Origin of the sequence: Vibrio sp. K4 (assembly GCF_051122595.1) — a bacterium.
Lineage (GTDB): Bacteria > Pseudomonadota > Gammaproteobacteria > Enterobacterales > Vibrionaceae > Vibrio > Vibrio owensii.
The window spans coordinates 230,687-346,029 of sequence record NZ_CP178577.1 but is presented as its reverse complement, the minus strand read 5'-3'; the positions used below and the strand labels follow the sequence as shown (position 1 = coordinate 346,029).

Genomic DNA, 115,343 nt, shown 5'->3' with positions numbered 1-115,343 from the left:
AGAGGTTCATGGTGAATTCGACCAACAAAAATACCGTAATGCAGCAGAAAATGGCTACTGGCACTTAAAAGAGCACAACACCCAATACCTAAACGATGGTGAAGAGAACATCATCGATGAATACTGCGCATTACTTGCAGCGGTTGAGCTATTTAAGACCACTAAAGAAACACGCTACCTAGAAGAAAGCCGCGTGTGGGCAAACCGCCTTTCTGCTCGTCAAATGAATGATGAGCACATTCAACATTTCTGGGCAGCCAGTCAAGATGGCAGCCGCCCTTATTTCCATGCGGCAGAAGCAGGACTTCCTGTTATCGCGCTGTGCGAATACTTGGCGATTGAAGACGACTCTGAGCGCGCTTCAGTAGCAAAACAAATCATCACTCAAGCCTGTGAGTTTGAAGTCTCTATCACCAATAGAGTGAAGAACCCATTTGGTTACCCACGCCAATACGTAAAAGGTGTGGACGAAGCGAAACGCGATGCATTCTTTGTGGCACACAACAATGAATCGGGTTACTGGTGGCAAGGTGAGAATGCTCGCTTAGGTTCACTGGCAACCATGGCATATTTGGCGCAACCATTTATTGAGTCAGAAATTCTAAAGCAGCAGCTTTCTAAACTCGCACAAGATTCTATCAACTGGATTGTGGGTCTGAACCCGTACGACATGTGCATGTTGGACGGTCATGGTCGTAACAATCCGGACTACCTTCCTCAATATGGTTTCTTCAATGCAAAAGGTGGCGTGTGTAACGGCATCACCGGCGGTTTCGAAGATGAGGAAGACATTGCATTTAATCCACCAGCACAGAAAGACGACATGCTTCAAAACTGGCGCTGGGGAGAACAATGGATCCCGCATGGTGCGTGGTACCTACTCGCAGTAATGAGTCAGGCTCAGCACATCTCGACTTTAGCGAACTCTCAAGCCTTCAAGGAGCAATAAACATGGGGATGTATTTTGTAGGTATTGATGGCGGTGGCACTTCCTGTCGCGCCCGTATCAAAGACGCGCAAGGCAACTTCGTTGGAGAAGCTAAAAGCGGCAGCGCTAACATTATGTTAGGTGCAGAAGTCGCGATGGCGTCGATTCTTGAATCCATCGCTTCAGCGGCACAACAAGGCGGTCTCTCTCAACAAGACTTTGCTTCTATGCACGTTGGCTTAGCACTTGCGGGCGCTGAACATAAAACCTCTTGGCAAGCGTTCATGGCTTTAGAGCACCCATTTGCCAGTATGACACTCAATACCGATGCTTACGGAGCATGTATTGGTGCGCATAACGGTGAAGATGGCGCAATCATGATTGCAGGAACCGGTTCATGCGGCATTTTCCTTAAAGGTCTCGAGCAACATGTCGTTGGTGGTCGCGAGTTCCCAATCTCCGATCAAGGTGGCGGCGCAGTCATGGGGTTGCGCCTGATCCAACAGGTATTGCTAGCAGAAGATGGCATCCGTGAAAAAACACCTCTAGCCGCGCACGTTATGAATCATTTTGAAAATGACATCGACAACGTAGTGGCGTGGTCTAAACAAGCTTTGCCTCGCGATTACGGTCAATTTTCTCCTGCTATTTTCCAACATGCGGAACAAGGCGATTCACTGGCGATTGAAATGCTTAAGCAAACCGCAGCTGATATAGAAATGTTCTTAGTCGCGCTGAATAAGCGTGGGGCTACTCGTATCTGCCTAATGGGCAGTATCGCAGAGCGAATTTTGAACTGGTTGTCTCCACCAGTTCAACAGTGGGTGGTTGAACCTCAGTTTGATGCGATTGAAGGAGCCATTATGTTTGCTAGCAAACCAGAGCATAACCTTTACGCCGTGAGTGTTGAGTAGGAGTGAACATGGAATATCGTGTTGATCTAGTAGTCCTTTCTGAGCAAAAACAAAACTGCCGCTTTGGACTCACCTTTCATAACTTGAGCGACCAAGACCTAAACAGCTGGAGCTTAACTTTCGCTTTCGATCGTTACATTCTTCCAGACAGCGTTTCAAATGGTCAACTGACTCAAATTGGTAGCTTTTGCACACTAAAACCGGAAGGTATGGTGCTGGCTGCCAACCATCACTATTACTGTGAATTCAGTATTGGTTCAAACCCATTCCGTTATTACTCGGATGGCTTTAACGAAGCGATGATCGACTTTATCGTTGATGGAAACCCACAGCGCGCACAAGTGGATGTGACTCCTATCGTTTTAGCGTCACCTTACCGTGAACGCAGTGAGATTCCTGCAAGCTTAACCCATGCACAACCGTTGCTGCCAAAGCCTAATCATATTGAGGTCAGCGACCACTCGTTCACGTTTGACGAGCAAGCTGGCGTGGCAATTTATACTGACTTAGCCAACTCAGCAAAAACGTGGTTACTGGAAGAACTCCAGCGTATTCATCAGTTTGAGCTTTCTTCATCCAACAGCGGAAAAATCCTGTTCAAAAGTAACCCAACGCTAGATGAAGGCGCTTACAAGTTAAAAGTATCAGAAGAGTCGATCAAGATTGAGGCAGGGTCTTCGTCTGGCTTTACCCATGCTTGTGCAACCTTATTGCAACTACTAAAACGAGACGAGAATACCAACACCATGGAAGTGGTGTGCTGCTCTATCAAAGACAGCCCTCGTTTTAGATACCGCGGCATGATGCTGGATTGCGCTCGCCATTTCCACTCGGTAGAGCAAGTAAAACGCCTGATCAATTTATTGGCACACTACAAGTTCAACACGTTCCATTGGCACCTCACTGACGATGAAGGCTGGCGTGTCGAGATCAAATCTCTGCCTCAGCTTACCGATATTGGTGCGTGGCGCGGTATTGATGAAACCATCGAGCCGCAATACACCCATTTGTCTCAACGCTACGGCGGTTTCTACTCGCAAGAAGAAATCAAAGACGTTATCGAATTTGCAGCACAACGTGGCATCACCATCATTCCTGAAATTGATGTACCTGGTCATTGTCGTGCCGCGATTAAGGCTCTGCCACACCTATTAGTTGAAGCAGAGGATACGACGGAATATCGCAGCATTCAGCACTACAACGACAACGTCATCAACCCTGCTCTGCCGGGTAGTTACGAGTTTATCGACAAAGTGCTTGAGGAAATCGCAGGGCTCTTCCCTGCCCCTTATGTCCACATTGGTGCTGACGAAGTGCCTAACGGCGTCTGGTCGAAAAGTCCTGCTTGCCAAGCGTTTATGGAGAAGTTGGGTTACACCGATTACAAGGAACTACAAGGCCATTTCCTTCGCCATGCAGAAGACAAACTGCGCAAACTGGGTAAACGAATGCTGGGCTGGGAAGAAGCTCAACACGGCAACAAGGTCAGTAAAGATACGGTGATCTACTCATGGCTAAGCGAAGAAGCGGCATTGAACTGTGCTCGCCAAGGCTTTGATGTGGTGCTGCAACCAGCACAAACCACTTACCTAGATATGACCCAAGACTACGCACCTGAAGAACCGGGCGTGGACTGGGCAAATCCACTGCCATTAGAGAAGGCTTACAACTACGAGCCGTTAGCAGAAGTCCCTGCTGACGACCCAATCAGAAAACGCATTTGGGGCATTCAAACCGCTCTATGGTGCGAAATCATCAACAACCCATCGCGCATGGACTACATGATTTTCCCTCGCCTGACTGCCATGGCAGAAGCATGTTGGACTGAAAAACAACACCGCGATTGGACCGACTATTTATCACGTTTGAAAGGTCACCTTCCTCTGCTCGACTTGCAGGGAGTGAATTACCGTAAACCGTGGAAGTAATACCAAGCTAGATGCCAACGCATCACGCTTAAAGAGTTTTTAAATTTTTGGCTGCAGGCGCAGCTTAGTAAAAAGGAAATACACAAATGAAATACGGCTATTTCGATAACGAGAATCGCGAATACGTCATCACTCGCCCTGACGTACCAGCACCATGGACAAACTACCTAGGTACTGAGAAGTTTTGTACGGTTATCTCGCACAACGCGGGTGGCTACTCGTTCTACAACTCTCCAGAATACAACCGTGTTACTAAATTCCGTCCAAACGCGACATTCGATCGCCCAGGACACTACGTTTACCTACGTGATGATGAGACAGGTGATTACTGGTCAATCTCTTGGCAACCTGTTGCGAAAAGCCTAGACGAAGCAAACTACGAAGTTCGTCACGGCTTGTCTTACTCTAAGTTCAAATGTGAATACAGCGGTATTACCGCAACGAAAACTCTTTTCGTGCCAAAAGGCGAAGACGCTGAAATCTGGGATGTAGTGATTAAAAACACCTCAGACAAACCACGCACGATCAGCGCATTCTCATTTGTTGAGTTCTCATTCAGCCACATTCAATCTGATAACCAAAACCATCAGATGTCTCTGTACTCAGCAGGTACGGCTTACAACGAAGGCGTGATTGAGTACGACCTGTACTACAACACCAACGATTTCGAAGGCTTCTACTACCTAGCTTCAACATTTGACCCAGATTCATACGACGGCCAACGTGACAGCTTCCTTGGTCTATACCGTGACGAAGCAAACCCGTTAGCGGTAGAACAAGGTAAGTGTTTCAATACAGCGCAAACTTGTTACAACCACTGTGGCTCTCTACATAAGCAATTTACTATCCAACCGGGTGAAGAAGTTCGCTTTGCTTACATTCTAGGTATCGGTAAAGGCAATGGTGAGCGTCTACGTGCTAAGTACCAAGACCTTTCAGAAGTCGACAATGCATTTGCGGGTATCAAAGCACACTGGGATGAGCGTTGTGGCAAGTTCCAAGTGAAATCACCAAACGAAGGTCTAGATACCATGATCAACGCTTGGACACTATACCAAGCAGAAACTTGTGTGGTGTGGTCTCGTTTTGCTTCGTTCATCGAGGTGGGTGGTCGTACTGGTCTTGGTTACCGCGATACAGCACAAGATGCGATCTCAGTTCCTCACGCTAACCCTGCAATGACGCGTAAACGTATCGTTGACCTACTGCGCGGTCAAGTGAAGGCGGGTTACGGTCTACACCTATTCGATCCAGATTGGTTCGATCCAGAAAAAGCAGATGTTAAACCATCTAAATCTCCAACCGTAGTTCCAACACCTTCTGATGAAGATAAAATTCACGGTATCGAAGACACATGTTCTGATGATCACCTATGGCTAGTTCCAACCATCTGTAAGTACGTGATGGAAACGGGTGAGCACAGCTTCTTTGACGAAGTGATCCCTTACGCAGACGGTGGCGATGCAACCGTTTATGACCACATGAAAGCAGCGCTAGACTTCTCGGCTGAATACGTCGGTCAAACCGGTATCTGTAAAGGCCTGCGTGCAGACTGGAATGACTGTCTGAACCTAGGTGGTGGTGAATCTTCAATGGTGTCGTTCCTGCACTTCTGGGCACTACAAGAGTTCATCGACCTAGCGAAATACCTAGGTAAAGAAGCCGACGTTGAAAAATACACGGAAATGGCAGCAAACGTTCGTGAAGCGTGTGAAACACACCTTTGGGACGACGAAGGCGGTTGGTACATCCGTGGTCTGACGAAAAATGGCGACAAGATCGGTACAGCGCAACAAGCTGAAGGCCGAGTACACCTAGAGTCAAACACGCTTGCGGTACTTTCTGGTGCGGTATCTCAAGAGCGCGGCGAAAAAGCGATGGACGCAGTCGATGAGAACCTGTTCTCTGAATACGGCCTGCACCTAAACTCACCATCTTTTGCAACACCGAATGATGATATCGGCTTCGTAACTCGCGTTTACCAAGGCGTAAAAGAGAACGGTGCTATCTTCTCGCATCCAAACCCATGGGCTTGGGTAGCTGAAGCGAAACTGGGTCGTGGTGATCGTGCAATGAAGTTCTACGATGCACTAAACCCATACAACCAGAACGATATCATCGAAAAACGTATTGCAGAACCATACTCATACGTTCAGTTCATTATGGGTCGTGACCACCAAGACCACGGTCGTGCAAACCACCCATGGTTAACAGGTACATCTGGCTGGGCTTACTTCGCTGTTACCAACTTTATCCTTGGTGTGCGTACAGGCTTCGATGGTCTGACTATTGACCCATGTATCCCAACGAACTGGCCAGGTTTCGAAGTGACTCGCCAATGGCTAGGTGCAACGTACAACATCAAAGTCGTTAACCCAGACTCAGTAAGCAAAGGCGTTAAGTCGATTACTGTGAACGGTGAAGCAGTAAATGGTGCTTCTGTACCAGTTCAAGCGGAAGGTTCAGTAAACGAAGTTATCGTTACTCTAGGTTAATCATCTTTTAGGGGAGAGCTTCTCCCCTTTTGATTTATCCGATGCACTGAGTTTGATGAGTGCATCGGTTCGCTAGCAAAGGTTTAAGAGGCGGTGGGATGCCGCTCTTATCGAGGATCGAATCATGATCAAATTTGGTACAGGCGGTTGGCGTGCATTTATCGGTGAGGAGTTCACTAAAGATAATGTACGTTTGGTCGCTCAAGCAGTTGCAAACATCACTAATAACGAATCGGTTGCTGATCGCGGTTTTGTGATTGGCTATGACCGTCGTTTTCTTTCCGATAAAGCCGGTCGTTGGTTCGCTGAAGTTCTAGCAGCAAACGGCATTGTGGTTAGCTTTATCGACAAATTTGTCCCAACGCCTATCGTAATGTTTAAAGCGAAGGAAATGGGCTGTGCGTACTCTGCATGTATTACCGCATCGCACAACCCTGCCGATTACAATGGCATTAAAGTCTTCATTGAAGGCGGTCGTGACGCAGATGAAATCATCACTGAAAAGATCGAATCGCAAATTGCCACACTAACTGCGCAAGATGTTAAAAGCGTCGATTTTGAACAAGCGGTTGAAGATAAGCTGATTGAAATCATCAACCCAATGAACGAATTCGTTGACTCAATCATCGACTTTATCGACATCGAAGCGATCAAAAAGGCGAATCTACGTGTGTTGATCGACCCAATGTTTGGTGTTGCGAAAAACGCGCTACAGACCGTATTGATCAACGGTCGTTGTGAAGTCGATGTCATCAACGATGGCAAGAACCCAGACTTCGGCGGCTTGATGCCATCACCAAGTGCAGCAACGCTTTACCGCTTGATGCATCTAGTAGAACAAGAAGGCTATGACATTGGTATTGGTACCGATGGAGACGCAGACCGCCTTGGTATTATCGACGAGAAAGGTAACTTCATTCATCCAAATGAAGTACTGCTGTTGCTTTACTACTACCTACTTGAATACAAAGGCTGGACAGGCTCAGTGGTACGTAACATCGCAACCACTCACCTGTTAGATAAAGTTGCAGAAGATCATGGCGAAAAATGCTTTGAGGTTCCTGTAGGCTTTAAGCACATCAGTTCTCAAATGGAAGCTGACGATTCACTGATTGGCGGTGAAAGCTCTGGCGGTCTGACTATTCGTGGTCATATCAAAGGCAAAGACGGCGTATTCGCATCAAGCCTGTTGGTAGAAATGATTTCAGTAACCGGCAAGAAGCTGTCTGAGTTGCTGGATGAAATCTACGGCAAGTACGGCTATGCCTACATGGCAGAAGGCGATTGCAAGTTCAAACCAGCGCAAAAAGACGTACTGTTCAACAAGATTTATGTTGAAAAGCAGTTGCCTGAGTTTGAGTTTGAAATCGAAAAAGTCAGCTATGAGGATGGTGCGAAAGTCTACTTCAAGAACGGCGGTTGGATCATCGCTCGCTTCTCTGGCACCGAGCCACTGCTACGAATTTTTGCAGAGATGCAAGATAAGGACACTGCGGAACGTGTTCTTCAACAGTTTAAGGACTTCTTGTCTTTATAACTGAACCTTGTGCCCGCTTCGAGCACATAACCTATAGGTGAAGAACACTTGCCCGGCATCACCGCCGGGCCTTTTTCTATCTGGCCTTTATAAACTAGGCGAAAGCTAATACGCCTTGAGTTTCAACTTCTACTGCCACACTATCACCCACATTTAATGCTTGAGTTGACGTCGCTAACAATCGGTCACCATTGACATCAATCACGTAGCGACAATGATCCCCCATAAAGTGTTGTTCAAGCACTTTTACTGCACTCTCATCATCAACCTTAATTTGTACATGCTGAGGGCGAAGCAGCAATGCACACTCACTATCGCGTTGAATTTCCTGCTGAGCATTCGCTTCTACTACACCAAGGTGGGTTTCGTATTCATTGTCGGAAATTCGCTTCGCTGCAAGGTAGCTGCCACCACCTAAGAAGTCAGCAACAAACTTACTTGAAGGTTGGTAGTAAAGCTCAGAGGCTGTGCCGTACTGCTCAATCACACCATGGTTCATCACGGCCATCTTATCGGCAAAAGCAAACGCTTCTTCACGACTGTGGGTTACAAAAATTGCGGTAACGCCTTGCTCTTTAAAGATCTTACGAATTTCACGGATCAGTTCATGACGCACTTGGGTGTCAATGTTGGAAAACGGTTCATCCAACAACAGAAGGTCTGGTTTGTAAGCCAGTGAACGAGCAATCGCCACACGCTGCTGCTGACCGCCAGAAAGCTGGTGAGGATAACGGTCACCGTAACCTTTAAGATGAACCAAGCTGAGCATCTCTTCGACTTTAATCAGCTTTTGCTGCGCCGATTCGTTCTTTAAGCCAAAAGCAATGTTCTCAGCGACTGTTAGATGTGGGAACAAAGCGTAATCTTGGAAAATCATACCAATATTACGCTGCTCTGGTGGCAACCAGTTTTTTCCGTCATCAATAGTCAGGCAGTTCAAGCTCATTTGGCCGGAACTCAGAGGAAGCAGCCCAGCAATGGCTTTCAAAAGTGTCGTCTTACCACAGCCACTCGCACCGAGTAGACAGACGATCTGTCCTTGTTCAACCTCTAGAGAAAGAGACTCAAGAACAGTCTGATCGTCATACTGACAAGTTAGGTTTTTAATCGATAATGCGCAGCTCATCAGTGACTTTGCTCCAGTGAACGGTTAACAACAACAAGCGGGATCAACCCAACGAGAACCAGTAATACTGCCGGAAGTGCGGCAAGCTCTAAATGCTCATCCGAAGCGAAGTTGTACACATACGTCGCCAAGGTTTCAAAGTTAAATGGTCGCAATAGTAGTGCAGCATTGAGCTCTTTCATCGACTCAATAAACACCAAAAGACCAGCTATCAGCGCACCGCGTTTAACCAGAGGGAAATGCACTCGCCAAAGCATGGTATTTGGCGTACAGCCCATGGTACGGGAAGCCATATCCAGCGATGGAGAGATCTTATTTAAGTTACTTTCCACACTGCCAATTGCAACAGCGGAGAAACGTACCACCATCGCGAAAATCAGCGCAAACATAGATCCGGAGAAAATAAGCCCAGGTCTGCCCCATTCCATCGCTTTAGCAATATCGTTAACCCGGTGATCCATAAACAACACAGCAACCATTACACCGATAGCCAATACTGTGCCAGGGACGGCATAGCCCATCGAAGACAGACGCATAAACGCTAAGCTCGAACGACCACCGTTTACGCGTTGACTGAAGTTCACTGTCAAAGCAATCGCAACACCGATGATGGCAGCCACGACTGACACCACCAAACTGTTCCATGCATATTCACGAAACTCAGGCGTCCAACTTTGTGCAAAGTAAGTGATGGCGTAATCAATTAACTGTAGCAATGGGAAGATAAAAGCGATTGCCACCAATCCCCAACACCAAATCAATGCGCCCCACTTTCGCCAGCCTCGTAGCTCATAACGGAAATCTTCATGACTATTAAACTGGCTTTGGAACAGCTTTTGTTTGCGGCGACTGTAGCGCTCTGCACTCAGTAACAACACCACGATCATCAACATCATAGCTGAGATTTTCGCGGCTGCATTGAGGTTCGAATACCCAAGCCAAGTATCGTAAACCGCAGTAGTAAGCGTGTTTACAGCAAAATAGCTGACGGTTCCGAAGTCACCGATGGTTTCCATCGCTACCAGAGACAAACCAACAGCGATAGAGGGTCTTACAAGCGGTAAAGAGATACGCCAAAAGCTTTCCCAAGGTGAGCATTTTAACAAGCGAGCACTCTGCAGTAGAGAAACGTTCTGCTCCATAAATGCAGCACGACAAAGCAAGTAAACGTATGGGTAAAGAACAAGAGAAAGAACGAAAGTCGCACCACCTAAGGTACGAATATCAGGGAACCAATACTCACCCGGCCCCCATCCCGTTATATCACGTAAGAAGATTTGAATTGGCCCAGCAAAATCAAACCAATCCGTAAAAATGTAACCAATGATATAACCCGGCATCGCAAGTGGTAGAACTAAGGCCCACTGCAACCACTTCTCAGTTGGCAGTTTGCACATCGCCATAAACCAAGCACTTGGAATACCCAGAATCAAAGAAAGAAGCATCACACCTGCAGTCAATGCAACGGTGTTGTATATGTAGGTAGGCATGACTGTCGACATCAAATGTGTAAACAAGTCATCCGTTTCGCCAATGGCGGTATAGAAGATCGCTAAGATCGGCAAAACCAGTAACAGGGTGATAGCCCCACTACTGGTTTTCCATAGAGAATGTTTATTCTTCATTGCCTAAATACTGCAAGGCTTTATGAAATACAAATGCGGCTGCAAATACATCTCATATCCTTTAATAAAATGGGGGTACAGTTATACCCCCACATGGAATTAAAGGTCAAATTTCACTTCATCTAGTAGCTTGATTGCTGCTTCATGGTGAGAAGCGATGTCATCTAGAGAAATCGAATCCGCTTTGAAGTCACCCCAAGATTCCACAAGCTCAGAACGCTTAACACCTTCCTTCACTGGGTACTCGTAGTTTACTTCTGCGTACATTTGCTGCGCTTTGTCACCCGTTAGGAATTCCATAAGCTTCACAGCGTTGTCTTTGTTTGGAGAGAACTTCGCCATCGCCATACCAGAAATGTTTACGTGCGTACCTGTTGTCTCTTGGTTAGGGAAGTTGATGTATACCGCATCAGCCCAAGCTTTTTGCTCTTTGTCGTTAACCATCTTACCTAGGTAGTAGCTGTTACCTAGAGAAACGTCACATAGACCTTCTTTGATTGCTTTAACTTGAGCACGATCGTTACCTTGAGGCTTACGAGCTAGGTTCGCTTTTACGCCTTCTAGCCACTCTTTAGTCTCAGCTTCACCGTGGTGAGCGATCATAGAAGATACTAGAGATACGTTGTAAGGGTGCTTACCGCTACGAGTACAGATTTTGCCTTTGAACTCAGGCTTTGCTAGGTCCGCGTAGTTGAAGTCGTTACCTAGTTTGCCAACACGGTCACGTGAAGAGTAAACGTTACGAGTACGTAGAGTCAGAGCGAACCACTCGTTTTCTTTGTCTTGGTACTGTGCTGGTACATTTTCTTCGATGATTTTGCTGTCTACCTTTTGAACCAGACCTTTGTTTGTCAGTTCAGCTAGACGGCTGATATCTGTAGTAAGGATTACGTCAGCTGGGCTGTATTCGCCCTCTTGAGCCAACTTCTCTGCTAGACCTTTTTTCGCAAACTTAACGTTTACTTTAATGCCAGTTTCTTTAGTGAACTCGTTGAACATAGGTTCAACTAGGAAAGGTTGACGGTAAGAGTACACGTTCACTTCTTCAGCAGCCATTGCCGTTGGAGCCAGAGTAGCGCAAGTAATCGCTGAAAGAGTTAGCAGTTTTTTCATTGTTTAATCCTTTACCATGCTAATGATAACGTTTATCAGTTGCGTTATTATATGCATGTTCAATAAGAAAACAATTAATCAATAAAAAAACCTGCTCATTGGAGCAGGTTTTTTAATGTTAAGTTTGTAACTATTTATTACATTGTGAGTGTTATTTCACAGTCACGAATTCTGGGTAAGCACCAACACCACAGTCATGCATATCCATACCTTCTAGCTCTTCGTCTTCCGATACACGGATACCGATTGTCGCTTTCAGGATTGCCCATACCACTAGGCTTGCACCAAATACCCAAGCAAAGATAACTGCCGCACCTAGAAGCTGTGCACCAAACGTTGCATCACCGTTGCTCAGTGGCACAACCATTAGGCCGAAGAAACCACACACACCGTGAACAGAGATAGCACCTACTGGGTCATCAATCTTAATCTTATCCAAACCGATGATGCTGAATACTACTAGCGCGCCTGATACCGCACCAATCGCCACAGCATATAGCGGTGATGGAGATAGAGGGTCAGCCGTGATAGCAACAAGACCAGCTAACGCACCGTTAAGAATCATAGTCAGGTCTGCTTTACCCCAAGTTGTCTTACATACAAATAGTGCGGCAATTGCACCTGCTGCAGCTGCAGCGTTTGTGTTTAGGAAAATTTGACCAACTGCAGTCGCGTTCTCAAAATCCGAAACCATAAGTTGAGAGCCGCCGTTGAAACCGAACCAACCGAACCAAAGGATGAACGTACCCAATGTAGCGAGAGGCATGTTTGAACCAGGGATTGGGTAGATTTCGCCGTTTTTACCGTATTTACCTTTACGTGCACCCAGTAATAGAACACCTGCTAATGCTGCTGAAGCACCGGCCATGTGTACGATACCTGAGCCCGCAAAGTCACTAAAGCCAGCCTCTGATAGGAAACCACCACCCCAAGTCCAGTAACCTTCCATTGGGTAGATAAATGCCGTCAGTACCGCTGAGAAAATTAGGAAAGACCAAAGCTTCATACGCTCTGCAACCGCGCCAGAAACCACTGACATTGCTGTTGCTACAAATACTACTTGGAAGAAGAAGTCCGACTCTAGAGAGTGGTCTGCACCTTCACCTTGTGTGCCAATTAGTGCACCAAATGATGGTAACCAACCGCCTTCACCGTTATCGACATACATAATGTTGTAGCCAACCAATAGGAACATGGTACAAGCGATCGCGTAAAGACAGATGTTTTTAGTTAGAATTTCTGTTGTGTTTTTAGAGCGAACTAAGCCCGCTTCTAGCATGGCAAAGCCTGCAGCCATCCACATTACCAACGCACCGGAAATGAGGAAGAAAAAGGTGTCGAGTGCGTAACGTAATTCAGTTACTGTTGTTGTTAATTCCATGATAATTCTCCAATCCCTTGAATTCTTAAAGTGCTTCTGCGTCCATTTCACCAGTACGGATACGCACCGCTTGGTTCAGGTCGTAAACAAAAATTTTGCCGTCACCAATCTTTCCGGTCTGCGCCGCTTTTGTGATGGCTTCTACCACACGTTCCACATTGTCTGCGTGGGTTGCGATTTCTAGTTTTACTTTTGGTAGAAAGTCGACTTGATACTCAGCGCCACGGTATAGCTCCGTGTGGCCTTTCTGACGACCAAAACCCTTAACCTCTGATACTGTCATCCCTTCAATACCAACATCAGCCAATGCTTCGCGAACATCGTCTAACTTAAAAGGTTTTATAATGGCATTAATGATTTTCATTGAATCTTCTCCGCAGCTTTCATCCTGAAACAGTTTTATTAATCCAAGCGGCGTGCCAACTTTTTATCTCATTGATTTATATAGAATTAGTAAAATTAACAAACTTATAAACAAAAAGGGCGCACCATATCAGTGCGCCCTTTTCACAAATATAAGGCAACTCAAGTCAGACTACCCAAAACTGTGCATTAAATGTTCAAAAAGTCTTTCCATTGCTCTATCAAGGCACAAAAGTCTTCAATACCACAGCTGGCTGTACTCTCTGCATCGTAGAAATCAAACTCGCTTTCCATTTCCAGTTCATACTCATGGCCCAGTGCGTTTTCTTGCACTAGCACCTCATCACCGTGGATCATCAAACTGATCTCTGCACCAGTTAACCTATGCTCTTGAGATGGCGAAGAAAATGCCTGATCAATTAAAGCTTCTACCTGAGCAATTTTGGCTGGGTCTTTGCCTATTTCTTCTTGCAACCAACGACCCACAATCTCATGCCCCATGCTGCATTTGACATAGTATTCGCCCATCAATGTGTTACGGATGAATTCAAATTCCATCGTGATCGCCTTTTCGTATCAATTTGGTGCGGAGTATACAGGTAGATGTTGAATGGGAGAAGTGAGAGACGAGAGCTCTCTCAATGGCTTGTTTAAAGAGATTCCCGACTGCACTCCTTCGTCGCTTTCGGGAATGACATCGTTTTACTCTTAGCTATTTAATCGTCATCCTCAAGAGTGAGGCACGAGCGAGTTGGGGATCTCTCAAGACTTTGTCTAAAAGAGATTTCTATTCCCTCAGTCTAGGAAATGACGTAGTTCTAATATCTCGAAGCGCAGCATTCCAAAAAAGAAAGCGCCCACCAAAAGGTGGGCGCTTAACTAAGTATTCACAGAGCTCGCTAAGATTACGCTGGCTCTTGGAAGATCACGTTATCGGCTTTCTTGGTGTACTGTTCCATTTTGTGGAAGTTCAAGTAACGGTAAGTATCCGCAGCTGTCGCATCAATTTGCTCCATGTACGCTAAGTACTCTTCCTTAGTTGGAATCTTACCTAGAATCGCACCCACTGCCGCAAGTTCCGCTGAAGATAGATACACATTTGCACCTGTACCTAGACGGTTCGGGAAGTTACGTGTTGAGGTCGACATTACTGTTGCTTTGTCTGCAACTCGTGCTTGGTTACCCATACATAGCGAACAACCAGGAGTTTCAATACGAACGCCAGCGCGGCCGTAAATACCGTAGTAACCTTCTTCTGTAAGTTGGTCACGGTCCATCTTCGTTGGCGGCGCTACCCATAGACGAGTGTCTAATTGACCATTGAACTTCTCAAGTAGCTTACCCGCTGCACGGAAATGGCCAATGTTCGTCATACAAGAACCGATGAACACTTCATCAATCTGTGTACCTTGAACGTCAGACAGAAGACGCGCATCATCTGGATCGTTTGGCGCACAAAGAATTGGTTCGTTGATTTCAGCTAGGTCAATCTCAATCACGTGAGCGTATTCCGCATCTGAGTCTGCTTCCATAAGCTCAGGATTTGCCAACCACTCTTCCATAGCAGTAATACGACGCTCGATAGTACGACGGTCGCCGTAACCTTCCGAGATCATCCATTTCAGCATAGTGATGTTTGAGTTTAGGTATTCCTCAATAGACTCTTGAGATAGCTTAACGGTACAACCTGCCGCAGAACGTTCTGCAGAAGCATCAGATAGCTCAAATGCTTGCTCTACTGTTAAGTGCTCAACACCTTCAATCTCAAGTACACGACCTGAGAACTCGTTGATCTTACCTGCTTTCTCTACTGTTAGAAGGCCTTGCTTGATGCCGTATAAAGGAATGGCATGCACAAGGTCACGTAGCGTGATACCTGGCTGCATTTCGCCTTTAAAGCGCACCAAAATTGACTCTGGCATATCCAGTGGCATTACACCTGTCGCTGCTGCGAACGCAACAAGACCTGAACCTGCTGGGAATGAAATACCTAGCGGGAAACGAGTATGCGAGTCACCACCTGTACCTACCGTATCAGGCAGAAGCATACGGTTTAGCCATGAGTGAATTACACCATCACCCGGACGAAGCGATACACCGCCACGGTTCATGATGAAATCCGGTAGCGTGTGGTGCGTGTTTACATCGACTGGTTTTGGATAAGCAGACGTGTGACAGAATGACTGCATCACTAGATCAGCAGAGAAACCAAGACACGCAAGGTCTTTCAGCTCATCACGCGTCATTGGGCCTGTGGTGTCCTGAGAACCTACGGTTGTCATCTTAGGCTCGCAGTACTGACCTGCACGTACACCTTCAACACCACATGCTTTACCAACCATCTTCTGAGCTAGCGTGTAGCCTTTGTCAGATGCAGAAGGATCAACTGGCTTAGCAAATAGATCGGTTTCTTCTAAACCAAGAGAAGTACGAGCACGGCTTGTTAAACCACGACCGATAATCAGTGGAATACGGCCACCCGCGCGAACTTCATCAAGTAGTACTTTGCTTAGCGTAAAGCTAGAAATGTCTTCGCCGTTTTTACGTACAACGCCTTCGTATGGGAAGATGTCAATTACATCGCCCATGTTCATATTTTGTACGTCTAACTCGATAGGTAGTGCGCCAGAATCTTCCATTGTGTTGTAGAAGATAGGAGCAATCTTACCACCTAGACAGATACCACCAGTGCGCTTGTTTGGTACGAATGGGATGTCTTCCCCCATGAACCAAAGAACAGAGTTCGTTGCAGATTTACGTGAAGAACCCGTACCAACAACATCACCAACATACGCTAGTGGAATACCATCTTTTTGCAGTTCTTCGATTTGATTAATAGGACCAACGCTGCCTGGTTGGTCTGGAACGATACCATCACGTTCCATCTTCAGCATCGCTTTCGCGTGTACTGGAATATCAGGACGGGACCATGCATCTGGTGCTGGAGATAAGTCATCGGTGTTGGTTTCACCGGTCACTTTAAAGACTTTAACGGTAATCTTTTCCGCTACTTTCTCTTTTGATGTGAACCATTCAGCATCCGCCCAAGATTGTAGAACTTGTTTCGCGAATGCATTGCCTGCTTTGGCTTTCTCTTCTACATCGTAGAAAGCATCGAACATCAATAGAGTGTGAGATAACGCTTTTACAGCAATTGGGGCAAGCGCATCATCATCTAGGAACTCGACTAGAGGCGCGATGTTGTAACCACCTTGCATCGTACCTAGTAGCTCTGCGGCTTTTTCACGGCTTACAAGCGGTGATGCCACTTCACTTTTAGCAACAGCCGTCAAGAAACCTGCTTTTACATAAGCAGCTTCATCTACACCTGGTGGGATACGGTTCTCTAGTAGGTCAAGAATAAAGGCTTCTTCACCTTGCGGGGGATTTTTCAGAAGCTCAACAAGTCCAGCAACTTGTTCAGCGTCTAGCGGTTTAGGAACAACTCCTTCGGCAGCACGCTCTTCGACGTGTTTACGGTAGGCTTCAAGCACGACTTTTTCCTCTCATTGCGGTTCCTCCTTTTTTCTTACTATTTTTCAAAGTAAAGGAGTGAACATCCTTGGAAACTTGGCTCTCCATTGCCCTTGTTTTCATTCAATTCTGATTGAGAAACAGCGCCGTAGAGGCCAAACTGTGGGCGAAAGAATAGCAAATTTAACGTTAAATTAAAATCTCATCATTTTGACCAACATAGCAACTTACGACTAAAGTCCGGTAAATTTTGGCTAAATATGCGGAGATCTTGCTGTCCTATTCCCGGTTATTTAAATGATGTTCCAACGATCAAGTACACGGCATCTAAATCTTGCTCGGTACGACCGTATGCCAACATGATCGGTCCTATTGGAGAATCTACCCCAAAGAAAATCGATGCGGCATTGTACAGCGGCGCTTCATTGAGCTTCAGATCGTTATCTGACCAAACACCACCGTGTTCAAGGGATGCACCTAAATACACTGGTGCTTCAAACAGCCCGAAGTCGTTATCCATCCATTTATAACGATACACCAGACTAGTATAGAATAAGTTCTGCCCAATCAGGCTGTTACGTGGAATACCCGAGAGATTCAAGAAACCACCAAGCTCACGAGGGTCTAAAGGCACAGACGAGTTTTTGCTCTCAACAAAGCTGTATTCCGCTTGTCCGACTAAAGTATGACGACTATGAGTCACAGCTCCCTTGAAACGCGCGGTAATCTCGTAAACGGTATCTTCAATATTGCCGTCTGGGTTTAACTGACGAAAATCCTCTGGAGTTTTATCGTGAGAAACCAGGTAATCCAAATCGATCAACATACCGTGCGTTGGGAAAGCGAAATCGTCCAAAGTATCTAGGCGGTAATTGGCAAATACACCCAAACGCTCATAATCAAGCTCACCGAAAGACTGAAAAGTAGATGCTTCAATCGCCCCTTTGGTATAGCGCCCGCCAACTCGGAACTCTTGCCACAACGTTGGTTGCACCCCCGCAGCAAGCTCTGTAATAAACTCAGTGTAAGAAACCGGCAGGTAATCGTAGACGGATCCAATATCGGGGTTTTCAAAGTTATCAGAGAGGTTTCTGTTCTCTGTGTTGTAATTCACTTTGCTAGAAACAAACAACTGCTGACTCGAAAGCACCGGAGAGTAAAGCTCCGCCTCAATCAATTTATCCGTGCCCATATCCACATTAAAGGTCAGCTCGGCGCCGTGAGAGTTCAAGTTGGTGAAATTAGCCGACATGCCGATGCCATATTGACTATCGGTATTGAAATCATCTTCTAAGAAGAAGCGGAAGTTTAAGTAGTTTGGGCCCCAAGATTTTTCGTTCACTTCAAAGACGAGTAAGTTCACCCCATCGATTTCTTCAAAGTGATAAGTGATCAGCTCAAAACGATCCAGTGCATAGAGATTTTCTACCGCTTTCTCTATCTCAGCCGTTTCTAGAGGGCGTCCTGTGTCTAACTCAAGTCGGTTAGTCAACAGCACATCACTGTAGTGGGTATTGTTCACAAGAACGATTTGGTCGACGACGCGCTCATCCCCATACTCAAGGTTCTTGCGCATGTCTTGTTTATGCTCGATGTATTTCTGGTACTCCGCATTCGATACACTCAGCCCTTCAAGTTTTGACTTTAGTCCTCGAGTGATCTCATAACCCGCTTTAAAAGCGTCTGGCATTTTTTCGAATTCTACCGTTTCCATTTGCCCAACATCAGGACGAATGTAGACGTCATCACCGCTTAGCGTTTCGGCTTGCTCTTGAGTACTGCGGCGAACTAGGTAGTTGGAGAGTTGGTCTGCGACGGCAAATAAGCCAGTAAAGTCCTCTTCACTTTTGTAATCGGTACTAATATCAACGGCAATCACCACGTCGGCACCCATTGCACGAGCAACATCAACAGGCATGTTATTGACGACCCCACCGTCCACCAGCATATGACCATTCAGCTCGTATGGAGGAAGGGCGCCAGGCACTGACATACTCGCCATCATGGCATCAACTAGATAACCGTTATCTAGGACGACCTCTTCTAGCTCGACGATATCAGTCGCGACTGAGCGGTATGGAATGGCAAGATCATCAAAGGAGTTAAATCGGCCAAGATTGCCTGTGGTTTCACGCAGAATGCGCAACATGTTTTGACCTTGCACCACGCCTGTTGGCGAACGCACTTCACCAAACCTCAAACCTAGGTCAGTGGTGATTTGATAACGGTCTTCGTATTCTTTATCGCGAACGCGACGTTGGCTGCGGTCGACACGGTCTCGATAACCGCTGTTCCAATCGACACTGTAGATAAAACTTTCGATTTCATCGGCGCTCATCCCCGTGGCATATAGGCCACCGACATAGGCACCCATGCTAGTGCCAGTAATGATATCGACGGGAATATTCATCTCTTCCAGAGCCTTCAAAACCCCGATGTGAGCGGCTCCTTTTGCCCCACCACCAGCCAGTACGACGGCGATTTTAGGACGAGATTGATCATCACTGACTTGCTTAGCAAAGGAAGGCGTTGCAATCAAAAAGGAACAGACCCAGAGCGCAACACAACGCTTCCATGGGTTTGAAATCGACTTTTTGAACATTCACTTCTTCCTTTACTGAATATTGAACACCTACTTTTACTAAGATTTGAACAACTTCACAAGTCAGTGATGGCGTTTTTGGTGGTCTTACCAATCAAATAGGTTATTCAACCAATTAGATTTTTTCTCACACTGCTGTTTGATTTGCCCAGACTTGTCCCACACTGGCAGCTTGTATTCACTGCGACAGTTCATTTCCAGCGCACCATTAGCGGCTTTTTGGAAGCCTAAAGTGGTCACTTCTTTTGGCCAAGGCAGCTCTAGTCGCTCAGGGATACGTTGTTTCAGGTATTCCGCGTAGACACGCAATGCACCACTTGAACCAGTTAGCTTGGTCGACTTGTTATCGTCGCGACCAAGCCAAACGGTTGTCACTTCACGGCCGTCAACACCCACAAACCAACTGTCACGGCTGTCGTTACTGGTACCGGTTTTGCCTGCCAGAGCAGCCCACGCGAACTGACTTTGTAGGAATCGGCCTGTCCCTTGAGCAACACCTTGCTTCATCGCGTAAGTCGTCAACCAAGCCGCTTGTTGGTCCACCGCTTGAGATGAGCGAGGTAGCGATTGATAAAGCACATTGCCATCCATATCGATCACGGAACGTAATGCCGATAACTTGGCGCGCTTACCTGAGTTAGTGACTGTTTGGTACATCTGCGCGACTTCAAATGGCGTCAACGAGAAGGAACCAAGGAACATAGAAGGTACTGGACGAATTTCATTCTTATCCACGCCCAAACGCTCTAGCGTAGCCGAAACTTCTGGAATACCCAGCTCCATACCCAAACGCACGGTAGGCACATTGAGTGATTTCGCCAACGCTAAGTACAGCGGCACATCACCACGGAACTTACGGTCGAAGTTACGTGGCGACCAAACCGAGCCTTTACTGCCTTTCAAGCTAAGCGGAGTATCGTGAAGCGTGGTTGCAAGGTTGTACTTCTCTGGCTGCTCTAGCGCAGTTAAATAGATCGCAGGTTTTACCAAAGAGCCAATCGGACGACTTGCATTCAAGGCGCGGTTAAAACCTTCATAGCCAACACGTTTACCACCGACCATAGCACGAATCTCGCCACTATGACGGTCAACCGCAACCGCTGCGGCTTCCAACTCTTTACCGGCACGTTTTGCAAGCTCCGGGACTTTCTTCGCGATAGCTTGCTCTAACTTGCTTTGCGATACCGGGTCGAGAGAAGTAAACAAACGTAAGCCTGTTTCAGCTTTGAAGTTGTCACCTACTTTTTCTTTCAGCTCAATGTTCAGTTGTTGGAAGTACGCTGGTTGACGACTCGCGATACGAGGTTTACTTTGTGTATCTAATGGACGATTTACCGCTTGTTCATATTGCTGCGCGGTTAACATGTCTTGTTGCATCAACAGACGCAATACCAAGTCACGACGGGTTTTAGTGCGCTCAGGGTAACGAATTGGGTTGTAGTAAGACGGTCCTTTCACCATACCAACCAACATGGCAAGTTGGTCAATACGAAGCTCTTGAATCGGTTGACCGAAGTAGTAACGTGATGCCAAAGCAAAACCATGGATTGCATCCCCACCGCTCTGACCCAAGTAGACTTCATTCAGGTAAGCTTCAAGAATACGGTCTTTGCTATAGCGGTAGTCCAGAATCAGAGCAATGTACGCCTCACGGACTTTTCGCCACAAGGTTTTATCACGTGTCAGGAATAAGTTTTTCGCGAGCTGCTGAGTAAGTGTACTACCACCTTGAACAGTACGACCTGCTTTGATGTTAGCAACAAGGGCACGGCCAATCGCCAGCGGCGAAACGCCATCATGCTGATAAAAATCACGGTCTTCGGTTGCTAACAGTGCATCGACAAGCACTTCTGGGAATTGATCACGACGTAAGAACAGGCGCTGTTCATTCTGATCTTTTTCCAACATCCCTAGCATCTTAGGTTCAATACGCAGGTAACCAAGATCGCCTTTAGATTCCAAAGATTGAATTCGTTGTAAACCACTGCTTGAGAAATGCAGCATAACGTGACGATCAGGCTCAGGGCCATCAGCAAACTCGAACGGACGACGAATAAGCTCAATACGCGTTGAAGAAGAAGAGTATTCACCAGGGTAACGAGGCTGACTTACCTTACGGTAGTTCAATACATCAAGCTCATTACGCATCTCTTTGATAGTAATGTTCTCACCCGGACTCAAATTGAGGATACGCGCATAAACGACAGTTGGCAGATCAAACAGCTGGCCGTCAAAGCGATCTTTCACCACACTATCAAGATAGATACCGACAAACAGCAATACCGCCGCAAGCGCGACACCCGCTTTCCAGCTAAATGACCAAATGACCTTAAGCCAAGAGCGCTTGCCATTGTTCGTTTTTTTCGATGGCGATTTTCTCGGTCGCTTTGCACCGCTTTTCTTAGCGGCAGTCGTTTTACTTGACGTTGTTTTCTTGGCTGGTGCTCTTTTTGCACCGGGCTTTTTTGTATCAGTCATTATTCAATTGTCTTTTTGTTTTTGTTGTCGCTACATGAGTGGCAGGATCGTCAGGCCAAACGTGTTTTGGATATCGGCCTTTCATCTCTTTTTGCACTTCTTTGTAGCTTCCTGCCCAAAAGGCAGCTAAATCCGTTGTCACCTGAAGAGGACGCTGTGCTGGAGAAAGTAACTCTAACACCAATCGCTTGCGACCTTGTGCCACGGTTGGAGAAGTGCTCTCTCCAAACACTTCTTGCATACGCACTGACAGTACTGGTTCATGACCAAATTGGTAACGAATGCGCTTTTTCGAACCTGTTGGTAAGCGATAATCTTCTGGTAACCACTCATCAATCTGTTGATTCAACGGCCAACCTAATCGAGCGTTCAACGCTTCCACTAGGTTCACTTTCGCCAAATCTTTCACCGATGATACCGTGCTCATGTACGGCTCTAGCCACTCTTCTAGGCCATTAAGCAAACTGGTCTCATCAAAACTTGGCCAAGCTTGCTCAGGTAACCATTCCACTGCGCAGCGAATACGTTCTAACAAATTTTCCGCTGCCGACGTCCAGTTTAGACTCTGTAAGCCCTGACGGCGGACATAAGTGAGTAAAGCTTGTGTCATTTTTTCTTTACCTGGACTCGGCAACGCTTCGCGCTTAATCACCAGTTGACCAAGTTTGATTTGGCGTTCGGCAATCAAACGGCCTTTTTTCTCATCCCAATCAACCAGCTCAGCCACCGTGAAAAGGTGCTCGAACGTTTCTTGTAATGCGTTGATATCTAAGTCACAAGCTAGGTTAATTTGGCTTGAGTTAGAATGCGAGCGCATCAAATCAATCGTAACTAAGTAATCACAACCACCGAGTGTCTCTTCTGGTCGACACTCAGCACCATGCCCGTTCGACAAAGTAAAACGACCATATTGGTTAACACGCTGCTGCGCAATGCGATCTGGGAAAGCTAAGCTCAATACTAGCGCCAGCACTCGCTCATCTACATTAGGTAGGCTGAATACCGTATCCAGTTTGTGCGCCAGCGCTTGAGATCGCTTGTGCAATATCGCTTTCTTTGCATGTATACCACTTATCCAGCGATGTAGGCTATGCGCGATGTTAGTCACATTGCGCTCAGGCTCTTCAATTAGGGCGACCGCAGCCAAAGCGGTATTTAGCATTTTTTCACTGCGCTGCTGTGCTTGAATCAGCATTGCTGCAGAGCGCGGCTCTACACCAAGAGCGTGGGCCGTCTTACCTGCAGAAGTAAGTTGGCCTTGCTCGGTAAGTAACCCTAAAGAAATCAGCAGCTGTTTAGCCTGAGCAAGCGATGCTGAAGAAGGAATATTCAACCATTTAAGCTCAGCGATATCCCCTGCTCCCCAGAATGCCAGTTCCATTACTAAGCTTGCTAAATCTGAGTGCAGGATTTCTGGTTGGGGCACTTGCGGTTGTTGCTTGAATTGGCTTTCCGAATACAATCGGACGCAAATGCCCTCTTCAATACGCCCTGCACGGCCAGCACGTTGAATCGCAGACGATTGTGCCACTCGCACTTGCTCTAATCGCGTAAGTCCATTCTTCAAATCAAAACGCGCCACACGCTCTAATCCAGAATCGATGACCAATCGAATGCCTTCAATGGTCAAAGAAGTTTCAGCAATGTTAGTCGCGAGCACGACTTTGCGTTTACCTCCAGAAGCGGGAGCGATGGCTTTTTGCTGTTCAGCGAAGCTGAGTTGACCATAAAGAGGGCACACTTCAACGTTATCAGGTAGATGGGACAAACGCTCTTCGACTTGTTTGATCGCCGCCACACCGGGAAGAAAAGCAAGCAAAGAACCAGACTCTTTGCTCATCAAGTGCTCGATCGTTTTTGCCATGGAGGTCGGCAAATGATCATTCGCCCCAAGCGGTAAATAACGCGTTTCTACCTCAAAACTACGACCTTCCGACTCAATGTAAACCGCCTCCGGTAATAAGGATTGCAAGGCATCTTGGTCAAGCGTTGCCGACATCACAACCAGCTTTAAGTCGTCTCGCAGTGCTTCTTGAACTTCTAAACTGAACGCTAATGCGGTATCGGCATGAATGCTACGCTCGTGAAATTCATCAAAAATCAGTAGATCAATGCCGTCTAATTCAGGGTCACTTTGGATCATGCGCGTCATGATCCCTTCTGTCACAATTTCAAGTTGAGTGTGCTTACTCACTTTTGTCTCGCCGCGTACTCGGTAACCCACACGCTCTCCGACTTGCTCTCCCAACTGCTGCGCCAAATAACGTGCAATATTGCGCGCCGCCAGACGTCGAGGCTCTAGCATTACAATCTTGCCTGTCACGGCTTGGCTTTTAAGAAGTTGTAGTGGGAAGTAAGTGGATTTACCGGCACCAGGAGCGGCCTTGAGGATCACTTGGTGTTGATGTTTGACCGCCGTAAGTAATTGTGGCATCACGGCTTCGATCGGCAATTGTGACAAAGGAAATACCCTATGTTGTAATGTTGGGCACATTGTACATAAAAACACTCTTGGCTAAATAAGCAAATGCAATTCGAACCTGCTCTAGAGTCAGCGACTCTACTCAAACGCTACAAACGCTTCCTTGCCGATATCGAATTGGATAACGGTGAGATTCGAACAATTCACTGTGCGAACACTGGCGCAATGACAGGCTGTGCCACTCCAGGCAATAAAGTTTGGTATTCCACTTCTGATAACCCGAAACGCAAATACCCGAACAGTTGGGAGCTGAGCGAAACGCCACAAGGGCATCGTATTTGTATAAATACCGCTCGTGCCAATCAACTGGCGGTAGAAGCAATTGAAAATAATGTCATTTCGGAACTGTCGGGATATGACCAACTTCAAACTGAAGTGAAATACGGCAATGAAAATAGCCGAATTGATATCTTGCTCAGCGCAAGTGATAAATCAAAGTGTTATATAGAAGTGAAGAGCGTCACCCTACTTGATGAGGAAAGTTCATCGGGACAAGGTTATTTCCCTGATGCCGTGACCACGCGAGGACAAAAGCACCTGCGAGAGCTCACAGAAATGGCACAAACTGGAAGTAGAGCCATACTTTTATTCACTGTTTTACATTCAGGTATTGAAAAAGTATCTGCGGCGCACCATATAGACGCGAAATATTCAACGTTACTAAAACAAGCACAAGACGCTGGAGTAGAAGTTCTCTGCTACAAAGCCGAACTGAGCAACACTGAAGTCAAGCTAATCTCTGCTATTGAATTTATCAATTGAGAGAAAAAATGATGTCGTCTTCACATTGACGATAAGTTTGCGATTCAGTAATTGCCTGCACCGCCTCTTTTTGCTATAGATACCCGCCTTAAATTGACTGCGATGCAGTTGACTAGGTGTAAGTAGGAGATGCTGTATGCCAGAATCAAAGAAGAAAACGATAGGCATCCTAGCCATTGCCGGTGTGGAGCCATATCAGGAAAAGCCTGGTGAAGAATACATGTCACCAGAGCAGGTTGAACACTTTACAAAGATCTTAACAGCTTGGCGTAATCAGCTCAGGGAAGAAGTCGATCGCACTGTACACCACATGCAGGACGAAGCAGCGAACTTCCCAGATCCAGTTGACCGTGCCTCTCAAGAGGAAGAGTTCAGCTTAGAACTGCGTAACCGTGACCGTGAGCGTCGCCTGATCAAGAAGATCGAAAAGACTCTAGACAAAATTACTGAAGACGATTTCGGCTTCTGTGAATCTTGTGGCGTAGAGATTGGCGTTCGTCGCCTAGAAGCGCGTCCAACTGCTGACCTTTGTATTGACTGTAAAACACTTGCAGAAATCAAAGAGAAACAGATGCAAGGTTAATCAACCACGCATTATGATTATTGAAAGGGAGCTCAGGCTCCCTTTTTGTTTTGACTAGCTTTTTAACGCTAAACTTCTAGTTTTACCCGAATACTTTCGAGATACACGCATGACACGCTATGTAGGTCGATTTGCCCCATCCCCTTCAGGACCATTACATTTTGGTTCCTTAGTTGCCGCTCTTGGCAGCTACTTTCAAGCAAAAGCCAATCAAGGGACTTGGCTCGTTCGTATCGAAGATCTTGACCCGCCGAGAGAAATGCCTGGTGCAGCAGAAGATATTCTTAATGCGCTCCAAGCTTATCAACTCCACTGGGATGGTGAAGTGGTGTATCAAAGTGAACGACACCACTTATATCAAGCACAAATTGATGCGTGGTTGGAGAATGGCGATGCTTATTATTGCCAATGTACACGCAAGCAAATAAAAGAACATGGTGGTTATTATCTCGGCACTTGCCGCGACAAAGGCTTGAAAGAAGGTGCGATTCGCCTAAAAATGACCAAGCCCATCGCCAACTTCCTCGATCAGAAGCATGGTTTGATGACCATTCCTGAAGCGTTAGTAAATGAAGATTTCATTATTAAACGTCGAGATGGATTATTTGCCTATAATCTTGCGGTAGTATTAGACGATATCGACCAAGGGGTGACTGAAGTCGTCCGTGGTGCCGACTTAATTGAGCCCACAGGTCGTCAAATCAGCTTGTACCAAATTCTTGGACAACCGGAAGTTAGCTACTTGCATTTACCATTGGCGATGGACACTAACGGCAACAAACTGTCGAAACAAAACCATGCGACAGCCATTGATGTCGCTAATCCGAAGCCAGCTCTGCTGCATGCAATGACGTTTTTAGGATTCGATATTCCTGACGACATTCGAGCCGCTAACGTAGACGAAATCCTACGTTGGGGCTGTGAAAATTGGCGTTTGCAACAGCTTCCAGCGGAGATCGAGATCACACCGTGATTCTCAAACGGCACTGTGTAGGCTATCATTAGCCGCAAAATTGGCCCTAGAGGCGTAAAAACTAACCAAAGCAAGATTGGATTAAACCCAGTTATTGCCAGATGCACATGAATACAAACGACAATACAACAAGCGAATCTGCCATGATCCCAGAACTCGCTCTCAATGTACTTACTCGTGAAGAGCACAACATTTCGCGTAAGCAGATCAGTGATAATGCACTGAAGGTGCTATACCGACTAAACGGTGCCGGTTTCGATGCTTTTCTTGTGGGTGGCGGGGTTCGAGACTTACTGCTTGGACAAAAACCAAAAGACTTTGATATCGCAACTAACGCGACACCAGAACAAATCAAACAGCTGTTTAGAAACTGCCGTTTGATTGGCCGTCGCTTCCGTCTTGCCCACATTATGTTTGGCCGAGACATCATCGAAGTTGCGACCTTCCGTGGTCACCACCAAGAGCAAAAGAACAAGAACGTTTCCCAGCAGTCTAAAGAAGGCATGCTGCTTCGTGACAATGTTTACGGCACTATTGATGAAGATGCAGAGCGCCGTGACTTCACGATTAACTCGATGTACTACAACATCGCAGATTACTCTATTCACGACTACGCTCGTGGTATTGAAGATCTAGAGGACCGTCTTGTTCGTCTAATCGGTGACCCAGAAACCCGTTACCGTGAAGACCCTGTGCGCATGCTGCGTGCTGTTCGCTTCGCTGTGAAACTCGACTTCGATATCGAAGAAGACACCGCAGCACCGATTGAAGAGATGGCACCGCTACTGCGTGATATCCCATCAGCACGTCTTTTCGAAGAATCGTTGAAGATGCTTCAATCTGGTCACGGCTTAGAGACTTATCACCTGCTGCGCGAATACAACCTGTTCCAACAGCTGTTCCCTGTAATTGCTGAGCACTTCACTGAAGATTACGAATCTCATACCGAACAAATGCTAGATTTAGTGCTTGATTCGACCGATATGCGAATCGAAGAAGGCAAGCGCATCAATCCTGCGTTCATGTTTGCAGCGATGCTGTGGTACCCGCTATGTGCCATGGCAGATAAACTAATGGAACAGCGTAACCTGTGCCATTACGATGCCATCATGGAAGCGAGCAACATCATTCTTGATGACCAAGTTCGTACCATTGCCATTCCACGCCGTCACACAGCAACGATTCGTGAAATTTGGCAACTGCAATTACGCCTTCCACGACGCAACGGTAAACGTGCATTCCGCCTAATGGAGCTCAACAAATTTAGAGCTGGCTTTGATTTTCTTGAAATGCGCGGTGAAATTGAAGGCGGTGATACTCAGAAGCTTGCCAAGTGGTGGGAAACTTTCCAAAATGCTGGCCGAGAAATGCGCCAAGCTATGGCTGCGGACCTAGACGGCCAAGCGCCTAAAACCGGTCAACGCCGCCGTAAAACTTACCGCAAGAAAAAGAGTAAGCCAAGGTCATGATCACAGCGTACATTGCGGTAGGCAGTAACTTGGCTGATCCTGTCAGCCAAGCGAAGCAAGCGATCGAAGCCCTTAAAACATTACCAAACTCTGAGTTTGTTCAGGCTTCATCACTTTACAGCAGTACACCGATGGGACCACAAAACCAACCGGATTACATCAATGCGGTTGTGGCGATAAAAACCAATTTGACGCCTCTTGAGCTACTCGATTGCACCCAAGCGATTGAGCAAGAGCAAGGGCGTGTCCGTAAAGATGAACGCTGGGGTCCAAGAACTTTGGACCTCGACATAATTCTTTATGGCAATGAGGTGATCGATTCCGAAAGACTGACAGTTCCACACTATGGAATGAGAGAGCGCGAGTTCGTACTCTACCCTCTTGCGGAAATTGCACCAAGTTTACAACTCCCAGACGGGACCGAGGTGTCGTCACTACTTTCACAAGTAGATCGTAACGGCCTCAATATTTGGCAGTCATAGCCAACTCCTAGTGAGGATAAAACAATGAAAAAAATGACCATTAACGACCTGATTAAGTGGAAGCAAGAAGGTCGTAAATTTGCTACTTCAACTGCATACGATGCAAGCTTTGCCCAACTTTTTGAAAGCCAAGAAATGCCAGTTCTATTGGTCGGTGACTCTCTAGGCATGGTTCTGCAAGGTAAAAACGATACATTACCGGTAACCGTTGAAGATATTGCTTATCACACGCGCTGTGTACGCGCTGGTAGCCCGAATTGCCTATTGATGGCTGATATGCCATTTATGAGCTACGCAACGCCAGAGCAAGCGTGTGAGAACGCAGCAACGCTAATGCGTGCTGGTGCAAATATGGTAAAAATCGAAGGCGGCGATTGGTTAGTTGATACGGTTAAGATGCTAACTGAACGTGCAGTTCCTGTTTGTGCTCACCTAGGCCTAACACCTCAATCTGTAAACATCTTTGGTGGTTACAAAGTACAAGGCCGCGACCAAGAAAAAGCGGATCGCATGGTGAAAGACGCACTGGCACTGCAAGAAGCTGGCGCTCAAATTGTTTTGCTAGAGTGTGTTCCAGCTGAATTGGCGGACCGTATTACTCAAGTACTTGATGTACCTGTGATTGGTATCGGTGCTGGTAACGTGACTGATGGTCAAATTCTTGTAATGCACGATATGTTTGGAATTTCGGCGAACTACATGCCAAAATTCTCGAAAAACTTCCTTGCTGAAACAGGCGATATGCGCAAAGCCGTGGCTCAATACATGGCTGATGTCGAAAGCGGTGCATTCCCAGACGCAGCTCACACTATTGCCTAGAGGATAAATGCATGCAAACTTTTGCGGAAATCTCAGCGATTCGTGAACAGGTGAAAACCTTTAAGCGTGAAGGTCGCAAAGTGGCGTTTGTTCCAACCATGGGCAATCTACACGAAGGTCACTTGACGCTTGTTCGTAAGGCTCGTGAATACGCTGATGTCGTTGTCGTAAGCATCTTTGTAAACCCGATGCAGTTTGACCGTGCAGACGATTTAAATAACTACCCTCGCACTCTAGAAGAAGATTTAAGCAAGCTAGGTGGCGAAGGCGTAGAAATGGTGTTCACTCCTACACCAGAAATCATCTACCCAGAAGGCTTGGACAAACAAACGTTTGTTGACGTACCAGGCTTATCAACCATCCTTGAAGGTGCTTCTCGTCCGGGTCACTTCCGTGGTGTTACCACCATCGTAAACAAGCTCTTCAATATCGTTCAGCCTGATGTGGCTTGCTTTGGTGAGAAAGACTTCCAACAGCTTGCTGTGATTCGCAAGATGGTGGATGACCTAGCAATGGACATCGAAATCATTGGCGTACCAACTGTACGTGAAATGGATGGCCTAGCGATGAGTTCTCGTAATGGTCTGCTGACGATTGATGAGCGCCAACGTGCTCCAGTTCTCGCTCGCACTATGCGTTGGATCAGCAGTGCTATGCGCGGCGGCCGTGACGATTATGCTTCTGTGATTGAAGATGCGAACGACCAACTGCGTGCAGCAGGTCTACAGCCTGATGAAATCTTCATTCGTGATGCTCGCACACTTCAAGCTATTACTGCAGAGACCACTCAAGCGGTGATCTTGATGTCTGCATTCTTAGGTAAAGCTCGCCTTATCGACAACCAAACGGTTGATATGGTTGTCGAAACCAAAGAAGAAGAATCAAGCGAAGCGAATTCAACAAGCGCTGAATAAGCGAAATGCATAAACGAAAAGGTCGGCACTACACCGACCTTTTTTGTATCTCATGAATGGATTTATGAGTAAACGCATTCAAGCCCTTCAGGACGCGTTTTGAATCGCTTATGCAGCCACATCCATGCTGGAATATCTCTTCTGATCATTCCTTCTAATTCTTGATTCAAAATACTGGCCGCTTTGACAGGATTACGTCGCTCAAACTGCTGGCTAAGATCATGACCGATATAAAGCGTATATTGGTTTCCACTCATGACCGTCACTCCGGACATCACAGCGCACTTAGTCGCATCAATCAACACGCTCGAACCCACCGTACTTGCCGCTTGTTCAACCGCAAAAAACGGCGCAAAAACAGAATTATTTACCCCGTAATCATGGTCCGGTAAGTACCACAATCGCTGTCCATTTTTCAGAACTTTGAGCATCGATTTCACGTCTTTGCGATCAATCATTTGGTGCCCGCAGCGAGTGCGTCCACGATGCTGGACGAATTCATAAACTGGGTTCGAGTTCGGTCGATACACCCCATAACCTTTAGCAAACTGGCTAAAAATACGCGCCGTCATTTCAAGGTTAAGGTGATGACTACACACCACCAGCACACCTCGTCCATTTCTCTCTTGCTCAAGTAAACGCTCTTTTCCGACCACCTTGGCTAGACGCTTCACTCGCCAATCAGGCCAAAACCAAGCCATTCCCGTCTCGATAAGCGCCATACCCGTGTATTTAAAGTTTGTCTTTACCAATTCATCGCATTCTTGAGCGCTGTACTCTGGAAAACAGAGTTTTAAGTTTTGCTTAGCAATGCCTCTACGACGTTTCATGGCCGGCATCGCAAGCGAGCCAATACCTCGCCCCAGAAAACGTAAGGCTGAGTATGGAAGCAGATTGACGATCAGCGCCAAAAGACCAAAGGCGAACCAAACAGACCAGTATTTAGGAAGAAGCAATTTAAAAGAGAAAGATGGAGAGGGGACAATATTCATGGCTTCACTCATTTGCATCAAATGCATTTACGACAGTTGAATGAAACCTAGCATGTTAGAAGTCGAAAATTTGTATGGGAATGTATCGATGTGCATAAAGAAAGAGCAGCTCTTATGACTGCTCTTTTCTGTTCTTGTGTTTTAGCTTCTCAAGCCAATACCTTTAGTCACGAGGTAATGCGCCACAGCGTAAAGTGCGATAACAAATACGGTCAGAACACTAAATGAGGTGACAATGCCTACATCAGACACGCCTAAGAAACCGTAGCGGAACGCATTCACCATGTAGACGATTGGATTCAACTTAGACACGCCTTGCCAGAATTCTGGCAATAGGCTGATTGAGTAGAATACACCACCAAGGTAGGTCAGCGGCGTTAAAACAAACGTAGGGATGATAGAGATATCATCAAACGTTCTTGCGTATACCGCATTGATCAAACCGCCTAGTGAGAACACAACAGACGTCATAAACACCGTTGCGATAATGATGCCCCAATGGTCAACTTGCAGATCAACAAAGAACAGCGATACGAAAGTAACGATGGTGCCCACCAGCAAGCCACGAACCACGCCTCCCATAACAAAACCAAGGATGATGATGTAGTTTGGTACCGGTGCAACGAGCAGCTCTTCGATATTGCGTTGGAATTTGGAGCTAAAGAATGACGATGCGACGTTCGAATACGAGTTAGTGATCACCGACATCATGATCAAACCTGGCACGATGTATTCCATGTAGCTAAAGCCGTTCATTTCACCGATACGAGAACCAATCAGGCTACCGAAGATGATGAAGTACAATGTCATAGTGATCGCTGGCGGAACTAAGGTTTGCACCCAAATACGAGTAAAGCGGTTTATCTCTTTGGTCAACAAGCTACAGAAAGCTGTCCAATACAACTTATACATTATTGGTTACCTCCACGTACAATGCTGACAAACAGCTCTTCCAAACGGTTGGCTTTGTTACGCATTGAAAGCACTTTCACATCATGCTCAGAAAGCTGACTAAATACCGAGTTCAAACCTTGGCTCTTATCCAGCTCAATTTCTAAAGAGCCGTTCACCATCATCTGGCTATTTACCCCTTCTAACATCGGCATTTCACCTTCAAACTCGACATCGAAAATAAAGGTTTCAACACGAAGTTTACCTAGCAGCGCTTTCATCGTCGTGTTCTCGATCAGCTCACCTTTATTGATGATACCGATGTTGCGACACAGCATTTCTGCCTCTTCAAGGTAGTGGGTTGTTAGGATGATAGTAATGCCCTGCTCTTGGTTAATCTCTTTCAAGAAATCCCACATAGAGCGGCGCAATTCGATATCCACACCCGCCGTTGGTTCATCAAGGATCAACAGCTGAGGCTCATGCATCAGAGCACGGGCAATCATCAAGCGACGCTTCATACCACCTGATAAATTACGTGCGCGCTCTTTGCGTTTTTCCCACAAATCGAGCTTAGTTAGGTATTTTTCCGCACGAACTTTAGCAAGCTCTTTGGATACGCCATAGTAGCCCGCTTGCTGCATTACAATTTGCTCAACCGTTTCAAATTGGTTGAAGTTGAATTCTTGTGGCACCAAGCCTAGGTTCTGCTTCGCTAATTCAAGATGCGTATCGATGTCGTAACCAAAAACCTTAGTCGTACCCGAGGTTTTGTTTACCAAAGAAGAGATAATGCCAATAGTGGTTGATTTACCTGCACCATTCGGCCCTAGAAGCGCGTAGAAGTCACCTTTTTCGACTTGTAGGCTGATGCCCTTCAACGCTTCAAATCCGCCCGCATAGGTCTTGCGAAGCTGTTCAATTTCTAATGCGTACATTGCGTAATAATTGCCATCTGTTGATGAATCGTGAATGCCAATACCGTGGGGATCATTGATAGCGACTCAAGAGTCGAAAGCGGTATTGCACTGAAGTTGAATTAGTTTATCGTTGAATAACGATGAATACAAATAAACCTTTCTATAAAATTAGAAATAACTATAAATCCTCGATTCCATTTACCAAAAAGCGCCACCAGATCTCTCTGGTAGCGCTTTTAAATAAGTCACTTAGACTACATGGTTAGCATTTGATGTTCATCGGTTTCTACATGTTTTACCGCAGCATTCAATGCTTCGTAGCGGAACTTGTAGGTGTTCTCATCAGGTACCAAATCAATCACGTGGAATTTCTCTAACTGCTCACGCGTACGTTGGTTTGGACACAGTAAATAAACTTCACACTCTGCATCCAAAGCATCTTTGATGGCGTTCTCTAGCGCCAAGCCAACGGTCACATCAATCATAGGGACATCCGTCAGATCGAGAATCATCACTTCGTAATCCGAGATGCTGGAATGCTGACGCGAAATCGCCTTCGAAACACTGAAGATCATTGGCCCAGAAAGATAGAAGAACAATACTTTGCCATTGGCTCTATCTAACAATCCTCTCTCGCTGTCTGTCAGCGGAACATCGTCTTCATCCGCATCACTGATCGCCTTAACTTGGCGTGCTTGTTCACGGCTTAAACGTTCAATAATGATGATGTTAGAGATAAATACACCAAGGCCAACGGCGACAATCAAATCAACAAACACCGTTAATAGCATTACGCCATACATCACGGCCATGCCTGGGAAACTGACCTTGTGCGCGCGTTGAATAAAGCTCCAGTCAAGAATGTTAAAGCCAACATACACTGCAATACCCGCTAGCACCGCCATCGGAATCGGCTCGGTTAACCCACTTGCAACCAATACCACCAGCGCCAGAATCAAAGCACGAATCACACCAGATAAGGGCGAGCGAGCACCAACTTGAATGTTGGTTACGGTTCCCATTGTCGCGCCAGCACCAGGTAGTGCACCAAACAGACCAGAAATCATGTTTGCCAAGCCTTGGCCGCGCAATTCCTTGTCTGAGTCGTGCTCTTTACGCGTCAAAGAGTCACCAATAACAGCCGTGAGCAAGGTATCAATACAACCTAATGTGCCCAGCACTAAGGCATCAATGACCATTTCGGTAAACATCGCCGGATCAATGTGCGGCACAACTAAAGACGGCAAACCTGCTGGGATTTCACCAATTCGGCGAATATCTTCAGCATCAAATAGGATGACCGAAAGCAATGTGACTGCAACCAATGCCACTAACTGAGCTGGGACGTATTTACGGTACTGCTTAGGGAAGAAAAACAGGATACCTAGCGTCAGCAAGCCCAAAAATAACTCGCTAAACTTCAGGTTAGAAATGGTGTCTGGCAGTGCCGATAACGTCCCGATAACCCCACCAGAGGGCGCGGCATGGCCTAACAGGGGCGAAAGCTGCAAGATAATCAAAATGACACCAATACCCGACATAAAGCCGGAGATGACACTGTAAGGCATCAGCGTAACGTACTTACCGAGCTTTAATGTACCGAGCACAATCTGGAATGCCCCCGCCATCATTACAACGGTAAAGGTCATTGCCATCCCCGTTTCAGGGTACTTGGCCATCATGCTGGTCAGTACGGCGGTCATGATCACTGTCATTGGACCGGTTGGTTCCGATATCAGGGTGTTTGAGCCACCAAACAGCGAAGCAAAAAGCCCCACCATGATCGCGCCCCATAAGCCTGCTTCTGCGCCAGCACCAGATGCGACACCAAAGGCTAACGCAAGAGGAAGTGAAATAATGGCCGTGGTGACGCCACCAAACAGATCCCCTTTCAAGTTGATATCCTTAAAGCGACTACCGAACATTGAATTTGCTCCCTGCATTAAAAAGACAAAATGCCATCAATCTAACAAATATTTCGTCAAAGAAAAAAACACAATAAAACCACGAATTCGCTAGGCTTATTCGCATACTGAATGATGTCTGCATATTTTATGATTTTCACAGCGAGAACTAGTCAGATGAGTCATCTTGAATGAATATTTAACGGGATCGAAATTGTAACATTGTGTATAGTTACAGCGCTGATCGCTTTATAAGCACTGGTGAGTGGTTGGTTTTTTTAATTTTTAGGGAAGTAGATGTCAGATGCCGGAAATTAAACAATTATTCGAAAATAACTCTAAGTGGTCAGAAGAAATCAAATCTGATCGCCCAGAATATTTCGCAAAACTAGCGGAAGGTCAAAAGCCCGACTTTCTATGGATTGGTTGTTCAGACAGTCGTGTTCCTGCAGAGCGACTAACAGGGCTGTTCTCGGGCGAGTTATTTGTTCACCGAAATGTTGCAAACCAGGTCATCCACACCGACCTAAACTGCCTATCTGTGGTGCAATACGCGGTCGACGTATTAAAAGTGAAGCACATTATTGTCTGTGGTCACTATGGCTGTGGCGGCGTCAACGCTGCAATCGATAATCCTCAACTTGGCCTCATCAACAACTGGCTACTTCACATTCGTGATCTTTACTTCAAACACCGCCCTTACCTAGACCAAATGCCACTTGAGGACCGAGCTGACAAACTTGGTGAAATCAACGTTGCAGAGCAAGTTTACAACTTGGGTAACTCGACCATCATGCAAAACGCATGGGAGCGTGGGCAAGACGTAGAGATTCATGGCGTGGTATATGGGATTGAAGATGGACGCTTAGAGTACTTGGGCATTCGCTCAAACTCGAAAGAAACGGTGGAAGCGTCTTACCAAAAAGCACTCTCTACTATCCTGAACACAGATAACAAACTACTGTGTCGATGAGTTGAGAAGTATCAGCCAGACTGAATAAAAGAAAACGCCCGTTAAGTGATTAACGGGCGTTTTTGTATTCTTTGCAAAAGAGTAATGATTACTCTTGAGGTACCACTTTGCCGATGAACGGTAGGTGACGGTATTTCTGAGCGTAGTCGATACCCACACCAACAACGAACTCATCAGGAATAGCAAAACCAACGTAATCAACTGGCACTTCAACTTCGCGACGTGACGGCTTGTCTAGCAATGTACAAATCGCAATAGACTTAGGCTCGCGTAGAGATAGGATTTCACGGATCTTGTTTAGCGTGTTACCTGTGTCGATGATGTCTTCTACGATCAGTACGTCTTTGCCTTTGATGTCGTCATCTAGGTCTTTCAGGATACGCACGTCACGAGAGCTTTCCATTGTGTTGCCGTAGCTAGAAGCGGTCATAAAGTCGACTTGGTGAGTCAGTTCGATTGCACGTGCCAAATCTGCCATAAATACAAATGAACCACGCAGCAAACCAACCATTACCAGATCTTCGCTACCTTGGTAACGTTCAGTAATTTGTTTGCCTAATTCACGAATACGTTCCTGAACTTCTTGCTCAGAAATCATCACTTCTATTGTATGTTTCATACTGTGCTCAATTTTCTTTGTGGGTTGAGGTTGGTCGTACGCAAACGATCACCTTATCTTGCGGCGTGTAGTGTAACACCCTGCACCATGGGTTAAAAGCCGCTTCCCATTCCATTGAATTCTTGGATGAAAGTCTTAATTTTAGAACTTATCTAGTTGAATGAAACATCAATAATGACATTACTGTCTATAAATTACGCATCAGATGTTGACCTTGCACATATGCACCATTACACTCATCAATGCTTTAAGCAACTATTAAAATAATCAATTAGGGGATCATCCCCAAAACATCAACTCAAATGGCAAGGAAAATGGATATGGACTCAATAGCAAAGAGACCTCGTACTAGGCTTTCCCCTCTAAAACGTAAACAGCAACTGATGGAAATCGCTCTTGAAGTGTTTGCTCGTCGCGGCATTGGTCGTGGTGGTCACGCAGATATTGCAGAGATCGCTCAAGTTTCTGTTGCGACAGTATTTAACTACTTCCCTACTCGTGAAGACTTAGTGGATGAAGTTCTGAACCACGTTGTTCGTCAATTCTCGAACTTCTTGTCTGATAACATCGACTTAGACATCCATGCACGTGAGAACATCGCCAACATCACTAATGCAATGATTGAGCTAGTAAGCCAAGATTGCCATTGGCTGAAGGTTTGGTTTGAGTGGAGTGCATCAACACGTGATGAAGTATGGCCGCTGTTCGTGACCACAAACCGCACAAACCAACTATTGGTGCAAAACATGTTCATCAAAGCGATCGAACGTGGTGAAGTTTGTGACCAACATGAACCGGAACATTTGGCGAATCTGTTCCACGGTATTTGCTACTCTATCTTCGTACAAGCGAACCGCTCTAAGAGCGAAGCTGAGCTATCAACGCTCGTTAGCGCTTATCTAGATATGCTGTGCATCTACAACCGTGAGCATCACTAAAAATAATTAGGCTTAAAATAAAGGCTGATACTTAGGTATCGGCCTTTTTTGTTTTTGGGAAGCGAGAAGCGAGAAGCGAGAAGCGAGAAGCGAGAAGCGAGAAGCGAGAAGCGAGAAGCGAGAAGCGAGAAGCGAGAAGCGACCTTATTTTGTCTTTCGAGGGACAAATTCCGTCAACTCCTTTTTGAGCAGGGTCTCTTTCAATAGCCTCCTCTCGATTTATAAACCGGAGCGCTCCCGAATCTCCAAGCACAGCATTCTTTTCTTCCAATAAAAAAACCGCTGACGAATCAGCGGTTTTTATCATTCAACGTTCAAGAAAAATTACTTTTTCTTTTTAACTGCTTTTTTGTTTGGAAGGTCAGTGATTGAACCTTCAAATACTTCAGCAGCTAGACCCACAGACTCGTGTAGAGTTGGGTGAGCGTGAATAGTTAGTGCGATATCTTCAGCATCACAACCCATCTCGATAGCTAGGCCGATTTCACCAAGTAGTTCACCACCGTTAGTACCAACGATAGCACCACCGATTACGCGGTGAGTTTCTTTATCGAAGATTAGCTTAGTCATACCGTCTGCACAGTCAGACGCGATTGCACGACCTGATGCTGCCCATGGGAATGTTGCCACTTCGTAGTTGATGCCTTCTGCTTTCGCTTCTTTCTCTGTCTTACCAACCCATGCCACTTCTGGCTCAGTGTAAGCGATTGATGGAATAACTTTAGGATCGAAGTAATGCTTCTTACCAGAGATAACTTCTGCAGCAACGTGACCTTCATGCACACCTTTGTGAGCAAGCATTGGTTGGCCAACTACGTCGCCGATTGCGTGGATGTGAGGAACGTTAGTACGCATTTGCTTATCAACGTTGATAAAGCCGCGCTCGTCCACTTCAATACCTGCTTTTTCAGCATCGATAAGCGCACCGTTTGGTACACGACCGATAGCAACAAGAACCGCATCGTAACGCTCAGCTTCTGCTGGCGCTTTTTTGCCTTCCATTGAAACGTAGATACCATCTTCTTTCGCTTCAACTGCAGTTACTTTAGTCTCAAGCATTAGCTTGAACTTGTCTTTAATACGCTTAGTGAAGACTTTAACGATGTCTTTATCCGCAGCTGGGATAACTTGGTCAAACATCTCTACTACGTCTACTTTAGAACCTAGTGAGTGGTAAACCGTACCCATTTCTAGACCGATGATACCACCACCCATGATAAGCAGTTTTTCTGGTACTTCTTTCAGTTCTAGCGCATCCGTTGAATCCCAAATACGTGGGTCTTCATGCGGGATGAATGGCAGTTTGATTGGGCGAGAACCCGCAGCAATGATAGCGTTGTCGAAGTTAACCGTTGTTGCTTCGCCTTCGCCTTCTACAAGGATAGAGTTAGGGCTTGTGAACTTACCGTAGCCGTTTACTACAGTAACGTTACGCATCTTAGCCATACCGCTAAGACCGCCAGTCAGTTGGTTTACAACTTTCTCTTTCCAGATACGGATTTTGCTGATGTCTGTTTGTGGTTCGCCAAACACAACACCGTGCTCAGCCATCGCTTTCGCTTCTTCGATAACTTTTGAAACGTGAAGAAGTGCTTTAGATGGAATACAACCAACGTTTAGACATACACCGCCAAGAGTGCTGTAACGTTCAACTAGTACTGTTTCTAGACCTAAGTCCGCACAACGGAATGCAGCTGAGTAACCAGCAGGACCAGAACCAAGTACAACAACTTGGGCTTTAATTTCTTTGCTCATTGTGACCTCTTGTAGTCATTATCCCTAACAGGCTGAGTAGATGTTCTTAAATTATTAGGCTTTCAAACGGTCAATATTTTACAGAGATGTTAACAGTGTGAAAGCAGCTTTAAGTTAGCCTGTGAGCTAGACAACAATTCATCTTTCAGATTCTGAACGATGTGAGAAATTGTCGTCTAAAAATAGTCTTTTATATAAAGAAGTAAGGTGACCCGAAAGCCACCTTAACTATTACTTTCTATATTACAGTACTAGGCGACGAATGTCTGATAGTGCACCGTTTAGGAAAGTAATGAAGCGTGCACCTTCTGCACCATCGATCACACGGTGGTCGTATGATAGAGACAGTGGAAGCTGTAGACGTGGTTCGAACTCTTTGCCGTTCCACACTGGCTTCATTTCAGATTTAGATACACCTAGGATACCAACTTCTGGCGCGTTTACGATTGGTGTAAACGCTGTACCGCCGATACCGCCAAGGCTAGAGATTGTGAAACAACCGCCTTGCATATCAGCAGCTGTTAGCTTGCCTGCACGTGCTTTCTTAGAAACTGCCATTAGTTCTTCAGATAGCTCGTAGATACCTTTCTTGTTCACGTCTTTAAATACTGGAACAACAAGGCCGTTTGGCGTATCTACTGCAATACCTACGTTCACGTACTTCTTAAGAATGATGCTTTCGCCATCTTCAGAAAGTGAAGAGTTAAACGCTGGGAACGCTTCTAGTGCTTTCGCTACCGCTTTCATGATGAACACAAGAGGAGTGATCTTCATGCCAGTGTCTTTCTTCGCTTCGATTGCGTTCTGTTCTTTACGGAATGCTTCTAGCTCAGTGATGTCAGCGTTGTCCCACTGTGTAACGTGAGGGATCATCACCCAGTTACGATGTAGGTTTGCACCAGAGATCTTCTTGATCTTAGACAGCTTCTGAACTTCAGTTTCGCCGAACTTGCTGAAGTCAACTTTTGGCCAAGGTAGTAGACCAAGCGCTGCACCGTCGCCTTTGCCAGATGCTGCTGCACCTGCGCCAGACTCAAGACGCTTAAGCGCATCTTTCACGTAGTTTTGAACGTCTTCTTTTAGGATACGGCTCTTACGACCAGAACCTTTAACCTTAGATAGGTTTACGCCAAACTCACGAGCTAGACGACGAACAACTGGAGACGCATGTGCGTATTCGTTGTTTTCTTGGAAATCATTCGCTGCAGGTGCCGCCGCTGGAGCTTCAGCTTTTGGTGCAGGAGATGCTGCTGGAGCAGGTGCTGCCGCAGGAGCCGCTGCTGCAACTGGAGCTGCAGGAGCAGGTGCTGCGCCTTCAACAACGAAAGTCATGATTAGAGAGCCAGTCGTTACTTTGTCGCCTTCAGCAATCTTGATCTCTTTAACTGTACCTGCGAATGGTGCAGGTACTTCCATAGAAGCTTTGTCGCCTTCTACAGTAATTAGAGATTGCTCTTCTTCTACTGTATCGCCAACTTTAACCATGATCTCAGTAACTTCTACTTCGTCACCGCCGATATCTGGAACGTTAACTTCTTTGTCCGCAGCTACCGCAGGAGCCGCCGCAGGTGCTGCTGGCGCTTCAACCGCTGCAGGAGCTGGAGCCGCTGCGCCTGAGCCTGCTACTTCAAATACCATCACAAGAGAGCCAGTTGTTACTGAATCGCCTTCAGCAATCTTGATCTCTTTAACCGTACCTGCAAATGGTGCTGGTACTTCCATAGAAGCTTTGTCGCCTTCTACAGTTAGAAGTGATTGCTCTTCTTCTACTGCATCGCCAACTTTAACCATGATCTCAGTAACTTCTACTTCGTCGCCACCGATATCAGGAACGTGAACTTCTTTTAGTTCTGCTGCCGCCGCTGCTGGAGCTGGAGCTGCTGCTGGAGCCGCTTCCGCCGCAGGAGCAGGTGCAGCGTCAGCTGCACCCTCGGCTTCGAAAATCATGATAAGAGAACCAGTTGTTACTGAATCGCCTTCTGCAACTTTGATTTCTTTTACAATACCTGCTTGAGACGCTGGAACTTCCATAGAAGCTTTGTCGCCTTCAACAGTGATCAGAGACTGTTCTTCTTCAACCTTGTCGCCAACGCTTACAAGAATCTCAGTAACTTCAACCTCATCCGCACCGATGTCAGGTACATTAATTTCGATTGCCATTGCTTATTTACCTTCTAGTTAAGCGCTGTATTAAGCGTAAAGTGGGTTAGTTTTTTCAGTGTCGATGTTGAACTTAGCAATTGCTTCAGAAACAACAGACTTCTCAACATCACCACGTTTCGCTAGTTCAGTTAGTGCTGCAACTACCACGTAGCCTGCATTAACTTCGAAGTGACGACGTAAGTTCTCACGGCTGTCTGAACGACCGAAGCCGTCAGTACCAAGAACTTTGTAAGACTCAGTTGGCATGAATGCACGTACTTGCTCAGCGTAGTTCTTCATGTAATCCGTCGCAGCGATTGCTGGTTCGTTACCAAGAACAGTAGTGATGTAAGGTACTTTCGCTTCAGCTTCTGGGTGAAGCATGTTGTAACGCTCTGCATTTTGACCATCACGAGTTAGCTCGTTGAATGAAGTTACAGAGAACACATCAGATGCTACGCCGTACTCTTCACTTAGGATAGTCGCTGCTTTACGTACTTCGTTCATGATAGTACCAGAGCTCATTAGCTGAACTTTACCCTTAGCACCCTCGTGAGACTCAAGCTTGTAAATACCTTTACGAATGCCTTCTTCAGCGCCTTCTGGCATTGCTGGCATTGCGTAGTTTTCATTCATTACTGTTAGGTAGTAGTAAATGTTTTCTTGCTCAGGACCGTACATACGACGGATACCATCTTGCATGATTACTGCTAGCTCGTAAGCGAATGTTGGGTCGTAAGAGATACAGTTCGGGATAGTGTTCGCTTGAATGTGCGAGTGACCATCTTCGTGCTGTAGACCTTCACCGTTCAGTGTTGTACGACCAGCTGTAGCGCCTAGTAGGAAGCCACGAGCTTGTTGGTCACCTGCTAGCCATGCCATGTCACCAATACGTTGGAAACCGAACATTGAGTAGTAGATGTAGAACGGGATCATTGGCAGATCGTTTGTGCTGTAAGAAGTAGCAGCAGCAACCCAAGATGCCATTGAACCTAGTTCGTTGATACCTTCTTGAAGAACTTGGCCTGATGTTGCTTCTTTGTAGTAAGAAACGATGCCTTTATCTTCAGGTGTGTATTCTTGACCGTCTGGGTTGTAGATACCCACTTGACGGAATAGACCTTCCATACCGAACGTACGCGCTTCATCACAGATGATAGGAACGATGTTCTTACCGATGTTCTTGTCTTTAAGCAGGATGTTCAACGTACGTACGTAAGCCATAGTCGTTGAGATTTCACGCTTCTGAGCACCAAGTAGAGGAGCAAACTCTTCTAGCTCTGGTACTTTGAACTCTTGTGTAAACTTAGGTAGACGCTGTGGCGTGTAACCTTTCAGTGCTTTACGACGAGCATGTAGGTATTCGTACTCAGCAGAACCTTCTTCCAGTTTTAGGTAAGGCAGTTCAGCTACTTTCTCGTCAGAAAGAATGTCTTGTAGACCTAGACGATCACGTAGGTATTGTACGTGAGTCATGTCCATCTTCTTAACACCGTGAGCGATGTTCTTACCTTCAGCCGCTTCACCCATGCCGTAACCTTTAACAGTCTTAGCTAGGATTACCGTTGGCTTGCCGCTTGTTTCTTTTGCATTGTTAAATGCAGCAAACAGCTTAGAAGAATCGTGACCACCACGCTTCAATTCGAAGATTTGGTCATCAGTCATGTCTGCAACTAGTGCAGCAGTCTCAGGGTACTTACCAAAGAAGTGCTCACGTACGTATGCGCCATCTTTAGATTTGAATGTTTGGTAGTCGCCATCGATCGTTTCGTTCATAAGCTGTAGTAGCTTACCAGTCGTATCTTTAGCTAGTAGTGCATCCCAGTTGTTACCCCAGATAACTTTAACTACGTTCCAACCTGCACCTTTGAATAGACCTTCAAGCTCTTGAATGATCTTACCGTTACCCATTACAGGGCCATCTAGACGCTGTAGGTTACAGTTGATTAGGAAACATAGGTTGTCTAGCTTCTCACGCGCAGCGAAAGAAATTGCACCACGTGATTCTGGCTCATCCATCTCACCGTCGCCTAGGAAAGCGTATACACGTTGAGCAGAAGTATCTTTAAGGCCACGGCCGTTTAGGTACTTAAGGAAACGTGCTTGGTAAATAGCAGAGATAGGACCAAGACCCATAGATACTGTTGGGAACTGCCAGAACTCAGGCATCAGTTTAGGGTGTGGGTATGAAGGAACACCTTTACCGTCTACTTCTTGACGGAAGTTGTCTAGCTGCTCTTCAGTTAGACGGCCTTCAACGAACGCACGAGAGTAGATACCTGGTGAGATGTGACCTTGGTAGTAAACTAGATCGCCACCGTCCGTCTCGTTTGGAGCACGGAAGAAGTGGTTGAAACAAACTTCGTAGAACGCTGCAGCTGACTGGTAAGAAGCCATGTGACCACCTAGGTCTAGGTCTTTCTTAGAAGCACGCAATACGATCATGATTGCGTTCCAGCGAATAATCGAACGAATACGACGCTCAAGAGTTACGTCACCAGGGTAAGCTGGTTCTTGTGCAGCTGGAATAGTGTTGATGTAGTTTGTGTTGATGCCAGTTGGCATATCAACGCCGTCTAGACGTGCTTTTTCTAGAACGGTTTCTAGTAGAAACTGTGCACGTTCTACACCTTCTTCACGAACAACTGATTCAAGGGCTTGTAGCCAATCTTGAGTTTCCAGTGCATCTACGTCATGCTTCATGTCAGACATGGCGATCTATCCTTCTGTTGGTTGGATCTACTTATTTAAGTAAGCGGTTCTTGTATTAAGAATCGTTACCTTGCTGAATTCGACGCAGAGAACGCTCTCGTCGAGACTCTTCTCGAGTCAAATCCAACAATGTTTCTTCGATATAAGCTAAATGTGAGTGAGACATTTCACGCGCCTTTTCAGGCTGACCAGAAACAATCGCATCCACGATATTAGCTCTGTGTTTACTTACTTTATCGACCACTTCTTCGCGGCGATGTAAGAGCTTTAGATTCTGTAGAACATTTTGCTCAAGCAAAGGCGCAAGGCTACGAACAATATGAAGCAGAACAACGTTGTGTGCCGCTTCTGTTAAAGCAATAAGAAACTGCATTACTGCCGCTGCTTCTGCTTCAACGTTGTCGCTTTTTTGCTCTTCACTGATTTGATTCAGGCAAGCTTGAATGCGTGCAAAATCTTCTTCGGTACCACGCAATGCTGCAAAGTACGCCGAAATTCCTTCCATCGCATGACGCGATTCAAGTAGGTCTAACTGCGTTTCGGAGTGAGTCGACAATAAGTTCAACAAAGGATCTGAAAAGCTTTTCCAGATGTTTTCGCTAACAAATGTGCCACCGCCTTGACGGCGAGTAAGCAAACGCTTTGCTTCCAAGCGTTGAATGGCTTCACGGACAGATGGACGAGACACATCGAACTGCTTAGCGAGTTCGCGCTCTGGTGGCAACTGCTGCCCCGGAGACAATGTTCCTTCCACAATCAACCTTTCTAACTCTTGTTCAATAACATCAGAGAGTTTTGGCTGACGAATCCTTTGATAAGCCATAATTTATTGTTCTTCTACTCTTGCAGGTAATTGGTAATACCAATTTTAAGATGGTGCAGAAATTAACATAATTAAAACGCCACTGTCCAGCCAAAAATTGACCTAAATCATAGAATGGACTTGCAACCAACACTCTGATAACAATCGACTATTAAAACGGCAATAAAATTGGTATGACCAATTACATAAACAAAACAGATGGGAGCTCTGCGTGCTAGTAAATTTGATCAACAAAAACAAAAAATGACAAAATTATCTGTACACTTTTGCACCGATCGCCGATTTAAGCGTTCAAAATGTAGTTAACTTTTAACAAGCGCTCATATTTCTTGTATCGAAAAAAGGCATACCTGAGTGTATGCCTTATTTATTTCTGTTTTTTGAATTTACACTTTCGCTACAAGTTAGCGTTTTATCTGGTGCCGGAACTTGACCCAGTCAAAGCTTAGACCAGGATCGGCTTTTCTCAAGGGAGCGATATACTGATGCCCCGTGATTCTCGGCAAGGTGATTTTTGGATAGGAATGCATAACAGCTTGGGTCAATGCAGTAAGTGATTGATATTGCTCTTCTGTGTACGCAACAAACTCAGTACCTTCCAACTCAATACCAATTGAATAGTCATTACAGCGTTCTCGGCCAGCGAAACTGGATTGTCCTGCATGCCATGCTCTGTCTAAAAAAGAAACAAACTGAACAATCTCGCCATCACGCTTAATTAAACAATGTGCCGAAACGCCCATTTTGTGAATTACTTCAAAAAATGGGCATGCATTGGGGTCAAGGTTGCCCGAGAAAAAGTCTTCTATATAAGAGCCACCAAATTGACCTGGTGGCAGGCTGATGTTGTGAACCACCAGCAGAGAGATGTCATCTTTATCAGAACGAGCATCAAAAAATGGCGATGGGACGTGCTTAGCCTCCGTCAACCAACCATTCTCGATTTTTAGGCACATATCAACCTCTCTACTTTGCAAATTAACTGCTGAAATTATTGACACCGGAGAGTATCATTCGTTGCCATCTCCCTTTCAAGACAAGATTTGCGATGAAGAACACACACAACAGCCAAGAACGCCTAGAATACCTTAAGCAACAACTTCCATTAGAAATCACTCGCGCCGTAGCCGATACCCTAAAAGAAGATCTAGGTGGCACATTGGATGCAGACAAAGACATCACCGCATCGCTTATCCCAGCTGACGCTATTAACACCGCAACCATCATCACTCGTGAACACGGTGTGTTTTGTGGCCAAGCTTGGGCAGATGAAGTATTTAAGCAACTGGGTAGCAAAGTAACCATCGAGTGGCATGTAAAAGATGGCGACAAGGTTGAACCAAACCAAACACTTTGTACACTGACAGGTCCTGCTCGTGATTTGCTCACTGGCGAGCGCAATGCAATGAACTTTATTCAAACCCTTTCAGGTTGCGCGACCATTACCGCTGAATACGCAGAGAAAATTGCTCACACTGAATGCCGTCTATTAGATACACGTAAAACGATTCCTGGTCTACGTAGTGCGCTTAAATACGCAGTAGCTTGTGGCGGTGGTTTCAACCATCGTATCGGTGTGTTCGATGCCTACCTTATTAAAGAAAACCACATCATTGCTTGTGGCGGCATTACTCAAGCGATCACTACCGCAAAAGAATTAAACCCAGGCAAGCCTGTTGAAGTTGAGACGGAAAGCTTGGAAGAGCTAAAAGAAGCGATCGAAGCGGGTGCAGACATCATCATGCTAGATAACTTTACTACAGATATGATGCGTGAAGCGGTCGCGATCAACGCAGGTCGTGCAGCATTAGAAAACTCAGGCAACGTAACTCTAGAAACCATCGCTGAATATGCAGAAACTGGCGTCGATTACATCTCGGTAGGTGCTTTGACTAAGCACCTAAAAGCGATGGATCTTTCGATGCGCTTCAAGTAATTCCAGAGAACCAAGCGAGACTAACTCTCTTAATCTCATAGAGTTACGCTTTTCAAACCGCAATAAAGAGCCGCAAGGCTCTTTATTTTTATCCGCTTAAAAAATAACACCACTCGCAAAACCTTGCATGCAATATGCAACTACAGTGCAAAGATCTTTATCTCACTCGAGAGCCACTTCGTTTCCAGTTTCCACTTGTTTCTACTCTTTTTACTCTTCTGCCCCATGCATAAGCATTAACTAAATTTATCTTAAGGAAAGAAGATGAAAACGAATAAACAGAAAAAGCAGCAAGGTTTTACGCTGATTGAATTGATGATTGTCGTGGCGATTATCGGTATCTTGGCTGCGTTTGCAGTGCCTGCTTACCAAAATTACACTAACAAAACTCACGCTTCTGAAATGCTCAGCACTGCTTCAGCTATGAAAGCTGGTGTAGGTGTTTGTCTGTTAAGTGGAGGAACTAATTGCGCAGCTGGACAACCCAATGTTCCCGCAGCTCAGGACTTTGATAAGGGTACAGGAAATGCATTTGCCATAACGTCTGACGTTGCAGTCACTGCTGCTGCAACCTCATCAGCAGCCGCGACTATCACAGGAACAGTTACTGCAACTGTAGATGGAACAAAAGGTAAAGCTGGTCTTAAAAAGAACGGAACGATTAAATTGACGCCTACGTTAACTATGTCAGGAGTTACATGGGCTGTAACGTGTGATCTTGGTAGTAATGACTTCTGCCCTAAAAGTTAAATGCTAACCAACCTCTCAACAGTTCTTCGCCAAGCTGGGATACTGACCTTTTCTCAAGAAGAGCTGTTACTTGAGCAAGCTAAAGCTTCTGGTATATCAATGCCAGAAGCTTTACTCAATTCTGGCTTTTTCCAATCTCATGAATTAACGGAGCACCTGAGCTCTGTTTTCGGGCTTTCTTGCACTTCTCTCAATCAGTACGAGTACGCTTCGTTATGCCAAACGCTAGGTTTGCGAGATTTGATCACTCGGCACAACGCTCTGCCGCTTAATCGCACCTCATCAACTTTGATTCTCGCGGTTGCTGACCCAACCAACCTTCAAGCCGAAGACGACTTTCGTTTTGCAACAGGTTTGCAAGTCGAGCTTGTTTTGGCTGATTTTCGCGAGCTGACCGCTGCAATTCGGCGCTTATATGGCCGAGCACTTGAGCAGGAGAAGTCGGGATTAAAAGAAATAAACCAAGATGAGCTCGCAAGCTTGGTTGAGATTGGAGATGATGAGATTGAGAACATTGAAGATCTCAGTCAAGACGAATCCCCCGTCAGTCGTTATATCAACCAAATCTTACTCGATGCGGTTCGTAAAGGCGCTTCCGATATTCACTTCGAACCCTACGAAAACATGTATCGAGTGCGTTTACGCTGCGACGGCATCTTGATTGAAATTCAACAACCACCTAGCCACTTAAGCCGTCGTCTCTCTGCCCGAATAAAGATCCTATCTAAGCTTGATATTGCTGAGCGCCGTTTGCCGCAGGATGGGCGCATCAAGCTCAAATTAAACCAAGACACCGCAATTGATATGCGTGTCTCCACACTGCCAACTCTGTTTGGAGAAAAGATCGTACTGCGTTTACTCGACAGTAGCTCTGCCTCGCTAAATATTGACCGCTTGGGTTACAGTGATGAGCAGAAGCAACTTTATCTGGATGCGCTAAAACGGCCACAAGGTATGATTTTGATGACGGGGCCGACAGGTAGTGGTAAGACCGTTTCTCTTTACACAGGGCTAAGCATTCTTAATAAAACAGAGATCAACATCTCGACTGCGGAAGACCCAGTGGAGATTAATTTACCCGGCATTAACCAAGTTCAAGTACAGCCTAAGATCGGTTTTGGTTTTGCCGAAGCACTTCGTTCTTTCTTACGTCAGGATCCTGATGTGGTCATGGTGGGCGAGATCCGGGACCTCGATACGGCAGAAATCGCGATCAAAGCATCGCAAACTGGTCACTTGGTTCTTTCCACTTTACATACCAACTCGGCCGCTGAAACCGTAATCCGCTTATCCAACATGGGGGTGGAAAGCTTTAACCTTGCCTCCTCACTCAGTTTGATCATCGCCCAGCGGTTAGCACGTAAACTCTGCCCACACTGCAGACAGCCGCAAGAACCAAATGCCCAACTGCAGCATATTGGGATCATCAGCACAGAGCATGTTTTTAAAGCCAATCCAGATGGTTGTAACGAGTGTACCCACGGTTATTCAGGTCGAACGGGCATCTATGAAGTGATGAAGTTTGATGAATCCCTATCCGAGGCGCTCATAAAAGGAGCTTCAGTACACGAATTAGAAAAACTTGCTATCGCCAAAGGGATGCAAACCCTACAAATGTCTGGCATAGAAAAACTCAAACAAGGCGTCACTAGCTTCAGTGAATTACAACGCGTTCTCTACTTTTAACTTTTTCAGAAATTTTAGGCAGTCACTCCGCTTATGAAAACCATCACTCCTCAACTTAAGAACTACCGTTGGAAAGGCATCAATAGCTCGGGCAAAAAGACCTCAGGTAATGTCCTCGCCATGACCGAAATTGAAGTGAGAGAACGCCTCGACGCGCAGCACATAAAAATTAAGAAACTGAAAAAAGGCAGTATTTCTTTTGTCACCAAACTGAGCCACAGAGTCAAAGGGAAAGACATCACGGTGTTTACCCGCCAAATTGCTACCATGCTAATGACGGGTGTACCAATCGTTCAAGCACTTAAATTGGTTTCAGAGAATCATAAAAAAGCTGAAATGAAATCGATTTTAATGAGTGTCACAAGGGCGGTAGAGGCCGGAACACCAATGTCGAAAGCCATGCGTACAGCTAGCACGCATTTCGACCCGCTTTATACCGATTTAATCGCAACGGGTGAGCAGTCTGGTAACTTATCCCAAGTCTTCGAGCGTTTGGCAACCTACAGAGAAAAAAGCGAACAGTTGCGCGCGAAAGTGATCAAAGCGCTTATTTATCCGGCCATGGTTGTCTTGGTTGCCTTAGGGGTTTCCTACCTAATGCTGACTCGGGTTATTCCTGAGTTTGAAAAGATGTTTGTAGGCTTTGGTGCGGATTTACCTGCTTTTACTAAGATGGTATTAGACCTCTCTGCTTGGACTCAAAACTGGGGCCCTTTCATTGGACTCGGTTTCTTGAGTCTCTTGATCGCCTCAAAAGTCATATCGAACCGCTCTGATTCTTTCAAGCTATTGCTCACTCGCTCCAGTTTAAAGATTCCCATCTTGGGGCCTGTTTTATCCAAAGCCGCCATTGCCAAGTTTAGCCGTACGCTTGCCACCAGTTTCAGTGCCGGCATCCCAATTCTCACCGCGTTAAAAACCACCTCAAAAACCTCGGGTAACATGCACTATCAACTTGCAATAGAAGAGGTATACCGAGATACGGCTGCGGGTATGCCAATGTATATTGCTATGCGCAACTGCGATGTCTTCCCCGAGCTAGTATTGCAAATGGTCATGATTGGCGAAGAATCTGGCCGCTTGGATGACATGCTCAACAAGATTGCAGCAATTTACGAGTTTGAGGTCGACAATACCGTCGATAACCTAAGTAAGATTTTAGAGCCACTTATCATCGTTTTTCTCGGTGTCGTTGTTGGCGGTTTGGTCACAGCAATGTACTTGCCAATCTTTAACTTGATGAGCGTATTGGGATAGAATGATCCTTTAGCAAATTAATTCCTTCAAAACAGCACCTTGCTTGTTTGATTCATCGCTCAAGAGACAGATATGGAAGTATTCCAGTACTACCCATGGCTATTCGTTGTATTTGCCACGGTTTTCGGTTTGATCGTGGGTAGTTTCCTCAACGTTGTTATTTATCGATTACCCAAAATCATGGAATTAGAATGGCGACGCGAATGCGCGGAATCGTTCCCTGAATACAAAATCGAACCACCAAAAGAGAAACTGACATTAAGCGTACCACGCTCATCTTGTCAGCAATGTGGGACACAAATTCGTATTCGTGACAATATCCCAGTGATTAGTTGGTTGCTTCTGCGCGGTAAATGTCACAACTGCCAATCTCCTATCAGTACACGCTACCCTCTTATCGAACTGCTTACTGCCTTTTGTTCGGGTTTTATCGCTTTTCACTTCGGTTTTAGCTACTTCACTGTCGCGCTGGTTTTCTTTACCTTTGTATTGATTGCCGCCACATTTATCGATCTCGATACCATGCTGTTGCCAGACCAGCTTACATTGCCATTAATGTGGGCAGGTATTGCGCTCGCGCTTTCTGGTATCAGTCCTGTGAGCCTACAAGATTCCGTCATTGGTGCAATGGCAGGTTATCTGTGTCTTTGGAGTGTTTACTGGTTGTTTAAGCTCCTTACAGGCAAAGAAGGCATGGGTTATGGTGACTTTAAACTCCTTGCCGCATTAGGTGCTTGGTTGGGTTGGCAATCGCTACCGATGATCATTCTGCTTTCATCAGTAGTGGGCGTCATCTTTGGTCTTATCCAACTGCGTTTGCAAAAACAAGGTATCGAGAAAGCCTTTCCTTTCGGCCCTTACCTTGCAATTGCGGGATGGGTGAGCCTAATTTGGGGCCATCAAATCCTCAACTGGTACTTTACGTCGATTCTAGGAGTGTAAATGGCTTTTGTTATTGGCTTAACCGGCGGTATTGCAAGTGGCAAAACCACGGTGGCAAACCTATTCAAACAGCAGTTCAAAATCGACATTGTCGATGCTGATATCGTAGCTCGCGAAGTTGTTGAGCCGGGAACTCCCGGACTTAATGCTATCGTTGAACACTTTGGTGCGGATATTGTTCGCGATGATCAGACACTTGATAGAGCCAAATTAAGAGAAAAGATTTTCTCTAATCCAGAAGAGAAAGCATGGCTTAATGGTTTATTGCATCCGATGATTCGTGAAAAGATGATCGAAGATTTGGAGCAAGTCACATCGGACTATGCCCTCTTGGTTGTACCTTTATTGGTAGAGAACAAGCTTGATAGCTTATGTGATCGAGTTCTTGTCGTCGATGTTGACCCACAAACCCAGATCTCCAGAACCGTAAAACGCGATAACGTAAGCGAAGAGCAGGCAAATGCGATCTTGGCGTCCCAGGCTTCTCGTGAGCAACGGCTTGCTCTGGCGGATGATGTGGTGAAGAATAATCCAGATGACCCAGATCTTTTGCTTCAAATCACAGATTTACACGAAAAGTACCTAGCCATGTGTAAGAAAAATCTGCGAAAATAGGAATGAAACTCACCAAGGCTAATGTCGATGACCACGCACAAATTTGAACATCCGTTAAATGAAAAAACTCGCATCTATTTAAGAGTTGAGTCTTTGCTGCGTCAGGCTCATCTAGCCTCAAGTTTTGCTGATAACCATCAATATCAGCTGTTCTTTCGTGCCCTTTTCGATATGGTCGAGATCTTCGAGCAAATCCAGCTCAAAAGCGAACTGGCTAAAGATCTTGAAAAGCAGCGCTTAGCTTATCGTAACTGGCTCAATGTTGATGGCGTAGATCAACAAGCACTGAATGAGCTTCTAAAAGAGATCGATGTCGTACACAGCCAATTGATGGCAGCTGAGCGCTTCGGCCAAGCATTAAAAGAAGACCGCTTCTTAAGTTCAATTCGCCAGCGTTTCAATCTACCTGGTGGTTCATGTTGTTTCGACCTACCCGCTTTGCATTATTGGCTTCACTTACCGATTGAGCGTAAAAAGCACGATGCTAACCAATGGCAAGCCAGCTTAAAGCCGCTTTCTGATGCGTTAGCGCTTTGGCTAAAACTTACTCGCGAAACGGGTCACTTCAAAGCGCAAATCGCCCGCGCAGGCTTTTTCCAAAGTGATGCTGATGAAGCCAATATTTTACGTTTGCACATCCCAATGGAATACGGTGTCTACCCGATGATTTCGGGTCATAAGAACCGTTTCGCCATCAAGTTTATGGCTTTCGAAAGTGGTCAAGCTTGCACGCAAGATGTCGAGTTTGAACTTGCTGTTTGTAGCTAAGCTCAACAAGCACTACTATTGCCTTAATACCTTTGAACACCGAATAAATAGGACGAATGACGATGTCTAAAATTACAGTCGTTCCATGCCCACAATGTGGCGCTGACGTTGAGTGGGGCGAACAAAGCCCTCACCGCCCTTTCTGTAGCAAGCAGTGCCAAATGATTGATTTTGGCGAATGGGCTGATGAAGAAAACGCCATCGCCGGTGCTCCGGATATGTCGGACAGCGATGGTTGGTCTGAAGACCAGTACTAAAGAATTGAGAAGCTAGAGTCGAGAAACAAGGACGCTAAGCTTTGAGAATAATTAAGGGGTTGATGTGAGAGCATCGACCCTTTTTGTTTTTCGGGATTCGGGATTCGGGATTCGGGATTCGGGATTCGGGATTCGGGATTCGGGATTCGGGATTCGGGATTCGGGATTCGGGATTCGGGATTCGGGATTCGGTTCATTTTGTCTTTCTAAGGACAAATTCTGTCAACACCTTCGAGACCAAACTTCTTGCACTAACCATCCAACCACACCTCTCGGTTCCTAAAGCGAAGCGCTCTCAAATCTCGAAGCGTAGCGTTCCCGATTCTCGAAGGACGAAGTCCGTTCTTTTCCGCGCATAAAAAAACGGAGCCCAAATGAGCTCCGTTTACTATGAGAACGCTAGTTATAGCATTACTTCTTAGCAAGTTTCTCTTTGATACGAGCTGACTTACCAGAACGCTCACGTAGGTAGTACAACTTGGCACGACGTACTGCACCACGGCGTTTAACTTCGATGCTATCAACAACTGGAGAGTGAGTTTGGAACGTACGCTCAACACCTTCACCGTTAGAGATCTTACGTACAGTGAAAGCAGAGTGAAGACCACGGTTACGGATTGCGATTACAACGCCTTCAAAAGCCTGTAGACGCTCACGCTCACCTTCTTTAACTTTAACCTGAACTACAACAGTGTCACCTGGTGCAAATTTAGGCAGGCCTGATTTCATTTGCTCTTCTTCAAGAGCCTTGATGATGTTACTCATTTTTTAAATTCCTAGAATAAACTGATACTAAATAAATTAGGTTACTTTGCGTTATGTTCACTAATGAACTCAGCAAGTAATTGTTCCTGTTCGTCAGTCAGAGCTAGGTTTTCCAGGAGCTCTGGTCTTCTTAGCCAAGTTCGGCCTAGCGACTGCTTTAGTCGCCATTGACGAATGTCCTTGTGGTTGCCTGACATCAGTACCGCTGGCACTTCTTTATCATCCAACACTTCAGGACGCGTATAGTGAGGGCAATCTAACAAGCCATTTGCAAAAGAGTCTTCTTCTGCTGACGCGAAATCCCCTAGTACACCCGGAACAAACCGAGAGACAGAATCGATTAACGTCATGGCTGGTATCTCACCACCCGTCATCACAAAATCACCAATCGACCATTCTTCGTCGACTTCAGATTGAATGATGCGCTCATCTACCCCTTCGTAACGGCCACAAATCAGAAGTAAATTCTCGTTTGTTGCCAGTTCTTCTACTCCTTTTTGGTCGAGCTTGCGACCTTGAGGAGAAAGGTAAATGACTTTCGTCTTACCCGGTGAGGCTGCTTTCGCGGTATGAATGGCATCGCGCAAAGGCTGAACCATCATTAGCATACCAGGGCCACCACCGTAAGGTCGGTCATCGACAGTGCGATGCTTGTCGTGAGTGAAATCGCGAGGATTCCAAGTCTCAATCGACAAAAGACCTTTTTTAACCGCTTGACCTGTTACCCCAAAATCAGTAACAGAACGGAACATTTCAGGAAACAGGCTAATTACGCCAACCCACATGTTTATCTCGCTCTGTAATTTTTGAGATTAGAATCCAGGATCCCAGTCAACTTCGATCCGTTGAGCTTCGCGATCAACTTTGATGATCACTTGCTCTTCAAGGAACGGGATTAATCGTTCCTTCTGCCCGAAAGCATCTTTAAGATTTGCTTTAACAACCAGAACATCGTTTGAGCCAGTTTCTAAAATGTCAGATACGACACCTAGATCGTAACCTTTAGTGGTTACTACTTGCATCCCAAACAATTCACGCCAGTAGAACTCATCTTCTGACAATTCAGGGAGTACCGCAGGGTCGATAGCAATTTCAAAGTTTGTCATTAGATGCGCGTCTTCACGAATATCTAGACCTTCCAGCTTAGCCACCATACCTTTGTTATGGCGCTTCCAGCTTTCTACTTTGTACTCAACCCACGTACCCTTTTGGTTAATAAACCAAGGGCTGTAATCGAAAATGCTTTCAGCATTGTCTGTGTAGGAAAAAACTTTAAGCCAACCACGAATGCCGTAAGTAGCACCAAACTTGCCTACAACAATCTTTTCGTTGCTCATTGTTTCTTTACCTTTCATCGACATAAACTAGTTTCTACTTCTAAAGTAAAAAAATTAAGCCGCTTTTTGAGCGTCTTTAACTAGCTTAGCAACGCGGTCAGATAGAGACGCGCCTTGACCAACCCAGTGGTTAACGCGGTCTAGGTCTAGACGTAGACCTTCTTCTTGACCTTTTGCAGTTGGGTTAAAGAAACCAACTTTCTCGATGAAACGGCCAGTTGCAGCGTTGCGGCTGTCCGCTACTACGATTTGATAAAATGGACGCTTTTTAGCGCCGTGACGTGCCAAACGAATGGTTACCATGTCGTCCTCTTTGCTTTCTCAAAAATAAAATTAACCCCAATAATCATTCATAAAACTGAACAATCTGGGGTCTCGTGCCAAAATAAAGCTCCGGAATTTTACTCTTATCCCGAAGCAATGCAAGGGATTTAGTTACTTTTTCACCAACATAAATTGAAATTCAAGTTTGTGATGTAGCTAACACCCTGAAACTAAAGTCTAGGCAATCGTTTAACGACCAAATGGATTGAAGCCACCGCCTCCACCCATGCCGCCACCGCCCATCATGCCTTGCATGTTGCGCATCATGCCTTTCATGCCGCCCTTTTGCATTTTCTTCATCATCTTCTGCATTTGGGTGAACTGCTTCAATAGACGGTTAACGTCTTGAACCTGAACACCAGAACCTGCGGCGATACGCTTTTTACGCGAACCTTTGATGATTTCTGGGCGTTGACGTTCTTTCATTGTCATTGAGCTGATGATCGCTTCCATCTGCTTAAACATCTTGTCGTCAACTTTGTCTTTCACGTCTGATGGTAGCTGAGACATGCCTGGTAGCTTGTCTAGCATGCCCATCATGCCACCCATGTTTTGCATTTGACCTAACTGTTCACGGAAGTCTTCAAGGTCAAAACCTTTCTTCTCTTTGAACTTCTTCGCTAGCTTCTCTGCTTTTTCTTGGTCTACATTGCGTTGTAGGTCTTCGATAAGTGACAGTACGTCACCCATACCTAGAATGCGCGATGCAACACGATCAGGGTGGAACGGTTCTAGTGCGTCGGTTTTCTCACCCACACCTAGGAATTTGATTGGCTTACCTGTGATGTGACGAACTGATAGCGCCGCACCACCACGTGCATCACCATCAACTTTAGTCAGAATCACACCAGTTAGCGGTAGCGCATCACCGAATGCTTTTGCTGTATTCGCCGCATCTTGACCTGTCATTGCATCGACAACAAACAGCGTCTCAACAGGGTTAATCGCTGAGTGAAGATCTTTAATCTCACCCATCATTTCTTCATCGATAGCCAAACGACCCGCGGTATCGACAATCAACACGTCGTAGAATTTCTTCTTCGCGTGATCGATAGCTGCGTTAGCAATATCAATTGGCTTTTGATCTGGTGAAGATGGGAAGAAGTCGACACCGATGTCTGATGCTAGGGTTTCTAGCTGTTTGATTGCCGCTGGACGGTAAACGTCGGCAGACACAACCAAGACTTTCTTCTTATCACGCTCTTTTAGTAGCTTAGAAAGCTTACCTACCGATGTGGTTTTACCCGCACCTTGTAGACCTGCCATCAAAAGCACTGCTGGCGGCTGTGCTGCTAGGTTAAGAGCTTCGTTAGATTCACCCATAACCGCTTCAAGCTCAGCTTGAACGATCTTGATGAACTCTTGACCCGGTGTTAGGGATTTAGAAACTTCTACGCCCACCGCTTTTTCTTTAACGCGGTTTACAAATTCACGTACAACAGGAAGCGCAACGTCCGCTTCCAATAGTGCCATGCGTACTTCACGTAGGGTTTCTTTAATGTTGTCTTCGGTCAGACGACCTTTACCGCTGATATTCTTCAGCGTTTTGGATAATCGATCCGTTAAATTCTCAAACATCTTTGTCTCTTCGCTAAAATGGCGATTAATTAGTGTGAGTATACCTTAGCCAACGTCACAGTCATACCCGAACACTGCTCTTATCCTTAACTTGAGGGCTAACTTGTTAATTTCAATATCTCATCTCTCGTGATTGATGAGGCATCGCCCATAGCCCCAAAGAGTAATGCAAGGTATAATTTTCACCATTGTGCACAATAACTCTTAAGATTCATGGATAGCTTAATTGCCATCGCAGCCGCCATTCTTTACGTTTTGGCAATTGCGACCATCATTCCCGGACTCTCTCAGCAGTCAGGAATCAAAGCAAAAACCGTATTTGCCAGTGCGGCATGTGCGTTGGTTTTTCACGCTTGGATTCTGAGCGATCTGATTTTCGACGGTTCAGGGCAAAACCTCAGCATTCTTAACGTCGCTTCTTTGATCAGCTTTATCATCTCGCTGGTAATGAGTGTGGCGATGCTCAAGAATCGTTTGTGGTTCCTTCTTCCTGTGGTTTATAGCTTTGCTGCCATCAACTTAACTGCTGCTACCTTCTTACCAAGCACGTTTATTAAGCATTTAGAGAACGACCCTAAGCTACTTATTCACATTTCTTTTGCGCTGTTCTCCTACGCGACTTTGACCATTGGTGCGCTATACGCGCTGCAACTGGCGTGGCTCGACCACAAGCTCAAAGCCAAGAAGTCGTTGGCAATTAATCCGAACTTGCCACCATTGATGATGGTTGAACGACAACTGTTCAAGATTATCTTGATTGGTAACTTATTACTCACAGGCACATTGATTACTGGTTTTGTCTTCGTACAAGACATGTTTGCTCAAGGTAAAGCACACAAAGGCATTCTTTCTTTCATCGCTTGGATTGTGTATTCCATCTTGCTTTGGGGCCATTACCAAAAAGGCTGGCGTGGTAAGAAAGTGACTTGGTTTGCAGTCGCGGGTGCGACACTGCTGACCTTGGCTTACTTTGGCAGTCGCTTCGTGAAAGAGATCATTTTAAGTTGATGTAATCCATCTATTAAATTCAATTAATAAGGAGCCTTGTGCTCCTTATCCTTTATATTGATGGGTAAATAAAATAGAGTACCCCTTATTCCATTGACTTAACGGCCAAGCTCGGTCATAAATTAACCAAACACATACAAGGAACTGCTGCGTTTTGGACGACATATCTACGGGTATCTTATTTGCGCTACTCGCGTGTCTTATCGTCATATCAGGTTACTTCTCAGGTTCAGAAACAGGGATGATGTCTTTGAACCGTTACCGCTTAAAGCACTTAGCCAATAATGGGCATAAAGGGGCGAAGCGAGTCGAAAAGCTATTAGACCGTCCAGATCGTTTGATTGGTCTTATCCTTATCGGCAACAACCTTGTTAATATTTTGGCGTCTGCCATCGCGACCATTTTGGGTATGCGATTATACGGTGATATCGGTGTTGCCATCGCAACTGGTGCACTGACTATGGTGGTGCTCGTATTTGCAGAAGTCACACCGAAAACCATCGCCGCCCTCTACCCTGAACGCGTGTCCTACGCGAGTAGTATTCTCCTCACGATTCTGATGAAAGTTCTGTCACCTTTGGTGATGTTAGTGAACTTTATTACTAATGGTTTTATCCGCCTTATTGGTGTGAAAGCCGATCACAACACAGAAGATCACCTTAGTTCAGAAGAGTTGCGTACGGTTGTAAATGAAGCGGGTGGCATGATTCCGCGCCGTCACCAAGACATGCTGGTTTCGATTTTGGATCTTGAACACGTCACCGTGAACGACATCATGGTGCCACGTAATGAGATCACTGGCATCGACATCAATGACGATTGGAAATCTATCGTACGTCAGCTGACTCACTCTCCTCATGGCCGCATTGTGCTGTACCGTGATCAGATTGATGAAGTGGTTGGTATGCTGCGTCTGCGCGAAGCGTACCGTTTGATGCTAGAGAAGAACGAGTTCAACAAAGAAACACTGCTACGTGCTGCCGATGAGGTGTACTACATCCCAGAAGGCACACCTCTGAACGTGCAGATGCTGAAGTTCCAACGCAACAAACAGCGCATTGGTTTGATTGTCGATGAGTATGGCGACATTAACGGTCTGGTGACGTTGGAAGATATCTTGGAAGAGATTGTGGGCGAATTTACCACATCCATTGCACCGAGCTTATCGGAAGAGATCACACCACAAGGTGATGGCAGCTTCTTGATTGAAGGCAGTGCCAACATTCGTGATATCAACAAAGGCTTGAAGTGGAAACTACCGACCGACGGTCCACGTACATTGAACGGTCTGATTCTAGAACATTTAGAAGACATTCCTGAAAGCCATTTAAGCGTGCAAGTCGCAGGGCATCCAATGGAAATTGTCGATATTGAAGAGAATCGCATAAAGCTTGTTAAGGTGTACCCAAAACTCAAGAAAAGTAGTGATAAATAGCGTCGAAAAAACAAAAAAGAGCCTGACATTGTCAGGCTCTTTCTTTTTATGCGTTTCGAACTCTACGCTCTGAACTGAAAGACAGGTTAGTCGATACGTAGTTCTTTAAGCATTGACTCTGGCAGCGCAAGCTCATCATTCTTATTGACTGATACACCGGCTTCTAGAATGTTCTTCGCGATTTGCTTTGCTTCATCCAGAGAGTGCATTGCTGCCGTGCCACATTGGTATTCGTTCAACTCAGGGATCTTGTTTTGGTTTTCTACTTTCAAAACATCTTCCATCGCGGCAATCCAAGCGTCAGCCACTTGTTGCTCTGAAGGCGTGCCAATCAAACTCATGTAGAAACCAGTGCGACAGCCCATTGGTGAAATATCAATGATCTCAACACTCTCACCATTTAAGTGGTTACGCATAAAGCCTGCGTACAAGTGTTCTAATGTATGAATCCCTTTCTCAGAAAGGATGTCTTTGTTTGGCGCAGTGAAACGTAGGTCGAATACCGTGATGGTGTCTCCTTTTGGAGTTTGCATCGTTTTAGCCACACGGACTGCTGGTGCATTCATGCGTGTGTGGTCTACGGTAAAACTGTCTAATAAAGGCATTACATCTCTCCTGATTGTAATCACCAACACTCACAAGTATTGGTCGTTATTTCTGTTCATTCCCTCACTCATAACCCATGGATTGAGTGAGCTAAAAGAACCAGCCGCTGTTGTCTTCCAATTCCTGACGACATTGTTTCAGCTGCCAGCCATAAGTCTTTGCGGTTTGCTCTACGCGCCTAGCAACCTTAATCAAGCTTGGTTTGCTGTTATAAGTGCCGCGTTTGTAGCCGCCACGTCCTTCATGATACGCAAGGTACTGATTGTAAGGATCCCATAATGAGATGCCCAATTGGCGACGAGTTTCATGGGTGTACCAACCGACAAACATCATTGAGTCGTCGAAGTTCGTACGTGAGCCACCTTGTCCCGTCGCATCTTGGAAATCATCCCAAGCAGGGTCTTGGGCTTGAGCATAACCGTAAGCGCTGCTAACGCGTCCCCACGGAATAAAGCCGAGAATATAGTCTTTAGGTGGTCGAGCATCATGACGAAAGCTACTTTCTTGCTTAATGATCGCCATCGCCACATTGATTGGCGTGCCCCACTCTTCTTCCATGTCTTTGGCATCTTCATACCAACCGGATTTTTCTCGGAATATTTCACATAGGTTGTCTTGTTGCTTTGGGGGCGCCGTCGCACAACCGGCTAACATCACGCTCCCAAGTACAGACACAACTAACGGCTTAATGTCCAATCCCTGCCCTTACTGCTGATTATTGTTTTAGGTAAGCAAAGTAATCTTCTAAGAAGTCATCAAAGGATAACGTATCACTTTGCTCTGCTTGTTTTTGCTTTTCTACCGATGTCGCAACTTCCGTTTCCATTGCGTCAGCTGAATATTGCTCATAGCTGTGTGCCAGGTTTTCTTCACGGAACTTCATGCCAAGCGCACAACCCACTTTACCTAAACCGCCGTGCTCTTTTGTCAGCTCAAGCAGTTGGCCAGAAATGGTAAGCTCAGGTTCATCAATCCAAGATTCTAGTTTGTCACAAACCGCTTGGTACGCATTGCCACCAGCTGCGGCATCCATTTCAACCGCAATCAGACGAAGGTCAGCGAACACACGATGAGCCCAATCTTGTAAAGACAGACGCTCGCCTTGGCAACCGATTTGCAGCATCAAGCCTTTCTCGCGGCCAGAAACAATGACTTTGTTCCAGTTGTCACGCCAGCATTCTAGCTCGCAGTTATCCATCGGGTCTGAGTCTGAAAGCGCTGCCCACGTTAGGAATAGGTCAAGGAAGCGAACTTGCTCTTCACTCACACCAACAGCACTGAATGGGTTCACATCGAGCGAGCGAACTTCAATGTATTCCACACCGCCACGTTTAAGCGCTTCCGAAGGCTTTTCACCGCTCTTCGTTACACGTTTCGGACGAATTGGGGCATACAATTCATTCTCAATTTGCAGAATGTTTGAGTTAAGCTGACGATATTCACCATCGACTTTCACACCAATCTCAGCAAATTCTTCAGATGGACGACGAATCGCGTCACTCAAACCTTCAAGATACTGGTCGATACTATTAAAGCCAATCTTTAGCACGCTTTGAGCGCTGTTGGTGTAACCGAGATCACTCAGACGCAGAGAGGTCGCTTTTGGTAGGTATAAGGTGCCACCAATTTTCTCAAATGGCAGATCCGTTTCACGTCCTTGAATGAACGAGCCACACAATGCTGGTGACGCACCAAAGAAGTACGGGATCATCCAACCAAAACGGTAGTAGTTACGGATTAGAGCAAAGTACGCTGCGGATTTCGTTTCTTGGCGAGCTTCTTCATCTTGCTCACCATGCAGCGCATCCCAGAACGATTCAGGGAAAGAGAAATTGAAGTGCACACCCGAGATAATTTGCATCAAGCTACCGTAGCGGCGTTTTAGACCTTCACGGTAAAGCGTTTTCATTTTTGCTGAGTTTGATGAGCCATATTGAGCTAGCTGAATATCATCTTCAGTGCCTACATAACATGGCATCGAAAGTGGCCACATTTTTTCTTCACCCATTTTGGTTTGAGTGAAGTGATGGATGTCTTTCAACTGTCCCATCAATTCAGGAATCTCATGTGATACAGGCGTAATGAATTCCAGTAGAGATTCTGAAAAGTCTGTCGTGATCCATTTGTTTGTGAACGCTGAGCCCAAACCCTCTGGATGAGGTGTTGTTGCTAGGTGTCCATCCTGACGATAGCGCAAAGTTTCTCGCTCAACACCGCGTCCAAACTGCTTAAATACTTCTGGGTTTGATGCAACTTGTTTTAGTCGCGCAGCAAAATCAGTCAAAATGAGGTTCGCTTATATTGGGAGCAGGACACTCGCCAAGCGTGGCAAGTGAAAGCTAAGTTATTGATATATAATCCATCTAGATAAATAACCCATCAAAAAGTCATTTATCTAGTTAGAAACGAATAGCGGAGAGTCTCCTCTCCGCTATTAAATGTGTACTCTATCGAATGATTTCAAGCTCTTCCACGTCTTTCCCTAACTTTTCTAGTTGAGGGCGAAGGGAAGTCGCATCTCCGACGACCACGATTTGATAGTCGTTCGGGTCAAACCATTTCTGTGCTAGAGCGTTGAGCGTCTGCTTATCGACGGTCTCAACAATAGCGTTTCGTTGTTGTAGATAATCTTTATCTAAGTTGTATTTCAAAATATCACTGATGAGTTTGCCTTTCTGTGTTGGCGTTTCATATTTCAGTGCATCTTTTTGACCGACTGCTTGGCGCATAAATTTCAATTCATCGTCAGTCATGCCCGATTGTGAGAACTCGTTCAACTCATTCTCCATCTCGATGATAGACGCCACCGTCGAATCCGCACGCACTTGCGCAGTAAATACAACCGACCCCGTTTCTACATTACCGGAGAAATAACCATAAGCACCATAAGTGTAGCCTTTGTCTTCACGAAGGTTTTGGTTGATACGGCTATTAAAGTTACCCGCTAAGTTAAAGTTCGCTAATTGACCCAGATAGAAATCGCCAGCTGCATCGTAGGGCATGCCTTGACGAACCATCATGACCACACTTTGTGGTGCCCCTGGCTTATCCACCAAGTGCACTTTTTGCGTACCGAGTGGTGCGATAGTTTGCGGCGCGTAAAGTGGAGCGGCGTCATCTTCCCAATTTGCCCAGAAAGACAGTTGTTTCTCTAAGTCCGCTTTGCTGATATCACCAACGGCAATGATCTGTGCACTTTGTGGCGTGTAATGCTTCGCATAGAAATCACGAACATCATCCAACGTCAGCGCTTGAAGCCCCGCCTTGGTGCCATCTTTCGGGCGTGCAAAGATAGAGTTACCATACAACACTTGGCGACTTGCCTGTGATGCCATCCAGCTTGGTTTTTGGTGTTCATAAACCAGACCTTCTAACGCTTGTGTTTTCACTCGGTCAAAATCTTCTTGCTTGAATGCCGGAGACAACAACATCTCCTCAACGATCTTCAACGTTGGGGCAAGGTTCTTCTCAAGTGCAGAAACGCTGATGTCCGTCGTGTAACCACTCGCATCGACAGAAATAACGCTGCCAAGCTTGTCTAGCTCAGCTTGGATGTCTTCTGCAGAGCGCTTAGTTGTGCCCTCTTGCAACATCGCTGCGGTAAGCTGAGCAAGACCTTCTTTACCTCTTTCAACAAAACGCGTACCAGCAGGCAGACTAAACTGCATTGTCACTGTTGGTGTTTCACTGCTTACGGTTCCAAGTAATTCCGAACCGTTTTTGAAGTGAATGTCGTACAGTTTTGGCATCGTCGCTTCAACAGGCGCGCCCGCTGGCGGTTGGACAGAGCGGTCGAAATTGTCCGTTGCACGACGATAAGCCAATTGGTCATCGGTGATCTTTTCGTACTCAGGTAATGTGCGTTTTGGCGTTACGAAGGTTGCAGGCTTCACAGCTAGCTCTGTCTTACCTTTTGGCACAACGCTCAGCGTTACCTTGTTCTTGCCTTGAATAAAGTCACTGTATGCTTTTTCTACCGATTCAGGCGTAACAGCACGAAGTTGTTCAAGCTGCTGTTCAATCAGATCTGGCTTACCAAAGAACGTTTGGTTTGATGCTAACTGCGTTACCTTGCCTTTTACACTTTCTAGAGCAAAAATCGCGTCGGCTTCGGTTTTGCCTTTCAGTTGCTCAAGACGATCTTTAGTTACCCCATCTTTGGCGAACTTATCCAACGATGCCATTAACTCATCATAGAGCTTGGATAAGTCACCTTTGTCGCCAGAATCCCCCATCGCATAAACATAGAAATTACACGATAGCTCAGCACAATCTTGGAATGATCCCGCATCGACAGCTTTCTGTGTTTTGACCAAGTCTTGGTAAAGCACGCTGTTCGTGCCGCTGCCCAACACACTAGCTAAAGTATCCAGCGAGGCTTGATTCGCTTCACCGCTATAAGTTGTCGGCCATGCGATCATGACCATAGGCTGCTGGATACGATCTTCTAATGTGATGTATTTGCTTTCAGCAAGCTTAGCAGGTTGCTTAGGAGCGTTTTCCACCTCTGGGCCACGAGGGATCGAGCCAAAGTATTTGTTCACCCACGCCAACGTCTGTTCTACATCGATATCACCACCAATGGTCAATACCGCGTTGTTTGGGCCATACCAACGTAAGAAGAAAGCTTTCAGGTCGTTCACATCCACGCGATCAAGGTCTTCTACGTAACCGATGGTTTGCCATGAATACGGATGACCTTCTGGGTACAAGGCTTCAGACATGCGTTCCCAAATCAAACCATAAGGTCGATTGTCGTAACGCTGAGCTCGTTCGTTCTTCACCGTAGAACGTTGGATCTCAAACTTACGTTGAGACACAGCATCGAGCAAAAAGCCCATGCGATCCGATTCGAGCCATAGCATTTTTTCTAACTGGTTAGCCGGAACAGTTTCGAAGTAGTTGGTGCGGTCACGGTTAGTTGTACCATTTAGGGTGCCACCCGCTTCCGTGATAATTTTGAAGTGCTCTTGGTCACCCACGTTCTCAGAGCCTTGGAACATCATGTGCTCGAAAAAGTGCGCAAAGCCTGATTTACCGATCTCTTCACGTGCAGAACCCACGTGGTAAGTAACATCCACATGCACAAGTGGGTCTGAATCTTCAGGAGCCAGAATCACCGTAAGGCCGTTATCGAGCTGATATTTCTGGTATGGGATTTTTACTTTGCCTTCTTCTGCTTTTGATGACTCAACGAAAGTCACCCCATCAGGTAATGACGAAACAGGGGCGTTTGATGCGCAGCCCGTGATCACTAAAAGTGAGCACGCACTTACCCAAAACATTCTCATGCGCTTTCCTTAAAATAAACCGAGATAGATGGCAGCTAGCACGCTATATCTTGCGGCTTTGCCTAAAAATATAAGAACTAAACACGGCAGAAACTTCATCCTTAACCATCCTGCCGCTAAACATAGTGGGTCGCCAATAACAGGCAACCAACTAAAGAATAATCCCCAGTAACCGTATTTTGACAGCCACTTCAATGCGGTGTGACCGTGCTTTTCATCTTGAGTTTTATTAGGAATCCACAACCCAAGCCAATAGTTAGTCAAACCACCAAGCGTATTACCGATCGTGGCGACAATAATAATGGAAGAAACGGAGTACTGGTTTAACGATAAAGTGGCTATCAATCCCGCTTCAGAGCCGCCCGGTAACAAAGTGGCACTGAGAAAGCCGGTAATGAATAGCACCCACAATGCAGAGTCAGAAAACCACAGAGCTAGGTTTTCGAAAGCCGCATTAAAGGCTTCTAACATGTCATATCAAGCAAGATCTTGCCTCGCGTCCGTCCGGATTCGACTTGTTTGTGTGCTTCCACAACCTCATTCATCGGATAGACGTGTTGTATTTCTGTTTTCAACAATCCGACCCCAACCATGTAAAGTAAGGTATCGAGTTGTTCGCGATCGGGTTCCACCAACATGCCGCTCGCCTCAAAGCCAAGCAGCTTCGCCTTTTCGCAGATCAGTTCGGCGGTAATGGTTGGAACGGTGATGACTCGAGCATCATCAGTCAGACATTTGAGAGCATCAAGTGCAGCATCGCCACCAACAAGATCAATCAAAACATCCACATCTTCAACACGTTCTGACACTGGCGCAAATTGATAGTTCACTGCATGCGCCCCCAATGTGGCGAGGTAGTCTAAATTTCGCTCACTACAGGTGGTAAAGACTTCAGCTTTGGTTGCCACGGCGATTTGTACCGCTATATGTCCAACGCCCCCAGCGCCAGCAAGAATCAATACTCGGTCGCCTTCAGTAACATTGGCCTTGCTTAATGCTTGAGCCGCCGTTTGTCCCGCAAGAGGTAGCACCGCAGCCGCTTCTAAAGTGACAGTATTTGGAACATGGCTGAGTTCAGACTCAGGAACACAAACGTATTGGCTGTAACCACCGCCTCGGATAGGGAAGCCGATAAACCCCGCGACCTCGTCGCCTTCATTAAAACGCGACGTACCCTCTCCACAGGAAACAACTTTTCCTGAGATGTCATAACCCGGAACCCAAGGTAAGTTATCTTTATTTTGTGCGGCAGCCCATCCAAGCCCAGCTCGAGTTTTAACATCAATTGGATTTATGCCTGAGTAGGCAACTTTAATGAGGATTTCACCCGCTTGTGGTGCCGGTGTTGTGGTGGTTTGCAGTGCAAGAACGTCTGCGTCGCCAAATTCGGTAATCGCTATCTGTTTGTGTTCCATAACCCATTCCCTGCGAGAAAACAAAAAGGGATGCAAGAGCATCCCTTTGACTATAAACCATTTTGTTTGTCGAAGTTAATCGCCAATTTGTAAATTGATAGCTAATTCCATTTCATAGAATATCCACCAACTTTCAGGCTCTACTTACGATGACACACTAGCCAACAAGTGCGAGCAATATACCGGCCGCTACCGCTGAACCGAGTACCCCTGCAACGTTTGGTCCCATTGCGTGCATTAACAAGAAGTTTTGTGGGTTTGCTTCTAGGCCAACCTTATTCACAACACGTGCCGCCATTGGTACTGCAGAAACGCCTGCCGCGCCAATAAGTGGGTTGATGTCTTCTTTCGAGAACTTGTTAAGCAGTTTCGCCATCAGAACACCCGCGCCAGTACCGATACTGAACGCAACCGCGCCAAGTCCCAAGATGCCCAGCGTTTCTAGGTTCAGGAACTGCTCAGCTTGCAGCTTAGAACCAACACCAAGCCCCAAGAAAATGGTCACAATGTTGATCAGTTCGTTTTGAGCAGTTTTCGATAAACGATCCACTACACCGGCTTCACGCATCAGGTTACCCAAACAGAACATACCAACTAAAGGCGTTGCCGAAGGTAAGAACAGAATCGTCATCAGTAGAACAGCAAGTGGGAAGACCACTTTCTCCCACTTACCCACATGGCGAAGCTGAGCCATCTTGATCTGGCGCTCTTCTTTGGTTGTCAGAGCTTTCATGATTGGTGGCTGAATGATCGGTACTAAGGCCATGTAGCTGTATGCTGCCACAGCAATCGCACCTAACAAATCTGGAGAGAGTTTACTTGCCAAGAAAATAGCCGTTGGGCCATCCGCACCACCGATGATCGCGATAGACGATGCATCCGCCATGGAGAACTCCATACCCGGCACGTAGTTAAGTAGAATCGCACCAAATAATGTTGCGAAGATACCAAACTGCGCTGCAGCACCTAACCACAAGGTTTTCGGGTTCGCAATCAAAGCACCAAAGTCGGTCATCGCACCTACGCCCATGAAGATCAGCAGCGGGAACACACCCGACTCGATCCCAATGTAGTAGACGTAGTACAACAAGCCGCCCGGATCGGTAAAGCCAGCGTTTGGAATGTTCGCTAAGATAGCGCCAAAACCAATTGGCAATAACAGTAAGGGTTCAAAGCCTTTTTTGATCGCCAAAAACAGCAAGGTACAGCCAACCAACATCATACAGATTTGGCCGAACTCAAAGTTCGCGATCCCTGTTTCTGACCATAAGGTCATCAATCCGTCCATGATACTCCCTTACGCCAGGCTAAGAAGAGGTGAACCAACGGTAACTGCGTCCCCTTCTTTCACGTTCAACTCTTGAACCACACCACCACGTGCAGCGCGTACTTCTGTTTCCATCTTCATCGCTTCAAGAATCAAAAGTACGTCACCTTCCGCCACTTCAGCACCCGGCTGAACATTGACTTTAAAGATGTTGCCCGCAAGTGGCGCTGGTACTGCTTCCGCAGCACTATTGGCAGCAACTGGCGCTGCAGGTTGAACAGGTGCTGCCGCCACATTTGGCGTCACAGAAGTTAATTGACCTTGCGGCCCAACTTCTACTTCATACACTTGACCATCAACACGCACGCTGTAGGTTTCTACACCGCCAGTAGCAGGTTGCGCTACAGGTGATGCAACTGGTTTCGCAGCTTCTAAGGTTGGTGCTGGCTCAAAGGCATCTGGATTGCCACGGTTTTTCAGGAATTTCAGACCGACTTGAGGGAACAGCGCGTAAGTTAGGACATCGTCGACACGTTCGCTTGCTAGCTTAATGCCTTCAGATTGCGCTTTCTCCATCAAATCAACGGTTAGGGTTTCCATTTCTGCTTCAAGTAAATCAGCAGGACGACAAGTAATGGCTTCTTTGCCATCCAGCACTTTTGCTTGTAGCTCGGCGTTTACTGCTGCTGGAGCTGCACCGTATTCGCCTTTTAGAACACCCGCAGTTTCTTTAGTGATGCTCTTGTAGCGCTCGCCTGTTAGTACGTTGATCACCGCTTGAGTACCGACGATCTGAGACGTCGGGGTCACTAATGGGATAAAGCCAAGATCTTCACGTACACGTGGGATCTCTTCCAATACTTCATCGATACGATCTGCAGCGCCTTGTTCTTTGAGCTGACCTTCCATGTTAGTCAACATGCCACCTGGTACTTGAGCGATCAAAATGCGTGAATCCACACCTTTTAGCTGACCTTCCCATTTCGCGTATTTCTTACGTACTTCACGGAAGTAAGCCGCGATAGGCTCGATTTGGTCTAGTTTTAGATTCGTGTCGCGTTCTGTACCTTGCAGCATCGCAACCACTGTCTCTGTAGGCGTGTGACCGTATGTGCAGCTCATCGAAGAAATCGCGGTATCAAGAATATCAATGCCTGCTTCTACCGCTTTCACAGCAGTCGCAGTAGATAGACCGGTTGTTGCGTGACAATGAAGCGCCAATGGCACATCACAAGACGCTTTGATGCGAGTGATCAGCTCTTCGGCTTCATAAGGTTTAAGCAGACCAGACATGTCCTTGATACATAGAGAGTGGCAGCCTAAGTCTTCAAGACGTTTAGCAAGGTCAACCCATGTGTCTGCGTTATGCACTGGGCTGGTGGTGTAAGACAATGTTCCTTGTGCATGCGCACCAACATCAACAGTGGCTTTCACCGCTTTTTGGAAGTTACGTACATCGTTCATTGCATCAAAGATACGGAACACATCCATACCATTTGCGTGCGCGCGTTCAACAAACTTCTCTACCACGTCATCGGCATAGTGGCGGTATCCTAAAAGGTTTTGACCACGCAGTAGCATTTGCATTGGTGTATTTGGCATGGCCTTTTTCAGTTCGCGTAGGCGCTCCCATGGGTCTTCACCCAAGAAGCGGATACACGCATCAAAGGTTGCGCCACCCCAAGTCTCTAGCGACCAGTAACCAACTTTATCTAACTCAGCTGCGATAGGCAGCATATCTTCGATACGCATACGCGTTGCGAATAGAGACTGATGGGCGTCACGAAGGACCACATCTGTAATAGCGAGTGGTTTAGACATGTTCTTAAACTCCTTTTTAATCCTATCTTTCGGCTACTTCGCGACAGAGGCGCGATGTTTATGAATCGCAGCCGAGATCGCCGCCACTACTTGTGGACTAACAGCTGAAGAGGTTGATTGAACGTTGGTATTTGTTTTCGGTGCTGCGATCGGCGCTGGTACTTCTTCCGGTACCAATTTGGACATCAGCCGAACGAGATAAACTAGAATGGTGAGGAAAATAAATACGACCGCCATCCCTGTTAACATCAGGGTGGCCGCATCTACTAGCAGGCTTCCTATATTCGTCATGTTGCTTCCTTTCTTTGTCATCCTGACAATGTGCAGGACTTTAATAGCGTCAAATCCCGACCAATGGATTATCTCGATTGGTTAAATTTTGTCAATTTTGTTTAAGGAAGCTTTTAAATAATCCTTAATATTGATTATTTATTCACTACCCAGATCACAAATTATACGAAAATCCACTTTTCTCATGAGATTGTTTAATCTATCACCACACTAAATGAAAGTGATTGTAAAAACTGCGATTGGGATTTCAAAACGAAAACAGCATATGGAATGAAAACTAAAATAAAAACATAAACCTAGCTTAAATTAACCAAATTTAAACATTTCATTTACACAAAACTAATGTGGTAGTGGAGTGACAAGAAATAAGTAGGGCAATGATTTTAGGAATTGCAGGCAAAGGTTTGCCCCTCGGGTATTTTAACTAGCCGTTCTTAGAAGAACTTATGATTATTTAAGCACTTATTGATTTTTCTCATTCTTTATTTTACAGGCCATCACTGCGCCGTTAACCCTCCATTCATTCGAACCATTTTTATCGCGTCATGACGACAATGCACGTCGAGTTTCTTGTACAACTTGTAGATATGACTTTTCACCGTGCTCTCAGATAAGAACAATTGAGAGGCAATTTGCTGATTTGATATCCCATAGGCGAGCAGCTCAAGTATCTGCCTCTCCCGGCTGGTTAATGAGTCATGCTGACAATCCATGGAAAGATTTGAGTGGCGATAATTGCTGATCAGCTTCTCTAAGTACACTCTTGGCAGCCATAGTCCTCCTTGAAATATGTATTCCACACTTTCACTGATGTGTGTGACCGAAGCGTTTCGCAATAAAATACCTTTGAGCAATTTCCATCGAAGCAACTCATTATCCACCCTTTCATTAGGTACATTGTGAATCATAAGAGACCAACCAAATAGGTCGAAATCGGGCAACAATGCTCTCGCTTCAAGTAGCCTCATGAAGTCATAGTCAATGAACACCAGATCAACGTGCATGGTATGACTGCGAAACACTGCTTCTTCTGGTAAACATGTTTTGACGTAGATGTCAGGTAAAGTTGATAGTTGTCCTTCTATTAAACTGGTTTGAAGATTGTTCTCCGCTAGCAGGAGAAGATGCTTGGTTCCCATAGTATCCACCACTGTTTGCTGGCACTTATACCACTTACCTCCGTGTGCCAGAGTTTTCTCACGACAAATTCAAAGTCGATAAATTTATCAATAGAAAAAATATAGCAGTTCAGGCTGACTTTACCGTCGCGACAAAGAGACAAAAGTAATGAAAAGGTTTGAGCGGTAATAAACGATTTCGCACTACCTCTTCAGCCTATCAAAGCTAAGTCACTGTTTTTACGACACCCTTTTAAAACAAAGGCTCCCAATCAATTTGTCGTTTTTATTTTAGGGTTACTCGTCGGAGGAGAAAAAGCCTACTTTTTAAGCCTATTTCTGTGTGGAATTTCATACTTGAAGCACCCTAATGAGATCCATTCTCACTAAATAAATGATTCAACTCCGATTTTGTAATCGCTCAATAAACAATCGAGAGATTCACTTATCTGCTACTGGTAGTTTTCTCAATAGTAAGAAACTCGCCCTAAAACCCTTACCTATACTTCCTTCGCTTCCGCAACGATGGAGCCAGCAAGAAGTAAACATGCAGTCATTTTTAATCAGGAAAATCAGGAAATGGAGTAATCAATATGACTCTTAACAAAACAGGGCTTGCTATCGCTATGTCGGCGATTCTATTTAGTGGTTCAGTGTTAGCTTTCCCTTCAGTTAATGAAGTGGATGACGGGAATGGAAATAGCCAGTGGTCTGAAAGCGCGAACACAAATAATAGTTCAAATGATGCAACTGCGAATAACAGTTTCAATCATGCTGATAGTTCGAATTCGAGCACTAACAACGCTAACGACAGTTCAGATTCAAGTATGAACACTACGCGTAGTAACAACGACAACAGTGATCATAACGCAAGTACTAATGGTAGCTACAACAACAGCAGTACCAATAACGCGAATGACAACTCAGATTCAAGCATGAACACCACGCGTAGTAATAACGACAATAGTGATCACAACGCGAGTACCAATCACAGTAACAATGACAACAGCAGTAGCTATGCAAATGATAACTCCGACTCAAGCACCAGTGGCAGTTACAACGACAATAGCGACAACCGTGATCAAGCTGACTACCGAAATCAATCAGACAATCGTGACCAAAGTGATAGCAGTGACAACAGCAGTAGCTATGCAAACGACAACTCTGATTCAAGCATGAATACGACACGTAGCAACAACGACAACAGTGACTCAAGTACTACCACTCGTCGTAGTAACAACGATAACAGTGATTCAAGCACCAACGATAGCTACAACGACAACAGCGACAACCGTAGCTATGCCGATAACAACTCTGATAACCGAGATCAAAGCGACAATCGTGATCAAAGTGACAACCGTAGTTTCGCTAATGACAACAGCGACAACAGTACAAAAGACAGCTACAACGACAACAGCGACTCAAGCTCTACCAATACTGACAGTTTCAACCAAGTAAATATGGACGTCGATATGGTGGTGGCTGATTCCAAAGTGATGGGTGGTGTTCATTCTGCATCTGTGACTTACAAAGCGGATGCAAAAGATGCCAAAGTGAAAGTTGAAAACGTGAATAACCTAGGTGGTTTAGGTGGTGCGGCAGGTATAACTACCGTGGCACAAAACGCCGGCTCTAACTCACTTATTCAACAATCTGTTGCTACCAATGCGAGTGTATTTACAGGTGGCGAGTAACTAGGAACCTAGGAGAAAGCGATGCGTTTGGCACTGTGTACCTTGGGTATGGTAGTGGCCGTTTCTGTAAACGCAGAGGACATAACGTTATCTGATGAAACCGTCAGCTTAGAAGCAATGAATGAAGCCAGAGGTGGGCAAAACGTTGAGTTAGACCTCTTCTATGCGGAATCAGATGTGGACGGCATTTCGTCAGATAACGTTGCGACCAATACGGTAAGCGGAAACAACATACTATCACCAGGTGCGTTCGCAGACAGTTCAGGGATATCGAGCGTGATTCAAAATACAGGGAATAACGTGCTTATCCAGAACTCAACCGTCGTTAACCTGACACTCAAGTAACTATCAATATGAAAGTTTGGCAAAACTTAACTTGGCTGTTGCTGGCAATGTCAGCTTCAGCCAACTCCTTAGAATTCCTTCCTCATCGAGGGCATTTTTCTGTGCCGGTAAAAAGCTACAAGGAAATCGTGTTTGGTGATGTCTTCCGTCAACAATACGATTTTAGTTGTGGTTCTGCGGCACTAGCTTCATTACTCACCTATCACTATGGCACTCCTTCAACGGAACAAGACATCTTCAAAATCATGTACGACAAAGGAGATAAGGAGCAGATAAAAGAGAAAGGCTTCTCGTTGTTAGACATGAAGCTCTACCTCGATTCTATCGGACTAAATTCCGACGGCTTTCAAGTTGGGTTAGAAAAGATCCGCAAAGTTGGAGTTCCGGGCATCACATTAGTGAATTTCGATGGATACATGCACTTTGTCGTGATCAGAGGTATGAACACCGACTCAGTGATCTTAGGCGATCCCTCCCGAGGCACCATGATCATGAAATATGAAGAGTTTGAGAAATATTATCAGGGGATCGTACTGCTGATTCGAAACGAAGCTGAGATGGGACGCTCGGGATTTATTACCGATGACAAATTTGCCATCTATCATGCCTCGCCTGTTGAGAGTGGCGTACCGAGAGACTCACTCGGAGTATTCAGTATTACCTTGCCCGTTGCTGGTGAGAACTAATGGAGGCGTGGTTATGAGAATATCAAAAGTATTGCTCGCGTTTTGCCTTAGCATGCCTTCTGTCGCGCTGGCAAATGTGATTGAACTAGGTGCTTTAAAACCAGTCCCGGATGAATCCCTTGCCGAGATGCGAGGTGGGTTTCAATTGACTGATGATTACGTGATTAACATTGGTCTGAGCATTACTACGACAATTAATGGGCAAGATATCCTCAACACGACGATAGCAAACCTCGTAATCGAAAACGGCTCTCTTACCAATATCAGTGGCAGTAATAATCCCAACGGTAGCGGCGCTCTCGATCAGGGTATCGTCAACATCATTCAATTTGGTGAAGGGAACTTTATTGGCGACAATACGGCCAATACGCCTGATATGCCCAGCTCTAATCAACCTAACATCATCAGTTCTGATTTCATTAACTCCAGTATCATCAATATCATTCAGAACACGACTGACAACAGCGTGATTGGCTTGAGCACATTAGTCGATATCGATGCGCAAGTCAGTGGTGTCATGCAGCAGATACGCGCAAACCAGCAACTTGAGGATGCACTCCTTAATCACCTTCAATGAAATTCCTTAATGGAGCATCAAAAAAGGATTACCGTTTTAGTAATCCTTTGAGCATGTCTTTGGTTCACTGAGTAAATTGAGTTGCGCTATAAATTAAACGGTACTCGAATCGTCAATTGGAAATCCGGAGTATCTTCCGTTAAGCCTGCTTGAGCGCTGACATTGATCGACGCTCGCGGGCTAAACGCGTAATTGACCCCAAGTGTTAACGCATCGAGTTGAAGTAGCTTCGCATCATCGGCCGAGCTGCCATTAACTTTACTTTTCATGATCGTTTTATGGCTGAGTCCGAGCGAGAAAGACAGATCCGGGTTCACCGCAAAGCCCATACCACCCGCTAAGGAAATGGTGTCGCCAAGGTCAACATCAGCTTTGGTATCCCCTACAGTGACATTGTCTTCCAAGTTGTAGATATAGCTGAGGTTGGCATACAAGACCGCAGGGTCAGTTGGATAAATCATCGAGATACTCGGTTCAAAACTCCAAAAACCTGAGCCTGTTGGTACATCACTAAAAGAGTTACTACCTTCATCAATCGATACATCATAAGGAGAGCGGCCAGTGTCTGATTTCACCCGTAGTCCGCCAACCCAATAAGGCGCACTGTCAAAATTAAACTGGTGACGAATTGCAAGCTCCACATCTCCCATCCCACCACCATCGATTGTGGTATTCACCACGTCAGCATTCGAACCGTCCTGAATAGGTCGCGTTGCAATCTGGTCATTGCGATAAACGTAGGGTAGCCGAACTTCCAATTCCGTTGCATTGGTTAAGCCATATCGAGCCGTTAAACCAACCGTTACTGTTGTCCGATCCGCATCACTGACTTCAATTCGACCGACAATCAGTGTCGGTAACACGGTATAACCGACGACAGAGACCTTATTTGAAGAGTTTTGTGTGTAGCTAAGTGATGTATCGAATGACCACTGTCCTCGTGGCGTGAGCACGCCAGGGCGGTCTATGACATCACTTACCGTTTGTGCCCGTTGAGGAATCTCATCTCCTTCAGCACCGTAAGCAGTTTGAGCTACACATACCAACCCAAGAGTGCAGCCAATCAGTGTCTTCCCTAACATCGAATTATCCTTTCTTGTGGCGGTTATAAACGATTAGGTTAGATTTTGAGGTTTCGCAATTTGTTGATAGCAAGAAGTTGCGCAGTCTTAAAACAGAAACGCTTGAATGGCTTATGGGAGTTTAGCTTAAGGAAGAGGTCAGATCTCAAATACAAAAAAGCCCCGCATAAGCGAGGCTTTTTCTAAAGAGTGGCGCGTCCTGGAGGATTCGAACCTCCGACCGCCTGGTTCGTAGCCAGGTACTCTATCCAGCTGAGCTAAGGACGCACGGTTTTCGATATCAGTATTACCAATATCAGGAGTTCACAAGGAAACCCTAAAGAGTGGCGCGTCCTGGAGGATTCGAACCTCCGACCGCCTGGTTCGTAGCCAGGTACTCTATCCAGCTGAGCTAAGGACGCGCAGTTTTCGATATCAGTATTACCAATATCAGGAGTTCACAAGGAAACCCTAAAGAGTGGCGCGTCCTGGAGGATTCGAACCTCCGACCGCCTGGTTCGTAGCCAGGTACTCTATCCAGCTGAGCTAAGGACGCGCAGTTTTCGATATCAGTGTTACCAATATCAGGAGTTCACAAGGAAACCCTAAAGAGTGGCGCGTCCTGGAGGATTCGAACCTCCGACCGCCTGGTTCGTAGCCAGGTACTCTATCCAGCTGAGCTAAGGACGCGCAGTTTTCGATATCAGTATTACCAATATCAGGAGTTCACAAGGAAACCCTAAAGAGTGGCGCGTCCTGGAGGATTCGAACCTCCGACCGCCTGGTTCGTAGCCAGGTACTCTATCCAGCTGAGCTAAGGACGCGCAGTTTTCGATATCAGCGTTACCAATATCAGGAGTTCACAAGGAAACCCTAAAGAGTGGCGCGTCCTGGAGGATTCGAACCTCCGACCGCCTGGTTCGTAGCCAGGTACTCTATCCAGCTGAGCTAAGGACGCGCAGTAATCTTTATTTTACTTTGTATAACCCGTTTATCAAACGAATTATTAAATAGTGGCGCGTCCTGGAGGATTCGAACCTCCGACCGCCTGGTTCGTAGCCAGGTACTCTATCCAGCTGAGCTAAGGACGCGCAGATCTTCTTGCTAGGAAGTTGTGAAGTAAATCACATTCATTTCTTACGAAACAAAAAAAAGGCCGTCGGGCCAGTCAATGAATGGCGGTGAAGGAGGGATTCGAACCCTCGATACGGGATAAACCGTATACTCCCTTAGCAGGGGAGCGCCTTCAGCCTCTCGGCCACCTCACCGTTTTCATTGTTATATCTCAGAAGAGATATGGCGCGTCCTGGAGGATTCGAACCTCCGACCGCCTGGTTCGTAGCCAGGTACTCTATCCAGCTGAGCTAAGGACGCACTTTTTGTTGATAAATCAACGTTGCAAGAATGGCGGTGAAGGAGGGATTCGAACCCTCGATACGGGATAAACCGTATACTCCCTTAGCAGGGGAGCGCCTTCAGCCTCTCGGCCACCTCACCGTCTTGCGGAGGCACATATTACGTTTTACCGAAAATATGTCAAACACTTTCTTTGAAAAAAAACGCAAAAATCGCTTAACCGATGCGGATTTAATCAAAGTGATTATTAAACAAACTTTATCACTCTATTATGATGAAAAAAAGAGAGTCTTCCCTTAAAAAAGGACATTTTTTCGAAACTAAAAAGGCTAGCCGAATGGCTAGCCTTTTTCATTCAAACTAAGCTCTGTAAACAGGAGCGGCTTAGTAGTTACCTGAAGCAACGTTACCGTTGCCTTTTTCAGCTTGAATGCGCATGTAGATTTCTTCACGGTGAACAGAAACCTCTTTCGGAGCGTTAACGCCGATACGTACTTGGTTACCTTTAACACCTAGTACAGTTACAGTCACTTCATCACCAATCATAAGTGTTTCGCCTACGCGGCGAGTCAAAATTAGCATTCTTTGCTCCTTGAGTAATCTCTAAATTTTCTTGCTACAAAGCTATTATCCAACAAAAGTTATATTTTCGTAAACTACCTTGTTACCGAAAATTAGCCCAAAAAGGCATGTTTTTGCTGAATGTTTAATACTTCACTAGATGTAACGTAAGCATTATGAAGAATGTTTGCTGCTGCATCCACACTCTCAGGTGGTAAGACTAGCATCATAGTGAGTGCATTCGTTGAGCAGAAATTGATCGCAATATCTTGCTGTGCCAACAATTCACAGGCATGGTCAACCATTCCATTGGCTTCTAGCCCCACAGCGGTCAACAGGCTTACTACTTCACTATTACGGATTTTATCGCTGAACACCAGATCCAACTTGGCACATGCATCTTGTTTTATCATGATACCTGTTCGTTCTGTTTCCTCGATCACATTCCAAATGTCGATACCTAACATCTGACATTGCTTTGTAACGCTGGGCAAATGTTCGTCGTCAACTTCAATAATGGCAAGGTCACGTTGAATGGCTAGACCAGAGACGGCTTTTGAGCCTGACTCCCCTTTCACCAAACTGCCTTCATTCAGTTCAAATGTCGAAAGCACGCGTAGTGGAACATTATTCTTCCATGCATACTGCACAGAAGGTAGATGTAACACTTTCGCTCCACGGCTCGCCATCGCTTCCATTGAAGGAAAATCGATAACCGCCATCTTTTGAGCGTTTTTCACTACACGTGGATCACAAGTATATATACCATCAACGTCGGTAAAGATTTGACACTCATCCGCGCATAATGCGCCAGCCAGTGTCACTGCGCTCGTATCTGAGCCACCTCGACCTAATGTGGTGATATCCCCATTTTCATTCACACCTTGGAAGCCAGCTACGATGACGATTTGGTCTTGTTCAAGCAAATCCATAATCGCAGAAGTATCAATGTGTTTAATCGTCGCGTCATTGTGTTGATTGTCCGTCACAATGTTCGCTTGTGCTCCGGTAAGTGAGCGCGCTGCATAACCCAATTTATTCAGAGTCATCGCCAGCAGTGCCATCGACACTTGCTCACCAGCAGAGAGCAAAACATCAAGTTCTCGAGCCGTTGGAACGCTATCTACTTGCTTAGCGAGATCCATTAGTCGATTTGTTTCGCCTGACATTGCAGACACAACAACGACAACTTGATTACCATCATTTTTCGCCTTAATGATGTGTTCAGCTACCTGGTGGATTCTTTCAATTGAACCCACTGAGGTTCCGCCAAACTTTTGCACGATAAGGGGCTTTTTCACCAGTCTTCACCTTCCCAAGACCAAAGTCTCATTAGGACCACTCATACTCCATTGAGATAAATTATATAAGCGGTAGTTACAACAAAAACCAAGCAGCGTAAATGACCTGGTTAAAATACGGTCAATTAAACCACTTGGTTACCATAAAAAAATTACGCTCAATCAAAGAAGCTTGATTGAGCGTAATTCATTATTTTAAAAGCTTATAGGCGTTCTTCTAGCCAAGGCTGTACGGACTGAATCGCCGCAGGCAGCGCGGCAACATCAGTACCACCCGCTTGCGCCATGTCAGGACGACCGCCGCCTTTACCGCCAACTTGCTCAGCAACCATCTTAACTAGGTCACCCGCTTTCACTTTACCGATAAGGTCTTTGGTTACGCCTGCAATCAGACCGATCTTGTCATCGTTCACGTTAGCAAGAAGGATTACACCGCTACCTACTTGGTTCTTGATGTCATCAACCATAGTACGTAGGTTCTTGTTATCTGCGCCTTCTAGAGCAGCGATCAGTACTTTAGTACCGTTGATGTCCTGAACTTTACCCATGATGTTTGCGCTTTCTGCCGCAGCCATCTTGTCTTTCAGTTTCTGGATTTCTTTCTCTAGAGATTTTGCTTTCTGCGCTGATTCAGCCAGTTTCTCTTCGTACTTAGCCGCTTGAGCTTCGATTGCGTCTAGCGCACCTTCACCCGTTACCGCTTCGATACGACGGATACCTGCTGCGATACCACCTTCAGATGTGATCTTGAATAGACCGATGTCACCTGTGTTTGAAGCGTGGATACCACCACAAAGCTCAGTAGAGAAGTCGCCCATAGACAGTACGCGTACTTCGTCATCGTACTTCTCGCCGAATAGAGCCATTGCGCCTTTCTTCTTAGCAGACTCAATGTCCATCACGTTGGTTTCAATCGTGTGGTTACGACGAATTTGCGCGTTAACTAGACGCTCAACTTCTTTCAGTTCTGCTGCAGTTACTGCTTCTAGGTGTGAGAAGTCGAAACGTAGGCTGTCAGCTTTCACTAGAGAGCCTTTCTGCGTTACGTGCTCACCAAGAACTTGGCGAAGAGCTGCGTGTAGTAAGTGCGTTGCTGAGTGGTTTAGAGAGATAGCTGCGCGACGCTCTGCGTCAACGATAGTTGCTACTTCGTCGCCTTTCGCTAGAACGCCTTCTGCCATTACACCGTGGTGTGCGATTGCGTTACCTAGCTTTTGAGTGTCTTCAACACGGAATACACCAGCTTCAGTACGGATTTCACCAGCGTCACCACATTGACCACCTGACTCTGCGTAGAATGGTGTCTCACCAAGCACGATGATTGCTTTGTCGCCTGCAGATAGAGATTCTACTTCGTTACCTTCAACGAACATCGCCGCTACAGAGCTAGAGCCTTTAGTACCTGTGTAACCACAGAATTCTGTTTGCGTATCAACTTTGATTGCTGCGTTGTAGTCAGTACCGAAGTTACCAGCTTCACGCGCACGTTGACGCTGCTCTTCCATCGCTTTCTCGAAACCTTCTTCGTCGATTGCGAACTCACGCTCACGTGCAACGTCGTTAGTTAAGTCAGCTGGGAAGCCGTAAGTATCGTAAAGTTTAAATACGGTTTCGCCGTCTAGTACTTTACCGTCTAGGTTATCTAGTGCTTCGTTTAGAATCGCCATACCGCGCTCAAGTGTACGACCAAAGTTTTCTTCTTCGATACGCAGTACTTTTTCAACCACAGCTTGTTGACGCTTCAGCTCTTCACCAGCCGTACCCATGATTTCCGCTAGTACACCAACCAGTTTGTGGAAGAATGCACCTTGTGCGCCCAGCTTGTTACCGTGACGAACTGCGCGACGGATGATACGACGTAGAACGTAACCGCGGCCTTCGTTTGAAGGCATAACGCCATCAACGATCAGGAATGAACATGAACGGATGTGGTCAGCGATAACGCGTAGCGATTGGTTTGATAGATCTTCGTAGCCAATCACTTCAGCAGCAGCTTTGATAAGAGCTTGGAATACATCGATTTCGTAGTTTGAGTGAACGCCTTGCATGATTGCAGAGATACGCTCAATACCCATACCAGTATCTACCGATGGTTTTGGTAGCGGTTCCATAGTGCCGTCTGCGTGACGGTTGAACTGCATGAATACGTTGTTCCAGATCTCGATGAAACGGTCACCATCTTCTTCAGGTGTCCCAGGACGGCCACCCCAGATGTGCTCACCGTGATCGTAGAAGATTTCAGTACATGGACCACAAGGACCTGTGTCACCCATTTGCCAGAAGTTATCTGACTCGTATGGTTTACCACCTTTCTTGTCGCCGATGCGAATAATGCGGTCTGCTGGAACACCTACTTTTTGGTTCCAGATATCGAATGCTTCGTCGTCTGTCTCGTAAACTGTAACAAGTAGACGGTCTGCTGGTAGCTTAAGGGTTACTGTTAGGAATTCCCAAGCGAACGCGATAGCGTCTTCTTTGAAGTAATCGCCAAAGCTGAAGTTACCTAGCATTTCAAAGAATGTGTGGTGACGAGCAGTGAAGCCAACGTTTTCCAGGTCGTTGTGTTTACCACCAGCACGTACACAACGTTGAGCCGTAGTCGCTCGAGTGTAGGCTCGTTTTTCTAAGCCTAAGAAACAATCTTTAAATTGGTTCATACCCGCGTTTGTGAACAGCAGGGTTGGGTCGTTATGTGGAACTAACGATGAACTTTCTACGATTTGGTGTCCTTTGCTCTCAAAGAACTTGAGGAACGCGTTACGAACCTCATCAGTGCTCATGTACATGCAGCTCTTCCTGAAAATAGTCGAGTTAGAATTTTGCCGTATTGTAGATCATGCAATCAGCTACGACTAGTTTTCTTGCGGAAAAGAGGCATTAGAAGAAAAAATTTGAATCAAAACAAAAAACAGTGCGAACGGCTGACCGCTAATCTTCGTCCTCAAAGCTCAGCGCATAGCTGATTTGGTCAAAACTGTAGCCACGATATTGCAGAAATCGCACTTGTTTAGCGTACTCTTTCTGGTCTTTGGCTTTTATTCCTTTGAATTTCTTCTCAGCAGCCATTCTTGCCAGTTCAAACCAGTCTTGGGGTTCTTCTGCCATCGCCATATCAATGATGGATTCTGCGACACGTTTTTGGTTCAGTTCTTGACGAATGCGGCGCTCACCATGACCTTTGTAAACATGCTGGCGCACTTGGCTTTTGGCATAACGCAGGTCATCCAAATAGTTGTGGGCGAGACAAAAATTAATGGCCGCTTCGATGTCAGCCTCTTCATACCCTTTTAGAGCCAGCTTTTGGTATAACTCGTATTGCCCATGGTCTCGACGGCTCAATAATTGGATAGCCGCTTCTTTGCTAGATAGAGTCGGTGCTTGACGCTTTTGGTACATGGTGATCCTAAAACTGTTTTTGCTGTACAGGCTTTATAACAATCGTAGTAAATCGCGGCTTACTCTAGCTCTTTAAAGCACTAGAACTGCTCGCTTACCTACCCGAATTGATATTAACCTAGCCTTTGTTTTTTCGATTTTGATTTCAGCAGATACAACAAAGCCCCGCATAGCAGGGCTTTGTTCAATATGATTCAATCAGAAGCTTAAAACTCTTCTTCTTGCTCTGATTTTTCACCTGATTCTGGTGCTTCAGGTAGTGCTGGTGAAAGTAGCATTTCACGCAGTTTAGTATCGATAGTCTTACCGATTTCTGGGTTTTCGCGTAGGTAGTTACAAGCGTTTGCTTTACCTTGGCCAATCTTGTCGCCTTGGTAGCTGTACCATGCACCCGCTTTTTCAACTAGCTTGTGCTTCACGCCTAGATCAATCAGTTCGCCTTCACGGTTGAAGCCTTGGCCGTACATGATTTGCGTGTTTGCTTCTTTAAACGGTGCAGCAATCTTGTTCTTAACAACTTTGATGCGCGTTTCGTTACCTACTACTTCGTCACCTTCTTTGATTGCGCCAGTACGACGGATATCTAGACGAACAGAAGCGTAGAACTTAAGTGCGTTACCACCTGTTGTTGTTTCTGGGTTACCGAACATCACACCAATCTTCATACGGATTTGGTTGATGAAGATACACATACAGTTAGATTGCTTTAGGTTACCCGTTAGCTTACGCATCGCTTGAGAAAGCATACGTGCTTGAAGACCCATGTGGCTGTCGCCCATTTCGCCTTCGATCTCTGCTTTTGGTGTTAGTGCTGCAACTGAGTCGACAACCATAACGTCAATCGCACCAGAGCGTGCAAGTGCGTCACAGATTTCTAGCGCTTGCTCACCAGTGTCTGGCTGAGAAACCAATAGTGCATCGATATCAACGCCAAGTTTCTTTGCGTACACAGGATCTAGAGCGTGCTCTGCATCGATAAACGCACAAGTTTTGCCTTCGCGTTGCGCAGCAGCAATAAGTTCAAGAGTTAGCGTTGTTTTACCTGAAGATTCTGGACCGTAGATTTCTACGATACGACCCATTGGTAGACCACCAGCACCCAAAGCGATATCAAGAGAAAGAGAACCCGTTGAGATGGTTTCTACGTCCATTGCGCGGTTATCACCAAGGCGCATGATAGAGCCTTTACCGAATTGCTTTTCAATTTGACCTAGCGCAGCGGCGAGCGCTTTCTGTTTGTTCTCGTCCATTACTTTCTCCGATTTATTCATCTTCTTTGGGCGACGAATAGTAATTCATTTTTCTTAAGCAGAAGAACTGCTCAGCAATGAAAGTTATTATACTGTTGATTCATACAGTGTCTATACCTGTATGAAAAAAATTTGGCTGACCTAAAGCTGTGATTTGCTCTAGCCCTTATCAACGCTGGGCTAAGACAATTTCACAAATTCTAAATCAGATGTTGATGCAATTGAGTCAGTGCATGCTCGACCGCTTTTTTGCGAACTTCTGCACGGTCACCAGTAAAATGCATGGTTTCTACTTGCTGCCAATTTTGATTATCAGCAAAAGCAAAGCAGACCGTTCCGACAGGTTTCTCTTCACTGCCTCCTCCCGGGCCAGCGATACCACTGATGGATACGCCGATGGTTGCGTTGGAGTTTTTAATTGCGCCCTGCACCATTTCAATCACAACAGGCTCACTCACTGCACCGTGCGCTTCTAACGTTGAAGCTTGTACACCAAGCATCTCCATTTTGGCTTCATTACTATAAGTAACGAACGCGCGATCAAGCCAAGCTGAACTACCAGCAATATCAGTAATAGCGGTTGCAACACCGCCACCCGTGCATGATTCTGCGGTGGTTAAAACATGTCCATGCTTAGCCAATAATGCGCCGAGATCGGCACTCAATTTTGTTGCTCTTTCCATAGCCAAAAATGCCCTTTGTCTCTTTTTACTTGATAGGGATTCACGTATCCTAAGCCGCTACGGAAATAAACAAAAGTACTTACCTGTGAAAGCTGAACAAAAACATACTCCGATGATGCATTAGCGTGTAAAACCTGTCAAATCATATAATTAAAACTCAAGCAAATTAAAAACTACACTTTTAGCTACACTTGATTTTTCTCAGGATTATCGGGGATTCCGAGGTTAGGCAAAAGCACTCAAGTTCACAAAAAGTCCTAGAGATTCGTGAGGAAATGGCTGTCAGTAAGCAGCGATATTAAAGAATCCTAAATTGCCAATCGATCAGGTCCGCAGTACAGACTACCTTGAGCGAAGAAAGCCAATGATGTGCTGGTGGAGTGGGCATATAGGAGAGGCTGCCAAAGGCAGTCTCTCAGTAACTGGTATGAAGCAATTGAAGGTTGTTTAAATTTAACTAACGACAGAAAAAACAAAGGCTGCATCACTTTATTGTGTATACAGCCCGTAATAGATTGAAAATTATTGCTATCTAGGCAATGGAGGCAAACCTAGTTCTTTGAGGAAACTGTTATGTTTGTCTAAAGCCTCATTGATGTCTTTCTCAATGTTCACTAACTTCTGGTGCTCCGCTTCTAAATCCACTTTAGGTTCAGCTTTAGCCGTACTTACGTATCGCGAGATATTTAAATTGAAATCATTCTTCTCGATCTCTTCCATTGAGACTCGACGAGAATAGCGTTCCTCTTGATCTCTAAATCTATACGTATCGACTATCTTTTGAATGTCTTCTGGGCGAAGCTTATTCTGGCGTTTACCTTTTTCGAAGTTCTCTTCATCACTAGCGTTGATAAACAAAACATCATCATACTTCTTACATTTTTTGAGCACTAAAATGCAAACAGGGATACCTGTTGAGAAGAACAGATTAGAAGGTAAACCGATAACAGTATCAATGTGCCCATCTTTTAATAGCTTACTGCGTATGCGTTGCTCAGCCCCGCCTCTAAACAAGACACCATGAGGCAAGATAATAGCCATCGTGCCTTCATCACTTAAAAAGTGGAAACCATGTAAAAGAAAAGCGAAATCAGCAGCAGATTTAGGAGCTATACCGTGATTTTTGAAACGAAAATCTTCCTTAAACTCGGCTCTATCTGATTCCCATCGATAACTAAATGGTGGGTTAGCAACTACAGCATCGAACTTAAGCTTTTTAGCAGGGTTCTTTTCATTAAGCACGTCCCAATCATTGAATAACGTATCACCATGAAAAATATCAAATTCTGTATCTTTTACCCCATGGAGCAGCATGTTCATGCGGGCTAAGTTATAGGTGGTGATATTTTTTTCTTGTCCGTAAATCTTACCGATGCTACCACCAGCAGATGTGATATGTTTACGCACATTCAATAGCAAAGAACCTGAACCACAAGTAAAATCCAATACTCGGTTTAAGTTCTTCTTTTTGCCCATCTTTGGTTCTTGACTGTCTAATGTGACAATTTCCGAAAGGATGGTTGATATTGGTTGCGGGGTATAAAATTCCCCTGCTTTTTTGCCACCGTTGGCAGCAAACTCGCCAATAAGATATTCGTAAGCATCCCCTAAAATATCAGTATCAGTAGAGAACTGAGCAATACCTTCAGAAACCTTCTGAATAATTGTACATAACTTCGCATTACGATCTGATGGCTTTTTGCCTAACTTTTCTGAGTTTAAGTTAATCTCGGAAAACAGACCTTGAAAACTACTATTGAAGCTTTCATTTTCAATGTACTTAAACCCTTCTTCCAACGTTTTGAGCAATTCATCATCTTGCACTCTTGCCATTTCAGCGATACTTGACCACAGATGCTCAGGCTTAATAATGTAATGCAATTTACGACGCATTTGTTTTTCTAAAAATGGAACATCGTCAGGGTTCTGCTGATACCAAATGGCTAAAGGTGCTGATTTGCAATCCTTCTCAAGCACCGGATAATCTCGACCTAACTCTTTCTTAGCCGCTTCTTCAAAGTTATCCGATAAATACCGTAAAAATAAGAACGACAACATATAGTCACGGAAATCATCAGCATTCATTGCACCACGCAAAGTGTCCGCGATATCCCACAGAGTTTTACCTAACTTGTTTAATTGTTCTTGAGTCATCTCAATATATCTCTACTTATTGATCTGTTATTTTTTTTGCTCTGCTATATCAGGAAACAGATCTGGGTTAAACCGATAATTTGCCATAAAATCGCTTAGAATATTTCTGAAATGACCTTTGTTTTCTTCTGTCATTTCCATTGGCTCAAATAGAGAATAATTTCCATGGCTTAAAATATTAACTAATCTAGTATGCAATATTCCTTCAGGGTCGTTAGCATGCTTTTTAATACAAGCTGAAAAATTATTAAATCCATGAAATGTAGCCGTCTTTTCCAATATGCTTCGTAGTATTGTAAAATGATAGGTAAACAAACTTCCAGATTCAGAAGCTTGGTGAAGTTGTTCTAACAATGCTACATGGTGGAAAAATGGCGTATCTCTAGTGTATTTTAAAGAATATTGATTATTATCTTTATCGTGTTTTAGAAAATACGGTTGTAATTTTCCTTTCTCATTCAACTCATTCCACATCACATTAAAAAATAGCGCATGATGGGATGAAATTACAGTTTTAATTGAACCGTTAGCTGCTTTTAATAATTGAGCAAGATGACTTGCAACAGAAATAGCATTGTGATCATCTAATGAAGAAATAGGATCATCTATATATAGATACTTCACCCAGCTATAAGCTTCTTGCCCGTCAATAGCCAATTGTGCGACTGCTAAAAAGAAACACCAAACAAAAATATTTTCTTCACCACGAGAAACTTTAATATGTTCAACAATTTCATGTGAATCATCGTCATTATGAATCTCTCGTTTAAAATTAACCGTCCACTTTGCATAATCAATTTGAAAGTCAAAATCAGCATAACGCTGTAATAAAGGGCGAATACGATTCTCCATTTCAAGTTCTTGTAAGCCATCAAAAAAATGAGAATCCCGATTAATCTTTAGTACTCGTTGCTGATCATTATTTAGATCATTATCCCAAGAAAACAAATCTTCTGTGAAGGCATTAAAATAAAGAGTATCTCTTGTTGTTTCCTTTACTACTAACGGCATCGTAACATCGTCCATTACATTAGCAGGACGAGTAGCAACATCTTTACCAAACTCTTTAAACGCCATAGATAAGCGAGTTTTCCCTGTACCATTATAAGCAAAGACTAGTATTTGATTTACTGTTTGAGTTTTTTTCCCTCTAGGAACACCATTTTCAAATACATCTCTAAACTTTTCAGACACCTTACCAAGATCAGAATAAATCAGTTCGCTCATGCAATAGATTCCTTAATTTCTGGAAATAATTTCTGCATTAAACCTTTTTTATATTCCTTCAATGTTTCAATTTTTTGGGATTGTATATAAATAAATTCATCTAGAGATGATAAACAGCTAGCTATTTTTTCCTGTTCTTTAAAACTATTAGGAATAAATAATGGACAATTCAACACATCATCTTTTTTTAAGTTCGTCTGTTTCACCCCATCATCAAAACTAAGAAAATAAGCATTTCTATTCAATAGATAGAATAAAAACTGACTATTTACGTCCTTAGAACTCAACTTACAAACACGCTGGTTCACTGTATAAGTATTATCTTTTTTTACATAAAAACATTTAGCTATTGCACGTCCATTAGGAACATCACTTAAAACCATTAAAATGTCATCTTTTGATGCAATTAGATTACCACTATTAGTATATTTCTTAACTTTACCATTTGAAGAAATAAATTTTGAATTTACGACTGTATATATTCCACTATCAACTATATCTTGTTCATGCGCTTTCCCATTTTCATAATAGACTAGCGAACCTAATTTATTAATCTCCCAGTTTTCTTTGAACTCAGCAAATCTCAACTCTGGAGCACTCTTTCCCTCAGCAGGAAAAAGTTTTTTCATTAAGCCTTTTTTGTGTAAATTTAACGAGTCCAATTTTTTATTATTTACCGTAATTAAATTATCCATCGAAGACAAACAATCAGCTATTTTTTGTTGTTCATCATGATCTATTGGATATATGACCTCAATATTAGATATTCTACTTGCTGATATACCAAGAACTTTGGCTCCTTGAGATTCTTTCTGGATCTGTTTTCGCATTACTTCTGATTTAAAAAGATATCCACCAAAACCTTTAACTAAATCATTTTTTTTTGGTCGAGCCAATATTGTATGGAGCCCAGAAAGTAATCTTTCTCCATTTAGATTAACTAACTCGATGCTTTTACCAACATCATCTATATCTTCTGAAGCATCAGCAAAAATCATATCACCCTCTTGGCAATAAGACTCTTCTTTAACTTTATCCAAAGATATTTCTGTATTAATAAATGGAACATATTCTTTCGTTATATCAAACAGTGTTGAAAACTTAGTATGGATATCTCCATAGTGAATATTTTTAACTAAGCCATCATCGTAATTAAGTTTATCCCTAGATAATGAATTAGTGGTCTTCAATGTGTATATTTTATTAAACGGCTTTTTCTGCCATTCCGTCTGACTAAATCTTAATTCCGGCACTAGCTCTTTAAACTCTAACTTACTCATATGCTGCTAATCCTGAAATCTCACGCCCTTGGGCTAGTTTATGTAGATAAGGAATCAAGTCTTCCATTAATGCTAACTCTTTCTTCGTACGTTCTTTCCAGCCAAGTTCTAGTGGCTCCAACAGATCCCCCAGCTTCTCGCCATCAAAGATCATTCGTCCCATAATTCCATCAACAAACGTCTGCAAACTCTCAGTAGTTAAACCGTGCTTTTTAGCCATGTCATTGAGTTCGCTGGTAGCCTTTTTCATTTTAAATGCTTGGTAGCCAGCGTGAATTTGTGACACATCCAATGCCTCACCAGAAGGTAAACTATGTATATAAGCAATTAACTCATCTCGTTCAGACATCAGATTCGATTGCGAGCAAATTAAATCGATGAGTTGCTGACGCGTCATGCTTTGCTTACTTGTTCCCTGAGTCGATTTAGCAATTAATCCCATGATGTAGTCATAATCGATTAAAGCGGATGCAAACAACACAAATTCAAACTCTAGCTGTTCGACCTCTTCAGGCAAGTCTCCTGCGCCTTTATTCGTGTCTAGCTTGCGTTTCAAGTCTTTGGCTGTTTCTAAATACGCTCCTTTAAAGCCACGTAAGGTATCAATCGGTAATGTCGCTGCTACCTGAGCTTTCTGTTCGTCATCCAGTTCTGTGTACTGCTCTAGTTGGTTTTTAAATTTTTGTACTTCTTTGAAGTGATTAATAAAAGAAGCTCTTTGCGCGTCACCTTGAAGATTTGTTACTTCGGAAGGCTCACATGCTAAGCCTTGCTTTTGCATAAAAGCTTCTAGCTTATCGACCGCTGCTTTATATTTCTCAACGACAACAGGCGCAGGATCTACCAACCAAATCTGTTCAGCACCTTCTTCTTTTTTACCAGAGAAAAGTTTAATCGCTTCATTGACTTCTTTTTCTTGACCTCGGAAATCTAAAATATTCCCCCAAGGCTTACTATCATTTAATACACGGTTAGTACGTGAAAATGCTTGTATAAGACCATGGTGTTTTAGGTTCTTATCCACGTATAAGGTGTTCAGGTATTTGGAGTCAAAACCTGTCAATAACATATCAACGACGATGACGATATCGATCTTGTTTTTATGTGGATAATCAGCATTGTCATATTGCTGATCTTTAATCCGCTGCTGAACGTCTTGGTAATAAAGGTCAAACTCATTAATAGTATGATTCGTTGAATACTGATGGTTGTAGCTATTAATAATATCGATTAGTGCTTGCTTCTTGCGCTCAGGCTCAACTTCGTTATCGGCTTTTTCTTGTGGTAGATCTTCCTGTAATTGCTGGATATCTTTCACATTTCGAGCGAATGTATTTAAATCTGAGTTTTCTTTGTCCTTATCACTAAGCTGAGCTGGTGGCGAAAACACACAAGCAATATTTAACGGAATATAGTCTTCAGATTCTGACGCTTTAAGCTCTTGCTGGCTCTTAAACTCTTCGAAGTATTCAATCGCATGGTTGATAGAAGCCGTTGCTAGAATGGCATTGAATCGACGGTGATTCGTCACAGCATCATGTTTCTCTAATATCTCTTGAACGACAGCCCGTGGTGGTGGTGTAACTCTTGTCACCGCTGCTTCAGCTTCATCATTGCTAGCGTCTGCTCGTTGCTTGCTCTCAGAATGTTTGCCAAAAAAGTCAATATGGAAGCTTAGAACGTTCTTATCTTCAATTGCATGAGTAATCGTATAGTGGTGTAGCTCTTGTTCAAAGATACTCTCAGTAGTTTTAAAGGAACCCACATTGCCATCGATTTGAGTATACGTTGAGTTTTTCTCGAATATAGGAGTACCCGTAAAGCCAAACAGTTGTGCTTCAGGGAAAAACTCTTTAATCGCTTTATGGTTTTCACCAAACTGAGAGCGGTGACATTCATCAAAGATAAAAACAATACGTTTATCTCGTAATGGTTCTAATCGCTCTTTGAAGGTTTTCTTACCCTCTTTCAATTTACTCTGGTTGCGCTTGCTGTTTTCATCTAACGCTAAGCCGAGTTTCTGGATCGTTGTAACGATGACTTTATCCGCATAGTCTTCTGACAACATACGACGAACTAACGTTTCTGTATTGGTGTTCTCTTCCACACAGCCATCTTGAAACTTGTTAAATTCTTCTCGGGTTTGACGATCCAAGTCTTTTCTGTCAACCACGAACAAGCACTTTTCAATATCAGGGTTATCTTTAAGTAACGTTGACGCTTTAAACGACGTTAGTGTTTTACCTGATCCTGTTGTGTGCCAAATGTAGCCATTTCCTCGCCCTTCATGGATACAGTCAACAATAGCTTCCACCGCATATATTTGATACGGACGCATAACCAGAAGCTTTTGTTCCGACTGAACTAGTACCATATAGCGGCTAATCATTTGACCGAGAGTACACTTCGCTAAGAAGGCATCAGCAAAGTCATGTAAATGCGAAATTTTGCGGTTATTCTCATTAGCTAGTTGATAAACAGGTAAAAAACGTTCATCAGCATTGAAGCTAAAATGCTCATTACGGTTGTTAGCAAAGTAATAAGTATGGTGCTCATTACTGACAATAAACATTTGAATGAAGCACATCAGCGTATTGGTGTAGCCATTACCAATATCGCTTTTGTAATCAACGATCTGTTCCATGGCTCTACGAGTTACAATATCGTAAGCCTTAAGCTCAATCTGAACCGTAGGAACGCCATTAATCAATAAAATCACATCGTAACGGTGATTGCTTTCATCCGTATTCATGCGCAATTGGTTAATGACTTCAAACTCATTTTTACACCAATCTTTAATGTTCACTAAGGTGTAATGTAATGGTGTGCCATCTTCACGCTGAAAGTAACCACGTTCACGCAGAGTTTGAGCTGCTTCAAAAACATCAGCTGTAATGATGTCTTGGTACAAGCGCTCAAATTCATTGTCAGTAAGACTGACGAAGTTTAACGCCTCAAACTTTTCACGAAAGTTCTGCTTGAGAGCTCGCTCTGTTCGGATATCTTTCCGGTACGAATACTTTAGATCGCCCAACTTATCTATGAGCGCTTGTTCAATTTGAGCTTCTTTCGTTATCATTTTTTGCTACCAAATACGTAAATGAATAAATACGTCATAATGACTGGTCTCGACTGATGGGCATTGTACCCTAACCACATCGAACTATGAATCGAATGGAATGACTAATAGCACTCTCTGGTTAACGAACAAACTAACCGTAAAATCCGTAAAGCACGCCACACTCTGATCTTCCTTTTCTATCGTCTATTTGATCATCAATGAATTTAGTGATTCCCAAGGTTTCTCAATAAGAAAGCTACACTTGTAGCTTCACCAACCTCTAGCACAAACAACGCTTATGACTAGCCCATCTAAACAAAATAAACTTAGATATATATTACCTTCGTGCATACCTTAACCAATTAATTTTTAGGAGTTTTTATGCACAAGACACTCTCCAACGTAAACATTCTAATTCCTCGCCTGTTAATTCCCGATGTTACCAATCCAAAACAAAATATCCCCTCCTTCAATAACTTTGACGATGAATTTCTTTCTTAGGAAGCTCACATGACAACACTAAACTTCACTTCCGTTTCATTACCAGTATCCAAGCAGTTTCAACAATTATTAAGCGAACACTGTCAAACATTACTTGCTTCAGATAGTTGGGAAGCCACCAGCAAGCGCTTGACTCTCAGCTTTCGTGATAAAAGCTATAGCGTAGAAAACGGCGGTTCCCATCCAGTTGAAGTTGGTCTAAACATAACCAATAAGGTAAATGTAACGATCATTTACATCACTGATTTTGCTTATGTAGGAAATCTGTATCCAGAGATAAAACGTCATATTGACTTCGATTTTAGTCATCAACTCTATTTCACTGTTGAAGCTGGTTGGCAGCGTATCCAATCATCCAAAGTGGAGGACTTATATCGAATATGGGAGAAAAGCTTTATTAAGCATGTCCGAGAGGGAGGTTATGACGAAATTAAAGTCATACTCTAATATTCGTTTGTAAACTCTCGCGCAGCTAGCACATAGCAAAAGTATTTAACGATGGCTATTCACTCTAAACTTATCAATAAACACACGATAAAGCACTTATTCGCTCATCGCGCCCCCTCCCTCCTAGCTATCATCCAATCTTGTACTTCAAATATATGTCATCGCTGTGAATCTCTTTCCCTATGTTACTTAGAGGGCAAGCTATGACTTATTCCCCTAGCCATCATAATCTGGTTCAGTTTAAGGTTGCTATTTGATGGCACTGAATACTCCTTGTCTTTGGAGTATTCGTGTGTTTGACCACAAAGTAGCTTCTAAGACAATGTCCCCCCTAAAACAGGAATGAAGTCGTTATAACTAGTCATACAGTGTCTTTGAAACTGTTTTCGCCTTTTATTTTTGCGTAAAATATGCACATAAAGTAAAAGGAATACCAAATGAAAAACAGATGGTTAGGTATGGCTTGTACGCTTCCTTTATTGGTTGCGTGCAATAGCGAGAGTTCAGCAATCCCAGTGTCTAGCGAGACCGTATCTCAAAAGCAAATCGATACGATTGTGTCGAACATCAATAAGCTTTATCCAGAGGCAACTCAAGAGCAAAAATTGAGAGCAGCAAAAACCGTAGTACGAGCGATTGAAGAACTTGTGTTTGTTGAAGGTGGTAGCTTCGAGATGGGGGACTTTGGTGCGCCATGCGAAATTCCAAGCGGCACACCAAGTCGAATGGATTGGTCACCAGATGTGCAGTGTTTTAGCTCCCCTAGTACCGGAGAAACCGGTGCTTATAACCTGCACAAGGTAACATTGGACTCATACTCGATTGCAAAATTTGAAACGCGTTTTATTGATATGGAGTGGATGCGTCAAATCAATGGGTTTCCGGTGGCTGCCGATCGAGGGATACACATAATAGAGCGAAATTCCGAACTGTATAAAAAAGTAATTTCAAAATGGAAAAATAATGCGGCGTCAGCAAAGCAGTGGCAAGAAGCGAAAGACTACTGCCAATGGCTAGGTGATGTCAGCACATTACCGTTTGATCTGCCAACGGAAGCACAGTGGGAGTATGCTGCAAGAAGTCGTGGAAAAAAAGTGTATTTCGCCACCAATAATGGCTATGCCCAACTCCAAGATGGCTATTACTTTGATCCTGCATCCGATCGTTATATTGAGTATACCGATGAAGAGGTGAATGCAGCTAAGCGTATCGAAGATGTGGATGCGTATCCACCCAACCCTCTAGGTGTAGCAGGCATGTCGAACCAAATAAGTGAGTGGGTAAATGATTGGTATGCGAAAGATTATTATCTTGTCTCACCAGAGCGTAATCCGCAAGGTCCTGAGTCAGGCACAGAAAAAGTGCTTCGCGATGCCGGAGGAACGACTATGGTTTTCTCTCGTATGCATGACAAGCCAGAGAAAGAAGCATACTTTCCGTCGGTGAGCTTTCGCTGTGCACTTCAGCAAACCTCGCCAGCCAAGTAATGACGCGAAAGAGAGGAAATAGGTCACAACGACCTACTTCCTCTCGTTAGGTTTATTGATACGGCATGTATTCATCGCTAGGTGCGGTAATTTGGGCTTTCTTGCGTGCAAGTGCCTCACCACTTAACGGCGTGTAAGGCTTGCTGGTAGCATCCAGTTTATTTTTCTCTGCTAGCTGCGTCACCCACAAGTTAAAGTCATGCTGCTGGATGTTGTCCAAAATCGCATTAATGCGCGCAAGGTTATCAAACATCGCTTTCTCACCAGCAATAGCATGCCCATCTGGGTTCATGCGTTGCAAAATCTCTTCAAACTTGTGCCAACTGTAAGTGCTTTTACACAGCAATTTATGTATCGCACTCTCTTGCTGTTCATTAAAACTCAGAGGAAATTCCTCTACCAATACATCAAGCATAATTCCAATGGCCTCAGGCAGGAGTTGCTCAAATGGCACTCCTGACAAGGTCGATTCATCAAGAATACGATTAGCCAGTGCAGTGGCTTGTTGTTGACGCTCATTTAGAGACTCAAATTCACGTTTCCAGCGAGCCACACGCTCTTCACCCGCAAAAATGACATCTTCAAAAGACTGTATCGGGTCTGCAATCAAGTCTCTAGCAAATGCAACCAGTGTTGAGTTCACCAAATATTCGTAAGCAAGCGGGTTAATATTGTTAAGCATCCGATAATCAACATACTGCAATCCTTGCAATATGATTTTGGTCAATGCCCAGAGTTGGGTCGTGTCTAACATCGCACCAAAACCGCCGCCAGCACCAAAACCACAAACAATTTGACCTGAGCATTTGACATAAAATTTACCGCCCTCTAGAGCCAGTTGAAACTCAGCGTTGACGCCCACACCCCACGCAATATTACCCTCTGGTTTAACTTCGGCTAATGCTTGAAACTCCGTTTCTTTGCTTTCCTTTTTACCACCTTCCGGCTCATCTGTTGAGGAAGAGGCATTTTTAGGTGGTAGCCACTCAACGCCACCCACTAACTGACCATTGGCCTGCATTCCCGCAAACCCTTGTACCTTAAAACCGACGTCACCTTTAGCCCCTTGGGCAAGGTTCACTTTCGGTGAATACATGACGCCAACGCTCTCGCCATATTCATTGACCTCTCTGCTTTGTTGACGCGCACCCACTGCAACGCTTGCTCTGCCTTCCGCCATTGCACCAGTAAAGCAGCCAATGGCAACTTTGCCGACAAAACGGAAGCGACCAAATGAATAAGTCGCCGTTTTTTTATTTGCATCGAGGTAAGTGAGTCGGATGTGCCAACCTTTCTCGTACGGAAGGTAAAGATTGGCTTCGACTTTGGCTTCTGCGAGCGATACACTGGCCTCTGTGCCAATACCGATGTCGACTCGCCCGTTCGTGGGTTCAAACACGGTCGCAACACTGACCTGAGCACCCCAGCGAAGCAACTGCGCTTCTGGGCTAATCGCAAATCGTGTTTCACCACTTTCCGTTAAGTATTTCTGAGTGGACTTCCATTCGTGGAATTTACCGCCGTCTGCTTTCCATTCGGCAAACTTCGCTTCGACCTTAAACTCTTTGGTGCTCTCTTTGATGTCTTTCGCAATCTCCTGACTCAGACGATTTAAGTCCCCTCGCTTGAGCGCCGCGTGGGCATTACTGTGATGGTAAGACTGGCTCCAACGTGGCTTTTCTCGTTCAAAAAAGGCGTGACGAATGTACACGTAACGACCTTGGTTGATGGAGTAGGCTTCAACAACATGGCGCTTGGCCTTTTGTGTCACAAGCTGAGTTTTATCATTGGTGAAATTGTTCGCCTCAATGCCAAGTTTGGTTGGACTTTCTTCTTTGGGTTTTGCTTTCGTTTCTAGCTTTTTGAATTCATCAATTTTACGGTCTAACTGACGAAGGGTTTCTTTTCTCAGTGTTTCCATCGAGGTTTCTTCAAGCCAACGGTAGCGGTATTGCTCTACAAAAGCTTTTCGCTGTTGCAGTGAAGTGAGTCTGTCTTGAGTTAAATCGAGGTTCGGGTTTGGCTTGGGCTGCGCTGCTCTCATGGCGGCGGCACGTTGTGAAGCTGGGCTTAAAGGGCGGCTGTTATCACCGAAAATACCCGCGTGCATGGCATCTTCAAACCACGCAGTTCTCTTCAAGGTATGTTGCTCAAGTGCTTCTCGGGTCGCCTCTTTATCGCTAGGGGCAGAGCTTAGCAACACTTTATAGCTTTCGACTAAGCGGTCGGTTTCCTTTGCTTCATGCTCTAGCTGATTGCTGGCTTTCTCGTCTAATAAATAATATTCCAGCGGACCATCGCCTGTAATAAAGACCACATCATAAACACTCTCTCCCTTCTTACACAGCGGAGGCGCAAACAATGTGCCGTCGTTAGAGCACGGACGCATCGCTGATACAGGTTCTACTGGGTAGGTAGGCTCAACAGGTTCAACCGCCGATTCATCCGGCAAGATAAGCGCCTCACCGATACGAATAAAATCAGGGTTCGCTTGATATTGAGGATTCAGTTCAAGCAATGTCGTGAAGTCCACCTCTTGCTCAATCGCAATTTGTAGCAATGTGTCACCGGATTTGATAGTGTAAATTTGGCTCATTAGGCGTTTACTCCTTGCCAATGGGCTGAGATTAAGTTCATGAGTTGAGTTTGCGACGACGTTAAATCCCAAATGGATGGTGTGCTCTGCTCTGGTGTGTGCCAGGAGGCGTCTAGCCAATCGCGGTCAAACCATTGGATACGAGTCAACGATGGAAAGAACTGCTGCCTTTGATGGGATGTCATTGACCCGATGAGGGAGACCAGTTTGCGAGGTTCATAAAAACGCATCATCGCCTGTGTCTTACCATACTGCACGACAAGTCGTCGGCGCAAGGACTCGGCCACACTCGCCATATCCATCGAGCTAGGGGTAAAGAGAAGAGAGCCTGAAGGCGTCATTTCTAGGTGGCTTTTAACGCTTTCGAGTGTTTGTTTACTGACAACCTCCGCCAATACCGGCCCATTACCCAAGGCAGCGAATCGAGTGTTGGCAAAAAGTGGAACACTTTCGCCTTCCGATAGGGTTTCCTCCCAGTCCGACCACAACGTAGGTTCAAGCAGTACATAAAGCTTTTCATCCGCGGATGGAAATAGCGGCTTGTTAAGTTGAATGCCCCATTCTGGGTTTAGCTGTGCAGTTGGCATGTTCTTCCACTCCCACAATCACAAATTTCTTGCAGTAACGTGCCGTCTTCAACCAATCCGGTATACGCCGCTGGTGACATCACAGGCATCGCTTTCATCGCCAACGATGGTTTCTTTGGCCTTCTTGTGGAAACGTTGCTGTTGCCGTTTGCCGCGCCGCCCGGATTGATGTCTACCTTGCCACCCGTAGCGGTAACGTTACTTGCACCATCAATCGTGATTGAGGTGCCGTTAAAATGGATGTTGCCACTGCTTTTGAGTACGAGGCTGGAAGCTCCAACTTGCACCTTGATTTCATCCGCAGAGACCACCGCTGTTTCGCCATCAGAGCGGGTAGAGGTATTACCGTTGACTTCGACACTGAGGTGATTACCGACACTGTGTGTGTCGTCTGCGCCCACATCGATGGAGCGCGATGCTTTTATAACCGTATTTTGGTCTTGACCTACGTCCAATGAATCGTCTTTACCAATCAAGGTCTGACGATTTTCGTCAATGTACAAGTCTCGGTTGTTGGCTATTTTCTCGGATTCGTTGGCGTTGTAAGTAACGTGAACGTCTTTCTCAACTCGCTCCATAAAGGTCTGCTTGGTAATGGAAGTTTTATGCCCATCAATGACTTCTTTACGGTCGCCTAAGATGTTGTTTTCTTGGTTGTTGCCGACTTTTAACTCTTCATCATTACCGATATCTCGGTAACGGTTATTGAGCACTTTGGTCTTCATATCTTTTTGAGCACGGAAGTGAACCTCTTCTTGGTCACTCTCATCCTCAAAGTACATTTCGTTGTAACCTTCAGCCTTATGGCTTTGGGTTCTAAACACAGTGCGCGTTTTATTCTCTGGTAGCGGGTATGGTGGCGTGTGTAAACCGTTGTACACCGCACCCGTCACCAGTGGACGGTCTGGGTCGCCTTCTAGGAAGGTCACGATCACTTCATGACCAATGCGCGGCAAATAAACAGCGCCCCAGTTTGGTGCTGCCATTGACTGACTGACACGTAGCCAACATGAGCTATGCTCATCGCTTTGTGCGTAGCGGTCCCAATGGAACTGAACTTTGATGCGGCCATATTCATCGGTGTAGATTTCTTCACCCGCAGGACCAACCACAACGGCAGTTTGAGGACCATCAACGACAGGTGACGCCATTTTAGGTGCACGGAATGTCACATCTCGTGGTAAGCAGACAAACTGATTGTGATAAGTCGTAGGCTCATCGCTCGACTCTTCTTCGTGTACACGAGGGTTAAAGCCCGTGTGCATCACCGTCAACATGAGGTAATCACGGTTGATGTTGGAACGAGGGTGCTGGCTGATATCGAAGCTGTAGCCTGAAGTAAGACGCATGATATCGCTCGCAGCTTCAATCTGATGGCTGTCCACTGTGTATTCGGACATCCACTCTGTTACACGCTGCTGACCTAATTCTGGCGTTGTGTAACGACCAAGATAGTCGTAGCGCTGCAAATCAAAGTTCGGGCCTTCATCCGCACTTTTTCCTTGTGGGATTTTCGGTGTGAGATAGTTGTAATCGCCATAACTGACGATGCCAGTACGAGTACGATGGATTTGCTCAAGGTCGAAAATATGCTCTCGGTCTGGCGTGCCACCACCTTGAGTGTGATAAATCACTGGCCCTAGGTACGAAGCGTTAATAGGCGAGCTGATAAGCTCTGGTATCGCATCGTTGCTATCGACAATGACCATGGAATGTCCAGCGTCGCTATGTTCGAAATAGTACCAAAGGCCATGCTCTGCCATTAATCGCTGCACAAAGTGCTGGTCATTCTCACGGTATTGAAGAACGTACTCTTTCGCTTCATATTGCTCTGACAGTTCAAAGCGGTAATCGCTCATGCCTGCATCATCAAAAACCTGACGAATGATGTCGGGAGCGTTTTGCATCTGGAAGATGCGACAGTCTTGCCGTTGAGTGAGAAACCAAAGGTGCGGAACCAAGGTAATATGATAGCGCGAGAAGCGGCGACCAGAACCTAAATAGCGAAGCTCAGAGATACTGCCGTTAAACTGACGAGCAGTCCCCACACCTTGACCAAACAAGCTCAGAACACCCATTTTTCGGCTTAACATATCAAATGTAATGGCATCATCATCGGACAATACCGTCAGATTCATTTCAAAGGGAGAAGAGATTGTCTCTGTTATTCGAAAGCTTTCGACTTTAAATGCACCGGAGAACCCAGAAACATCAAAGGTGAAATTTACATCATTAACCATACCATTCGGCTCTTATGACAACGAGGAATTGAGCGGAAAAGGTTCACCGCCACACGTTAAATAGTCAAACTGTATCAAGGTAATGCAGCAAGGGCATCGTGACGAACTGACAGGATAAACGCCCTTTCAAAGAGGCTATTTATCTAAACACAGACTTATATTGATTGTCGGCATTCAATAAAGAAAGGATGCATTAGTGATAAGAGCGGCGACTTAATTTTCGCTTGCTCTCATTATGAGAAGTTATTCACATTAAATCTTTGTAGCGAGACATCTGAAGCAACAAAAAGGCATCGAACGTAAAAAGCACTAGACACCACATTGTTCTTCAAGGAAGATACATTAGCATCGCGTACATCGTATAATGGCTATTACCTCAGCCTTCCAAGCTGATGATGCGGGTTCCCGCTGTACGCTCCAGTTCCAAATTCAAAACGCTCATCTCTCAGCACACTCCAGATATCCGTTAATCGGTGCCCTTTCTTTTGTAAATACATAACAACTTGAGATTGATGATGTTCATCTATTGGTCGCTCTGAACCGAAGCGAGCTACTTTACAACGCTTAGTTTGCGCCACATGGTCAAATTCCGCTTGAAGAAGCCTCAAAGCTTGCTCCACTTGCAAAAAATTATAACGTCCACTAGCCAACTTTTGCGCTATCACACTAAACCCTAAATGTTCTTTCATCATAGCTCTTATTGCTCGTTGAATATCTGCACGGTCATCAATTCGCCCGCTCTCGTAAAATGGGACAAAATAAGAGTATAGATAGCTCGGTTTTACAGTAAGCATTAAACGCTGTCGTACGTCTTGTGATGTTGAAGTTGGATATCGTTGTAGGACTCGTTCAATACGGAGCTTTATCTGTGATTCATTATACTTGGGCATTACTGACCTAACCGATGATATGGCATACCAAGTCAATATCTTGCCACCATCAGAGAGCACATTTAAAGTTGGGCATGTGAAGTCAATCGCAAAGCTTGTTATAAATAGCTTTTATCAATTAAACACTTTGAGTAATAAATGTGGATACTTCTTTGTACCTCCACGCACATTAAAATGATCCGTTTCACACCCTTTTGTTTCTTTTGCTGGTGTATTGTCCTTCATTTCATATTGAAACCGTTTTTCACGGCTACAATAGGGGCACCCTATTTTCTTCACTGTAGCGAGAAAATTTTTCGGCGAAGAGTAGAATACACCATGCTTTGAACAACCAATCTTGACGTGAGTGGTTTTGTTTACATACTCAACCTGAGAGTAATCGTACAGGTCACCGTATTTAGCTTGCGCTTTTATTAAAAACTGCTGAGCTCTATGCTTTTCATCAAAAGGCATTTCTGCGATTTACTTAACTGGATGTACCAAGATATGCGCTTGGTGTGTATCTAAATTCCACTCTTTCATCTCTGCGACAAAAAAACCATGTTGATTAATCACATCAATGAGCTCTGAAGCCCTTTCTAGCTGGATAAGCATAGAGAGAGGTGTAACTTGTTTATGACTTTCATCAAAGCCGTATTCTATTTGCTCATCAAGCATATATAGGATGCCCGCCTCCGCTTCCATCCCCTCATCGAATAAACGAGATTCAATCCCTTCAGCATCGTAGAGATAAACCAGTAAGTTGTAGAGTTTTTCTGCCCCAACGAGCTTCGTTTTATTCGCTTGAGAGTTAAGTTCATGCAATTTCATTTCTAAGTTCCCTCCTTTTCTTCTCGCCACATTAAGCATCAATTTGATGTCTTTCTTTACATTGGCAAGCGATTTATCCGTTAGCTTAGGCTTCAAGAACTTAATGAGAATATCATTTCGAGTCGTCACTGGAACATAGCGCTCGGTCGCAGAGACTTTACAAAGCAAGTGAAGCAAAGAGTGGGTCACCACATGATGTAAGTTGTAGTAATAATCAAAATCTCGTTTGATTTGCATGGATGTTTTTTAGTCTGTAAGTGATACCCACCATATGGGGAGGGGCTTTTCGAATTTCAAGGGCAATCAATTCAAGCAATAGACGGGGTAAAACGTGGATATGATAGCTATATTTCGACAAAAAAATAATACGACTTGAGGTGAAGCATAAAGCGCTTCACCTCAATCGCTGACTAATCAGGTACAACCAACTCACCCAATGGCACATACTTCGCTTTCTGCGCTTCGTTATAAAAGACACGCTTTCGAACTGACCAACCATAGCGAAGGTATTTAATGTCCGTCAGGTAGTAACCATCGCCTGACCAATGCGTTTCACGGTGTTCATTGCTTTGCTCTGGATGATTAAGAAAAGCGGTGGATGGATGATTCAAGCACGCCTTACGAAGTTCAGGAAACAAATTACGAGTGTGTTTGGACCACGCCAGTATCAAGGTTCTGACAGTCTTGGTTACGTGGTAGCCTGAGTACGGGTCACTATTTTCTGCATCGTAATCCGTGTAGGTGGCGACAATGACCGCCTTTGCCCACGGTGGAATAGTCAGTGATGCTTGAAACGCTTTCTCCTTCTCTTGATGCTCTCTGTTTTGTCGCTCCCATTCTTGTTGCTCTGCTTGCGCTTTGGCTTCATCTTCGGCTTTAGCGTTCATTTCTGCTTGTTCAAGGTCTTGTTTGGCATTTTCTACAAACGCCGTATCGAACTCGTAGTTTTGAATGGCTTCAATGAGCGACAGGTGGTGCTGGTCGTGCAACCACGGTTTATCTACGTCGTGTTGGTGGCGTAGATAGTAAGCCAGCATATTAAGGCAGTGCGACGCAAATCCAGCATCATTACCACCACAGCCTAAATCTAAGCGGCATTCGTAACGGTCTTCATTATCAAAAAGCACCGTGACTTTTGTTTTATCGTAACCACCTCGTGGATTGGTCTTGGCGACCTCTAAGGCTTTGCGCTCAAAGTCCATAAAGTCATAGTGGGTGTCTTCATCAAACTCATGCGATTCTGACCAATGCACCTTGACCGATATCGGTTTGATTTTCTCTTGCGTTCTCGACGCTTCTATAGATGTATTCAAAATAAAGCTCCCTTGATGTCCGGGCATAAAAAAACCGTGACGTTGTGTCACGGTTAAATCGATGAAAAAGAGCCAGTACTTAAGCTGACGTTATGCTGATATCGTCGTAAGCGTCCATTTCAAAATACGCCAAAAAGTTATGCTCCCACAATTGATAAAGTTCATTTGCCTCTTGTTGGTTTCGCATAGGAATACCGCACGAATACGCTCCGCAACTGTGGAAATCAAAATCCAGTGCTTTTTCTAACTCCGGATAATAATTGCCAATATAAGCAAACTCGGTCACGTATTGGTATTGCCAATCGCCATCAGCGCTTCGAAGCAAACAGATTTCAACAGGGCGAAAACCGCCTCCTTCCGCACTGTAGTTTTTGTTACGAAAGTTAAATACCACGCGATGACTAGAGAGTAAGGACTCTGCAACTTCTCCCTTAAGCGTGATATAAGATGCGAGTGTCTTGACAAGGCATGTCGCTAAGCGGTCCGATACTGGAAACGCTTTGCCTGAAATACGATGAGTGAGGAAACCTATTTGAGTTCGGATTGAAGATTGTTTGGACATAATGAGTCCTCCTATTGGTCGTCAGAGTATTCATTCGATGTCACCATGGGATGTGGTGTGCGTGTCGATTGCACCGCTTTATCGATTAACGCTGCGGATGTGCCAACAAAAGCAGACACAACAATACCGCCAGCGGTTATGGTTCCAATTGCACCAAATACTGGGGCTGCGGTGATCACTCCTGCTACGCTTGCTGTACCAGCGACCGCTTTACCAACTGTTTGATACCAAGACATAAAAACTCCTTTATCATTGAGCATTAAAAAGGGGTTGCCATCGGCAACCCCTTCTGTGAAATAACATAATGTTGAGCTTCTCTCTTTCTTGTAAGAGAAGTTTGCACATCTAGATAATATATATTCATAAATAGCTCAAATCAAAGTAGCTGACTTCCCTCACCTCAACGTGTCAATAGAATGCTTTCCATCCAATCGTCGACTTCACTTTCTACCCACGCTACTGCGCGATCACCTAAATTGACTGATTTAGGGAAAGCATCTTCGCTCATTTTTCTATAGATGGCCGAGCGACTCAGTGCGGTCTTTTCCATTACTTCTTTCAGCTTTAAAAATCTCATGGGATTGACTCCTATTTCTTTTACCCATGGGATAACGCAGTGTGTTAGAAAAAACGTTCAGAGCTCTTTCTCTCCCATCAAATCAATCACTTTCAGATATATGTCCTCTTAGTGAAGTTCCTATCGTTTCACTCTTGGAGGACCTATGTCGACCGATAACCTTCACTACCAAAAACAACAGAAATACCAAGAAAATGAAATCCTAGAGCATGCCGCCGAAATCCTAGCTAACCGCTATGTCCGCGGCGATGCCCTTTGTAATCCGGATGCAACAAAAGAGTATGTTCGATTCAAATTAGCCAGCGCAGAACACGAAGTATTTGCGCTACTATTGCTTGATAGTCAGCACCGCGTCATTGAGTTCAAGCCGCTCTTCAAAGGAACCATTGACTCTGCCAGTATTTATCCACGTGAGGTTGTCAAAACCGTCTTAGAGAGCAACGCAGCCGCCGTCATTCTGGCGCACAACCATCCATCCGGTGACCCATCGCCATCTCAAGCAGATAAACGCATTACACGTAAGCTTGTCGATACTTTAGCGCTGGTGGATGTCAGGGTTCTGGATCACATTGTGGTTGGAGAAAGCAGTGTCTCTTTTGCAGAGAAGGGATGGTTATGATCAATTCAACTTATGGGGACGTTTCGTTAGTACCTCAACTTCATCAACAACTAGAAGCGTTGTTCACGCGTTACAACTTATCCGATGAGGCAAAGCGGCTAGTCTTGAATTGTCGTCAACTGAACTATTATCGGAATGGTCAAGGAATACATCCTGTTGAAGTGCAGTTCAAACGCGCTTCAAGTTCAGAGCCTTGGCAAGTTGTCTTCTTTGCTAGCTTTTCTTACCCATTTGAAGGCGCGCACTCAGTAGAGCCTGAGCTTTATTTCCATTTAGCAAATGGTTGGTGTTACCAACCGGATACTGGCTCAGCTAACCTTAACCATCCAGAGGTTCTAGATCTTTTGCAGATATGGATGAAAACGTTCGCTCGTCACCTTTCAAAAGTAGTTTTTGATGAGATCCATTTATCTATCGTTGGAAAGTGACCTTCTTCCCCTTCATTACGACACATCATGACGCAAGTGCGATAGAGCTCGTCGCAGCAATTTAGCCTAAGACATTGATACGACAGGCTTTGTCGCACCTTTTTGATATCGTCATGCCCAACAGAACGAACCTCGTTGAGCTTACCATGACGCAACCTAACCAAACTCAGTACCACCTTGAGCTTATCTTGGCGATTTACAACCTTATTCCATACAATAAGAAAATCACCGCGAAACAAATCCAAGCTCAACTTTCACCGCTTGGTTTAGAGCGCTCCTTACGTACTATCCAACGCAATCTGTCCGCTATTTGTGCCATGTTTCCAGATGTCATGATAGATGACCGCGATAAACCTTTTGGTTACCAAAAAGCCGAAACGCTTGCATTGAGTACCACTGCTCATGAAGCAGTGCTGCTCTATTGGTTAATCGAGTCAACCAAACATCAACTGCCTAACAGCCTTACTTCTCTACTGGATAACTTTCTCTCAGGTATTGCACCTGAAAACATAAAAGACATTCAAAGTCATTGGTCATCCAAAGTGCATGTTACTGACACTGCGATGAGCGGTGAGCCGCTATACATTAACGTTGGTGTATTCCAAATTGTTTGTTTGGCGACGCTTCAGCAACGTCTTATCTCATTAAAGATAAACGACGGTGACCAGAATCTACATCTAACTAACGTTCAACCAGTCGGTCTTGTACTTCATCACGGAAACGCTTATCTCATTTGGCGTAAACACGCACATACCAAACTAAACACCCTCGCCCTAAGCAACATCCATGAAGCCACGATGTCGAGCTTTCGCTTCGATCTCCAAACCGACGCAACGCTACTGTCTTTGGACGTTCAGCAACTATTTGATGTGACTGACATTCACGTTGAACTCAACACGATACCACCCTCTTACACTCATTATGGAGAAATAGAATGAACCTATCTAAAACCTTACTTGCCACCGCGCTTGTTGTACCTGTCGCCTTAACAGGGTGTGGAGGCTCATCAGACGGACATAACAGTGGTTCTGGTCAGCAGTATCAATTTAGTGGTGCTGTTCAGAAAGGTCCTCTACAGCCGGGCTCTGTTGTAACCATCAACGAACTTAATCAAGACCTCCAGCCAACTGGTCGCAGCTACACAACTCAAATCGAAGATTATGAAGGTAACTACAGCGTGAAAGAGCGATTTAGCACTCCGTATACTGAGCTCGTTGCCCACGGCTATTACTTTAACGAACTAACAAACCATGCTGACGAACAGATGAGTATGAGTGCATTCGTCGATATGAATGCAACCACACAAGTGAACTTCAACGTTGCAACTGCCGCGATGAAGCAATCTGTCATGGCACAAGTACAAGCTGGCACTGAGTTTAACGAAGCGGTAGACAAAGCAACGTCAGATTTGATGAAACTTTACAGCTATGCCCCTGAACAATGGTCAGGTCATATTAACTTCTACAACACCAACCTATCTAATTCTGGCGATACCAGTACGCTACTACTGGTGATCTCTACCAGTACTTTAAAAATGGCTACCGATAACGGACTCACGTTAGAGGAACAAATTGATGAAATTGGTCAGGTGTTGTTAGAGCCTGAGTCGGTCCAGTTTGAAGAAATGAAACAAACACTAACCAAGTACAGTCTTGCACTGTACAAAACTGACGCTTATGAAAACACCCAAAAGTATTTCGCTGATAACGGTCTTGAGTTCGATATTCCACACATCGATTACTTTATCGATGTTGATGGTGATGGCGTACTGCCTAGCAAAGACCTACCTGTGTTCCGCTACACTTCAGGTGTTAATATCGGCTCTGATGAAATCGGAGGACTACGTCCAGCTGGTGCATGGGCTATCGACTACCAAGGTCGCCCGATGACGTTCGAAGTGACAGGTGAATTCCAGCACGGTGAAATCGCAGATATTAAATACACTGATACTGGCGTTAATATTTGGTATCGCCTAACAGATGTAGACTTCGAAGGTCAGTCATTCGAAGACTGCGTTACGGTTAATACAGTAAAACCTGCACCTGCTAACTTTCCATGGAAAGCATGTGTAACAATCGTTAAGAATAACTGATAGATAAAAAGAAAGGGGCTTAGGCTCCTTTCTTTTTTCACACCCAACACATCATTATCTACTGCTGTATGCACACTCGTCATAATATACGATAAATTATTTACTACTTCTGCCAAAACTCCTAGACACCCCTATTGATTGAGTACGTGCTTTAGCTAAATAAACAGAACGATTAAACAACTTTGTGAATACTTCATTTCCTGCTACCACTTCTCCCTCAAAAGTCTGAACTATATAAGTTGCATTTTCTGGTATGTATACCGCTTTATGAGCCTCTTCAAGTTCAATACCTAATACTCGTGACCAAGCACATAATAACATTTGGTATAAGTGCTTACATTTTCGCTCATCTCTAATCACTCGTTTAAAATCGCCTAAACTTTGGAAGTTATCTTTGTTGAGGAAAATCACCAGATGATAGTGTGGATTCTTTGATTTATCGATTTCTTTACACCATACATATCGAAGCCTCTCTTCACTAACAGAGCTAAACCTCCGTTTTCTTCTTTTTAATTCTTCTGTTATTTGGCTTTCTAAAGAACCAAAGAATTTCTTCATATAAGGGAATGTCTCACCAAACTTATAACTATGAGGAAATCTAAGATCCACTCTAAAAGCAAACGTTCTAGGAAAGCTGTTTGTAGCTTGAACTAGTACTTCATAAATCTTGTTTACTCTATCCTCTAACAATTCATTTTCTCTAGACGTTAAATTTATTCCTTTGAATTCTTTTTGTTTAAGTAGTTTGTTTTTACGGTTTGTCATGTGAGTTCTCCTTTTGTTCATAGAGGAGAGAGCTCTGTTATTTTTTAGTAGATACCCAATGAGTTGTTATCTTAGAGATATAGTAGATATCGGTATAGATGAGTCGTGATAGGTAGATATAGGTAGTGATATATATTAAACATTACCGACAGGGTTTCTTTCAGTGAAGGTAGTAAATGAAAAGGGCTTACACTGTTCATCAACTCGGAAGTTAGAGTCATAGAAAGTGATGACACATCACTATAAAACCTAAGAAAACCGATTGTAAGCAGCTTATAAATCTGTGAAAAAGCATCACAAATTCTGAACAAATACCTCACAAATACTTGCACTATCTTTCGCATATAACCATAGTATAACCAGCACATTTTGCAACATAAAATTAACAACAAGGTGAATGACTCATGGCAGTTCAAGAGATAAAAATAAAACAAAACATCGACATTATTAATGCTACACATTTTATTTATATTAAAAGCAACTCTTACACTGACGAAGGAAGAAATAGATCCATCAATCTTCTAGTTGATAATTCAAACAAATTCATGAATAAATTTATTCGATACAATAAATGGTTAACAGACGATAAAAAAATAACAATCACTGAAGTTAATTCTTTTTTAATAAAAAATAACACAAGAGACAAAGTACTAGATTTATTTGACATTAATCCAAATAATCTACAACAATCATCAAGAGCAATTAATTGGCTTTGGGGATATATACAAATTAACTTTGATCATGAAATTAATTACCTAGAGGGCGTTTTGTATGAGAATGATTTCTATGAAAGGAACGAGGATAAAATCAATCGATTGCCAGACTTAATAATTAGCAAAGAAGCAAATGATTATTTCAATAAAAAAAGTAACAAGTTAGATTGTAAGTTAGATCAAGTCATTAATTTTATAAACGATAAGTGTTTGTTATTTAATGTTATAGATGATTATTTAAGAGATTTACATGATGAATGGCTGCGAGTTTTTGCAAACAAAAAATTTGAACAATTCATAACCAAATGCAAAAATAAGGATGAGTTATTTAAAAAGACCCAATTCTTCTATGATGAATTAATCAAGATAGATGATATAGATAAAGAAATTTCAATCTTTGAACACTGCACAGTTAATGACTCAACTGCGTTATCTCAAGCAATTTTAGATCTCCTGAATTCTAATCTTGAACAACAAGCAATTATTTCTAAAATAAGCAAGAAGTGGAGCAGCAAGAAAAACCGACACAATGGAAAGGTTTCTTTTTCGACGACTATGCTACCTGAGACAAAGAATAAGCTAGACCAAATAGTCAATCATAGCTATAGCAATATCAGCATTACGTTACAGAAAATCATCGACCAAGAGCATGAAAGGTTGTTTAAAAAGTCAAACAATTCATTATCTAAAAATAAAACAATTTAAACTGGTAACCGAGCAACTCGTAAATAACTAATAGAAAAAAATATAGAACTTAGAACCTATCCCAAAAGGGATTTATTCCAAACAATGAGGCCACAAGCAAAATGCAACATGGCCTCGTAGTTTTCGATTTTCTTTTCCCAGCGAACAAGCAATCTACGATAACGGTTTAGCCAGCTATGAGTTCGCTCCACAACTCAACGATGAGCCTTAAAATCATCCGATTGCTTCAAGCTCGCGGCCTCTTCAGCACGTGATTGAACATGGGGAATGTAGTTCAAAGCAACCAGTTCATCATGTAACCACTGGCCTGTATAACCTTTGTCTAGGTACAAAGGTACTTTCAGCGGCGGCCGATAACACTCTAGTGCATCTAATGTTTGAAGTACCAGCTTAATGTCGTGGACGTTTGCGCCATCGCTAACAACAGCCAGTGGCAATCCATTCGCATCCGTCAACAAACTGCGTTTTACGCCTTGTTTCGCACGGTCTGTTGGGTTCTTACCTGTTTTTTTGAGCCAGCTAAAGGTGCTTTAGTTTGGCTCCCGTCCATTGATATGGAACTCCAATCAACCCCTTCGTAAATCAGGCCATTTTGCCAAAATCGCTCAAAGACTCCTGCATCTCGCCACTCTTGAAAACGACGATGTGCAGAGCTAGAGGAACAAATACCTGTCGCGTTAAGCGCATTCCACTGACAACCAGTTCTGAGAACAAAGAGGATGCCGTTCATAGCATCACGATTATCGACTCTCTTTCGATGTGTTCCTAGAGGATGGTTCGTCTTGTGGATTGGTAAAAGCGGCTCAATTTTTGCCCAAAGAGCATCGGAGATTAGGTATTGCGCTGAACTCATTTACAGTGTTTTCAATATGTGTCGATTTAACTCAGACAACACCTATTGAGATAGGTTCTTAATTTAATTACTAATAAATATACCCAATCAACTTGAAGATGCAGGCTTGAGAACCTGAAAATTATCATTAATTCTCGATGCCAAAGAGCCTGCGAGCTCTGGAAGAGTCACAGCAAAAAATTGCTCTATCGCAGCCTTGAAATCCCGCTTTCTTTTGTAGTAAACGTTGTTCCTCGACTTCTCGTTTATGACTTTCCATAGTCGCTCTATTGGGTTGAGATTTGGACTGTAAGGCGGAAGGAAATGCAGTTCAATATTCAGGACAAACGCCGCATCTTTAACTAGGTCACTACGGTGATATCCCGCACCATCCAAGATGATATGGAGTTTATGAGCTAACGGGTAACTTTCTCTTAACTTACAGAAGAAACGAACAACTGTTTCACTATTAATGCTCTCATAATCTTGTGTAATGGTTGCACCGATATCCGACAAGTTCAGTGCGCCAATAATGTTCAATCGGCTGCGATTGCCCGTTGTTTCAATCACTTTATCCTGACCAGTTCGTATCCAACCATGAGATATTTTTGTTGATAGTGTAGGGTGAACTGCATCAATAAAGACTATCGATTCATCCTTGCCACAGCTTGCCTTTAGCGCCTCATAAGCATCTATGAATGCTTGTTGTTTTGCTTCATCAAACTTGTGTGGAACGCCTTTAGGTTGCTTGTAGCTAAAGCCATTATGGTGAAGCCATTTGTTCATGCCAGAAACCGTGTAATCAAGTCCAAATGTCTCTTTAACGTATACGACAATTTGATACGTGTGAGAATAGGTTTTCTCAGTCAAATGCTCGATTAACTGCACGGTTTGAGCCGCAGAAAGTTTGCTTTGACTTCCACCATTTTCAGGCTTCAGTTTTTCAGACAGAACGTAGTCGCTAAGATGGCGTGCAACGGTCGATTCATGGATACGAAGAGCTTGAGCAATCATGGTCTGACTCCAACCTTCAGAAGCCAGCAAAACAGCTTTAATACGGTCACGTACTCGGCCATCACGAGTCGAATCGTGTGTTTGTTCGAGTTGTATTTTCTGTTGAGGAGTCAGTGCAATTTTCATGGTGTGTAGCATGATCCTAATTCTATTGAAAATCAAGCTTCTTCAATGATCACGGGTATATATGATAAAGGTCAGCTAACTCGTGATAATTCAATCACGTTATCATCCGAACACACTAAGCTATCAAGAAAATTGGCCCAACGCTGAAGCCACTCTCGGCACTCATTCTCATAACGGTGCAAATTATATGTTCCCTCAATTCCCTTAGGACTGTGACCAAGAACAGCCTCCGCAACTGAAGTAGGGCAGCCAAGTCTAGCAAGCTCAGTTCGAACGGTGCGCCTAAGATCATGGGCAGTCCATTGAGGGATTGAGAGCATTGTATTATTTTGTCGCATTCGCCACATATTTTCAGATAGTTGCTTTTGAGCAACATGTCGCCTTTTCCAATCACTTCTCAATGGAAAAACTAAAGGAGACTTTGATGGCAATCGCGTATGTTGCCATTGTTTCAACCAAACAAGAGCTTGAGAGACTAACTGTACATATCTTGAATTACCATTTTTGGTTTCTTCAAGAAAGATTGTACCTTTGTCAAAATCGATCTGGTTCCATTTTAATCCACACAGTTCCCCCGTTCGACAACCAGTCCATAAAGTTAACTTTAGAATTCCCTTTTGATTGTCGGTGAATCCAGACGTAGGTAACCAATGAAGGACTTTAATCAACTCAGAGTGATCCAGTACCCTTTTTCCCTTTGAACAAGTTAACTTAACTTTCCTCATTTTAAATGTATTCAATGCAAGGAGCGCAGGGTTAACAAAATCTTCAGGTAAAAAATCCATACTGATAGCAAAGTCATAAGCACTAGATAGTTCTCTAATCACTGAACCAGCTTGCACAGGAGCACCACGGTCTATAATGCCTTGAATCAGAGAAACAACATCATTCTTCTTGAAATTGCTGACAGAACAATTCCCAACAGCATTAACTACATCAACATATAGTGTCCGTCGCACCTCTTTTTGACCTTTAGGTTTTCTAGCTCCAGAAATTCTTTTTCCTACCGCATTTACCCTATCTTCAATGTATTGCTCCAAGTATAGATCAACGATATCTTTAACCTGAATTTGCTTTACTGTACCTTTTTGTTCACTTTTCCTACGCTTTTCTTCTATTCTATCAAGCTCAGCTTTAGGGCATATACCTGCATCACGCATAGCCTTAAACTCTCTTAGCTTGATCCTAGCTTGTTCTAACGACAACTCGGGAAAAACGCCTAGCTTAATTTGAGTAATCTTTCCTTCATTCTCTGGACTTCGAAAACGATAAGTAAATGTTTTCCTTCCTGTCTTACCGCAGGCGATCCTTAAGCCTCGGTTTTCGCCAACGTCAGCCACAACTCCTTTCTTAGTAGTTAATGTCTCAATTGCTCTATTAGTTAGAGGTTTGCTATTCTTACTCTCTGCCATTTCTGGCTCCCATATCGCTAGGTGATTTGACAATTCTATTCCGTTGTATAGGAAATAAAAACCTACACTTTTACCTACACTAATTGCTGCGCTTAGGTGGAATTCTTTGAAATCTAGTGGGATTTAATGGGATCTTCATAATTTTCATAACTTATTGAAAAGATAGAATTAAATGAAAAAAAACACCACAAAAAACAAAGATTTAAGCCAAACGCATACCCCTATGATGCAGCAATATCTCAAGCTAAAGGCTGAGAACCCAGAAATCTTGCTGTTCTATCGCATGGGCGACTTCTACGAACTCTTCTACGACGATGCAAAACGTGCATCTCAATTGTTAGATATCTCGTTGACCAAACGCGGCGCATCGGCAGGTGAACCAATACCTATGGCTGGCGTCCCATTCCACGCTGTTGAAGGTTATCTGGCTAAACTTGTTCAACTAGGTGAGTCTGTCGCGATCTGTGAACAGATTGGCGATCCAGCGACAAGCAAAGGTCCGGTTGAGCGTAAAGTAGTGCGTATCGTCACCCCTGGTACGGTGACCGACGAAGCACTGCTGTCTGAGCGTCTCGACAACCTGATTGCAGCGATTTACCAACACAATGGTAAATTCGGTTACGCGACATTGGATGTGACTTCGGGTCGTTTCCAACTAGTCGAGCCAGAGACCGAAGAAGCAATGGCTGCTGAGTTGCAGCGCACAGCTCCTCGTGAATTACTCTTCCCTGAGGATTTTGAAGCAGTTCACCTCATGTCTAGCCGCAACGGCAACCGTCGTCGCCCGGTCTGGGAATTTGAGCTAGATACCGCGAAGCAGCAGTTGAACCAACAATTTGGTACGCGCGATTTAGTAGGCTTTGGTGTTGAGCACGCTTCACTAGGCCTGTGTGCTGCGGGTTGTTTGATTCAATACGTAAAAGATACTCAGCGTACTGCCCTACCGCACATTCGTTCGTTAACGTTTGATCGCCAAGATCACTCAGTCATTCTTGATGCCGCTACACGTCGCAACTTAGAGCTGACGCAAAACCTGTCAGGCGGCACTGATAACACGCTAGCTGAAGTGCTCGATCACTGTGCGACCCCAATGGGCAGCCGTATGCTGAAACGTTGGTTGCATCAGCCAATGCGCTGTGTCGATACTCTCAACAACCGTCTTGATGCAATTGGTGAAATCAAAGACCAAAGCTTGTTTACCGACATTCAACCGATCTTCAAACAGATTGGTGATATTGAGCGTATCCTTGCTCGTTTGGCGCTTCGCTCGGCACGTCCGCGCGATATGGCTCGTCTACGCCATGCAATGCAGCAGTTGCCAGAGTTGGAAGCCGCCACTTCTTCTCTAGCTCACCCATACCTTAAAAAATTGGCTCAATTTGCTGCGCCAATGGATGAGGTATGTGACTTACTTGAGCGCGCAATCAAAGAAAACCCACCAGTGGTGATTCGCGAAGGTGGCGTGATCGCAGAAGGCTACAATGCGGAGCTTGATGAATGGCGCAAGCTTGCAGACGGCGCAACCGAGTATCTAGAAAAGCTCGAAGCAGACGAGCGTGAACGTCATGGTATCGACACCCTAAAAGTTGGCTACAATGCTGTACACGGCTTCTTCATTCAGGTTAGCCGTGGTCAGAGCCACTTAGTGCCACCACACTATGTGCGTCGCCAAACGCTGAAAAACGCAGAACGCTACATCATTCCTGAGTTGAAAGAGCACGAAGACAAGGTACTAAACTCTAAGTCAAAAGCGCTAGCAGTTGAGAAAAAACTGTGGGAAGAGCTGTTTGATTTGTTGATGCCAAACCTTGAGAAGATGCAAAACCTTGCTTCGGCGATTTCTCAGTTAGACGTACTACAAAACCTAGCTGAACGTGCAGATTCACTTGATTACTGTCGCCCAACGTTGGACAAAGAAGCAGGCATTAGCATTCAAGCAGGTCGTCACCCTGTCGTGGAGCAAGTAACAAGCGAACCGTTTATTGCCAACCCAATTGAACTCAGCTCAGCTCGTAAGATGCTGATCATCACTGGTCCAAACATGGGTGGTAAATCGACCTATATGCGCCAAACCGCACTGATTGCTTTGATGGCTCACATTGGTTCATACGTACCTGCAGAATCAGCTCATATTGGCTCTCTAGACCGTATCTTTACTCGTATCGGTGCATCTGATGATTTGGCCTCTGGTCGCTCAACCTTCATGGTAGAAATGACTGAAACAGCCAACATTCTTCATAACGCGACCAAGAACAGCTTGGTGCTGATGGATGAGATCGGTCGCGGTACCAGCACTTACGATGGTCTGTCTTTAGCATGGGCAAGTGCAGAATGGCTTGCAACTCAAATTGGAGCAATGACCCTGTTCGCCACCCACTACTTCGAACTGACTGAGCTGCCAAACTTACTGC

95 protein-coding genes, 11 tRNA genes and 2 pseudogenes (2 of these 108 running past the window's edge) are annotated in these 115,343 nt (G+C 44.7%); 38 read left to right on the top strand and 70 right to left on the bottom strand.

What is annotated here, in order from left to right; translation table 11 throughout:
* The 5 genes from ACLIIY_RS01700 to ACLIIY_RS01680 all read left to right on the top strand — a co-directional run.
* A protein-coding gene (locus ACLIIY_RS01700; protein ID WP_434528031.1) for a glycoside hydrolase family 9 protein crosses the window boundary here: on the top strand, positions 1–949 show its 3' portion. 791 nt of this gene lie to the left of the window's left edge; only the last 949 of its 1,740 coding nucleotides appear in the window; its start codon lies off the left edge, out of view; it ends in the stop codon at positions 947–949.
* Between the two features lie 2 nt (positions 950–951).
* Positions 952–1,842 carry a BadF/BadG/BcrA/BcrD ATPase family protein gene (locus ACLIIY_RS01695; protein WP_434528030.1) on the top strand — a complete coding sequence of 297 codons (891 nt, stop codon included), beginning with the start codon at positions 952–954 and terminating at the stop codon, positions 1,840–1,842.
* 8 nt (positions 1,843–1,850) lie between these two features.
* Positions 1,851–3,770 carry a beta-N-acetylhexosaminidase gene (locus tag ACLIIY_RS01690; RefSeq protein WP_434528029.1) on the top strand — a complete coding sequence of 640 codons (1,920 nt, stop codon included), beginning with the start codon at positions 1,851–1,853 and terminating at the stop codon, positions 3,768–3,770.
* A gap of 86 nt (positions 3,771–3,856) precedes the next feature.
* On the top strand, positions 3,857–6,265 hold the full coding sequence (locus tag ACLIIY_RS01685; protein ID WP_434528028.1) for a GH36-type glycosyl hydrolase domain-containing protein: 2,409 nt from the start codon (positions 3,857–3,859) through the stop codon (positions 6,263–6,265).
* Positions 6,266–6,389: 124 nt separating this feature from the next.
* Complete coding sequence (locus ACLIIY_RS01680; RefSeq protein ID WP_041058668.1) at positions 6,390–7,802, top strand: phosphoglucomutase/phosphomannomutase family protein; 1,413 nt, start codon at positions 6,390–6,392, stop codon at positions 7,800–7,802.
* A 94-nt stretch (positions 7,803–7,896) separates the two neighbouring features.
* Here the strand turns inward: ACLIIY_RS01680 and ACLIIY_RS01675 are convergent, their stop codons facing one another.
* The 10 genes from ACLIIY_RS01675 to hrpB all read right to left on the bottom strand — a co-directional run bounded on the left by ACLIIY_RS01675 (position 7,897) and on the right by hrpB (position 24,425).
* Positions 7,897–8,928 carry an ABC transporter ATP-binding protein gene (locus tag ACLIIY_RS01675; RefSeq protein ID WP_045418542.1) on the bottom strand — a complete coding sequence of 344 codons (1,032 nt, stop codon included), beginning with the start codon at positions 8,926–8,928 and terminating at the stop codon, positions 7,897–7,899.
* Positions 8,928–10,553, bottom strand: coding sequence for an ABC transporter permease (locus tag ACLIIY_RS01670; RefSeq protein ID WP_045418546.1), 1,626 nt, complete (start codon positions 10,551–10,553; stop codon positions 8,928–8,930). Before ACLIIY_RS01670 ends, ACLIIY_RS01675 begins: the two co-directional genes overlap by 1 nt.
* A gap of 99 nt (positions 10,554–10,652) precedes the next feature.
* Positions 10,653–11,666 (bottom strand): Fe(3+) ABC transporter substrate-binding protein, encoded by a 1,014-nt coding sequence (locus ACLIIY_RS01665; protein ID WP_005439400.1) that lies wholly within the window; start codon positions 11,664–11,666, stop codon positions 10,653–10,655.
* 151 nt (positions 11,667–11,817) lie between these two features.
* Positions 11,818–13,047 carry an ammonium transporter gene (locus ACLIIY_RS01660; protein WP_005439399.1) on the bottom strand — a complete coding sequence of 410 codons (1,230 nt, stop codon included), beginning with the start codon at positions 13,045–13,047 and terminating at the stop codon, positions 11,818–11,820.
* 25 nt (positions 13,048–13,072) lie between these two features.
* Positions 13,073–13,411 carry a P-II family nitrogen regulator gene (locus ACLIIY_RS01655; protein WP_005439398.1) on the bottom strand — a complete coding sequence of 113 codons (339 nt, stop codon included), beginning with the start codon at positions 13,409–13,411 and terminating at the stop codon, positions 13,073–13,075.
* 188 nt (positions 13,412–13,599) lie between these two features.
* Positions 13,600–13,968, bottom strand: coding sequence for a YacL family protein (locus ACLIIY_RS01650; RefSeq protein ID WP_434528027.1), 369 nt, complete (start codon positions 13,966–13,968; stop codon positions 13,600–13,602).
* 347 nt (positions 13,969–14,315) lie between these two features.
* A complete protein-coding gene (gene acnB / locus ACLIIY_RS01645) occupies positions 14,316–16,904 on the bottom strand; it encodes a bifunctional aconitate hydratase 2/2-methylisocitrate dehydratase (RefSeq protein WP_078608204.1) in 2,589 nt (862 codons plus the stop codon).
* 269 nt (positions 16,905–17,173) lie between these two features.
* The gene (locus ACLIIY_RS01640; RefSeq protein WP_039840269.1) at positions 17,174–19,486 is read right to left on the bottom strand and encodes a patatin-like phospholipase family protein; all 2,313 of its coding nucleotides are present in this window, start codon (positions 19,484–19,486) and stop codon (positions 17,174–17,176) included.
* A gap of 87 nt (positions 19,487–19,573) precedes the next feature.
* Positions 19,574–21,964, bottom strand: a complete 2,391-nt coding sequence (mrcB, locus tag ACLIIY_RS01635) for a penicillin-binding protein 1B (RefSeq protein WP_434528026.1) — start codon at positions 21,962–21,964, stop codon at positions 19,574–19,576.
* Positions 21,957–24,425, bottom strand: a complete 2,469-nt coding sequence (hrpB, locus tag ACLIIY_RS01630; protein WP_434528025.1) for an ATP-dependent helicase HrpB — start codon at positions 24,423–24,425, stop codon at positions 21,957–21,959. Before hrpB ends, mrcB begins: the two co-directional genes overlap by 8 nt.
* Positions 24,426–24,491: 66 nt before the next feature.
* On the opposite strand from hrpB, the gene sfsA reads away from it, so the two are divergent.
* The 7 genes from sfsA (at position 24,492) to panC (ending at position 30,448) form a co-directional block, all read left to right on the top strand.
* Entirely contained in the window at positions 24,492–25,208 is a 717-nt protein-coding gene (gene sfsA, locus ACLIIY_RS01625; protein ID WP_020196598.1) for a DNA/RNA nuclease SfsA, read from the top strand.
* A 136-nt stretch (positions 25,209–25,344) separates the two neighbouring features.
* Entirely contained in the window at positions 25,345–25,791 is a 447-nt protein-coding gene (dksA, locus tag ACLIIY_RS01620; protein ID WP_005439389.1) for an RNA polymerase-binding protein DksA, read from the top strand.
* A 109-nt stretch (positions 25,792–25,900) separates the two neighbouring features.
* Positions 25,901–26,764, top strand: coding sequence for a tRNA glutamyl-Q(34) synthetase GluQRS (gene gluQRS / locus ACLIIY_RS01615; RefSeq protein WP_039984547.1), 864 nt, complete (start codon positions 25,901–25,903; stop codon positions 26,762–26,764).
* 101 nt (positions 26,765–26,865) lie between these two features.
* Entirely contained in the window at positions 26,866–28,233 is a 1,368-nt protein-coding gene (gene pcnB / locus ACLIIY_RS01610) for a polynucleotide adenylyltransferase PcnB (RefSeq protein WP_434528024.1), read from the top strand.
* The gene (gene folK, locus ACLIIY_RS01605) at positions 28,230–28,715 is read left to right on the top strand and encodes a 2-amino-4-hydroxy-6-hydroxymethyldihydropteridine diphosphokinase (protein ID WP_041058649.1); all 486 of its coding nucleotides are present in this window, start codon (positions 28,230–28,232) and stop codon (positions 28,713–28,715) included. The genes pcnB and folK overlap by 4 nt, the downstream gene beginning before the upstream one ends.
* A gap of 24 nt (positions 28,716–28,739) precedes the next feature.
* Positions 28,740–29,534, top strand: a complete 795-nt coding sequence (gene panB / locus ACLIIY_RS01600; protein ID WP_005439361.1) for a 3-methyl-2-oxobutanoate hydroxymethyltransferase — start codon at positions 28,740–28,742, stop codon at positions 29,532–29,534.
* A gap of 11 nt (positions 29,535–29,545) precedes the next feature.
* On the top strand, positions 29,546–30,448 hold the full coding sequence (gene panC, locus ACLIIY_RS01595) for a pantoate--beta-alanine ligase (protein WP_132697874.1): 903 nt from the start codon (positions 29,546–29,548) through the stop codon (positions 30,446–30,448).
* A gap of 62 nt (positions 30,449–30,510) precedes the next feature.
* Here panC and ACLIIY_RS01590 read toward each other — a convergent pair whose 3' ends face one another.
* From ACLIIY_RS01590 to ACLIIY_RS01575, 4 genes are all read right to left on the bottom strand, one after another.
* Positions 30,511–31,440, bottom strand: a complete 930-nt coding sequence (locus ACLIIY_RS01590) for a Kdo(2)-lipid IV(A) acyltransferase (protein ID WP_039984552.1) — start codon at positions 31,438–31,440, stop codon at positions 30,511–30,513.
* A 141-nt stretch (positions 31,441–31,581) separates the two neighbouring features.
* Positions 31,582–32,352, bottom strand: a complete 771-nt coding sequence (locus ACLIIY_RS01585; protein WP_005439358.1) for an ABC transporter permease — start codon at positions 32,350–32,352, stop codon at positions 31,582–31,584.
* Entirely contained in the window at positions 32,352–33,269 is a 918-nt protein-coding gene (locus ACLIIY_RS01580; protein ID WP_434528023.1) for an ABC transporter ATP-binding protein, read from the bottom strand. The genes ACLIIY_RS01585 and ACLIIY_RS01580 overlap by 1 nt, the downstream gene beginning before the upstream one ends.
* A gap of 236 nt (positions 33,270–33,505) precedes the next feature.
* A complete protein-coding gene (locus ACLIIY_RS01575) occupies positions 33,506–35,176 on the bottom strand; it encodes a SulP family inorganic anion transporter (RefSeq protein ID WP_020196604.1) in 1,671 nt (556 codons plus the stop codon).
* Between the two features lie 283 nt (positions 35,177–35,459).
* On the opposite strand from ACLIIY_RS01575, the gene can reads away from it, so the two are divergent.
* Entirely contained in the window at positions 35,460–36,128 is a 669-nt protein-coding gene (gene can, locus ACLIIY_RS01570) for a carbonate dehydratase (RefSeq protein ID WP_005439355.1), read from the top strand.
* A gap of 88 nt (positions 36,129–36,216) precedes the next feature.
* Here can and hpt read toward each other — a convergent pair whose 3' ends face one another.
* Positions 36,217–36,747: a hypoxanthine phosphoribosyltransferase gene (hpt, locus tag ACLIIY_RS01565; RefSeq protein WP_005439354.1), complete on the bottom strand. Its 531-nt coding sequence runs from the start codon at positions 36,745–36,747 to the stop codon at positions 36,217–36,219.
* Between the two features lie 320 nt (positions 36,748–37,067).
* Between hpt and opaR the strand changes: the two genes are divergently transcribed.
* Positions 37,068–37,685 (top strand): transcriptional regulator OpaR, encoded by a 618-nt coding sequence (gene opaR / locus ACLIIY_RS01560; protein ID WP_009707563.1) that lies wholly within the window; start codon positions 37,068–37,070, stop codon positions 37,683–37,685.
* A gap of 31 nt (positions 37,686–37,716) precedes the next feature.
* Here the strand turns inward: opaR and ACLIIY_RS01555 are convergent, their stop codons facing one another.
* From ACLIIY_RS01555 to ampD, 6 genes are all read right to left on the bottom strand, one after another.
* Complete coding sequence (locus tag ACLIIY_RS01555; protein WP_434528022.1) at positions 37,717–37,992, bottom strand: hypothetical protein; 276 nt, start codon at positions 37,990–37,992, stop codon at positions 37,717–37,719.
* A 17-nt stretch (positions 37,993–38,009) separates the two neighbouring features.
* Positions 38,010–39,440 carry a dihydrolipoyl dehydrogenase gene (lpdA, locus tag ACLIIY_RS01550; RefSeq protein WP_005438019.1) on the bottom strand — a complete coding sequence of 477 codons (1,431 nt, stop codon included), beginning with the start codon at positions 39,438–39,440 and terminating at the stop codon, positions 38,010–38,012.
* Between the two features lie 243 nt (positions 39,441–39,683).
* Complete coding sequence (gene aceF, locus ACLIIY_RS01545; RefSeq protein WP_434528021.1) at positions 39,684–41,600, bottom strand: pyruvate dehydrogenase complex dihydrolipoyllysine-residue acetyltransferase; 1,917 nt, start codon at positions 41,598–41,600, stop codon at positions 39,684–39,686.
* Positions 41,601–41,630: 30 nt separating this feature from the next.
* Positions 41,631–44,294: a pyruvate dehydrogenase (acetyl-transferring), homodimeric type gene (gene aceE, locus ACLIIY_RS01540; protein ID WP_009707565.1), complete on the bottom strand. Its 2,664-nt coding sequence runs from the start codon at positions 44,292–44,294 to the stop codon at positions 41,631–41,633.
* Positions 44,295–44,349: 55 nt separating this feature from the next.
* A complete protein-coding gene (pdhR, locus tag ACLIIY_RS01535; protein ID WP_005438026.1) occupies positions 44,350–45,117 on the bottom strand; it encodes a pyruvate dehydrogenase complex transcriptional repressor PdhR in 768 nt (255 codons plus the stop codon).
* Positions 45,118–45,521: 404 nt separating this feature from the next.
* Positions 45,522–46,073: a 1,6-anhydro-N-acetylmuramyl-L-alanine amidase AmpD gene (gene ampD / locus ACLIIY_RS01530; RefSeq protein ID WP_061011013.1), complete on the bottom strand. Its 552-nt coding sequence runs from the start codon at positions 46,071–46,073 to the stop codon at positions 45,522–45,524.
* Positions 46,074–46,165: 92 nt separating this feature from the next.
* Here ampD and nadC point away from each other — a divergent pair, with 92 nt between their 5' ends.
* The 8 genes from nadC (at position 46,166) to yacG (ending at position 53,328) form a co-directional block, all read left to right on the top strand.
* Positions 46,166–47,053 (top strand): carboxylating nicotinate-nucleotide diphosphorylase, encoded by an 888-nt coding sequence (nadC, locus tag ACLIIY_RS01525; RefSeq protein ID WP_409581145.1) that lies wholly within the window; start codon positions 46,166–46,168, stop codon positions 47,051–47,053.
* A 264-nt stretch (positions 47,054–47,317) separates the two neighbouring features.
* Positions 47,318–47,803: a pilin gene (locus tag ACLIIY_RS01520; protein ID WP_050905229.1), complete on the top strand. Its 486-nt coding sequence runs from the start codon at positions 47,318–47,320 to the stop codon at positions 47,801–47,803.
* Complete coding sequence (pilB, locus tag ACLIIY_RS01515) at positions 47,804–49,489, top strand: type IV-A pilus assembly ATPase PilB (RefSeq protein ID WP_434528020.1); 1,686 nt, start codon at positions 47,804–47,806, stop codon at positions 49,487–49,489.
* Positions 49,490–49,522: 33 nt separating this feature from the next.
* On the top strand, positions 49,523–50,746 hold the full coding sequence (locus ACLIIY_RS01510) for a type II secretion system F family protein (RefSeq protein ID WP_434528019.1): 1,224 nt from the start codon (positions 49,523–49,525) through the stop codon (positions 50,744–50,746).
* Positions 50,747–50,818: 72 nt separating this feature from the next.
* Complete coding sequence (locus ACLIIY_RS01505) at positions 50,819–51,688, top strand: prepilin peptidase (protein WP_434528018.1); 870 nt, start codon at positions 50,819–50,821, stop codon at positions 51,686–51,688.
* Positions 51,689–52,303 (top strand): dephospho-CoA kinase, encoded by a 615-nt coding sequence (gene coaE, locus ACLIIY_RS01500; RefSeq protein WP_039840283.1) that lies wholly within the window; start codon positions 51,689–51,691, stop codon positions 52,301–52,303.
* A gap of 27 nt (positions 52,304–52,330) precedes the next feature.
* Positions 52,331–53,071, top strand: coding sequence for a cell division protein ZapD (gene zapD / locus ACLIIY_RS01495; protein WP_038896791.1), 741 nt, complete (start codon positions 52,331–52,333; stop codon positions 53,069–53,071).
* Between the two features lie 62 nt (positions 53,072–53,133).
* Positions 53,134–53,328, top strand: a complete 195-nt coding sequence (gene yacG, locus ACLIIY_RS01490) for a DNA gyrase inhibitor YacG (protein ID WP_009707573.1) — start codon at positions 53,134–53,136, stop codon at positions 53,326–53,328.
* A 411-nt stretch (positions 53,329–53,739) separates the two neighbouring features.
* Here the strand turns inward: yacG and rplS are convergent, their stop codons facing one another.
* From rplS to ffh, 5 genes are all read right to left on the bottom strand, one after another.
* Entirely contained in the window at positions 53,740–54,093 is a 354-nt protein-coding gene (gene rplS, locus ACLIIY_RS01485) for a 50S ribosomal protein L19 (protein ID WP_005438036.1), read from the bottom strand.
* A gap of 41 nt (positions 54,094–54,134) precedes the next feature.
* A complete protein-coding gene (gene trmD / locus ACLIIY_RS01480) occupies positions 54,135–54,878 on the bottom strand; it encodes a tRNA (guanosine(37)-N1)-methyltransferase TrmD (RefSeq protein WP_005425529.1) in 744 nt (247 codons plus the stop codon).
* Between the two features lie 27 nt (positions 54,879–54,905).
* Positions 54,906–55,454 carry a ribosome maturation factor RimM gene (rimM, locus tag ACLIIY_RS01475; RefSeq protein WP_005438038.1) on the bottom strand — a complete coding sequence of 183 codons (549 nt, stop codon included), beginning with the start codon at positions 55,452–55,454 and terminating at the stop codon, positions 54,906–54,908.
* 30 nt (positions 55,455–55,484) lie between these two features.
* A complete protein-coding gene (gene rpsP / locus ACLIIY_RS01470; protein WP_005438039.1) occupies positions 55,485–55,733 on the bottom strand; it encodes a 30S ribosomal protein S16 in 249 nt (82 codons plus the stop codon).
* Between the two features lie 210 nt (positions 55,734–55,943).
* Positions 55,944–57,332 carry a signal recognition particle protein gene (ffh, locus tag ACLIIY_RS01465; protein ID WP_005438041.1) on the bottom strand — a complete coding sequence of 463 codons (1,389 nt, stop codon included), beginning with the start codon at positions 57,330–57,332 and terminating at the stop codon, positions 55,944–55,946.
* A gap of 213 nt (positions 57,333–57,545) precedes the next feature.
* Here ffh and ACLIIY_RS01460 point away from each other — a divergent pair, with 213 nt between their 5' ends.
* A complete protein-coding gene (locus ACLIIY_RS01460) occupies positions 57,546–58,340 on the top strand; it encodes a cytochrome C assembly family protein (protein ID WP_005438043.1) in 795 nt (264 codons plus the stop codon).
* A 154-nt stretch (positions 58,341–58,494) separates the two neighbouring features.
* Positions 58,495–59,775: an HlyC/CorC family transporter gene (locus tag ACLIIY_RS01455; RefSeq protein WP_009707575.1), complete on the top strand. Its 1,281-nt coding sequence runs from the start codon at positions 58,495–58,497 to the stop codon at positions 59,773–59,775.
* An 86-nt stretch (positions 59,776–59,861) separates the two neighbouring features.
* Here ACLIIY_RS01455 and luxS read toward each other — a convergent pair whose 3' ends face one another.
* The 10 genes from luxS to ACLIIY_RS01405 form a co-directional block, all read right to left on the bottom strand.
* Positions 59,862–60,380 (bottom strand): S-ribosylhomocysteine lyase, encoded by a 519-nt coding sequence (luxS, locus tag ACLIIY_RS01450; protein ID WP_005438047.1) that lies wholly within the window; start codon positions 60,378–60,380, stop codon positions 59,862–59,864.
* A gap of 91 nt (positions 60,381–60,471) precedes the next feature.
* A complete protein-coding gene (locus ACLIIY_RS01445; RefSeq protein ID WP_005438049.1) occupies positions 60,472–61,077 on the bottom strand; it encodes a hypothetical protein in 606 nt (201 codons plus the stop codon).
* Between the two features lie 19 nt (positions 61,078–61,096).
* Positions 61,097–62,665: a glutamate--cysteine ligase gene (gene gshA / locus ACLIIY_RS01440; protein ID WP_005438052.1), complete on the bottom strand. Its 1,569-nt coding sequence runs from the start codon at positions 62,663–62,665 to the stop codon at positions 61,097–61,099.
* 163 nt (positions 62,666–62,828) lie between these two features.
* Positions 62,829–65,672 (bottom strand): M16 family metallopeptidase, encoded by a 2,844-nt coding sequence (locus ACLIIY_RS01435; RefSeq protein ID WP_434528017.1) that lies wholly within the window; start codon positions 65,670–65,672, stop codon positions 62,829–62,831.
* A gap of 9 nt (positions 65,673–65,681) precedes the next feature.
* Positions 65,682–66,143 carry a YqaA family protein gene (locus ACLIIY_RS01430; RefSeq protein WP_005438056.1) on the bottom strand — a complete coding sequence of 154 codons (462 nt, stop codon included), beginning with the start codon at positions 66,141–66,143 and terminating at the stop codon, positions 65,682–65,684.
* On the bottom strand, positions 66,137–67,087 hold the full coding sequence (locus tag ACLIIY_RS01425) for an NADP-dependent oxidoreductase (protein WP_009707579.1): 951 nt from the start codon (positions 67,085–67,087) through the stop codon (positions 66,137–66,139). The genes ACLIIY_RS01430 and ACLIIY_RS01425 overlap by 7 nt, the downstream gene beginning before the upstream one ends.
* 157 nt (positions 67,088–67,244) lie before the next feature.
* Positions 67,245–68,375, bottom strand: a complete 1,131-nt coding sequence (locus tag ACLIIY_RS01420; RefSeq protein ID WP_409380069.1) for a sodium ion-translocating decarboxylase subunit beta — start codon at positions 68,373–68,375, stop codon at positions 67,245–67,247.
* 9 nt (positions 68,376–68,384) lie between these two features.
* A complete protein-coding gene (oadA, locus tag ACLIIY_RS01415; RefSeq protein ID WP_434528016.1) occupies positions 68,385–70,175 on the bottom strand; it encodes a sodium-extruding oxaloacetate decarboxylase subunit alpha in 1,791 nt (596 codons plus the stop codon).
* Between the two features lie 33 nt (positions 70,176–70,208).
* Positions 70,209–70,466: an oxaloacetate decarboxylase subunit gamma gene (locus tag ACLIIY_RS01410; RefSeq protein ID WP_005448441.1), complete on the bottom strand. Its 258-nt coding sequence runs from the start codon at positions 70,464–70,466 to the stop codon at positions 70,209–70,211.
* A 497-nt stretch (positions 70,467–70,963) separates the two neighbouring features.
* Positions 70,964–71,605, bottom strand: coding sequence for a helix-turn-helix transcriptional regulator (locus ACLIIY_RS01405; RefSeq protein ID WP_020196754.1), 642 nt, complete (start codon positions 71,603–71,605; stop codon positions 70,964–70,966).
* A 572-nt stretch (positions 71,606–72,177) separates the two neighbouring features.
* On the opposite strand from ACLIIY_RS01405, the gene ACLIIY_RS01400 reads away from it, so the two are divergent.
* The 4 genes from ACLIIY_RS01400 to ACLIIY_RS01385 are packed head-to-tail and all read left to right on the top strand — an operon-like array spanning position 72,178 to position 74,886.
* Positions 72,178–73,278, top strand: coding sequence for a dentin sialophosphoprotein (locus ACLIIY_RS01400; protein ID WP_122067010.1), 1,101 nt, complete (start codon positions 72,178–72,180; stop codon positions 73,276–73,278).
* Between the two features lie 21 nt (positions 73,279–73,299).
* Positions 73,300–73,623 carry a carbon storage regulator gene (locus ACLIIY_RS01395; protein ID WP_122067009.1) on the top strand — a complete coding sequence of 108 codons (324 nt, stop codon included), beginning with the start codon at positions 73,300–73,302 and terminating at the stop codon, positions 73,621–73,623.
* An 8-nt stretch (positions 73,624–73,631) separates the two neighbouring features.
* On the top strand, positions 73,632–74,309 hold the full coding sequence (locus tag ACLIIY_RS01390; RefSeq protein WP_196298754.1) for a C39 family peptidase: 678 nt from the start codon (positions 73,632–73,634) through the stop codon (positions 74,307–74,309).
* A 13-nt stretch (positions 74,310–74,322) separates the two neighbouring features.
* Positions 74,323–74,886, top strand: a complete 564-nt coding sequence (locus tag ACLIIY_RS01385; RefSeq protein WP_027726742.1) for a hypothetical protein — start codon at positions 74,323–74,325, stop codon at positions 74,884–74,886.
* A gap of 86 nt (positions 74,887–74,972) precedes the next feature.
* Here ACLIIY_RS01385 and ACLIIY_RS01380 read toward each other — a convergent pair whose 3' ends face one another.
* The 17 genes from ACLIIY_RS01380 to pncC form a co-directional block, all read right to left on the bottom strand.
* Positions 74,973–75,968, bottom strand: a complete 996-nt coding sequence (locus ACLIIY_RS01380) for a transporter (protein WP_038896771.1) — start codon at positions 75,966–75,968, stop codon at positions 74,973–74,975.
* Positions 75,969–76,158: 190 nt separating this feature from the next.
* Positions 76,159–76,235, bottom strand: a tRNA-Arg gene (locus ACLIIY_RS01375).
* Between the two features lie 57 nt (positions 76,236–76,292).
* Positions 76,293–76,369: transfer RNA gene (locus ACLIIY_RS01370), tRNA-Arg, on the bottom strand.
* A gap of 57 nt (positions 76,370–76,426) precedes the next feature.
* Positions 76,427–76,503: transfer RNA gene (locus ACLIIY_RS01365), tRNA-Arg, on the bottom strand.
* A 57-nt stretch (positions 76,504–76,560) separates the two neighbouring features.
* Positions 76,561–76,637: transfer RNA gene (locus ACLIIY_RS01360), tRNA-Arg, on the bottom strand.
* 57 nt (positions 76,638–76,694) lie between these two features.
* Positions 76,695–76,771 (bottom strand) — tRNA-Arg (locus ACLIIY_RS01355).
* Between the two features lie 57 nt (positions 76,772–76,828).
* Positions 76,829–76,905: transfer RNA gene (locus ACLIIY_RS01350), tRNA-Arg, on the bottom strand.
* A 56-nt stretch (positions 76,906–76,961) separates the two neighbouring features.
* Positions 76,962–77,038: transfer RNA gene (locus ACLIIY_RS01345), tRNA-Arg, on the bottom strand.
* A gap of 85 nt (positions 77,039–77,123) precedes the next feature.
* Positions 77,124–77,215, bottom strand: a tRNA-Ser gene (locus tag ACLIIY_RS01340).
* A 29-nt stretch (positions 77,216–77,244) separates the two neighbouring features.
* A tRNA-Arg gene (locus tag ACLIIY_RS01335) sits at positions 77,245–77,321 on the bottom strand.
* A gap of 31 nt (positions 77,322–77,352) precedes the next feature.
* A tRNA-Ser gene (locus tag ACLIIY_RS01330) sits at positions 77,353–77,444 on the bottom strand.
* A gap of 243 nt (positions 77,445–77,687) precedes the next feature.
* Positions 77,688–77,885 (bottom strand): carbon storage regulator CsrA, encoded by a 198-nt coding sequence (csrA, locus tag ACLIIY_RS01325; RefSeq protein ID WP_004415691.1) that lies wholly within the window; start codon positions 77,883–77,885, stop codon positions 77,688–77,690.
* A 92-nt stretch (positions 77,886–77,977) separates the two neighbouring features.
* On the bottom strand, positions 77,978–79,165 hold the full coding sequence (locus ACLIIY_RS01320) for an aspartate kinase (protein WP_434528015.1): 1,188 nt from the start codon (positions 79,163–79,165) through the stop codon (positions 77,978–77,980).
* A gap of 203 nt (positions 79,166–79,368) precedes the next feature.
* Positions 79,369–81,951: an alanine--tRNA ligase gene (gene alaS, locus ACLIIY_RS01315; RefSeq protein WP_005436411.1), complete on the bottom strand. Its 2,583-nt coding sequence runs from the start codon at positions 81,949–81,951 to the stop codon at positions 79,369–79,371.
* Positions 81,952–82,093: 142 nt separating this feature from the next.
* Entirely contained in the window at positions 82,094–82,561 is a 468-nt protein-coding gene (gene recX, locus ACLIIY_RS01310; RefSeq protein WP_434528014.1) for a recombination regulator RecX, read from the bottom strand.
* Between the two features lie 206 nt (positions 82,562–82,767).
* Positions 82,768–83,811 carry a recombinase RecA gene (gene recA / locus ACLIIY_RS01305; protein ID WP_005436413.1) on the bottom strand — a complete coding sequence of 348 codons (1,044 nt, stop codon included), beginning with the start codon at positions 83,809–83,811 and terminating at the stop codon, positions 82,768–82,770.
* Between the two features lie 200 nt (positions 83,812–84,011).
* Complete coding sequence (pncC, locus tag ACLIIY_RS01300; RefSeq protein ID WP_009707585.1) at positions 84,012–84,494, bottom strand: nicotinamide-nucleotide amidase; 483 nt, start codon at positions 84,492–84,494, stop codon at positions 84,012–84,014.
* A gap of 322 nt (positions 84,495–84,816) precedes the next feature.
* On the opposite strand from pncC, the pseudogene ACLIIY_RS01295 reads away from it, so the two are divergent.
* Positions 84,817–84,945: pseudogene (locus ACLIIY_RS01295) on the top strand (integrase); the annotation flags it as partial.
* A gap of 77 nt (positions 84,946–85,022) precedes the next feature.
* Here ACLIIY_RS01295 and ACLIIY_RS01290 read toward each other — a convergent pair.
* From ACLIIY_RS01290 to ACLIIY_RS01275, 4 genes are read right to left on the bottom strand one after another with little or no spacing between them, the layout of a single operon-like run.
* On the bottom strand, positions 85,023–86,648 hold the full coding sequence (locus tag ACLIIY_RS01290; RefSeq protein ID WP_191116469.1) for a type I restriction-modification system subunit M: 1,626 nt from the start codon (positions 86,646–86,648) through the stop codon (positions 85,023–85,025).
* 27 nt (positions 86,649–86,675) lie between these two features.
* Positions 86,676–87,875 carry an AAA family ATPase gene (locus ACLIIY_RS01285; protein ID WP_191116470.1) on the bottom strand — a complete coding sequence of 400 codons (1,200 nt, stop codon included), beginning with the start codon at positions 87,873–87,875 and terminating at the stop codon, positions 86,676–86,678.
* A complete protein-coding gene (locus tag ACLIIY_RS01280) occupies positions 87,872–89,155 on the bottom strand; it encodes a restriction endonuclease subunit S (RefSeq protein ID WP_191116471.1) in 1,284 nt (427 codons plus the stop codon). Before ACLIIY_RS01280 ends, ACLIIY_RS01285 begins: the two co-directional genes overlap by 4 nt.
* Positions 89,148–92,234, bottom strand: coding sequence for a type I restriction endonuclease subunit R (locus ACLIIY_RS01275; RefSeq protein ID WP_191116472.1), 3,087 nt, complete (start codon positions 92,232–92,234; stop codon positions 89,148–89,150). Before ACLIIY_RS01275 ends, ACLIIY_RS01280 begins: the two co-directional genes overlap by 8 nt.
* Positions 92,235–92,726: 492 nt before the next feature.
* Between ACLIIY_RS01275 and ACLIIY_RS01270 the strand changes: the two genes are divergently transcribed.
* A complete protein-coding gene (locus ACLIIY_RS01270; protein WP_191116473.1) occupies positions 92,727–93,164 on the top strand; it encodes a DUF2787 family protein in 438 nt (145 codons plus the stop codon).
* A 437-nt stretch (positions 93,165–93,601) separates the two neighbouring features.
* Positions 93,602–94,651 carry a formylglycine-generating enzyme family protein gene (locus ACLIIY_RS01265; protein ID WP_191116474.1) on the top strand — a complete coding sequence of 350 codons (1,050 nt, stop codon included), beginning with the start codon at positions 93,602–93,604 and terminating at the stop codon, positions 94,649–94,651.
* A 52-nt stretch (positions 94,652–94,703) separates the two neighbouring features.
* On the opposite strand, the gene ACLIIY_RS01260 is transcribed toward ACLIIY_RS01265, so the two are convergent.
* From ACLIIY_RS01260 to tssI, 3 genes are read right to left on the bottom strand one after another with little or no spacing between them, the layout of a single operon-like run.
* Positions 94,704–97,247 (bottom strand): LysM peptidoglycan-binding domain-containing protein, encoded by a 2,544-nt coding sequence (locus ACLIIY_RS01260; RefSeq protein ID WP_191116475.1) that lies wholly within the window; start codon positions 97,245–97,247, stop codon positions 94,704–94,706.
* Positions 97,247–97,834 (bottom strand): DUF4123 domain-containing protein, encoded by a 588-nt coding sequence (locus ACLIIY_RS01255; RefSeq protein ID WP_191116476.1) that lies wholly within the window; start codon positions 97,832–97,834, stop codon positions 97,247–97,249. Before ACLIIY_RS01255 ends, ACLIIY_RS01260 begins: the two co-directional genes overlap by 1 nt.
* Positions 97,816–100,074 carry a type VI secretion system tip protein VgrG gene (gene tssI, locus ACLIIY_RS01250; protein WP_191116477.1) on the bottom strand — a complete coding sequence of 753 codons (2,259 nt, stop codon included), beginning with the start codon at positions 100,072–100,074 and terminating at the stop codon, positions 97,816–97,818. The genes ACLIIY_RS01255 and tssI overlap by 19 nt, the downstream gene beginning before the upstream one ends.
* 350 nt (positions 100,075–100,424) lie before the next feature.
* Here tssI and ACLIIY_RS01245 point away from each other — a divergent pair.
* Positions 100,425–100,494: transfer RNA gene (locus tag ACLIIY_RS01245), tRNA-Gly, on the top strand.
* Between the two features lie 584 nt (positions 100,495–101,078).
* On the opposite strand, the gene ACLIIY_RS01240 is transcribed toward ACLIIY_RS01245, so the two are convergent.
* The 6 genes from ACLIIY_RS01240 to ACLIIY_RS01215 form a co-directional block, all read right to left on the bottom strand.
* The gene (locus ACLIIY_RS01240) at positions 101,079–101,417 is read right to left on the bottom strand and encodes a hypothetical protein (protein WP_114867850.1); all 339 of its coding nucleotides are present in this window, start codon (positions 101,415–101,417) and stop codon (positions 101,079–101,081) included.
* Positions 101,418–101,426: 9 nt separating this feature from the next.
* On the bottom strand, positions 101,427–102,011 hold the full coding sequence (locus tag ACLIIY_RS01235) for a DUF2913 family protein (protein ID WP_191116478.1): 585 nt from the start codon (positions 102,009–102,011) through the stop codon (positions 101,427–101,429).
* A 173-nt stretch (positions 102,012–102,184) separates the two neighbouring features.
* On the bottom strand, positions 102,185–103,087 hold the full coding sequence (locus ACLIIY_RS01230; protein ID WP_224723843.1) for an LPD25 domain-containing protein: 903 nt from the start codon (positions 103,085–103,087) through the stop codon (positions 102,185–102,187).
* A 79-nt stretch (positions 103,088–103,166) separates the two neighbouring features.
* Positions 103,167–103,649 (bottom strand): DUF2787 domain-containing protein, encoded by a 483-nt coding sequence (locus ACLIIY_RS01225; RefSeq protein ID WP_122020034.1) that lies wholly within the window; start codon positions 103,647–103,649, stop codon positions 103,167–103,169.
* Positions 103,650–103,660: 11 nt separating this feature from the next.
* On the bottom strand, positions 103,661–103,885 hold the full coding sequence (locus tag ACLIIY_RS01220) for a hypothetical protein (protein ID WP_039540862.1): 225 nt from the start codon (positions 103,883–103,885) through the stop codon (positions 103,661–103,663).
* 164 nt (positions 103,886–104,049) lie between these two features.
* Positions 104,050–104,226 (bottom strand): AlpA family transcriptional regulator, encoded by a 177-nt coding sequence (locus ACLIIY_RS01215; RefSeq protein WP_025542599.1) that lies wholly within the window; start codon positions 104,224–104,226, stop codon positions 104,050–104,052.
* Positions 104,227–104,371: 145 nt separating this feature from the next.
* Here ACLIIY_RS01215 and radC point away from each other — a divergent pair, with 145 nt between their 5' ends.
* The 4 genes from radC to ACLIIY_RS01195 all read left to right on the top strand — a co-directional run bounded on the left by radC (position 104,372) and on the right by ACLIIY_RS01195 (position 107,365).
* Positions 104,372–104,845, top strand: coding sequence for a RadC family protein (gene radC, locus ACLIIY_RS01210; RefSeq protein ID WP_050903229.1), 474 nt, complete (start codon positions 104,372–104,374; stop codon positions 104,843–104,845).
* Positions 104,842–105,273: a DUF2787 domain-containing protein gene (locus ACLIIY_RS01205; protein WP_039548379.1), complete on the top strand. Its 432-nt coding sequence runs from the start codon at positions 104,842–104,844 to the stop codon at positions 105,271–105,273. Before radC ends, ACLIIY_RS01205 begins: the two co-directional genes overlap by 4 nt.
* Positions 105,274–105,386: 113 nt before the next feature.
* Positions 105,387–106,211, top strand: coding sequence for a helix-turn-helix transcriptional regulator (locus tag ACLIIY_RS01200; protein WP_122020036.1), 825 nt, complete (start codon positions 105,387–105,389; stop codon positions 106,209–106,211).
* On the top strand, positions 106,208–107,365 hold the full coding sequence (locus tag ACLIIY_RS01195) for a hypothetical protein (protein ID WP_122020037.1): 1,158 nt from the start codon (positions 106,208–106,210) through the stop codon (positions 107,363–107,365). Before ACLIIY_RS01200 ends, ACLIIY_RS01195 begins: the two co-directional genes overlap by 4 nt.
* Positions 107,366–107,461: 96 nt before the next feature.
* On the opposite strand, the gene ACLIIY_RS01190 is transcribed toward ACLIIY_RS01195, so the two are convergent.
* Positions 107,462–108,130: an inovirus Gp2 family protein gene (locus tag ACLIIY_RS01190; protein WP_191116480.1), complete on the bottom strand. Its 669-nt coding sequence runs from the start codon at positions 108,128–108,130 to the stop codon at positions 107,462–107,464.
* A 404-nt stretch (positions 108,131–108,534) separates the two neighbouring features.
* Here ACLIIY_RS01190 and ACLIIY_RS01185 point away from each other — a divergent pair, with 404 nt between their 5' ends.
* The gene (locus tag ACLIIY_RS01185) at positions 108,535–109,548 is read left to right on the top strand and encodes a hypothetical protein (RefSeq protein WP_122020040.1); all 1,014 of its coding nucleotides are present in this window, start codon (positions 108,535–108,537) and stop codon (positions 109,546–109,548) included.
* A gap of 56 nt (positions 109,549–109,604) precedes the next feature.
* Here the strand turns inward: ACLIIY_RS01185 and ACLIIY_RS01180 are convergent.
* The 3 genes and pseudogenes from ACLIIY_RS01180 to ACLIIY_RS01170 form a co-directional block, all read right to left on the bottom strand.
* Positions 109,605–110,401: pseudogene (locus tag ACLIIY_RS01180) on the bottom strand (IS5 family transposase).
* An 87-nt stretch (positions 110,402–110,488) separates the two neighbouring features.
* Positions 110,489–111,520: an IS630 family transposase gene (locus ACLIIY_RS01175; RefSeq protein WP_162999012.1), complete on the bottom strand. Its 1,032-nt coding sequence runs from the start codon at positions 111,518–111,520 to the stop codon at positions 110,489–110,491.
* A 71-nt stretch (positions 111,521–111,591) separates the two neighbouring features.
* Entirely contained in the window at positions 111,592–112,932 is a 1,341-nt protein-coding gene (locus ACLIIY_RS01170; RefSeq protein WP_114867860.1) for a tyrosine-type recombinase/integrase, read from the bottom strand.
* 172 nt (positions 112,933–113,104) lie between these two features.
* Between ACLIIY_RS01170 and mutS the strand changes: the two genes are divergently transcribed.
* On the top strand, positions 113,105–115,343 hold the 5' portion of the coding sequence (gene mutS, locus ACLIIY_RS01165; RefSeq protein WP_434528013.1) for a DNA mismatch repair protein MutS. It continues 347 nt past the right edge of the window; 2,239 of the gene's 2,586 nt are visible here — the first part of the coding sequence; the start codon lies at positions 113,105–113,107; the stop codon falls past the right edge of the window.

Bases quoted from the DNA above. Each gene is read 5' to 3' on its own strand.
- ACLIIY_RS01425 (WP_009707579.1), bottom strand. From the start codon at position 67,087: ATGGAACACAAACAGATAGCGATTACCGAATTTGGCGACGCAGACGTT.
- ACLIIY_RS01650 (WP_434528027.1), bottom strand. From the start codon at position 13,968: ATGGAATTTGAATTCATCCGTAACACATTGATGGGCGAATACTATGTC.
- rimM (WP_005438038.1), bottom strand. From the start codon at position 55,454: ATGTCGATGAAAGGTAAAGAAACAATGAGCAACGAAAAGATTGTTGTA.
- zapD (WP_038896791.1), top strand. From the start codon at position 52,331: ATGACCACGCACAAATTTGAACATCCGTTAAATGAAAAAACTCGCATC.
- ACLIIY_RS01505 (WP_434528018.1), top strand. From the start codon at position 50,819: ATGGAAGTATTCCAGTACTACCCATGGCTATTCGTTGTATTTGCCACG.
- ACLIIY_RS01405 (WP_020196754.1), bottom strand. From the start codon at position 71,605: ATGGGAACCAAGCATCTTCTCCTGCTAGCGGAGAACAATCTTCAAACC.
- ACLIIY_RS01265 (WP_191116474.1), top strand. From the start codon at position 93,602: ATGAAAAACAGATGGTTAGGTATGGCTTGTACGCTTCCTTTATTGGTT.
- ACLIIY_RS01410 (WP_005448441.1), bottom strand. From the start codon at position 70,466: ATGACGAATATAGGAAGCCTGCTAGTAGATGCGGCCACCCTGATGTTA.
- ACLIIY_RS01660 (WP_005439399.1), bottom strand. From the start codon at position 13,047: ATGGAATTAACAACAACAGTAACTGAATTACGTTACGCACTCGACACC.
- panB (WP_005439361.1), top strand. From the start codon at position 28,740: ATGAAAAAAATGACCATTAACGACCTGATTAAGTGGAAGCAAGAAGGT.
- aceF (WP_434528021.1), bottom strand. From the start codon at position 41,600: ATGGCAATCGAAATTAATGTACCTGACATCGGTGCGGATGAGGTTGAA.
- panC (WP_132697874.1), top strand. From the start codon at position 29,546: ATGCAAACTTTTGCGGAAATCTCAGCGATTCGTGAACAGGTGAAAACC.
- ACLIIY_RS01590 (WP_039984552.1), bottom strand. From the start codon at position 31,440: ATGAATATTGTCCCCTCTCCATCTTTCTCTTTTAAATTGCTTCTTCCT.
- ACLIIY_RS01685 (WP_434528028.1), top strand. From the start codon at position 3,857: ATGAAATACGGCTATTTCGATAACGAGAATCGCGAATACGTCATCACT.
- ACLIIY_RS01195 (WP_122020037.1), top strand. From the start codon at position 106,208: ATGAACCTATCTAAAACCTTACTTGCCACCGCGCTTGTTGTACCTGTC.
- pilB (WP_434528020.1), top strand. From the start codon at position 47,804: ATGCTAACCAACCTCTCAACAGTTCTTCGCCAAGCTGGGATACTGACC.
- ACLIIY_RS01420 (WP_409380069.1), bottom strand. From the start codon at position 68,375: ATGGACGGATTGATGACCTTATGGTCAGAAACAGGGATCGCGAACTTT.
- ACLIIY_RS01575 (WP_020196604.1), bottom strand. From the start codon at position 35,176: ATGTTCGGTAGTCGCTTTAAGGATATCAACTTGAAAGGGGATCTGTTT.
- ACLIIY_RS01225 (WP_122020034.1), bottom strand. From the start codon at position 103,649: ATGTCCAAACAATCTTCAATCCGAACTCAAATAGGTTTCCTCACTCAT.
- trmD (WP_005425529.1), bottom strand. From the start codon at position 54,878: ATGTGGGTTGGCGTAATTAGCCTGTTTCCTGAAATGTTCCGTTCTGTT.
- pcnB (WP_434528024.1), top strand. From the start codon at position 26,866: ATGCACATGAATACAAACGACAATACAACAAGCGAATCTGCCATGATC.
- ACLIIY_RS01240 (WP_114867850.1), bottom strand. From the start codon at position 101,417: ATGCCTTTTGATGAAAAGCATAGAGCTCAGCAGTTTTTAATAAAAGCG.
- yacG (WP_009707573.1), top strand. From the start codon at position 53,134: ATGTCTAAAATTACAGTCGTTCCATGCCCACAATGTGGCGCTGACGTT.
- ACLIIY_RS01190 (WP_191116480.1), bottom strand. From the start codon at position 108,130: ATGACAAACCGTAAAAACAAACTACTTAAACAAAAAGAATTCAAAGGA.
- rpsP (WP_005438039.1), bottom strand. From the start codon at position 55,733: ATGGTAACCATTCGTTTGGCACGTCACGGCGCTAAAAAGCGTCCATTT.
- ACLIIY_RS01235 (WP_191116478.1), bottom strand. From the start codon at position 102,011: ATGCAAATCAAACGAGATTTTGATTATTACTACAACTTACATCATGTG.
- luxS (WP_005438047.1), bottom strand. From the start codon at position 60,380: ATGCCTTTATTAGACAGTTTTACCGTAGACCACACACGCATGAATGCA.
- ACLIIY_RS01510 (WP_434528019.1), top strand. From the start codon at position 49,523: ATGAAAACCATCACTCCTCAACTTAAGAACTACCGTTGGAAAGGCATC.
- ACLIIY_RS01695 (WP_434528030.1), top strand. From the start codon at position 952: ATGGGGATGTATTTTGTAGGTATTGATGGCGGTGGCACTTCCTGTCGC.
- ACLIIY_RS01220 (WP_039540862.1), bottom strand. From the start codon at position 103,885: ATGTCTTGGTATCAAACAGTTGGTAAAGCGGTCGCTGGTACAGCAAGC.
- ACLIIY_RS01430 (WP_005438056.1), bottom strand. From the start codon at position 66,143: ATGTTAGAAGCCTTTAATGCGGCTTTCGAAAACCTAGCTCTGTGGTTT.
- lpdA (WP_005438019.1), bottom strand. From the start codon at position 39,440: ATGAGCAAAGAAATTAAAGCCCAAGTTGTTGTACTTGGTTCTGGTCCT.
- ACLIIY_RS01215 (WP_025542599.1), bottom strand. From the start codon at position 104,226: ATGAGATTTTTAAAGCTGAAAGAAGTAATGGAAAAGACCGCACTGAGT.
- ACLIIY_RS01290 (WP_191116469.1), bottom strand. From the start codon at position 86,648: ATGACTCAAGAACAATTAAACAAGTTAGGTAAAACTCTGTGGGATATC.
- ACLIIY_RS01680 (WP_041058668.1), top strand. From the start codon at position 6,390: ATGATCAAATTTGGTACAGGCGGTTGGCGTGCATTTATCGGTGAGGAG.
- gluQRS (WP_039984547.1), top strand. From the start codon at position 25,901: ATGACACGCTATGTAGGTCGATTTGCCCCATCCCCTTCAGGACCATTA.
- ACLIIY_RS01690 (WP_434528029.1), top strand. From the start codon at position 1,851: ATGGAATATCGTGTTGATCTAGTAGTCCTTTCTGAGCAAAAACAAAAC.
- ACLIIY_RS01520 (WP_050905229.1), top strand. From the start codon at position 47,318: ATGAAAACGAATAAACAGAAAAAGCAGCAAGGTTTTACGCTGATTGAA.
- opaR (WP_009707563.1), top strand. From the start codon at position 37,068: ATGGACTCAATAGCAAAGAGACCTCGTACTAGGCTTTCCCCTCTAAAA.
- csrA (WP_004415691.1), bottom strand. From the start codon at position 77,885: ATGCTAATTTTGACTCGCCGCGTAGGCGAAACACTTATGATTGGTGAT.
- ACLIIY_RS01665 (WP_005439400.1), bottom strand. From the start codon at position 11,666: ATGAAAAAACTGCTAACTCTTTCAGCGATTACTTGCGCTACTCTGGCT.
- ACLIIY_RS01255 (WP_191116476.1), bottom strand. From the start codon at position 97,834: ATGCCAACTGCACAGCTAAACCCAGAATGGGGCATTCAACTTAACAAG.
- ACLIIY_RS01385 (WP_027726742.1), top strand. From the start codon at position 74,323: ATGAGAATATCAAAAGTATTGCTCGCGTTTTGCCTTAGCATGCCTTCT.
- ACLIIY_RS01170 (WP_114867860.1), bottom strand. From the start codon at position 112,932: ATGGCAGAGAGTAAGAATAGCAAACCTCTAACTAATAGAGCAATTGAG.
- aceE (WP_009707565.1), bottom strand. From the start codon at position 44,294: ATGTCTGACATGAAGCATGACGTAGATGCACTGGAAACTCAAGATTGG.
- tssI (WP_191116477.1), bottom strand. From the start codon at position 100,074: ATGGTTAATGATGTAAATTTCACCTTTGATGTTTCTGGGTTCTCCGGT.
- pdhR (WP_005438026.1), bottom strand. From the start codon at position 45,117: ATGGCTTATCAAAGGATTCGTCAGCCAAAACTCTCTGATGTTATTGAA.
- ACLIIY_RS01580 (WP_434528023.1), bottom strand. From the start codon at position 33,269: ATGTACGCATTAGAAATTGAACAGCTTCGCAAGACCTATGCGGGCGGA.
- ffh (WP_005438041.1), bottom strand. From the start codon at position 57,332: ATGTTTGAGAATTTAACGGATCGATTATCCAAAACGCTGAAGAATATC.
- ampD (WP_061011013.1), bottom strand. From the start codon at position 46,073: ATGTGCCTAAAAATCGAGAATGGTTGGTTGACGGAGGCTAAGCACGTC.
- ACLIIY_RS01555 (WP_434528022.1), bottom strand. From the start codon at position 37,992: ATGATAAAAACCGCTGATTCGTCAGCGGTTTTTTTATTGGAAGAAAAG.
- ACLIIY_RS01275 (WP_191116472.1), bottom strand. From the start codon at position 92,234: ATGATAACGAAAGAAGCTCAAATTGAACAAGCGCTCATAGATAAGTTG.
- ACLIIY_RS01640 (WP_039840269.1), bottom strand. From the start codon at position 19,486: ATGTTCAAAAAGTCGATTTCAAACCCATGGAAGCGTTGTGTTGCGCTC.
- dksA (WP_005439389.1), top strand. From the start codon at position 25,345: ATGCCAGAATCAAAGAAGAAAACGATAGGCATCCTAGCCATTGCCGGT.
- ACLIIY_RS01670 (WP_045418546.1), bottom strand. From the start codon at position 10,553: ATGAAGAATAAACATTCTCTATGGAAAACCAGTAGTGGGGCTATCACC.
- recX (WP_434528014.1), bottom strand. From the start codon at position 82,561: ATGTACCAAAAGCGTCAAGCACCGACTCTATCTAGCAAAGAAGCGGCT.
- ACLIIY_RS01390 (WP_196298754.1), top strand. From the start codon at position 73,632: ATGAAAGTTTGGCAAAACTTAACTTGGCTGTTGCTGGCAATGTCAGCT.
- ACLIIY_RS01400 (WP_122067010.1), top strand. From the start codon at position 72,178: ATGACTCTTAACAAAACAGGGCTTGCTATCGCTATGTCGGCGATTCTA.
- ACLIIY_RS01285 (WP_191116470.1), bottom strand. From the start codon at position 87,875: ATGAGCGAACTGATTTATTCTGATCTTGGTAAGGTGTCTGAAAAGTTT.
- ACLIIY_RS01460 (WP_005438043.1), top strand. From the start codon at position 57,546: ATGGATAGCTTAATTGCCATCGCAGCCGCCATTCTTTACGTTTTGGCA.
- hpt (WP_005439354.1), bottom strand. From the start codon at position 36,747: ATGAAACATACAATAGAAGTGATGATTTCTGAGCAAGAAGTTCAGGAA.
- ACLIIY_RS01185 (WP_122020040.1), top strand. From the start codon at position 108,535: ATGGCAGTTCAAGAGATAAAAATAAAACAAAACATCGACATTATTAAT.
- ACLIIY_RS01260 (WP_191116475.1), bottom strand. From the start codon at position 97,247: ATGAGCCAAATTTACACTATCAAATCCGGTGACACATTGCTACAAATT.
- ACLIIY_RS01280 (WP_191116471.1), bottom strand. From the start codon at position 89,155: ATGAGTAAGTTAGAGTTTAAAGAGCTAGTGCCGGAATTAAGATTTAGT.
- mrcB (WP_434528026.1), bottom strand. From the start codon at position 21,964: ATGACTGATACAAAAAAGCCCGGTGCAAAAAGAGCACCAGCCAAGAAA.
- folK (WP_041058649.1), top strand. From the start codon at position 28,230: ATGATCACAGCGTACATTGCGGTAGGCAGTAACTTGGCTGATCCTGTC.
- ACLIIY_RS01395 (WP_122067009.1), top strand. From the start codon at position 73,300: ATGCGTTTGGCACTGTGTACCTTGGGTATGGTAGTGGCCGTTTCTGTA.
- alaS (WP_005436411.1), bottom strand. From the start codon at position 81,951: ATGTACATGAGCACTGATGAGGTTCGTAACGCGTTCCTCAAGTTCTTT.
- ACLIIY_RS01675 (WP_045418542.1), bottom strand. From the start codon at position 8,928: ATGAGCTGCGCATTATCGATTAAAAACCTAACTTGTCAGTATGACGAT.
- ACLIIY_RS01435 (WP_434528017.1), bottom strand. From the start codon at position 65,672: ATGAGAATGTTTTGGGTAAGTGCGTGCTCACTTTTAGTGATCACGGGC.
- ACLIIY_RS01380 (WP_038896771.1), bottom strand. From the start codon at position 75,968: ATGTTAGGGAAGACACTGATTGGCTGCACTCTTGGGTTGGTATGTGTA.
- rplS (WP_005438036.1), bottom strand. From the start codon at position 54,093: ATGAGTAACATCATCAAGGCTCTTGAAGAAGAGCAAATGAAATCAGGC.
- pncC (WP_009707585.1), bottom strand. From the start codon at position 84,494: ATGGAAAGAGCAACAAAATTGAGTGCCGATCTCGGCGCATTATTGGCT.
- recA (WP_005436413.1), bottom strand. From the start codon at position 83,811: ATGGACGAGAACAAACAGAAAGCGCTCGCCGCTGCGCTAGGTCAAATT.
- ACLIIY_RS01205 (WP_039548379.1), top strand. From the start codon at position 104,842: ATGATCAATTCAACTTATGGGGACGTTTCGTTAGTACCTCAACTTCAT.
- radC (WP_050903229.1), top strand. From the start codon at position 104,372: ATGTCGACCGATAACCTTCACTACCAAAAACAACAGAAATACCAAGAA.
- ACLIIY_RS01270 (WP_191116473.1), top strand. From the start codon at position 92,727: ATGACAACACTAAACTTCACTTCCGTTTCATTACCAGTATCCAAGCAG.
- coaE (WP_039840283.1), top strand. From the start codon at position 51,689: ATGGCTTTTGTTATTGGCTTAACCGGCGGTATTGCAAGTGGCAAAACC.
- oadA (WP_434528016.1), bottom strand. From the start codon at position 70,175: ATGTCTAAACCACTCGCTATTACAGATGTGGTCCTTCGTGACGCCCAT.
- ACLIIY_RS01655 (WP_005439398.1), bottom strand. From the start codon at position 13,411: ATGAAAATCATTAATGCCATTATAAAACCTTTTAAGTTAGACGATGTT.
- ACLIIY_RS01585 (WP_005439358.1), bottom strand. From the start codon at position 32,352: ATGTATAAGTTGTATTGGACAGCTTTCTGTAGCTTGTTGACCAAAGAG.
- ACLIIY_RS01175 (WP_162999012.1), bottom strand. From the start codon at position 111,520: ATGAAAATTGCACTGACTCCTCAACAGAAAATACAACTCGAACAAACA.
- can (WP_005439355.1), top strand. From the start codon at position 35,460: ATGCCGGAAATTAAACAATTATTCGAAAATAACTCTAAGTGGTCAGAA.
- sfsA (WP_020196598.1), top strand. From the start codon at position 24,492: ATGCAATTCGAACCTGCTCTAGAGTCAGCGACTCTACTCAAACGCTAC.
- ACLIIY_RS01200 (WP_122020036.1), top strand. From the start codon at position 105,387: ATGCCCAACAGAACGAACCTCGTTGAGCTTACCATGACGCAACCTAAC.
- nadC (WP_409581145.1), top strand. From the start codon at position 46,166: ATGAAGAACACACACAACAGCCAAGAACGCCTAGAATACCTTAAGCAA.